The 115,343-nt window shown below is 38.5% G+C and carries 107 protein-coding genes and 1 riboswitch (1 of these 108 running past the window's edge); of the genes, 41 read left to right on the top strand and 66 right to left on the bottom strand.

Annotation, left to right across the window (positions count from 1 at the left end):
* Positions 1–77 precede the first annotated feature (77 nt).
* The 3 genes from AC04QZ_RS11845 to AC04QZ_RS11835 all read right to left on the bottom strand — a co-directional run bounded on the left by AC04QZ_RS11845 (position 78) and on the right by AC04QZ_RS11835 (position 3,767).
* On the bottom strand, positions 78–1,064 hold the full coding sequence (locus tag AC04QZ_RS11845) for an AAA family ATPase (protein WP_478357928.1): 987 nt from the start codon (positions 1,062–1,064) through the stop codon (positions 78–80).
* Between the two features lie 6 nt (positions 1,065–1,070).
* Positions 1,071–2,366, bottom strand: coding sequence for a toll/interleukin-1 receptor domain-containing protein (locus AC04QZ_RS11840; protein ID WP_478357927.1), 1,296 nt, complete (start codon positions 2,364–2,366; stop codon positions 1,071–1,073).
* Positions 2,367–2,645: 279 nt separating this feature from the next.
* Positions 2,646–3,767 (bottom strand): patatin-like phospholipase family protein, encoded by a 1,122-nt coding sequence (locus AC04QZ_RS11835; protein ID WP_478357926.1) that lies wholly within the window; start codon positions 3,765–3,767, stop codon positions 2,646–2,648.
* A 746-nt stretch (positions 3,768–4,513) separates the two neighbouring features.
* Here AC04QZ_RS11835 and AC04QZ_RS11830 point away from each other — a divergent pair.
* Together AC04QZ_RS11830 and AC04QZ_RS11825 are read left to right on the top strand one after the other, a co-directional pair.
* Positions 4,514–5,374, top strand: a complete 861-nt coding sequence (locus tag AC04QZ_RS11830) for a helix-turn-helix domain-containing protein (RefSeq protein ID WP_478357925.1) — start codon at positions 4,514–4,516, stop codon at positions 5,372–5,374.
* 107 nt (positions 5,375–5,481) lie between these two features.
* Entirely contained in the window at positions 5,482–7,860 is a 2,379-nt protein-coding gene (locus AC04QZ_RS11825; protein ID WP_478357924.1) for a TonB-dependent receptor, read from the top strand.
* A 5-nt stretch (positions 7,861–7,865) separates the two neighbouring features.
* Here AC04QZ_RS11825 and AC04QZ_RS11820 read toward each other — a convergent pair whose 3' ends face one another.
* From AC04QZ_RS11820 to panC, 3 genes are all read right to left on the bottom strand, one after another.
* Positions 7,866–8,849 carry a lysylphosphatidylglycerol synthase transmembrane domain-containing protein gene (locus AC04QZ_RS11820; protein WP_478357923.1) on the bottom strand — a complete coding sequence of 328 codons (984 nt, stop codon included), beginning with the start codon at positions 8,847–8,849 and terminating at the stop codon, positions 7,866–7,868.
* 4 nt (positions 8,850–8,853) lie between these two features.
* Positions 8,854–9,204 (bottom strand): aspartate 1-decarboxylase, encoded by a 351-nt coding sequence (gene panD / locus AC04QZ_RS11815; protein WP_029274491.1) that lies wholly within the window; start codon positions 9,202–9,204, stop codon positions 8,854–8,856.
* 125 nt (positions 9,205–9,329) lie between these two features.
* Positions 9,330–10,175 (bottom strand): pantoate--beta-alanine ligase, encoded by an 846-nt coding sequence (gene panC, locus AC04QZ_RS11810; protein WP_478357922.1) that lies wholly within the window; start codon positions 10,173–10,175, stop codon positions 9,330–9,332.
* 149 nt (positions 10,176–10,324) lie between these two features.
* Between panC and AC04QZ_RS11805 the strand changes: the two genes are divergently transcribed.
* Positions 10,325–11,149: a glycogen/starch synthase gene (locus tag AC04QZ_RS11805; RefSeq protein ID WP_478357921.1), complete on the top strand. Its 825-nt coding sequence runs from the start codon at positions 10,325–10,327 to the stop codon at positions 11,147–11,149.
* 21 nt (positions 11,150–11,170) lie between these two features.
* Positions 11,171–12,610, top strand: a complete 1,440-nt coding sequence (locus AC04QZ_RS11800; RefSeq protein WP_478357920.1) for a DUF4270 family protein — start codon at positions 11,171–11,173, stop codon at positions 12,608–12,610.
* 146 nt (positions 12,611–12,756) lie between these two features.
* On the opposite strand, the gene AC04QZ_RS11795 is transcribed toward AC04QZ_RS11800, so the two are convergent.
* Both AC04QZ_RS11795 and mutY read right to left on the bottom strand, forming a co-directional pair.
* Positions 12,757–13,194: a single-stranded DNA-binding protein gene (locus AC04QZ_RS11795; protein ID WP_029274486.1), complete on the bottom strand. Its 438-nt coding sequence runs from the start codon at positions 13,192–13,194 to the stop codon at positions 12,757–12,759.
* A gap of 52 nt (positions 13,195–13,246) precedes the next feature.
* Positions 13,247–14,311: an A/G-specific adenine glycosylase gene (mutY, locus tag AC04QZ_RS11790; protein WP_478357919.1), complete on the bottom strand. Its 1,065-nt coding sequence runs from the start codon at positions 14,309–14,311 to the stop codon at positions 13,247–13,249.
* A gap of 170 nt (positions 14,312–14,481) precedes the next feature.
* On the opposite strand from mutY, the gene AC04QZ_RS11785 reads away from it, so the two are divergent.
* The 5 genes from AC04QZ_RS11785 (at position 14,482) to AC04QZ_RS11765 (ending at position 20,086) form a co-directional block, all read left to right on the top strand.
* Positions 14,482–14,784: an HU family DNA-binding protein gene (locus tag AC04QZ_RS11785; RefSeq protein WP_025143406.1), complete on the top strand. Its 303-nt coding sequence runs from the start codon at positions 14,482–14,484 to the stop codon at positions 14,782–14,784.
* 11 nt (positions 14,785–14,795) lie between these two features.
* Complete coding sequence (locus AC04QZ_RS11780) at positions 14,796–15,674, top strand: tetratricopeptide repeat protein (protein WP_478357918.1); 879 nt, start codon at positions 14,796–14,798, stop codon at positions 15,672–15,674.
* A gap of 281 nt (positions 15,675–15,955) precedes the next feature.
* Positions 15,956–17,506, top strand: a complete 1,551-nt coding sequence (locus AC04QZ_RS11775) for an Rne/Rng family ribonuclease (RefSeq protein WP_086548723.1) — start codon at positions 15,956–15,958, stop codon at positions 17,504–17,506.
* A gap of 415 nt (positions 17,507–17,921) precedes the next feature.
* The gene (gene radA / locus AC04QZ_RS11770) at positions 17,922–19,298 is read left to right on the top strand and encodes a DNA repair protein RadA (protein WP_478357917.1); all 1,377 of its coding nucleotides are present in this window, start codon (positions 17,922–17,924) and stop codon (positions 19,296–19,298) included.
* Between the two features lie 323 nt (positions 19,299–19,621).
* Complete coding sequence (locus AC04QZ_RS11765; RefSeq protein WP_086548721.1) at positions 19,622–20,086, top strand: DUF4920 domain-containing protein; 465 nt, start codon at positions 19,622–19,624, stop codon at positions 20,084–20,086.
* Between the two features lie 273 nt (positions 20,087–20,359).
* Here AC04QZ_RS11765 and AC04QZ_RS11760 read toward each other — a convergent pair whose 3' ends face one another.
* Both AC04QZ_RS11760 and AC04QZ_RS11755 read right to left on the bottom strand, forming a co-directional pair.
* A complete protein-coding gene (locus tag AC04QZ_RS11760; protein ID WP_086548720.1) occupies positions 20,360–21,424 on the bottom strand; it encodes a branched-chain amino acid aminotransferase in 1,065 nt (354 codons plus the stop codon).
* A gap of 146 nt (positions 21,425–21,570) precedes the next feature.
* The gene (locus tag AC04QZ_RS11755; RefSeq protein ID WP_086548719.1) at positions 21,571–22,536 is read right to left on the bottom strand and encodes a tryptophan 2,3-dioxygenase family protein; all 966 of its coding nucleotides are present in this window, start codon (positions 22,534–22,536) and stop codon (positions 21,571–21,573) included.
* 64 nt (positions 22,537–22,600) lie between these two features.
* Positions 22,601–22,663: riboswitch (Fluoride riboswitch) on the top strand.
* Positions 22,664–22,682: 19 nt separating this feature from the next.
* Here AC04QZ_RS11755 and AC04QZ_RS11750 point away from each other — a divergent pair.
* The gene (locus tag AC04QZ_RS11750) at positions 22,683–23,972 is read left to right on the top strand and encodes a voltage-gated chloride channel family protein (RefSeq protein ID WP_478357916.1); all 1,290 of its coding nucleotides are present in this window, start codon (positions 22,683–22,685) and stop codon (positions 23,970–23,972) included.
* Positions 23,973–24,218: 246 nt separating this feature from the next.
* Here AC04QZ_RS11750 and AC04QZ_RS11745 read toward each other — a convergent pair whose 3' ends face one another.
* Positions 24,219–25,520: an HAD-IB family phosphatase gene (locus AC04QZ_RS11745; RefSeq protein ID WP_478357915.1), complete on the bottom strand. Its 1,302-nt coding sequence runs from the start codon at positions 25,518–25,520 to the stop codon at positions 24,219–24,221.
* Positions 25,520–26,482 (bottom strand): NAD-dependent epimerase/dehydratase family protein, encoded by a 963-nt coding sequence (locus AC04QZ_RS11740; protein ID WP_478357914.1) that lies wholly within the window; start codon positions 26,480–26,482, stop codon positions 25,520–25,522. The genes AC04QZ_RS11745 and AC04QZ_RS11740 overlap by 1 nt, the downstream gene beginning before the upstream one ends.
* A 71-nt stretch (positions 26,483–26,553) precedes the next feature.
* On the opposite strand from AC04QZ_RS11740, the gene AC04QZ_RS11735 reads away from it, so the two are divergent.
* The 3 genes from AC04QZ_RS11735 to AC04QZ_RS11725 all read left to right on the top strand — a co-directional run bounded on the left by AC04QZ_RS11735 (position 26,554) and on the right by AC04QZ_RS11725 (position 29,335).
* Positions 26,554–27,735, top strand: coding sequence for a formimidoylglutamase (locus AC04QZ_RS11735; RefSeq protein WP_478357913.1), 1,182 nt, complete (start codon positions 26,554–26,556; stop codon positions 27,733–27,735).
* A gap of 128 nt (positions 27,736–27,863) precedes the next feature.
* Positions 27,864–28,070 (top strand): hypothetical protein, encoded by a 207-nt coding sequence (locus AC04QZ_RS11730; protein WP_478357912.1) that lies wholly within the window; start codon positions 27,864–27,866, stop codon positions 28,068–28,070.
* Positions 28,071–28,189: 119 nt separating this feature from the next.
* Positions 28,190–29,335, top strand: coding sequence for a redoxin domain-containing protein (locus tag AC04QZ_RS11725; RefSeq protein ID WP_478357910.1), 1,146 nt, complete (start codon positions 28,190–28,192; stop codon positions 29,333–29,335).
* A gap of 68 nt (positions 29,336–29,403) precedes the next feature.
* Here the strand turns inward: AC04QZ_RS11725 and AC04QZ_RS11720 are convergent, their stop codons facing one another.
* The 6 genes from AC04QZ_RS11720 to dcd form a co-directional block, all read right to left on the bottom strand.
* Positions 29,404–29,910, bottom strand: coding sequence for an SMI1/KNR4 family protein (locus AC04QZ_RS11720; protein ID WP_478357908.1), 507 nt, complete (start codon positions 29,908–29,910; stop codon positions 29,404–29,406).
* An 11-nt stretch (positions 29,911–29,921) separates the two neighbouring features.
* Entirely contained in the window at positions 29,922–31,193 is a 1,272-nt protein-coding gene (purD, locus tag AC04QZ_RS11715; RefSeq protein WP_478357907.1) for a phosphoribosylamine--glycine ligase, read from the bottom strand.
* A 128-nt stretch (positions 31,194–31,321) separates the two neighbouring features.
* Positions 31,322–32,197: an SDR family oxidoreductase gene (locus AC04QZ_RS11710; protein ID WP_086548706.1), complete on the bottom strand. Its 876-nt coding sequence runs from the start codon at positions 32,195–32,197 to the stop codon at positions 31,322–31,324.
* 184 nt (positions 32,198–32,381) lie between these two features.
* The gene (locus AC04QZ_RS11705) at positions 32,382–33,143 is read right to left on the bottom strand and encodes an enoyl-CoA hydratase/isomerase family protein (RefSeq protein ID WP_478357906.1); all 762 of its coding nucleotides are present in this window, start codon (positions 33,141–33,143) and stop codon (positions 32,382–32,384) included.
* Positions 33,144–33,262: 119 nt separating this feature from the next.
* Complete coding sequence (locus tag AC04QZ_RS11700; protein WP_478357905.1) at positions 33,263–35,953, bottom strand: carboxypeptidase-like regulatory domain-containing protein; 2,691 nt, start codon at positions 35,951–35,953, stop codon at positions 33,263–33,265.
* A gap of 499 nt (positions 35,954–36,452) precedes the next feature.
* Positions 36,453–36,989 carry a dCTP deaminase gene (gene dcd / locus AC04QZ_RS11695; RefSeq protein ID WP_086548704.1) on the bottom strand — a complete coding sequence of 179 codons (537 nt, stop codon included), beginning with the start codon at positions 36,987–36,989 and terminating at the stop codon, positions 36,453–36,455.
* Between the two features lie 71 nt (positions 36,990–37,060).
* Between dcd and AC04QZ_RS11690 the strand changes: the two genes are divergently transcribed.
* The 6 genes from AC04QZ_RS11690 (at position 37,061) to AC04QZ_RS11665 (ending at position 41,174) form a co-directional block, all read left to right on the top strand.
* Positions 37,061–37,708, top strand: coding sequence for a 4'-phosphopantetheinyl transferase family protein (locus tag AC04QZ_RS11690; protein WP_478357904.1), 648 nt, complete (start codon positions 37,061–37,063; stop codon positions 37,706–37,708).
* A gap of 11 nt (positions 37,709–37,719) precedes the next feature.
* Positions 37,720–38,448: a lipoyl(octanoyl) transferase LipB gene (gene lipB / locus AC04QZ_RS11685; RefSeq protein WP_478357903.1), complete on the top strand. Its 729-nt coding sequence runs from the start codon at positions 37,720–37,722 to the stop codon at positions 38,446–38,448.
* The gene (locus tag AC04QZ_RS11680; RefSeq protein WP_478357902.1) at positions 38,448–39,506 is read left to right on the top strand and encodes a serine hydrolase; all 1,059 of its coding nucleotides are present in this window, start codon (positions 38,448–38,450) and stop codon (positions 39,504–39,506) included. The genes lipB and AC04QZ_RS11680 overlap by 1 nt, the downstream gene beginning before the upstream one ends.
* A gap of 33 nt (positions 39,507–39,539) precedes the next feature.
* Positions 39,540–40,265, top strand: a complete 726-nt coding sequence (locus AC04QZ_RS11675) for an SGNH/GDSL hydrolase family protein (RefSeq protein ID WP_478357901.1) — start codon at positions 39,540–39,542, stop codon at positions 40,263–40,265.
* 86 nt (positions 40,266–40,351) lie between these two features.
* Complete coding sequence (locus AC04QZ_RS11670) at positions 40,352–40,840, top strand: DUF5684 domain-containing protein (protein WP_086548700.1); 489 nt, start codon at positions 40,352–40,354, stop codon at positions 40,838–40,840.
* A 7-nt stretch (positions 40,841–40,847) separates the two neighbouring features.
* Positions 40,848–41,174 (top strand): DUF2752 domain-containing protein, encoded by a 327-nt coding sequence (locus AC04QZ_RS11665; RefSeq protein WP_478357900.1) that lies wholly within the window; start codon positions 40,848–40,850, stop codon positions 41,172–41,174.
* Here the strand turns inward: AC04QZ_RS11665 and AC04QZ_RS11660 are convergent.
* Entirely contained in the window at positions 41,171–41,914 is a 744-nt protein-coding gene (locus AC04QZ_RS11660; RefSeq protein WP_478357899.1) for an RDD family protein, read from the bottom strand. The two genes, AC04QZ_RS11665 and AC04QZ_RS11660, sit on opposite strands and share 4 nt — an antisense overlap.
* 199 nt (positions 41,915–42,113) lie before the next feature.
* Between AC04QZ_RS11660 and AC04QZ_RS11655 the strand changes: the two genes are divergently transcribed.
* The 6 genes from AC04QZ_RS11655 to AC04QZ_RS11630 all read left to right on the top strand — a co-directional run bounded on the left by AC04QZ_RS11655 (position 42,114) and on the right by AC04QZ_RS11630 (position 48,257).
* On the top strand, positions 42,114–43,067 hold the full coding sequence (locus AC04QZ_RS11655) for a stage II sporulation protein M (RefSeq protein WP_478357898.1): 954 nt from the start codon (positions 42,114–42,116) through the stop codon (positions 43,065–43,067).
* A 1-nt stretch (position 43,068) separates the two neighbouring features.
* Positions 43,069–43,953, top strand: coding sequence for a hypothetical protein (locus tag AC04QZ_RS11650; RefSeq protein WP_086548696.1), 885 nt, complete (start codon positions 43,069–43,071; stop codon positions 43,951–43,953).
* A gap of 1 nt (position 43,954) precedes the next feature.
* The gene (locus AC04QZ_RS11645; protein WP_478357897.1) at positions 43,955–44,683 is read left to right on the top strand and encodes a DUF4129 domain-containing protein; all 729 of its coding nucleotides are present in this window, start codon (positions 43,955–43,957) and stop codon (positions 44,681–44,683) included.
* Positions 44,680–45,870 (top strand): DUF4350 domain-containing protein, encoded by a 1,191-nt coding sequence (locus AC04QZ_RS11640; protein WP_478357896.1) that lies wholly within the window; start codon positions 44,680–44,682, stop codon positions 45,868–45,870. The genes AC04QZ_RS11645 and AC04QZ_RS11640 overlap by 4 nt, the downstream gene beginning before the upstream one ends.
* Positions 45,851–46,828, top strand: coding sequence for an AAA family ATPase (locus AC04QZ_RS11635; RefSeq protein WP_086548693.1), 978 nt, complete (start codon positions 45,851–45,853; stop codon positions 46,826–46,828). The genes AC04QZ_RS11640 and AC04QZ_RS11635 overlap by 20 nt, the downstream gene beginning before the upstream one ends.
* Before the next feature lie 82 nt (positions 46,829–46,910).
* Positions 46,911–48,257, top strand: a complete 1,347-nt coding sequence (locus AC04QZ_RS11630; RefSeq protein ID WP_478357895.1) for a DUF58 domain-containing protein — start codon at positions 46,911–46,913, stop codon at positions 48,255–48,257.
* Positions 48,258–48,341: 84 nt separating this feature from the next.
* Here AC04QZ_RS11630 and AC04QZ_RS11625 read toward each other — a convergent pair whose 3' ends face one another.
* The 5 genes from AC04QZ_RS11625 to AC04QZ_RS11605 all read right to left on the bottom strand — a co-directional run bounded on the left by AC04QZ_RS11625 (position 48,342) and on the right by AC04QZ_RS11605 (position 51,835).
* The gene (locus AC04QZ_RS11625) at positions 48,342–48,902 is read right to left on the bottom strand and encodes a transposase (RefSeq protein WP_478357894.1); all 561 of its coding nucleotides are present in this window, start codon (positions 48,900–48,902) and stop codon (positions 48,342–48,344) included.
* Positions 48,903–49,039: 137 nt separating this feature from the next.
* Positions 49,040–50,098: a nucleoid-associated protein gene (locus AC04QZ_RS11620; protein WP_478357893.1), complete on the bottom strand. Its 1,059-nt coding sequence runs from the start codon at positions 50,096–50,098 to the stop codon at positions 49,040–49,042.
* 62 nt (positions 50,099–50,160) lie between these two features.
* Positions 50,161–50,643, bottom strand: coding sequence for a MarR family transcriptional regulator (locus AC04QZ_RS11615; RefSeq protein WP_478357892.1), 483 nt, complete (start codon positions 50,641–50,643; stop codon positions 50,161–50,163).
* Positions 50,643–51,146: a GNAT family N-acetyltransferase gene (locus AC04QZ_RS11610; RefSeq protein ID WP_478357891.1), complete on the bottom strand. Its 504-nt coding sequence runs from the start codon at positions 51,144–51,146 to the stop codon at positions 50,643–50,645. Before AC04QZ_RS11610 ends, AC04QZ_RS11615 begins: the two co-directional genes overlap by 1 nt.
* 116 nt (positions 51,147–51,262) lie before the next feature.
* Complete coding sequence (locus AC04QZ_RS11605; protein ID WP_478357890.1) at positions 51,263–51,835, bottom strand: TlpA family protein disulfide reductase; 573 nt, start codon at positions 51,833–51,835, stop codon at positions 51,263–51,265.
* A 164-nt stretch (positions 51,836–51,999) separates the two neighbouring features.
* Between AC04QZ_RS11605 and AC04QZ_RS11600 the strand changes: the two genes are divergently transcribed.
* Together AC04QZ_RS11600 and AC04QZ_RS11595 are read left to right on the top strand one after the other, a co-directional pair.
* On the top strand, positions 52,000–52,335 hold the full coding sequence (locus AC04QZ_RS11600; RefSeq protein WP_478357889.1) for a hypothetical protein: 336 nt from the start codon (positions 52,000–52,002) through the stop codon (positions 52,333–52,335).
* A gap of 115 nt (positions 52,336–52,450) precedes the next feature.
* Positions 52,451–54,769 carry a TonB-dependent receptor gene (locus AC04QZ_RS11595; protein ID WP_478357888.1) on the top strand — a complete coding sequence of 773 codons (2,319 nt, stop codon included), beginning with the start codon at positions 52,451–52,453 and terminating at the stop codon, positions 54,767–54,769.
* A 293-nt stretch (positions 54,770–55,062) separates the two neighbouring features.
* On the opposite strand, the gene AC04QZ_RS11590 is transcribed toward AC04QZ_RS11595, so the two are convergent.
* On the bottom strand, positions 55,063–56,142 hold the full coding sequence (locus tag AC04QZ_RS11590; RefSeq protein ID WP_478357887.1) for an NADH:flavin oxidoreductase/NADH oxidase: 1,080 nt from the start codon (positions 56,140–56,142) through the stop codon (positions 55,063–55,065).
* A gap of 212 nt (positions 56,143–56,354) precedes the next feature.
* Between AC04QZ_RS11590 and AC04QZ_RS11585 the strand changes: the two genes are divergently transcribed.
* The 5 genes from AC04QZ_RS11585 (at position 56,355) to AC04QZ_RS11565 (ending at position 60,347) form a co-directional block, all read left to right on the top strand.
* A complete protein-coding gene (locus AC04QZ_RS11585) occupies positions 56,355–57,182 on the top strand; it encodes an ABC transporter ATP-binding protein (RefSeq protein ID WP_086548685.1) in 828 nt (275 codons plus the stop codon).
* A gap of 81 nt (positions 57,183–57,263) precedes the next feature.
* Positions 57,264–57,998: a hypothetical protein gene (locus tag AC04QZ_RS11580; RefSeq protein ID WP_478357886.1), complete on the top strand. Its 735-nt coding sequence runs from the start codon at positions 57,264–57,266 to the stop codon at positions 57,996–57,998.
* A gap of 18 nt (positions 57,999–58,016) precedes the next feature.
* Positions 58,017–58,391: a GntR family transcriptional regulator gene (locus AC04QZ_RS11575; RefSeq protein ID WP_478357885.1), complete on the top strand. Its 375-nt coding sequence runs from the start codon at positions 58,017–58,019 to the stop codon at positions 58,389–58,391.
* A gap of 4 nt (positions 58,392–58,395) precedes the next feature.
* Positions 58,396–59,235: a GIN domain-containing protein gene (locus AC04QZ_RS11570; protein ID WP_478357884.1), complete on the top strand. Its 840-nt coding sequence runs from the start codon at positions 58,396–58,398 to the stop codon at positions 59,233–59,235.
* A gap of 125 nt (positions 59,236–59,360) precedes the next feature.
* Positions 59,361–60,347: an alpha/beta fold hydrolase gene (locus AC04QZ_RS11565; RefSeq protein WP_478357883.1), complete on the top strand. Its 987-nt coding sequence runs from the start codon at positions 59,361–59,363 to the stop codon at positions 60,345–60,347.
* A 53-nt stretch (positions 60,348–60,400) separates the two neighbouring features.
* On the opposite strand, the gene AC04QZ_RS11560 is transcribed toward AC04QZ_RS11565, so the two are convergent.
* The 3 genes from AC04QZ_RS11560 to AC04QZ_RS11550 form a co-directional block, all read right to left on the bottom strand.
* Positions 60,401–61,291 (bottom strand): DUF6263 family protein, encoded by an 891-nt coding sequence (locus AC04QZ_RS11560; RefSeq protein ID WP_478357882.1) that lies wholly within the window; start codon positions 61,289–61,291, stop codon positions 60,401–60,403.
* Between the two features lie 14 nt (positions 61,292–61,305).
* Positions 61,306–62,079 (bottom strand): M90 family metallopeptidase, encoded by a 774-nt coding sequence (locus AC04QZ_RS11555; RefSeq protein WP_086548679.1) that lies wholly within the window; start codon positions 62,077–62,079, stop codon positions 61,306–61,308.
* Positions 62,080–62,147: 68 nt separating this feature from the next.
* Entirely contained in the window at positions 62,148–63,173 is a 1,026-nt protein-coding gene (locus AC04QZ_RS11550) for a Gfo/Idh/MocA family oxidoreductase (RefSeq protein WP_478357881.1), read from the bottom strand.
* 105 nt (positions 63,174–63,278) lie between these two features.
* Between AC04QZ_RS11550 and AC04QZ_RS11545 the strand changes: the two genes are divergently transcribed.
* On the top strand, positions 63,279–63,623 hold the full coding sequence (locus AC04QZ_RS11545; RefSeq protein ID WP_086548677.1) for a hypothetical protein: 345 nt from the start codon (positions 63,279–63,281) through the stop codon (positions 63,621–63,623).
* Positions 63,624–64,236: 613 nt separating this feature from the next.
* Here the strand turns inward: AC04QZ_RS11545 and AC04QZ_RS11540 are convergent.
* From AC04QZ_RS11540 to AC04QZ_RS11525, 4 genes are all read right to left on the bottom strand, one after another.
* Positions 64,237–64,914 (bottom strand): YiaD family glycine zipper/OmpA-like lipoprotein, encoded by a 678-nt coding sequence (locus tag AC04QZ_RS11540; protein ID WP_208745766.1) that lies wholly within the window; start codon positions 64,912–64,914, stop codon positions 64,237–64,239.
* A 176-nt stretch (positions 64,915–65,090) separates the two neighbouring features.
* Complete coding sequence (locus AC04QZ_RS11535) at positions 65,091–65,783, bottom strand: ABC transporter ATP-binding protein (protein ID WP_478357880.1); 693 nt, start codon at positions 65,781–65,783, stop codon at positions 65,091–65,093.
* Between the two features lie 2 nt (positions 65,784–65,785).
* Positions 65,786–67,258: a DUF5687 family protein gene (locus AC04QZ_RS11530; protein ID WP_478357879.1), complete on the bottom strand. Its 1,473-nt coding sequence runs from the start codon at positions 67,256–67,258 to the stop codon at positions 65,786–65,788.
* A 69-nt stretch (positions 67,259–67,327) separates the two neighbouring features.
* The gene (locus AC04QZ_RS11525; RefSeq protein ID WP_478357878.1) at positions 67,328–68,608 is read right to left on the bottom strand and encodes a replication-associated recombination protein A; all 1,281 of its coding nucleotides are present in this window, start codon (positions 68,606–68,608) and stop codon (positions 67,328–67,330) included.
* 120 nt (positions 68,609–68,728) lie between these two features.
* Here AC04QZ_RS11525 and AC04QZ_RS11520 point away from each other — a divergent pair, with 120 nt between their 5' ends.
* Positions 68,729–69,109 (top strand): VOC family protein, encoded by a 381-nt coding sequence (locus tag AC04QZ_RS11520; RefSeq protein WP_478357877.1) that lies wholly within the window; start codon positions 68,729–68,731, stop codon positions 69,107–69,109.
* Between the two features lie 829 nt (positions 69,110–69,938).
* Here the strand turns inward: AC04QZ_RS11520 and AC04QZ_RS11515 are convergent.
* Positions 69,939–71,237, bottom strand: a complete 1,299-nt coding sequence (locus tag AC04QZ_RS11515) for an MFS transporter (RefSeq protein WP_478357876.1) — start codon at positions 71,235–71,237, stop codon at positions 69,939–69,941.
* A gap of 157 nt (positions 71,238–71,394) precedes the next feature.
* Here AC04QZ_RS11515 and AC04QZ_RS11510 point away from each other — a divergent pair, with 157 nt between their 5' ends.
* Positions 71,395–72,126, top strand: coding sequence for a class I SAM-dependent methyltransferase (locus AC04QZ_RS11510; protein ID WP_478357875.1), 732 nt, complete (start codon positions 71,395–71,397; stop codon positions 72,124–72,126).
* 102 nt (positions 72,127–72,228) lie between these two features.
* Here AC04QZ_RS11510 and hisS read toward each other — a convergent pair whose 3' ends face one another.
* The 7 genes from hisS to AC04QZ_RS11475 form a co-directional block, all read right to left on the bottom strand.
* On the bottom strand, positions 72,229–73,620 hold the full coding sequence (gene hisS, locus AC04QZ_RS11505) for a histidine--tRNA ligase (RefSeq protein WP_478357874.1): 1,392 nt from the start codon (positions 73,618–73,620) through the stop codon (positions 72,229–72,231).
* Between the two features lie 187 nt (positions 73,621–73,807).
* A complete protein-coding gene (locus AC04QZ_RS11500) occupies positions 73,808–74,428 on the bottom strand; it encodes a LytR/AlgR family response regulator transcription factor (RefSeq protein WP_478357872.1) in 621 nt (206 codons plus the stop codon).
* Positions 74,418–74,618, bottom strand: a complete 201-nt coding sequence (locus AC04QZ_RS11495) for a hypothetical protein (protein ID WP_478357871.1) — start codon at positions 74,616–74,618, stop codon at positions 74,418–74,420. The genes AC04QZ_RS11500 and AC04QZ_RS11495 overlap by 11 nt, the downstream gene beginning before the upstream one ends.
* A 134-nt stretch (positions 74,619–74,752) precedes the next feature.
* Positions 74,753–75,496 (bottom strand): LytR/AlgR family response regulator transcription factor, encoded by a 744-nt coding sequence (locus AC04QZ_RS11490; protein WP_478357870.1) that lies wholly within the window; start codon positions 75,494–75,496, stop codon positions 74,753–74,755.
* Position 75,497: 1 nt separating this feature from the next.
* Positions 75,498–77,102, bottom strand: coding sequence for a sensor histidine kinase (locus AC04QZ_RS11485; RefSeq protein ID WP_478357869.1), 1,605 nt, complete (start codon positions 77,100–77,102; stop codon positions 75,498–75,500).
* A 247-nt stretch (positions 77,103–77,349) separates the two neighbouring features.
* Complete coding sequence (locus tag AC04QZ_RS11480; protein ID WP_478357868.1) at positions 77,350–77,700, bottom strand: translation initiation factor; 351 nt, start codon at positions 77,698–77,700, stop codon at positions 77,350–77,352.
* 104 nt (positions 77,701–77,804) lie between these two features.
* The gene (locus tag AC04QZ_RS11475) at positions 77,805–78,686 is read right to left on the bottom strand and encodes a diacylglycerol/lipid kinase family protein (RefSeq protein ID WP_478357867.1); all 882 of its coding nucleotides are present in this window, start codon (positions 78,684–78,686) and stop codon (positions 77,805–77,807) included.
* Positions 78,687–78,911: 225 nt separating this feature from the next.
* Here AC04QZ_RS11475 and metK point away from each other — a divergent pair, with 225 nt between their 5' ends.
* Positions 78,912–80,162, top strand: coding sequence for a methionine adenosyltransferase (metK, locus tag AC04QZ_RS11470; RefSeq protein WP_086548664.1), 1,251 nt, complete (start codon positions 78,912–78,914; stop codon positions 80,160–80,162).
* Between the two features lie 595 nt (positions 80,163–80,757).
* Here the strand turns inward: metK and AC04QZ_RS11465 are convergent.
* From AC04QZ_RS11465 to AC04QZ_RS11445, 5 genes are all read right to left on the bottom strand, one after another.
* Complete coding sequence (locus AC04QZ_RS11465; RefSeq protein WP_086548662.1) at positions 80,758–82,869, bottom strand: peptidase domain-containing ABC transporter; 2,112 nt, start codon at positions 82,867–82,869, stop codon at positions 80,758–80,760.
* A gap of 5 nt (positions 82,870–82,874) precedes the next feature.
* On the bottom strand, positions 82,875–84,035 hold the full coding sequence (locus AC04QZ_RS11460; RefSeq protein WP_478357866.1) for an HlyD family secretion protein: 1,161 nt from the start codon (positions 84,033–84,035) through the stop codon (positions 82,875–82,877).
* A 61-nt stretch (positions 84,036–84,096) separates the two neighbouring features.
* Complete coding sequence (locus tag AC04QZ_RS11455) at positions 84,097–84,303, bottom strand: bacteriocin (RefSeq protein ID WP_086548660.1); 207 nt, start codon at positions 84,301–84,303, stop codon at positions 84,097–84,099.
* A gap of 307 nt (positions 84,304–84,610) precedes the next feature.
* Positions 84,611–85,144, bottom strand: a complete 534-nt coding sequence (locus AC04QZ_RS11450; RefSeq protein ID WP_478357865.1) for an ExbD/TolR family protein — start codon at positions 85,142–85,144, stop codon at positions 84,611–84,613.
* Between the two features lie 198 nt (positions 85,145–85,342).
* The gene (locus tag AC04QZ_RS11445; RefSeq protein WP_086548658.1) at positions 85,343–85,873 is read right to left on the bottom strand and encodes a superoxide dismutase family protein; all 531 of its coding nucleotides are present in this window, start codon (positions 85,871–85,873) and stop codon (positions 85,343–85,345) included.
* A gap of 121 nt (positions 85,874–85,994) precedes the next feature.
* On the opposite strand from AC04QZ_RS11445, the gene AC04QZ_RS11440 reads away from it, so the two are divergent.
* Both AC04QZ_RS11440 and AC04QZ_RS11435 read left to right on the top strand, forming a co-directional pair.
* Complete coding sequence (locus AC04QZ_RS11440) at positions 85,995–86,342, top strand: hypothetical protein (RefSeq protein WP_086548657.1); 348 nt, start codon at positions 85,995–85,997, stop codon at positions 86,340–86,342.
* Between the two features lie 116 nt (positions 86,343–86,458).
* Positions 86,459–87,310 carry an EamA family transporter gene (locus tag AC04QZ_RS11435; RefSeq protein ID WP_478357863.1) on the top strand — a complete coding sequence of 284 codons (852 nt, stop codon included), beginning with the start codon at positions 86,459–86,461 and terminating at the stop codon, positions 87,308–87,310.
* Here the strand turns inward: AC04QZ_RS11435 and AC04QZ_RS11430 are convergent, their stop codons facing one another.
* Together AC04QZ_RS11430 and AC04QZ_RS11425 are read right to left on the bottom strand one after the other, a co-directional pair.
* Positions 87,311–87,595 (bottom strand): putative quinol monooxygenase, encoded by a 285-nt coding sequence (locus tag AC04QZ_RS11430; RefSeq protein ID WP_478357862.1) that lies wholly within the window; start codon positions 87,593–87,595, stop codon positions 87,311–87,313.
* The gene (locus AC04QZ_RS11425) at positions 87,567–88,196 is read right to left on the bottom strand and encodes an NAD(P)H-dependent oxidoreductase (RefSeq protein WP_478357861.1); all 630 of its coding nucleotides are present in this window, start codon (positions 88,194–88,196) and stop codon (positions 87,567–87,569) included. Before AC04QZ_RS11425 ends, AC04QZ_RS11430 begins: the two co-directional genes overlap by 29 nt.
* A gap of 99 nt (positions 88,197–88,295) precedes the next feature.
* Here AC04QZ_RS11425 and AC04QZ_RS11420 point away from each other — a divergent pair, with 99 nt between their 5' ends.
* Positions 88,296–89,198 carry a LysR family transcriptional regulator gene (locus AC04QZ_RS11420; RefSeq protein WP_478357860.1) on the top strand — a complete coding sequence of 301 codons (903 nt, stop codon included), beginning with the start codon at positions 88,296–88,298 and terminating at the stop codon, positions 89,196–89,198.
* A 96-nt stretch (positions 89,199–89,294) separates the two neighbouring features.
* Positions 89,295–91,790, top strand: a complete 2,496-nt coding sequence (locus AC04QZ_RS11415) for a PAS domain S-box protein (RefSeq protein WP_478357859.1) — start codon at positions 89,295–89,297, stop codon at positions 91,788–91,790.
* Positions 91,791–91,921: 131 nt separating this feature from the next.
* On the opposite strand, the gene AC04QZ_RS11410 is transcribed toward AC04QZ_RS11415, so the two are convergent.
* The gene (locus tag AC04QZ_RS11410) at positions 91,922–93,928 is read right to left on the bottom strand and encodes a urocanate hydratase (protein WP_478357858.1); all 2,007 of its coding nucleotides are present in this window, start codon (positions 93,926–93,928) and stop codon (positions 91,922–91,924) included.
* 18 nt (positions 93,929–93,946) lie between these two features.
* A complete protein-coding gene (gene hutH / locus AC04QZ_RS11405) occupies positions 93,947–95,482 on the bottom strand; it encodes a histidine ammonia-lyase (protein ID WP_478357857.1) in 1,536 nt (511 codons plus the stop codon).
* Between the two features lie 76 nt (positions 95,483–95,558).
* Between hutH and AC04QZ_RS11400 the strand changes: the two genes are divergently transcribed.
* Entirely contained in the window at positions 95,559–96,452 is an 894-nt protein-coding gene (locus tag AC04QZ_RS11400) for a LysR family transcriptional regulator (protein ID WP_086549477.1), read from the top strand.
* Between the two features lie 54 nt (positions 96,453–96,506).
* On the opposite strand, the gene AC04QZ_RS11395 is transcribed toward AC04QZ_RS11400, so the two are convergent.
* The 17 genes from AC04QZ_RS11395 to AC04QZ_RS11315 form a co-directional block, all read right to left on the bottom strand.
* Complete coding sequence (locus AC04QZ_RS11395) at positions 96,507–97,052, bottom strand: DUF7691 family protein (protein ID WP_478357856.1); 546 nt, start codon at positions 97,050–97,052, stop codon at positions 96,507–96,509.
* Between the two features lie 16 nt (positions 97,053–97,068).
* Positions 97,069–97,911: a hypothetical protein gene (locus AC04QZ_RS11390; RefSeq protein WP_478357855.1), complete on the bottom strand. Its 843-nt coding sequence runs from the start codon at positions 97,909–97,911 to the stop codon at positions 97,069–97,071.
* Positions 97,912–97,913: 2 nt separating this feature from the next.
* Positions 97,914–102,521 (bottom strand): RHS repeat-associated core domain-containing protein, encoded by a 4,608-nt coding sequence (locus tag AC04QZ_RS11385; protein WP_478357854.1) that lies wholly within the window; start codon positions 102,519–102,521, stop codon positions 97,914–97,916.
* Between the two features lie 11 nt (positions 102,522–102,532).
* Positions 102,533–103,816: a hypothetical protein gene (locus AC04QZ_RS11380; protein WP_478357853.1), complete on the bottom strand. Its 1,284-nt coding sequence runs from the start codon at positions 103,814–103,816 to the stop codon at positions 102,533–102,535.
* An 18-nt stretch (positions 103,817–103,834) separates the two neighbouring features.
* Complete coding sequence (locus AC04QZ_RS11375) at positions 103,835–105,652, bottom strand: type VI secretion system Vgr family protein (RefSeq protein WP_478357852.1); 1,818 nt, start codon at positions 105,650–105,652, stop codon at positions 103,835–103,837.
* Positions 105,653–105,664: 12 nt separating this feature from the next.
* Entirely contained in the window at positions 105,665–106,252 is a 588-nt protein-coding gene (locus AC04QZ_RS11370; protein WP_086548643.1) for a T6SS effector amidase Tae4 family protein, read from the bottom strand.
* 1 nt (position 106,253) lies between these two features.
* Entirely contained in the window at positions 106,254–106,805 is a 552-nt protein-coding gene (locus AC04QZ_RS11365; RefSeq protein ID WP_478357851.1) for a hypothetical protein, read from the bottom strand.
* A 104-nt stretch (positions 106,806–106,909) separates the two neighbouring features.
* Positions 106,910–107,305, bottom strand: a complete 396-nt coding sequence (gene tssD / locus AC04QZ_RS11360) for a type VI secretion system tube protein TssD (protein ID WP_025141860.1) — start codon at positions 107,303–107,305, stop codon at positions 106,910–106,912.
* A gap of 129 nt (positions 107,306–107,434) precedes the next feature.
* Entirely contained in the window at positions 107,435–107,830 is a 396-nt protein-coding gene (gene tssD / locus AC04QZ_RS11355; RefSeq protein WP_025141859.1) for a type VI secretion system tube protein TssD, read from the bottom strand.
* 396 nt (positions 107,831–108,226) lie between these two features.
* Positions 108,227–109,003, bottom strand: a complete 777-nt coding sequence (locus AC04QZ_RS11350; RefSeq protein WP_478357850.1) for a hypothetical protein — start codon at positions 109,001–109,003, stop codon at positions 108,227–108,229.
* 8 nt (positions 109,004–109,011) lie between these two features.
* Positions 109,012–109,677 carry a hypothetical protein gene (locus AC04QZ_RS11345; protein ID WP_478357849.1) on the bottom strand — a complete coding sequence of 222 codons (666 nt, stop codon included), beginning with the start codon at positions 109,675–109,677 and terminating at the stop codon, positions 109,012–109,014.
* Positions 109,678–109,714: 37 nt separating this feature from the next.
* Positions 109,715–111,976 carry a hypothetical protein gene (locus AC04QZ_RS11340; RefSeq protein ID WP_478357848.1) on the bottom strand — a complete coding sequence of 754 codons (2,262 nt, stop codon included), beginning with the start codon at positions 111,974–111,976 and terminating at the stop codon, positions 109,715–109,717.
* A gap of 1 nt (position 111,977) precedes the next feature.
* Positions 111,978–112,448 carry a DUF4280 domain-containing protein gene (locus tag AC04QZ_RS11335; protein WP_478357847.1) on the bottom strand — a complete coding sequence of 157 codons (471 nt, stop codon included), beginning with the start codon at positions 112,446–112,448 and terminating at the stop codon, positions 111,978–111,980.
* Positions 112,449–112,452: 4 nt separating this feature from the next.
* The gene (locus AC04QZ_RS11330) at positions 112,453–113,454 is read right to left on the bottom strand and encodes a hypothetical protein (RefSeq protein ID WP_478357846.1); all 1,002 of its coding nucleotides are present in this window, start codon (positions 113,452–113,454) and stop codon (positions 112,453–112,455) included.
* 24 nt (positions 113,455–113,478) lie between these two features.
* On the bottom strand, positions 113,479–114,324 hold the full coding sequence (locus AC04QZ_RS11325) for a WG repeat-containing protein (protein WP_478357845.1): 846 nt from the start codon (positions 114,322–114,324) through the stop codon (positions 113,479–113,481).
* 51 nt (positions 114,325–114,375) lie between these two features.
* A complete protein-coding gene (locus AC04QZ_RS11320) occupies positions 114,376–115,104 on the bottom strand; it encodes a DUF7738 domain-containing protein (RefSeq protein WP_478357844.1) in 729 nt (242 codons plus the stop codon).
* Between the two features lie 157 nt (positions 115,105–115,261).
* Positions 115,262–115,343, bottom strand: the 3' portion of a protein-coding gene (locus AC04QZ_RS11315; RefSeq protein ID WP_478357843.1) for an HET-C-related protein. Its footprint extends 2,603 nt past the window's final position; the window shows 82 of its 2,685 coding nt (coding positions 2,604–2,685); its start codon lies beyond the right edge, outside the window; its stop codon occupies positions 115,262–115,264.

The raw sequence follows: 115,343 nt of genomic DNA, 5'->3' as shown, positions 1-115,343 counted from the left end.
GTAATGTAAAGGAACTCTTCTACAAGGGCAGGCGTAATGGTATATTGATTATGGATTGGCATTTTGATAGGTTACCCTCAAATAGTTAAATTCTTTGTCACCGGAAGTATATTTTTTAATTCATCCAAATCCCCTTTTTTCTTCAATAAGATCGAAAAGGAATTTTCACACTCAGTACGCCCCTTATCGAGCAGTTTATTTTCCTTTAAAAAATTAACCCAATCTATGCACTCGGATATAGAAGGTTTTTTCTCTACATTTTTTGCTTCTGATATTTTAATAAACCATGCTATCTTTTCATTAAAGCCATCTTCTTCTTTTTGAGACAATTCTTCAAGGCCAATGCTAAGTTTTTTTAATACTATTGTTTTAAGTTCTTTCTCATCCGGAAAATCTATATAATAAAATATACATCTCCTTAAAAATGCGTCAGGTAGATTTTTCTCGTCATTACTCGTTAAAATGACAACAATATTTTGTTTTTCTTCGTCGGTTAATTTAATTGATAAATTAATCTCTTTAATTGTGAATGATAGGTTTTCTATTTCATAAAGTAAATCGTTGGGAAAATCTCTGGGGGCCTTATCTATTTCATCAATTAAAACCACCGACTTTCGCCTTAATTCTTCTATTTTAAACTTTAATTGTGATTGCCTGATAATCCTATCCAATTCCCCCTCGTTATTTTCGGTCAGTCCTTTTGCACAAACAATAGCAAAACCTAAAGCTGTTAAAGTAATATAATCGGCAGCTGTTTTATTATTATCATCTATTGTTGAGCGGCTTATATTGGCATCCCTGAAATGCGAAACGGCATCATACTCATAAAATAGATCAGAAAAAATGGAGGTTGATTTGGTATTAAATTGTAAAACAGATTTATTGAAATTATTACTATCCTGATTAGCGAACCAGTGGGCAAATTGTGTTTTACCAACTCCAGGCTTACCAGCCAATAACAAAGGCCTACCCAATGAAATAGATATTTTTAATACCGCCGTTAGCGATTTGGATGGTTGGTAAGTGTTAATATCCTGAGCTTGTGTTAATTTTATAATTTTCATAATTATTTAATTAAAATCGTTTAACGCATCTTCTAATGCTTTTTCTATTTTCCCCAATCTTGCAGGTAAACTGATTTCTATCAGCTTTAAATTTTTTATCGCTTTTGCTTTTATTTTATCCTGGATTAAAACATCCTGATCGGTCAATTCGGTCCACCTATCAAGATGTTCTTCCGCTATCTCACCTAATACATTGCAATTCTTTAAGCCAAATTGCTTCTCCAGATAATTATACAGAGTAGTTTGTTTAGCATTCTGTTCCTCGCACCTAATTAGAAAATATAGAAATATACCGGTACAACTGGGATCGTTGTGATTGAAAAAAAGGTTCAATATTGTAAAGAAATCTGCTAGGTAACTGTCCTCGTAAAGGTGTTCTGAAGTAATCCGGAATGGGATTATCTGCCTGGATATTTTATTGAGCCTCAATAATTCATATAACCCATTAATGATCTCACGGCTATCTTTATAATCGCGGCTTACTGGATCAACCAGGCAAAACAGCCTTTTGATTTCTGCAATAAAATTTGCCAAAAGATGCTGCTCGTTATGATAGCTACTTAAAGCATATAGATCGATATAATCATCTTTGGTTGCACTCATAAGTGAGCTATTATTCCCCAAAGCCTCTTTATCCAATCTGTAATTAAAATATTGTGGCCGGTCGTATTTGTTGCCTTCGTAAAAAAAAATATTGCAATTCCTGATAGGCAAGCCATTAACCATATTTTTAAAACTTCCGAACTCCTTATCCCTGTTGATCTTGATTTTCAATAGATCTGGTGCAATTTTTGTGGTTACAATTTGGTTTGCATTTTTATCCCTAAATTGTAGTTTTATAGCATTGTATAATGTATTTGCGATAAGCTTTATCTGTGCACGGTTTTGTTTATCCAGTTTAAATTCCGATTCCTTCATCGGAAACCAAGGCCTATTATATAGGCTTATTGCCTGAAAGGCCCTAAGTGCCTCATAGTTATCACATTCAAATATTTTATCATGTAAAATAAAAAGATCTTCACGTCTAATTGCAACAGCAAATTCCCTATGTTTGATGTATTCTGATTGATGAAATTTCTCACTGATCAAAAACAGCACTACCTGTGCACTTTCAATTTCCCTTTTTATTTTTTCATCCCATTTATCGCCACTTTTTAAAAAGTAAGTATCTAAGGTAAGCTGGATATCAAATTCATTAAATTCCCTAACTATTTCATCAAATTCTGTCTTTAGTAAGTCAGGAATATATAATGTAGCATCTGTGTGCCCATAAGAAATGAATATTTTAATCGGATCGGGCATATTTTCAAACTAGACTTTAATGTCTCAATATTTTTTACAGATTTTAGCGATTTCAATATTCTGATCTGCGTCAGACAGCACATCGAGAGGCTCCGGGTGCTCGTTTGTACATCTTTATAAACTTTTGGCAAAACAGTCTCTAATTGTCATCAGCCGTTATAATAAGGGAACTATATACATTGCAATATTTTTAATGTATTAGCTACTCAATGTAAGTAAATGATTAAATAGTTGCCAGATTGATTAACTGCTAGAGTCTTACAAACGCTCAGTTGAAAATCAAAAATGTTCCTTTAAAACTTTCGAAGCGGCAGCGCATCCAATTTCATAAAGTAATTCCCTGTTTTTGGCATTACTCATTTCAATTAAACTTATAACATCTGTTTCACTAAAATTTTTTGCCATTCCTAAGCCATTCAAATCATTTTCTGTAATGGGGAGATTGTATCTCAGGTATTTTAACAATGGTTTTCCACTAATATAATCATCTTTTAACATACCTATTTCGCGATCAATTGAATGCGCCGTAGCCGAATTAGACAACCATTGTAATATAAGCTGATTTTGCCAACTTGCATCCTGCATCAGCATATCGGGTACATTCTGCGCCCAGGTTTTCATCCAGGCTTCTTCTATTTCGCCAGTTTGTTTTTTGAAAATATTATAGCCTGTGCCCACCGATATGATGGTTAATTTATCCTCTGCCATTTCCCAACCAAAGGGAAAACCTTTAAGTGTTGCCACCATCAACAGCGTTAGTGCAGGATTATTGGCCATGCTTACACCTCCATCTACAAAAGCAGCCCTATCTCCATCACCAACATCAACCATTTGTGGGGCAAAATAAGTTGGCGCAGCACTACTGGCCCTAACAGCTTGCCAAAGTGGTATATTTTTATTTTTATAAAAATATTTTCCCCCTGGATGATTGATTAATGGCCACACACTGTTGGTATCTGCTCTTTTGGCAACAATGCACAATCCGGTCTTAATCCGATCACTTTCCATTGTAATATTTCCAAATGCACTTTTTAGACTTTCTTCGAGTGCCCTGTAATCATAGGAAGCTTTTAAGAATTTCCAGGTTTCCAAAGGATTCCAAAAGCTATGCTTTTGCCCAAAGATTTTACCCCCCAAATCCATATACAAATCCTTGATCTCATCTACAGATTTTCCAATTGCTAAAGCAGCGGCAATAATAGAACCCGTTGAAGTACCCCCAATTAGATCAAAATAATCGCAAAGTAATAAATTTTCATCTTGCTCTTTTTCTCTGAGAACAGTTTCTATTTTTTTTAAATAACCTAATGTTAGTGCCCCTCTTATACCTCCTCCGTCCAGTGATAAAATTCTTTTGGGACCATTTTTAGGGTCAATGTGTTGAGAGAGTGTTCTTTTCATAATATGGTCGGTTAATTATTTCGCAATATTTTCTTCCTAAATCACTTCTGCTTTTTTATATGATTGGCCAGAATATTGGCGGTTCATTGAAACAGAATCATAAATTGATGCAATCGTTTTTATTGATACCATACAGAAATAACATGTGGCAATGAAAAAACCTACTTACACCTTATTCACCTAAAATTTAAAAATAAAAGCTTGTCATTGTACCTTAACCAAATTATATTTCATACAATGTGGTACAGATTAGATTAAAACTGGGGAGTAAAAAATATTGACATGAGAGGCTAACATATAAAAATCTGTATTACAAGCGTTTAATTAAAGATATAAACTTTAAACTTAATTCACAAGTAACTTCAACATTAATCAGCACTAAGCATACATTAAAAAAATTACGCCCTAAATGTTAAAAACTGGCAGCGAGGCTACTACCAAAACTTTTACCCGCTCAAAACATCCGCGAGCTATAAAAGTATTGATTATCATATATTTGGCATTAGCATAATGATTGTTATTTTTGCTAAATGAACCTAGGGCAGCAAATATTATTTTTCTTTAGTGCCCTTGGCGCATTTAATGGTTTTATCATTAGTACGTATCTGTTATTTTTCAAAAAATCCCGGTCTGCTGCTTATTTTTTTCTTGGGCTTTTGCTTGTGTCCCTTTGCCTAAAGATCAGCAAGTCTCTTCTTTTTTATTTCTATCCGGCCTTACCTGGCATTTATATCCAAACAGGCATTTTGGGAAGTTCATTGGTTGGCCCCTCGCTTTTTTATTTTATTAAATCGGCATTGGGACAAGGCTCGAAATTTAATGTCATATGGAAAGGGACATATCTTTTTTGGATCTTAGCAATTTTAATCACAAGTATCATTGCACCGTATGACAGCAATCCTGATGTATGGGAAAATTATATCGGAAGAATAATTTCTATACAATTTACCGTTTATATTGTATTTTCTGCCTGGCTGCTCAGGACTGTTTTTACCAAAGTTTTCAGCAAAGGCGGCAAGATTGCTACAACAGAGACACTATTACTATCTGTATTTATTGGAAATATAATAGTTCCGGCGGCATTTAAGCTTTCTATCTTTTCATTTTTTAACGGCCCTTGCATTAGTGGAGCCTTATTTTTCTCCACCGTTCTTTACCTAAACACTTTTTTGTTTATTAGCAGGAGGAAAACCAGCAATCTTTTTTTGGGCGATCAGGATTTGGTTCGTTATGCAAACAAGAAGATTAGCGAAGAGCAGGCTATAACGCTAACAGAAAGACTGCAGAAGATTACTTTAGAAGAGGAACTTTATAAGAATCCAGACCTTAAATTAAATGATTTAGCCAAAAAAATTAACATTTCGGGTCACCAGCTTTCGCAATTGCTCAATGACAATTTAGGCAAAAGTTTTGCCGCTTACATCAATGAATTTAGAATAAACGAAGCCTGCGAACTGATTGTTAACGACAGAGGCATTAAGCTCGAAGCAATTGGATATGAGGTGGGCTTTAACTCTAAATCTACTTTTTATACCGCTTTTAAAAAACATAAACAAACCACCCCGATGCACTATAAGGAACAACTATTAGTTGTTTCATCAAACTAAATCTGGTCTCGTTTTATAATTCCGAACGCCCAAATCTGAGATTCAAAACCCCTTCGCTATCCTTCTCTTCTAGTTTTGGAGCATTCTGCAAATCCAAACACACGAAGATGAAACCGACATTGCTATCATGCCTATTCTTATTTATATCTCTATTTTTAAATGCACAAGCGCTTAAAGGAAGATTAATTGACCGTAAAACCAACCAGGCAATACCTTTAGCCAATTTGGCTCTGGCCGATAAAGACCATCCAACAATGATCAAACATACCAATAGTGATACCACCGGTTTCTTCGAATTTAAAGGTCTGCTAAACGGAAAATACATCTTGTCGGTTACTTTAATTGGTTATCAAAAGGCACAAAAAGAATTATTCATCAATCAGAATAACCCAAAAACAATAGATGTGGGCGACATTTTAATGGATGAAGACGCTAACCTACTCCAAGAAGTAACCATAACAGGGGGAGCACCAAATTTTAGCAAGCAAAATGGTCAGATTAAAATCGGTATTGCCAACAATGTGTTTTTCAAGTCCGCCTCCAATTTGTTAGACGTATTTAAGAAACTACCTGGTCTGCAGGTTAATGAGGATGGAACAATCTTAATGGCAAGCAGAGCAACTCCGACCCTATTTGTTGACGGCAAACCCGCGAACATGAACAGCGATGAAATCATTTCTTACCTAAGCAGTTTGTCGCCAGATATGGTCGAATCTATTGAAATGATTAACCAGCCTTCATCTAAGTATGATGGGGAATATCAGGGAATTATCGATGTTAAACTGAAGCGAAATCAGTCTTTAGGTTTAAGAGGCACTTATAATACTCGCTTTCAACGAAATAATTACAGTTTATTGGATAATAATTTATCCCTGGTGCTTAAAACAAACCGGTTTGTGTACGATTTAAAGCTGGGTCATACCAGCGGGAGCACTTTTTATAAGTATTATTCTTTGCAGTATTTAGCCAATACAAATGCCATGACTACCGATACCAGAACCGTTACCTCCAACCAAAACTTTAATGTGCAGGCAAGGGTAACTTATGAGGCAAAAAAAGGGCAAAACCTTGAAGCTTTTGTACGCACATACCAAATGGATAGAAATGCGGTGTCTGGCAATCAATTACTTACCCAAACCACTAACTTAGATCAAACCATTTCGCTGGTTAAAAGCGCTAATAATGCCTTTCCTAAGCATCATAATTATTCAGGCGGGATCAATTATGATGCGCAATTTAAGAATAGCGAACTTCACGTAATTACCTCTTTAGCCCAAATTGACAATCGTCAAACCGAAGACATCCAGAATCGTAACCTAGTTAACAATCAATTGTTAAATCACTGGGAAACAACCTCTAGAAATAGTATAATGATTCATATTGCACAAGCAGATTACACCCAAAAAATAGGTGAAGGTAAACTGGAATTCGGCGGAAAATTTGCATATACAACCACTCAGAACAACCTTCGCTATGATACACTTGCCAATGATGTTTTTAACCTAGATCCTAATCGGAGTAACCAGTTCCGCTACCAGGAGTATATTGGTGCAGGCTACCTTTCTTACATCGGCCAATGGAGTAAGTTTAATTACAGTTTAAGTTTAAGAGCAGAACATACGCATACGATAGCCAATTCGATTACTACTGGCAACATTGCAGAAAAAAAGTATATAAAGTGGCTCCCAAGCTTGAACATTACTTACGCCTTTAACGAAAGCGAACAGCTCAGCTTCAGTTATACCCGGCGATTAACAAGGCCAACCTTTGCCATGTTAAACCCTTTTCGTTTTTATTACAGTCCACGGCATTATTGGATAGGCAATCCTTACCTGCAACCCTCCACAACTAGTCTTTTCGCGCTGTCTTACAGTAGAAAAAGCCTTAACATTTCGCTAAATGCTGGAAAGGAAACAGATCCAATGGGTCGTTATCCCGAATATAATCCAGTGACTAATGAACTGATTTTTCTGGGCAGGAACCTACCCTACAGAAAATTTGCAAATCTACAGGTAAGCGCCCCCATAACAATAAACAAATGGTGGCGGATGAATAACAACATCACCTTCTATTACAACAAGGAGCTAACACCTTACTTTGGAAATACTTACGAAATACCTATATATAATTATGCGGTTAATGGTAGCCAGGTTTTTACCTTAAAAAATTGGGTATTGGATGTAAGTTATACCTATGAATCGAAAAGTGGCAATGGACTTTATATTATGGCTCCAGTTTATGGGGTTGATTTTGGCGTGCAAAAAGCCTGGTTTAAAAACAGGATCAATACTAAACTTACGCTTTATGATGCTTTCGATAACATTAAAAGAAGGCTTATTTTCAGAGAGAAAAGCATTATCGATAACGATTTCTACCACTATTTTGCTTCGCAAAGATTGGTTTTTAGTTTAACTTTTAATTTTGGCAGTTCGACTTACAAAGCCATGGAAAACAAAAAAAGTGAAGAAGAGAACAGGGCCAATTAAGGAAATTAATTACTTTTTTGTCTCTTAAATAAAATCAGCATGAGGCTTAAACAGCCCAATACCAATATGAGCAAAACCTGCGAAGAATGGATAATGGTTGAGTAGGCTAAACCATCTTTAAAAGATATGCCATACAATACCAACGATTGGGCAACCATCCAATGGAAAACACCAATACCGCCCTGAACTGGTGCTGCCATAGCAAAACCAGAAAAAACAATGGCTGTAAATGCGGCATTAAAATGTAAGCCCGCGGTAGCTTGGATAGCAGAAAAAGCAAAATACATGGAAAGTGAGTAGAATAGCCAAATACCCAGGGTATAGGTTAAGAACAAACCTTTTTGCTTTAGTTTACTGTATGAGCCGAAGCCCTGACGAAGGTTTACAAAAATCCGCAGGAATTTATTACTGAACTTTTGACGGAGAAAATAGATTGCGACTAAAATAAGAGAAAGCAAAACAATGCCAATTCCAAGCAGCCATAAATAATTAATGGCGCCTAATTTTTTAACGAGGTTAAGATAAATGACATTGTACAAAAAGTCGGAAACGATATCATATTGAAAGGTTACCATGGCTACACTGGTTAGAAAAAGCACCAGTACATCAAAAAGCCGCTCGGTAATTACAGTGCCAATGGAAGCAAACATAGGTACCTTTTCTGCTTTATGAATAACCGAACAGCGGCCAATTTCACCAAAACGGGGTAATGCAAGATTAGCCAAGTAACCGATCATGACGGCATGGTAGGCATTCCAGAAACTTACTTTGTAATGGATAGACTGATAGAGCATCTGCCAGCGCAAAGCCCTCAATACATGGGCAATTAAAACAGTAACAGCAGAAATAACTACCCAAAAGTAATTGGCAGTTTTAATTTCCTGCCAAATCTTTTCTAAATCCTGACCCCGAAAAGCTAAATATAAAACCCCTACTCCTATTAAAAACAGGATGATATACTTTAGCGCTGTTTTGAGGTCGAATATCACAAGGTTATTTTAGCAAATGATTGTTATCGTCAGGAAAAACCAATATTGGATTATATTTTTTAGCTTCTTCTATCGGCAATGAGCCGTAAGACATAATGATCAGAATATCGCCAAGCTGTGCCAAACGGGCTGTAGCACCATTTAAACAGATGGTTCCGGTACCGCGTTCGCCTTTAATTACATAGGTTTCGAAACGTGCACCATTATTATTATTTACAATCTGCACCTTTTCATTAGCGATAATGTTAGCTGCATCCATCAAATCTTCATCTATCGTAATACTGCCAACGTAGTTTAACTCGGCCTGTGTTACCCTAACACGGTGTATTTTCGATTTTAATATTGTGATAACCATTCGGCAAAGTTAGTAATCAGTTTGGAGTTTCACTAACGGAAGATGTAAGAGAGATGTAATATGGAAAATGGATGATGGAAAAAGGATCATAACTACCTCATCCATCTTACCCCTCCCATTTTACCTTATTTTATAATCATATTATCAATCAGCCTGGTCGATCCTACTTTCGCAGCAACCAGGGCAACTAAGTTATTTTCGTCTTTTGATTTGGCAGGCTCGAGTGTATTGCCGTTGGCAATTGTAAAATAATCGAGTTCTACACCATCAATATCCTGATAGAAGGCTTTTGCCTTATCTACCAGTTCTGCAAGTGAATATTCATTAAAATGATCGGTAACGAACTGCAGCGATTTACTCAGCACGAGCGAATGTGTGCGGTCATCGGCTGATAAATGGATATTCCGGCTACTCATGGCTAAACCATCATCTTCGCGGATAATCGGACAGGTAATAATGGTGATGGGCAGCTTAAAATAAGCCAGCATATTCTTAATCATTAATACCTGCTGGAAATCTTTCTGTCCGAACATGGCCACATCGGGCTCAACGGCATCAAACAGTTTTTTTACAATCTGTGTTACGCCCTGATAATGGCCTTTTCTAAATTCGCCTTCCAATAGGAATTCGGCATTACCCAAATCAATGTGCCAGGCTTCGTCGGCCCCTGCAGGATACATCTCCTCTACATTAGGCATAAACACCCCGTTACAACCGGCATCGGCCAACATGGCCAAATCGTGTTCGATCGGGCGTGGGTATTTCTCTAAATCTTTAGGATCTGTAAACTGTGTTGGATTTACGAAAATGCTACAGATAATGATATCGGCATTTTGCTGTGCCAGTTTTATCAACGATATATGGCCATTGTGCAAGGCACCCATAGTAGGCACAAGTGCTATTTTTTTACCTGATGCTTTTAAGGGTTTTAAAAAAGCCTTAAGTGCTGCTTTGGTTTTAAATATTTCCAATTTGGACAAACTAAATTAAAGCCGTAAAGGTGTAAATTAATCTAAACGAAACCAAACAAATGCTTGCTATATTGATAAATAGTATTATTATGCTTACCTTTGCAGCTCATTATCTTTTATTTAACTTAATATTTTCTTAGAATATGGAGATGGCAAAAACGAAGCTGCTGATTGTTACACACGAGATGTCGCCTTTCCTCGAGCTTACTAAAATTTCTGAAATCACGCGCCAATTACCACAAGCTATGCAAGAAAAAGGATTCGAAATCCGCATCTTGATGCCTAAATTTGGTAACATCAACGAAAGAAGAAATCGTTTACACGAAGTAATCCGCTTATCAGGAATGAACATCATTATCGATGACAACGATAATCCTTTAATCATTAAAGTAGCCTCCATCCCAGCTGCGCGCATGCAAGTTTATTTCTTAGACAATGAAGAATATTTCCAACGCAAACAAGTATTCAGAGATGCAAGCGGAAAATTCTTCGACGACAATGACGAACGTACAGTTTTCTTCTGTAAAGGTGCATTGGAAACGGTTAAAAAATTAGGCTGGGCACCAGATATCGTTCACTGTCATGGCTGGATGAGTGCACTAGTACCTGCTTACATTAAAACGACTTATAAAAACGATCCTACTTTTAAAAATTCGAAAGTAGTATATTCTGTTTATGAGGATGGCTTTACAGAGAAATTAAATCCTAATTTTTCTAAGAAAGCAGTGATGGCCAATATGACTGAAGATGATACGAAAGCATTCTTGCCTTCTGATTGCGACAGCATGCACATTGGTGCCATAACACACTCAGACGCAGTCGTTTTAGCAGATGAAAACCTAAATAAAGATGTGTTAAAATTTGTTAAAGATTCCAATAAGCCAACATTAGCTTTTAACTTAACCGAGAATTTTGAAAACTTCTATACTTTTTATGAAGAAATTTCGAATGACGAATTGGTTTCACTTGCTTAATTAGGTATTATTATTTTAAATATGAAATTTACAAAACAAGACTTATTAACCCTGTTGATAGGTCTTTTTCTTTTTGCATCATGCAAAAACCCTGATGGTGTGGGTTTAGATGTTGATCCGGCTACAGCCATTACCGGAACGCTGGTGGTATCTCAGGTGAAGTCTCAACTTGTAAAAGAAGACGCCGCCAATACCTACGGATTAAACCGTTATCCATTGGGATATATGGTAGACCCTAGTTTTGGAAAAACAGAAGCCGCTTTAGCCTTAACGGTTTACCCGGTGAGTACGAGTTACGATTTCGGTACTTCTCCGGTATTAGACTCTGCAGTTTTGGTATTAAAAATTGATACAACCTCTACATTAACCAAATTTTACGGCGATACCACCAATTCTAAATACAGCATTGATGTTTATCAGTTAGCCAATAAGGTTACAACTTATAAAAGTTCTGATGTACAGGCCATCAACAATACGCTCTTAGGTAACTTTACAGGTAAACTGGCACCAAACACCAAAAGAAAGGTATTTGATATTGTTACTGGCAAAGCCGATACTTTAAAAACGGTACCTGCGCAAATCAGAATCCCGTTAAACAAGGCATTTATACAAAACGCCATACTAAACTTAGGTACCACCGGAACAGCCACAGATGCGAAGTTTATAGAATCGTTTAAAGGTTTATATGCACAGATCAATAAAACATCTTCTACAGGTGTTGGCGGGATTGCATTCCTTAACTTTTCGGGAACTGACTCTTACCTGCAGCTGGTTTGGAAAAAAACAAACTCATCAAACGGGATAGATACTACAAGTGTAAATTTCCCTGTAGGCCGGTTAGTTTCAAACTCCAGCGGAAGTGCAACTTTAATTTCAGGAGTAGCGGCAAACATTAAACACGATTACACAGGTACGCCAGTACAAACACAAATTGACGTTCCAACGCCAACAGATCCAACGCAACAATATAATGTAACCTATTTACAAGGCTTGGCTGGTGTAAAAACAAAACTCACTTTCCCGCAATTGACAAGTTTTACGAGCACTTACGGAAAAGCAATTATCAACAAGGCAGAATTAGTGGTTGAGCTTGGCGAAAGTGCGCCAGCATACCCTTTTAATGCTGCTCAACGACTTTCTTTATACCGCTGGGATATTGCACAGCAAGCTGCTGATATACCTGATTATGCAACGTTTTCAAGCAGCGCTTCTGGTGGTGCATCTCTTTTTGGCGGTTATTTTGATTCGTTAAAGAAACGCTACATCTTTATTGTAACCAGTTATGTGCAAAGCTTAATTGATAAAGATGTGGAAGATTATGGCACATTCCTGGCCCCTACATCTTATACCGATTTTCAGAAAGCACCAAGTGCTACATCTGCTGAAAGATCGATTATTGGTGCCAGCAATGCAACTGCAAGTAAGATCAAGTTAAATATTTACTACACTAAAATTAATTAACGGTTTTAGTGCGATCACAAAAAACTCCTGCCAGCAAGACTGGCAGGAGTTTTTTTTTGCCTCATGATTTTAGCTTCATCAAATAAAAGGGCATAAAAAAAGCTACCCCTCATCAGGTAGCTTTTTTTATGTATTTAAACGCCTAATTAAAACGGAAGGTCTCCATTTTCATCTGATGGCCCAATAGTAAATTCATCTTCAATTTTTGCTTCAGAGCTTTGATGCGTTGGTGTAGTCGGGCTTTGCTCGAAATCACTTTTTCTGCCTAACATCGTAAAGTTTTCGGCCACAATTTCTGTTACATATTTTTTAACCTTTTCTTTATCTTCAAAGGATCTTGTTCTTAGCTTACCCTCTATATATACCAATTTGCCTTTCTGCAGGTATTTCGAAGCTACTTCGGCCAGGCCACGCCATAACACAATATTGTGCCACTCCGTTTGCTCTACTCTCTTACCGTCTTTGTTGTATGTTTCCGATGTAGCTAATGGAAAACTGGCTACTGTTACGCCACCGTCTAAATGTCGCACTTCAGGGTCTTTGCCTAAGTGGCCTACTAAAATAACTTTGTTAATCCCAGACATAAATATTTTTGGTTAGTTGTTTCGTTTTCTAAATGCGCACCGAATAAGATGGTTAGTTACTCCATATGTTCTTATAAAAATATTCCTGAACAAAATCATGGATTACTTTTGGTTGCGGTAACTCATCTAATTTACTTAAAGAAACCCAATTAAGTTCCTTTTGTTTACTAAAGTTAAATATATAATTTTTTAATGCAAAAAATTGCACATGGATTATTTGGTGAGTTAATATGTGTTTTTTGGCGCTTATAAAAGTAAAACTGGCCTCATCTCCGAATGCAGATTTTACCTGATCGACGAATAATGGATCGCTCCATTCGTAGGCTTCCATTGTTTCCATACCAGGAAAATCGTATAAATGCTGCCATATGTCTCCTGCCTGCCGCTCCCTGATTAATACTTTTTCACCTCCAAAACAAACAAAATAATTGATATAGCGATGTTTTTGTTCGGCTTTACGGATTTTAACCGGAAGCACATTTACCTGGCTCTGGTTAAATGCATAACAGTTCTGGTTAAGCGGACAAATACCACAATTGGGCGATTTTGGCTTGCACTGCATGGCCCCAAACTCCATAATCGCCTGATTATATAAAGCCGGGTCTTCTTTATAAAGCAAATCATTTGCAAGCGCATAAAACTCTTTTTTGCCGGCCGGGCTATTAATTGGGGTAGCTAAACCATAGAACCTGGAGAGTACCCGAAAAACGTTTCCATCAACTACAGCCCGCGCTTCTCCCGACGAAAATGAGGAGATGGCAGCAGCGGTATATTCACCAATTCCTTTCAATTTTATAAGCTCATCATGCAGATTTGGGAAGATTCCATGGTAATCTTTCACCACAATTTGAGCAGTTGCATGCATATTTCTCCCCCTTGAGTAATAACCCAGACCTTGCCAAAGCTTTAAAACTTTAGCTTCAGTAGCACTGGCAAAATCGGCAACTGTAGGAAAATTTTCTAAAAACCTGTTAAAGTATGGAAGCCCCTGTTCTACCCGTGTTTGTTGTAAAATAACCTCTGATAACCAGATGGTATAGGCATCCCGGGTATGCCTCCAGGGCAAATCTCTCTTGTTTATTAGGTACCAATTGATGAGTTCATTTTGAAAAGTCATTGGTGCAAATTACGGTCTATTTATCCGATTAAAAAAAAACTTGCAATTGCCTGATAAGTCTGGCAATAAAAAAATCATCTTTTATTTCCCTATCTCATTAAAAAGCAATACTTTTGCAACCCCAAAACAGTAGTAATATTAAAACATAATAATATAATAAATAATAAAATATGACTAAGGCAGATATTATTTCAGAAATATCAACAAAAACCGGAATTGAGAAGGTTGATGTACAGGAAACAGTTGAGGCATTTTTCAAGGTTATCAAAACCAGCATGATTGGCGGTGAAAATGTATACGTTAGAGGCTTCGGAAGCTTTGTTGTTAAAAAGAGAGCGCAAAAAACTGCGAGAAATATCTCAAAAAACACTGCAATAATTATCCCTGAACACTTCGTTCCTAGCTTTAAACCAGCAAAAGTATTTGTTGATAAAGTGAAAAGTAATTCAAAAAAAATTAACGTAGAAGCCTAAGTCTTTAATATATGAATAGCAACATCAGATCTAAACAAACCATTGTTATTGGAGCGATTGTATTGCTTGTTGCATTCTTATTTACGAGAGACATTAAGGGTTTGGTTAAACCAACAGAAGAAAATGGAAAAATGCCTTCAAGTGGCCAAATGGCCGGAGCAGCTTCTCCATCAACAACATCGGTACTAAACCTCGAAACTTCGTCTACAGCTGCAAAAAATGTGATCAATAAAAATTTGGCTACAGACATTACAGCTTTAGAAAATAGCTACAAAGGCGCAAATGGCGCAGAAAAGATTGAACTTGCTAAACAACTGGCTCAGAAATGGGACGATGTGGAACAAATCACCCCATCTGCACTGTATTTAGAAGTTGTAGCCCAAGGCGAACCATCATCAAAATCGTGGTTAGCTGCAGGTAATCAGTTTATAAAAGCTTTTGAAAGCACACAAGATAGCATAGCGCAGCCTGTTTTATTGCAGAAAGCCAATGCATCTTACAAAAATGCACTAGAGAAAGACTCTACAAACATTGAAGCTAAAACAGGCTTAGGTGTAACCATAGTAAACGGCCTAGGCGCACCAATGCAAGGTATTGCCATGTTGTTAGAAGTTGTGGCTAAAGAACCTAAAAATGTAAAGGCGAATATGAATTTAGGATTGTTCTCGATAAAATCAGGTCAGTTTGACAAAGCAATTCCTCGTTTTAATACCGTAATTGCCACTGCTCCAACCCCTGAAGCCTATTTTTATTTAGGAACAGCTTTAGAAAATTTAGGCAGAAATAAAGAAGCAGTAGATGCTTACCTATCAAGCAAAAAATTAGCGGCTAACCCAACCTTATCTTCATTCATTGATAAGAAGGTGGCTGAACTAAAGAATAAAAATTAATTAACAGATTAATAAAAACATTTAAAACTTAAAACTATGCCAAGCGGTAAAAAAAGAAAGAGACATAAAATGGCTACCCACAAACGTAAAAAACGTTTAAGAAAAAACAGACATAAGAAAAAATAGTTTCTTATTTTGATAAAGCCAGTTAAACCTCATAGTAAACACTATGAGGTTTAAACAATTTATATGATTTTTTTTATTGTATATCTTTTTGGCTACATCACTGTTTTTATTTACTATCCATTTGTTAATAGGCGAAAGCCTTAAATCTGTAGCTGTTGGTAAAAGAATTAATTATCAATTCGACTCCTGCCGGAGTTACCATAGCGTTGATTGAAGACAAACAACTTGTTGAGCTTCACAAAGAACAAATCAATAATAACTACGCTGTAGGCGATATTTATTTAGGCCGCATTAAAAAAATTATGCCCGGCCTGAATGCTGCTTTCGTGGATGTTGGTTATGAAAAAGATGCTTTTTTGCATTACTTTGATTTGGGCCCTCAGGTGCAATCTTTAATTAAGCTAACGAAGATCAAGCGTAATGGCTCGGTTACAGGCACATTATTAGATAATTTAAAGCTAGAAGCCGATATTAATAAGGCAGGCAAAATTTCTGATGTGCTCAGTAAAAACATGCTCCTCCCTGTACAAATTGCCAAAGAACCAATTTCTACAAAAGGTCCGCGTTTAAGTTCCGACATTTCGATTGCCGGCAGGTATGTGGTACTGGTGCCATTCTCCAATACCATATCTGTATCAAAAAAAATTAAAAGTAATACCGAACGTAATCGTTTAAAAAAGATTATTGAAAGTATTAAACCTCAAAATTTTGGGGTTATTATCAGAACCGTTTCTGAAGGCAGAGGCGTTGCCGAAATGCAAAAAGATCTTTTAGATTTAATTGCTAAATGGGAAAACTTCATTAAAAAAATGCCATCTACCGAACCTTCAAAAAGAGTTTGGGGAGAAATGGACAGATCATCAACGTTAATCCGTGATATTCTGAATCCTGATTTTACAAACGTTTACGTAAGTACACCAGAGCTGTACGATGATATCCGTTCTTATGTCCACGATATTTCTCCTGAAATGGAAAAGATCGTTAAACTGTACAAACAGAAAGAACCTATCTTCGATCATTTCGGTGTAGAAAAGCAGATTAAAAATGCTTTTGGTAAAACAGTAAACTTACCAGGTGGTGCTTACCTTGTAGTAGAGCACACTGAAGCACTCCACGTCATAGACGTGAATAGTGGAAACCGTACTGCCAGTAAAGAAAACCAGGAGGAAAATGCTTTACAGGTAAACAAAGAGGCGGCTAAAGAAATTGCCCGTCAATTGCGCCTGCGCGATATGGGCGGTATTGTGGTAATCGATTTTATCGATATGCACAAACCAACAAACCGTAAAATGCTGTTCGATTATTTGCGTGAGCTGATGTTATTGGATAGAGCCAAACACACTATTTTGCCTCCAAGCAAATTTGGTTTGGTACAAATTACCAGACAACGTGTTCGTCCGGAAATGAATATTGTTACGGTAGAAAAATGTCCGGCCTGCGATGGGACCGGAGAAATTAAAGCGAGTATCGTTTTAATGGATGATATTGAGAACAACCTTAATTATATTTTAAGAGAGCAGAATGAAAAAGGTGTAACACTTTGCGTACACCCATACATCGAAGCTTATATTACAAAAGGCATTTTCAACCTTCAACGCCGCTGGTTCTTTAAATATGGCCAATGGATTAAAGTTAAGGCACAATCATCATATTACTTAACTGAGTTTCACTTCATCTCCGCAAAAGATGAAGAGATTAAATTATAACTCAAAACACATTATAGAAAGCCTGGATTTTAAAAATCCGGGCTTTCTTGTTTTAGAAAAAAGGAGATTAACCTAAGTAATTTAAACCTGACAGCAGCGGGCATCCCGATTTTCCATCGGGATAAAGCGAATGGCAGGGCTTCCGGAACCGATAAACAGAGAAACCTGCTTTCCAAAAAAACAACAATTGTATTCTCTAAAAATCATATATTGATTAGAAAAGCAAATACAGAAGCCATTGGGTTATAGCAGCCCCGCCATTTGTTATAACCCCCGATAAAGAATCGGGGGCTGCCACGTCTGTCGGGTTTAGAACCGACTGGTTCATCTAAGTAACTCAAACCCCACAGCTTTCACAAATTTGCAGGGTTTATCAAGGAGAAAGGTTAAATTCGTAATCTAAAATTTTAATCAATTGGCAAAATCAAAAAGTGCATTTTTCTGTCAGAGCTGTGGCTACGAATCGGCAAAATGGTTGGGTAAATGTCCATCATGTAACCAATGGAATACCTTTGTAGAAGAAATAGTAGAAAAAAGCTCAGCTGCTGTTCCCACCTGGAAAAGCGATACATCTAGTCGTAAATTAAGCAAACCAAGTAAAGTTGATGAAATACAATCATCAACTGAACGTAGAATATTAACTGGTGATAAAGAATTAGACCGCGTATTGGGTGGTGGATTGGTAGAAGGATCGCTGGTATTAATTGGTGGCGAACCGGGTATCGGAAAATCAACCTTAATGCTTCAGCTTGCGCTAAACCTAAAAGGAAAGAAACTCCTCTATATTTCTGGCGAAGAAAGTGAGCAGCAAATTAAAATGCGGGCAGAAAGGATCCAGGAAAGCCCATCATCCAACTGTTACATTTTAACCGAAACCTCTACACAAAATATATTTAAACAGATCGAAATTCTGGAGCCCGAAATTTTAGTGGTAGATTCTATCCAGACTTTGCATTCAGCGCATATCGATTCAACCCCGGGCAGCGTATCGCAGGTAAGGGAATGTACCGCCGAACTTTTGCGTTTTGCAAAAGAAACCGGTGTACCGGTATTCCTTATCGGCCACATTACCAAAGATGGCGCCATTGCAGGGCCTAAAATCCTCGAACACATGGTGGACACCGTTTTGCAGTTTGAAGGCGACAGGCACCACGTTTACCGCATTTTACGATCGATTAAAAACCGTTTTGGTGCGGCAGCAGAATTGGGGATTTACGAAATGCAAGGCAGTGGCTTAAGGGAAGTATCTAATCCATCAGAAATTTTGTTATCACAGCGCGACGAAGAGCTGAGCGGAATTGCCATAGCTGCAACCTTAGAAGGCGCCAGACCCATGTTGATTGAAACACAGGCCCTGGTAAGTTCGGCAGCATATGGAACTCCTCAACGTTCTGCAACAGGCTTTGATACCAAAAGGATGAATATGCTCCTGGCTGTTTTAGAAAAACGCTGTGGTTTCAGGTTAAGTACACAAGATGTTTTCTTAAATATCGCCGGCGGAATCAGAGTAGAAGACCCTGCAATTGACCTGGCCGTATTGATTGCCATCATCTCATCGCACCAAGATATCGCGGTGTCTTCAAAAAATTGTTTTGCAGCAGAAGTAGGTCTGTCAGGAGAAATCAGGGCAGTAAACAGAATCGAACAACGCATTGCCGAAGCAGACAAATTGGGTTTCGAAACCATTTATATCTCTAAATACAACCTGAAAGGAATTGCTACAGAAAAATACAACCTTGAGATTAAAGCAGTAAGTAAAATAGAAGAAGTGTTCAGTCTTGTTTTTGGATAGATAAAGTTGGGGAAACCGCTCAACAACATTCCTCACAAAGCAGAGAATATTCCACATTTCTACAACATCATCGAGCATTAATAAACCTCGTAAAAAACAACAACTATCTGAATACAAGAATATTAAATCCAATGAAAACAAAAATTAAAATTTTGGATTCTGGTTTGCCTATAAAAATTGAGATGTAAATCATAGAAAGTGATCTACACGATTATAGGGATGATTTTCCTCGTTAATGGATGTTAACGAGGATTTTTTGTTTCCATTATTTAGAAAAAATTTAAATAACTTTGATTAGATTATAACCGGATAATAATAAAATCATGAAAAAAATCATTTTAAGCTTGAGCTTTTGCCTGTTTACGGCATTGTCATTTGCTCAAACCGCATATACTGGTCAAAAATTTGGCGAAGAAGTTAAACCAGGTGATGTAAAACCAGCTGCAAAAATGGAAGCTGCTATGGGGGATAAAAAAACCGCCGATATGAAAATCGAAGGCAAAGTAGTGGATGTGTGTAAGAAAAAAGGCTGCTGGATGACGTTAGAAATGCCTAACGGCGATCCAATGCGGGTAACTTTTAAAGATTATGCATTCTTTATGCCAATGGATATAGTTGGCAAAAAAGTAGTTTTGGATGGCATAGCGAAGAAACAAAGCATTTCTGTAGAAACTTTACGCCATTATGCAGAAGACGCTAAAAAATCTCCTGAAGAAGTCGCTAAAATTACCGATCCTAAAAAGGAACTGGCATTCGAAGCTAAAGGCGTGGTGATTTTAGATAAATAGTAAAAGTCAGAAGACGGAAGTCCGAGGTCAGAAGCCGGAAGTCTAAAGAGCTGAATTTTGCTAAAATAAATTACCAATATCCTATATGAAATCCTTCATCTCGACTAAAGCGTAGTCCAGACTGTTTGGGAGAGAGATCTATAATAGATTTAGCTTCGCTGAGCACTACATGGTTCTCGACCACATTATACCCCGCTCTAAATGACGATATTATAAAAAAATAAACCCCGATACAGCTATTGCATCGGGGTTTATTTTTAGGAGTGATGATCTTTATATCACCCAGTTCCAACCAAATTCGTCAGGTGCTAAACCATAACGGATATCGTTCAGTTTTTTAGCAATGCCGTTAGAAATATGTCTGGTTGATGGATCGGTCAATTTATAGATCTGACCATTATAGCCCATTTCGCCTACATGCGTTACGGTAGCTGCAGTTCCTGCGGCAAAAGCCTCGGTTAAGCTTCCGTTTTCGATTCCTTCAATCACTTCTTTAACAGAAACCCTACGTTCTTCAACTTCTACTCCTGCATCTTTAGCCAGTTTGATAATGGTATCACGTGTTACACCATCCAAAACGGTACTGCGTACTGATGGCGTAACCAATTTACCATTAATTACAAAAAGTAAGTTGGCTGTTCCAGCTTCTTCAATAAACTCATGTGTTACAGAGTCTGTCCAGATCAATTGATCGTAACCTTCTTTTTTAGCCTGCTCGAAAGGATATAACGAACGTGCGTAATTACCGGCAGTTTTGGCAAAGCCTACACCACCCTCATCTGCACGTGTAAATTCAGTTTCGATTTTAACCTTTAATGCACTGCTGTAATATGGACCAGTTGGGGTAGTTAATAAAGCAAACTTATAAGTATCAGATGCTTTAACACCTAAATAAGGATCCATTGCAAACATTACCGGACGGATATATAAAGCATAATCTTCCTGATTAGGCACCCATTTCTCATCAACGTTGATCAATGCCGCCAAACCTTGCATAAAAATTTCTTCAGGTATGCCTGGCATCGACATTCTTGCCGCCGATTTGTTAAAACGTTCGAAGTTTTTATCTGCACGGAACACACTAATCTTTCCATCTGGCTGACGATAAGCTTTTAATCCTTCGAAAATTGCCTGTCCATAATGAAGTGCAGAAATTGCAGGGCTCATCGGAATCGGGCCATAAGGAAGAATCTGTAAATTTTTCCATTCGCCATCTTCGTAGTCGGCAGTAAACATGTGATCGGTAAAAACCTTACCGAACGGTAATTGCGAAAAATCAGTAACAGTCAAACGTGTTTGGTCTGCTTTGGTGATTTTTATATCTAATGTCTCGGTCATACTTTTATTTTTTTGAATGAGTGATTGATTGAAATGATGAAGTGTTTTGCACCTCAATTATCTAATTCAGTAATTCACTCATTCTGTCATTAATTATTTCGCGCAAATTAAGAAAAAACAGGCTTTTTTAATAGCTTTTTACAATATTAATCTTTGTTTTTGAGTGTTTTAAGTACACTAAGCACCCAGCCTTTACCCCACTCTTCCATTTGCTCACCGGTCCATAAGAACGGATAAAAAATTCTTTTTTGAAAACGCGGAGGCAGGTACTTTTGCCAGTTGGTTCCACCTGTTGCAGCAATATCAACGGGATCTTTTTCCAAATAACGTACGGCCGATTTATAGTGCGATAAAGGCCACTCTACATTTACGTACAAATCAAGCTTACGTAATTCTTCTGCAAGTGCAGTAACATCGGCACCATTTGCTTGCAACTGATGGTATAAAGCGGAGAAATTGGTTAAAGTACGATCTTTGGCCAGCTGTAAAAACTGTGCCGCATACTTTTTAATAAATTGCTTTAAGGTTAAAGTTTGCTTACCTGAAGCCAGTTCGGTTGCACCAAATTTCCAGTAAATATTTTCGAATTGTTCTTCTATGCTTGCCGTACTTAGTTCTTCACGTTTGGTTTTATCTACTAATCGGATAAAATCCGTAGCGCAGATTTCGATCATTCGGTACTGGCCCGACTGGAATCCACTGGCAGGCAATAACGACATGCGGAATTTCAGGAATTGTTCTTTTTCCATACCATCAACCATCACCTCGAAAGAAGTGGTTAAAGCATTAAAATAAGCATTAATCCGTTTTACACGTGCAGTAAAAAATTCGACAGTTAAATTTTCATGCTCCGCAATCTGTCTGCATTCGTGCAGCGCAAGCTTAAAATAAAGCTCGGTGATTTGGTGGTACATGATAAAAATCTCTTCATCAGGGATGGGTGTTTTAGGATTCTGCAAGCTCAGCAAAGTATCCAAATGAATGTAGTCCCAATAGGTTAAGAAATCGGCATATAAAAGTCCATCAAGGTATGATGCCATATCTTGCCCCATTGCGGTGTACTTTTCCTGTAGTTGGTGTAGTTTGTCTTTTATTTCGGGTGTGAAATCCATTGTTTAAAGTTAGCTGCACAAAGGTGATAAAGATTTTGCAACAAATAACTAAATTTTATACATTTGAAACGATGGCGATGGAGTACCGCCAAAACCGCCCAAACAGGCTGATGACTCCTACGATTTTTATTTAAAATTGAATTCAAATGCCTGTTAAAAAACTAACAGAAGGATTTCTTCTGTCTATCAAACATTTTATTAAACGCGACTTCGGATTACTCTTCATTAGCACTTTAAAGTGGCTGTTTATCTCTGCAATCCTGGGTGGGATTATTGGTTCAGCTTCTGCTTTATTTTTAGAAACTTTAAACTGGGCAACCCATTACCGTGAGCAGCACCTCTGGATAATCGCCTTTTTACCAATCGCAGGGCTACTCATCGGCCTGGCTTACCATTACTGGGGTGCAAGCGTTGTAAAAGGCAACAACCTCTTGATTGAAGAATTGCAATCACCCAAAAATGTGATTCCGCTAATCATGGCACCACTCATTTTTGCAGGCACAATTATTACCCACTTATTTGGTGGATCGGCAGGAAGAGAAGGCACAGCGGTGCAAATTGGCGGAGCCTTTGCAGATCAGTTTACCAAACTGTTTAAACTTAAAGCCAGAGATAGAAAAGTGATCCTCATCTGTGGGATCAGCGCTGGTTTTGCTTCTGTTTTCGGCACACCATTGGCAGGAGCTGTATTCGGATTGGAGGTTTTTGTTATTGGAAGTTTAACCTACGGCGCTATTCTCCCTTCATTTATCACGGCAATTATTGCCGATTATATTTGTAAGGCATGGGGGGTTGGTCATACGCATTATTCCATATCCCTGGTACCGGAGATGAATTCGGTTAATTTATTATTATCCTTAGGGGCCGGAATATTATTCGGACTAGTGGCCAGGTCTTTCTCGGCCTTAAATCACGGTTTATCAAACCTTTTCACCAAAATTAAATACCCGCCATTAAGGCCGTTTATAGGTGGAATAGTTTTAATCGGCATTATTTACCTGATCGGAAATACCCGATACATTGGTTTAGGCATTCCGGTTATTTCAGCATCCTTTGTACAACAAGAAGCGTATTATACATTTGCGATCAAGTTATTTTTAACTGCATTTACCCTAAGTGCAGGGTTTAAGGGTGGCGAGGTTACGCCGCTTTTCTTTATTGGTGCGACACTGGGTAGCTTTTTGAGTTTCTTCATTCCCTTACCCTTGGGCTTATTGGCAGGAATGGGCTTTGTGGCGGTTTTTGCAGGGGCTGCGAACACCCCTTTGGCCTGTATTTTTATGGGTGTAGAGTTATTTGGCACAACATCGGGAATCTATATCGCCTTAGCCTGTGTTACCGCTTATCTGTTTTCAGGCCATACGGGAATTTACCGGTCACAAAGCATCGGCGCACCTAAACATTTGCTATTGAAGCGCCATCAGTTTTTGAGGTAGGGCGCGTGGGGCGCTGGGCGTACAGAGAAAAGTGTTATTGTCATTCTGAACGCAGTGAAGAATCTACAACAAACGAAGCACTAAAAGGCAGTACTCTAAAAAAGATTCTTCGTTGCACTCAGAATGACAGATTTTAACAGGAAGATGGTCATCTCGACTGAAGCACAGTCCCGAATTTTCGGGAGAGAGATCTTTTAAAATAGATTTCTCGACTGCGCTGCACTCCGCTCGAAATGACGATACTGATTAATACAGCACCCTAAACTTTATTGTATGCTCAATCTTTTTAAGCGATTTAAACAATTGTTTATCGTACTCGGCATTGATATCGGTAATGGCGTAGCCAATCTCAGGATTGGTCATTAAAAACTGGCTCACAATATTGATATCGTGTTTGGCAAAAACAGTGTTGATTTTCGCCATAATACCCGGAACGTTTTTGTGAATGTGAATTAAGCGGTGCGATTTCTCAATTTTCGGCAATTGTAAGTTAGGAAAATTGCTGCTTAGATATGTTGCTCCAGTGTTCATAAAATCGGCAACCCGTTTCGGGATAAAATCGATATTACGTGGATTATTTTTAGGGTCATCAAAAACAACAATTCCCTGTTTGGTACATAAATCGAGGTCTATTTTATTTTTTGCATTACCTAAATAACCAATGGTTTTTAGCTTAGCTGCATTTTTTAACTGTTCCTTATTTATCTTTTCACCATCAGCCAAAAGGATAATGCCCACATCTTTTACGTACTTATCTTCAAAAGAGGTTTTATGCCTAATCGATAAACCATCATTTTTAAGAATGGTAATCGTTAAGGGATCAACCTCACCAATAACCAGACAAAGGATTCTGTTTTTAGGATAAGAAATGGCACGCGGCAGATCGTTTACGTATAAAAATTCGTCGAAACTTGGGGTTACGTGATCGGCTTTTGAAACAATGCTTTCACGGGCAATATTCTCTGTAAATGCAAAAAACTTATTGATGATACCGCTTTCACGCAGCTGGAAATCAGAATAGCCATCTCCAATACCAAATAACTCGCCTTCGAGTTTTAAATGTTGAAGTAATTTTACTTTACCACCTTCTTCACTTAAAGGATTGGCATGATCGTAATCTATAATTTTACCATCACCAGTGGTTACAAAAGTATTGGCATAAATATTTTCCTTTTTAATGTGGTACTGGCTTACCACAGGAGTAATAAACTCTTTAAATCCGCCAGAAACAATCAATACCTCATCGGCATGTTTCTTAAAAAATTCGGCATTACGCGAAAAAGAAGTAGATACTTTCTTTTTTAAATGTTTGATGAGTTGTTTTAAATGATCTTCATTTGCCTCAAGAAGTTTAACACGTTGCGCTAAACTTTCGGAGAAGGAAAGTTTTCCCTCCATGGCAAAATTGGTATAATCTTCAATTTTTTGGAAAATCGCCTCTTTATCGGGGTGGTTCTTTAGCGAAATTCGGGCAAGTTCATCAAGTGCTTCTACCTGTGTAAAGGTACTATCAAAATCGATGATGTAATAGGCTTTCTGTTTGGGCATTATCTTAAATGTTGGGTAATTTCTTTTATGCTTTCGGCAACCGGCTTAAAGGTAATGCCTGTTTCCGTTTTTACTTTATGGTTATTGTAATAACTTAAGGTTACACTGCTCTTTGCCGCATCTTTAGTGATGGAAGGCTGATTGCCAGTAAATATGGATGCAAATTTTAACGCCCTCCAGGCTATTCCGAGCATCCATGGCTTTGCTTCTTTTGTTGGTGCTTTAACGCCAAAACCCTGTGCAATTTCGCTGAACAGCGCTTTATAATGATAATCGTCGGCAGAAATGATATACCGTTCTCCCGAAACTTCGGCATCCATTAACAGGATCATCGCTTTGGCCACATCCTCCACATCAACAAAACCCGAAGCACCATCGGTATAAAACGGAAAACCACCTTTTACCAGTTTAAAAATAGCGCCACTCCCTTCAAAGCCGGCATTTTTACCTATAATGACCGATGGATTAACAATAATGGCATCTAAACCCTCAGTAATGCCCCGCCAAACCTCCATCTCACCTTCGTATTTAGACAAACCATAGGCATGTGCCTTGGCATCGTATTCCCAGAAGTCTTTCTCGGTAATTTTATTGCCTTTTTTAGCATTACCCAGGGCCGCTACCGAGCTGACGTGCAACAAGCGGCAATTATTTTCGGCACAAAGATTTACAATGTTCGAAGTTCCTTCTATGTTGACGTGAAAAAGTTGCTTTTTATCTTTCGGGTTAAAAGAGACAAATGCAGCGCAGTGGTAAACTCTGGTGATTCCAGTAAAGGCATCTTCCAGTGCAGATGGCTCATTAATATCAGCCTCAAACCATTCAATAAGTGGGTTATTCTGGATTAGTGCAGGAATTTTAGATTTCTCCCGCCTCAAGGCCCGAACAGCTAAACCCTTATCGGTTAACTGCTTAATTAATTCAGATCCTAAAAATCCAGTTCCTCCGGTTACCAGTATCATTTTATTTTTTTCGAGCTATATGTGGAAATACGCATTCAAAAATAGATATTTGAGCCGAGAGTTTTAAATATATGTCATTAACGGATTTCTTTTCCCCAATAAACCCCGATAGTTTTACACCCACGCAAGGATTTTTCACAAGTCAGCTGGGGTTAAAAGCGCAGATTTACACCGAATCGTTTCCCGATTTTGAGGAACATATCTACGATTTGGCAATTTTTGGGGTACTTGATGGAAGAGGTGCTGTGAATAATGAAGGTGCTGCCCTGGCGCCGGATTATTTTAGAGAGAAATTTTACAAACTCAACGAAGGCGCTTTTAGCAGCAGGATTGTCGACTTAGGCAACATTAAACATGGCGCAACCATTGCCGATACCTACATCGCCATCAAGATGGTGGTTTCGGAGCTGATTAAAAAAGACATTATTCCGATTATTATTGGTGGCGGACAAGACTTAACTTATGGCCAATACCTGGGTTATGAAGATTTAGAGCAAAAAGTAGATCTGGTTATTATTGATAACCAATTTGATATTGGCGATGATGACCATGAGGGAATTGCTACGCGATCGGATTGTTACCTGAACAAGATTTTCTTACACCAACCCAATTACCTTTTCAATTTTAGCAATGTCGGGTATCAAACTTATTTTGTAAATCAGGAAAGTTTGAGCGTAATGGATAAATTATATTTCGACGTACACCGTTTGGGCGAATTTGCCCAGGACATTACCTTAACGGAGCCGATAATCCGCAATGCAAACATGATTAGCTTCGATATAGGTGCTATCCGCTCTGCCGATGCTGCTGCTAATGCGAACACCACGCCAAACGGTTTTGATGGCGAAGAAGCCTGTCGCATTGCCCGTTATGCCGGCATGAATGATAAATTAACCTCAATTGGCTTTTACGAATTTAATCCTGCCTACGACAATAACGGACAAACTGCCTTCTTACTTGCCCAAATGGTATGGTACTTTGTGGATGGGTATTATGCCCGTAAAAAGGATTTCCCGCTTACCCCTAAATCGCAGTTTATGATCTATCGAACCAGTTTAAAAGATGGTTCGGGGGAAATGATGTTTGTAAAAAGCAAAAAATCAGACCGCTGGTGGATGCAGGTTCCTTATCCATCTGGTCAATCTAAAAATGAACGCTACCATCTGGTACCTTGCAGGTACGACGATTATCAGACTGCCGTTAATGGCGAAATGCCTGATTTGTGGTGGAGAACCTACCAAAAATTAAATTAAAAAACTATGTAATTTCAAAGTTGAAGTTATGTAATTTCAAAGTTGATGTTGTATATCAATGTCTTTTGTTGTATTTATAATTAAAATAATCGGCTTATTACTTTTGGCAAGATAGCAACACCAATGAGGTGGATTTACTCCTGCCAACAGATAACGGCTTTTCCGCATTTGAAATCAAAGCGACACAAACCATCACTTCTGATTTATTTAAAAACCTAGATAAATTTGAGTTAAATGCAAGTCCGCAAAAAGTGGAAAAAACATTAATTTATGGAGGCTTGGATAACCAAAAGCGTAGCAGGCATAAAATATTAAGTTGGAAATCCATGACGTAAGATGGTATAGTAATGATGAATATTATGTTCAGATAAATAATCTATCATAATTTTACACAGCGATTTACGTTTTAGCGGTACAGATTTTTATATTTGGCAAAAGATTAACTAACCCCTACATGAAAAAAATATTATTATCTGCAATGGCACTATTGCCTCTTGCAGCTTTAGCCCAAAAGCCATTTACCGTTACCGGCGACATAAAAGGATTGAAAACCGGAGATAAGGTTTATTTAATCTATCAAGGTGATGGAAAAAACACTACCGATTCAGCAACAGTAACAAATGGTGCTTTTGCATTTAAAGGAACATTGTTGAGCCCTGCACAAGGAAGTCTTTTCCTAAACAAAAATCCTTATGTTAACCGTCCGGCACAAGGCGAAAAATTAGATGCTTTATCGCTTTATGTAGAGCCTGGTAACATTAAACTGGCCGCAGCAGATTCATTAAAAAATGCAACAATTACAGGTTCGCCCGTTAATGCTGATGCAGCGAAGTTAAACGCATTAACCAAGCCGATAAATGATCAGCTTATGGCTATAGATGCAGAATACAGAGGTTATACAGCAGAGCAAAAACAAAATAAAGAGTTAGTAGGTGCACTGAGAGCTAAATTTGAAAAAGCATCAGAAGGAATGACCCCACTGTTATTGCAATTTGCAAACAACAATCCAAAATCATTTATCAGCTTAACTTCAATTAGTCAGCTGGCTTCAGATCCTGATCAGGCTGCTGTAGCAGAAAAAGCTTTTGCAGGACTTTCGCCTGAGCTTAAGGCAAGTTCAACAGGTAAAAACATTGCACAGATATTCGAAGCTGGAAGAAAAACAGCTGTAGGTGCAATGGCCATGGATTTTACACAGACTGACACTGCTGGCAAAGCGGTAAAGCTATCTGATTTTAAAGGAAAATATGTACTGATCGATTTTTGGGCTTCATGGTGTGGTCCATGCCGTCAGGAGAACCCTAATGTGGTTCTTGCTTATGAAAAATTTAAAGATAAAGGCTTTACTGTTTTAGGCGTTTCTTTAGACCGTCCGGGTAAAAAAGACGCCTGGTTAAAAGCAATCGCTGACGACAAATTAACATGGACACATGTTTCTGACTTAAAATTTTGGGAGAATGAAGTAGCCCAAATGTATGGTATCCGTTCAATTCCAGCCAATTTCTTAATTGATCCGACAGGTAAAATTATTGCTAAAGGATTAAGAGAACAAGCTTTACAAGATAAACTTCAGGAATTATTAGGCAGTAAATCAAAATAAGAAATACGCATTAAAAGAGAAAGTCACAATCAAAAATTGGGACTTTCTTTATTTTATACGGAAACGTATCAGGCAGATTTTAAGAAATCCAATACGTTTATGAAATAGTTTTCAAGCCCTTCGTAAGGGTCTTCTCCTGGAATCCACGAGGCGAATTTCCAGTATTCCCAATCTGCATTTTCAATTACCGGCGGGATTAAAAGAAAATACTGTTCCTCATCTCTTCCTCCAACAATAATGCTTCTGGCTAATTTAACTGCCACATCAAGCAATTCAATATTTTCAGTCCAGATTTCGATCAGCTGTGAATCAACATCCTTTAGAAATGCGACATCGCTTGTTTTTGAAAACGACGGATCAACGTGTTCATTTGGTGTAGTAAACCCGTTGGTGATCAATAGAAAATCTTTATAATCACCTGGCAAGGTTATACCCAATCTTGCTTCAGCTTCTTCTATCTCGGCTAAGGTGGCAGGTTGATTACCTAGCCATTTTGCCTCGGTCTGCTCAGGTGTAAAGCTAAACTCTCCTTGTTTTATGGCCGTTTCGGAAATCTTCTTCAGTATCTTTTTCAACTTATATGCTTTTAAACCAGGTCAAACCCGATATCTTCTCTGAAATATTTTCCGTCGAAATAAATTCTGCCTGCATCAGCAGTTGCCGATTGTAAAGCAGTGAACAAATCTTTTTGCAAACTGGTAATGGCAATTACCCTTCCCCCATTTGTTTTCACTACATCATTTTCTAACAATGTTCCGGCATGGAAGGCATTCGAATGGCGTAAGTTTTCGATTCCGGTAATGGCTTTGCCTTTCAGGTAATCGCCCGGGTAGCCACCGGCCACAATCATCACGGTAGCTGCTGTTTGCTCAGAAATAACCAAACTTACCTGATTTAATTGTTTATTGGCTGTTGCCAAAAACAACTCCACCAAATCGTTCTCGATCCTTGGAATTACACTTTCTGTTTCCGGATCGCCCATACGTGCATTGTACTCAATTACAAATGGCTCTTCTCCTACTTTAATCAGTCCGAAAAAGATAAAACCGGTATAATCGATATTATCCTTCTTTAAACCATCAACCGTTGGTTTAATAATCCGCTCTTCTACTTTAGCTAAAAATTCGGGGGTTGCAAAAGGAACGGGAGAAACCGAGCCCATACCACCAGTATTTAAACCAGTATCGCCCTGGCCAATCCTTTTATAATCTTTAGCTGAAGGCAGTGTGATATAATTTTCACCATCGGTTAAAATAAATACCGAAAGTTCTATGCCGCTTAAAAATTCTTCAATTACTACTGTTGCGCCTGCCGCTCCAAATTTACCGCCAAGCATTAGTTTTAATTCTTCCTGTGCTTCGATGGTTTCGGTACAGATTAATACACCCTTACCTGCCGCCAAACCATCTGCCTTTAAAACAACTGGTAAGGCATGGTTTTGCAGATAAGCTAAGCCATCTTCCAAAGTTTCGGGTGTGAAAGATTTTGAAGCTGCAGTAGGAATACCATGACGCTCCATAAACTGTTTAGAGAAATCTTTACTTCCTTCTAAAATAGCACCTTCCTTTTTAGGTCCGATAACCGGGATGTGTGCGATGGCTTCGTCGGCAAGGAAAAAATCGTGAATACCGTTTACCAAAGGTTCTTCAGGGCCTACTACAACGAGTTCGATGTTTTCGGTAAGCACTACTTTTTTAATGGCATCAAAATCGTTTACATTGATGTTGATGTTTGTACCATAAGCTCCTGTACCACCGTTACCTGGAGCAATAATTAGTTTATCGCAGTGCGAAGACTGGCTCATTTTCCAAGCGAATGCGCTTTCTCTGCCGCCTGAACCTAAAAGTAAGATATTCATATCGGCAAAGATAATAAATGAAGGATGGAAAATGGAAGATGGCTGATGTTAAATGTAAAAAGGAAACTCGATAATGAGGTAGTGTCCCCGTAAAGGCCATCATCCGTCTTACATTATTACATCTTCCCTCATTTAGCGCTTCTCGTCATTTGCTCCAGCATATCCCACATTTCGTTCGGGATTGCCTCCAGGCCATTCATCTGGCCTGCGCCCTGCAACCATTCGCCGCCATCGATGGTAATTACCTCACCATTAATATAGCCTGAGAAATCGCTCACTAAAAATGCAGCCAGATTAGCGAGCTCCTGATGGTCGCCAACTCTTTTTAAAGGTACACGGTTTTTAAAGTCAAACTTTTTGGCTAAATCGCCGGGCAATAAACGCTCCCATGCGCCTTTAGTTGGGAACGGACCTGGAGCAATGGCATTGGTACGGATACCATATTTACCCCACTCTACAGCTAAAGACCGCGTTAACGCTAAAACACCACCTTTTGCACAAGCCGAAGGCACAACGTAGGCTGAGCCTGTAAAAGCATAAGTGGTGATGATATTTAAAACTGTTGCAGCCTGTTTCTCCTTAATCCAGTGTTTACCAAAGGTAAGTGTACAGTTAACCGTCCCTTTTAAAACAATATCGATAATGGATGAAAATGCATTGGCCGATAAGCGTTCGGTTGGAGATATGAAATTACCTGCAGCATTGTTCAATAACACATCAACCGAACCAAACCTTTCCAAGGTTTTGGCCAGTACGTTTTCTACCTGTGTTACTTCTCTAACATCACAGGCAACGGCCAATACTTTGCCTCCTGTTTTCTCTTCCATTTCATCGGCAGTTTTTTGCAGTACATCCTGCTTTCTGCTTGTGATGACCAGGTTTGCACCTAATTTCAGGAAATATACGCCCATCGCTTTCCCCAATCCTGTTCCGCCACCGGTAATTACAATGGTTTTTCCCTTTAAAGCGTCTTCTCTGAGCATTGGTGCGTTATAACTGAACATAGTGCGATTGATTAATTGGTTAATTGTTTAAACTGGTTAATTGTATTGTGCAATTGCTAAGTTGTTCGATAACCAACTGTAAATTCGGTTAATCGGTTAATTATTTTATTGGTAGGAATGGTTAATTGTATAAATTGATTAATTGTTTACTGTAAATCGCTAACTGATAACTGTAAATTGAAAACTACTTCCGTTGCAGGTTAGCTAAAATTGTTTTTAAAATATGGCGCGTTGCCGGCGACCACCATTGTGCTAACATTTTTTCTAAAGTAGCTGATTGATCTGCAGTTACCGCAGCGATTAATTCCTCGCGAATATTTAATTTGCTTTGCGACCAGGTATTGCTTTCGAGCTCCATGTATTTCTTAATCTTACGCTCGGCAGCCGTTAACAAACTTTCATTTCTCACCAGTTCATCAACCAAACCCACTTTCAAAGCTTCTTCCGGACTATAAAGTTTACCTGAAAGCAAACTACGACTGGCTTCGGCTTTACCTAACCAAAAAGCATATAATTGAAAAATACTATTTGGTACAATAATACCGACAGGTACCTCATTTAGCCCAATAATATATTGTCCTTCTGCCATCACACGATAATCGCATGCCAATGCCATTACGCAGCCACCGGCTGGGCTATGTCCGCTAATTGCGGCCACTATCGGTTTTTTAAACGAAACCATATTGGCGGTGAAACCCAAAAACAACTGCCAGAAAGATTTAGCCTCATCCTTATTATAGTTGTAGAGTTCTACCAAATCCAGTCCTGCAGAAAAGAAAGGTGCTGTTCCGGTTAAAATTACACCGCCTATGTTATCATCAGCAGTAATATTTTTAAGCATATCGTCAAGCTCGGTAATCAACTCACGGTTTAGGGCATTCGATTTCCCTCTATCTAATGTGATGGTGGCCAGGCGATCTTTAACACTTACTTTAATTGTATTCATATTTTAAATAGTATCAAGATTTGAATGTTTAGTATCAAGGTCTAAATATCCAATGTTAAGATAAATACACCGCAGCATAAACTATGCATGCATACTATTTCAAATTTATCTATTTTTCTCTATTTAACATCATAAGTATAAACTTTTCTTGCCAAATGCCCTACTGCATCTATTCCTTCTACGACTACGCGATAAGTTCCAGGCTCGTCTGCATTATAAAATTCAAATTGTGCCTTTCCATCTTTATCGGTAACAACCTGTGGATTCCAATAAATAGTGGTTCTTAAATCAGCCCTGCTGCTTGAACTCTCTGCATCATATTTTGGTGAGTAAAACTCTCTCGAAATCGTAAATCCTTTTGGATTAAAGGTGACAATACCTGGAGCATAACGAGCAGTGCTTCTACCGCCATCACCACGTTTGGTGGTGATGATAATTACACCCCCGCCACCTTGCGAACCATAAATTGCCGTATTACCGATACTTTTTAAAAGCTCAATAGACTCTACATCGTTAGGATTAACATTATCCAGAAAATCGGCTTCCATTTGCATGCCATCAACAATAATATTAACAGGTATATTCTGACTACGCATTAGGTAGGGTACATTTCCTCTAAATATTACGCCGGGCAACCTACCTTGTAAACATTGCGACAGGGTAATGCAGGTAGATAACTGATCGGCCGTCATCACAAAATCGGCCCTTCCGGCACCATTTAAGTTGGATGAATTTTTCGCCGGGTTTTTCTTTTCTGTAATGGTTACTTCCTCGAGTTTAATGGTCCGCTCAAGCAAGCCTAAACGAGTCATCTCATTAAAATAATTATCACTTTCTTTAATATATTTCATTAAAGTATTATTCACGTTGATGTCGATATCGGCTCCATTTTTATTCTTGGTTACAATCTGTCCGGGAACGATATCAAGGTTAATATCTACAAACTTCCGTTCTGTTTTAGTTCTAGCCTGAACAACAAACTTTGTACTGTCGCCAAAACTTAAATTATCAAAAACAAATTTTCCTTCTGCATTGGTGACTGTATCTAAGATCGTTACCGTTCCTTTTGTAGCCATCAGCATTACTTTGCCGCCAGGCACAGGTTTATTACCTTTTGTTATTGTTCCGCTAATGGTAATAGATTGCTCGGGCTTGTAGGTAATGTTCGGGCCGACATTATTAATGATATTTCTCCAGAGAAATCTTCTCCAGCCCTGAGTAAGCATCAGGTTATCGAGCTCCCTTTGTGTTTGAAGATCATCTTTTAAGAAATAATGATTGGGTTTCTCTACGTACCCGGTCAAATCAGAGGTAAGCAACAGCGAGGTGAGAATATTCGATTCATTATTTTCATCAGGTGCAACTTTTGTTGTATTGGTAACCGCAACCGAAAAACTACCTAAAACGGGTTTACTACTGTTGGTCGCATCGAAAGTAAAAGCCGATTTTCCTCTTTTTGTGGTAGCAACTCCTGATGCGTTAAGCGATACATCAATTAACTCGGCCTTGTTATGAATAAAAACCAAACGTTCTGCCAAAGGTTGATTGCTGGCCGAAAATAAAGTAAACTGTACAATACCGGTTGGCAGGCTTTTCTTTGGAATATTAGCCACCAATACCTGTTTATCCATTTTGGCTTTCGACCCATAATATACATTGCCACCATGCTGCGCAACAACTTTTAGTTCATCGCTATTCACAAGATCGGTACTGGCCATAATTTTAACCACCACCTTACCTGTATCTAAGGCATTTACAGAAAGTGCATAACCACTTTTAACCGCTACAGGTAATTTCACCGTTTTTTCCGATCCGTCTTTGAATTTAACTTTTGCGGAATATGATTTCCCGGCCTGATTGTTAAACACAAAGTTACCCATACCTAAATAATTGGTTGCAAAGCTGGTTACTTCATTTCCCGCGTCATCAATTATACTTCCTTCTACATCTTCACCACGGCCATCGGCATTAACGGCCTTAATGGCAACTTTTTGAGGCAATTCTTCAACAAGCGTTCCCCCTTCCGGCATAAACTGTACATCAACATTGTTAGAAGTGGAGGTGATTGGGATAGATTTGATTACTTTTTGTTTGTTATCCAGCGCGATGGTCGCAATAATCTTCCCCGATTTATTCTGGAAAGATTGATTATTGGTGAAGCTAATTACCGCATCGCCTGTTAAACTTGTTTTAACTTTACCCTTGGTAACGGTACGATAATCTAACTGAACTTCATAACTTACCTCATTCTCACTGTAAGCCACTCCATTTTTATCTTCAAAATGAACTGTTGCCGTTACTTTATCTGCATTGTTCTCTTTCGTAAAACTGTAAGAAGTTTTTGTAAAAACTTTGTTAGCCCAGCTATTTCCAATCTTAATGGTCTTATCGTAAAAGAATTCAGTGCCAAAATTCCGCATGTAATTGGTATAGGCCCTAATTCTATAATTACCCTCTCCCAGTGAATCTGTTAACTTAAAATCACCCCAGGTAATCCCTCCCATAATGGGTAATTTAACCAGCTTTTTTAGCGAATCTTTTTCATTGATCAGCTCTACATACAGGATCTTACTGATGCCTGAAGGCGCCGAAGTTTTGGTATTTACAACATAAGCTTTGAACCAAATATCGTCGCCGATGGCATAATAGGGCTTATCTAAGTGAAGGTGGACTTTTTCCTGTGGATATTTACTGGTGTAATCTTCGAGTTTTTGTAAAAGCTGACTAAACGGATCATCATCCATTTTAAATGCGGCGAAAACAACAAGCAGAGATAAAAAAGTGATTGCGAGAGTAATTTTGAGTTTCATGTGGTTAGGTAACAAATAAATACGCGTCAAGGTACAAAACCTAAGGCATATTTTTATGAAGATACCATGAAATTTAGTCTCACTTCTAAATCCTTAGTTGAAAGCAAAATACAGCTTAATCGAAATGGATTCGGAAATGAAAGGATTCTGCGCATTTGGTGTCCGTTGTTAATAAACCCCGACAGCCATAACATATTGCCTTTCCTTATCAAAAAAAACATTCTTTCAGGGCAGGGTGATTTGGAAATGAGGGGTTCTGACCACCTGGCATCATCAGCCCCGCTTTACGCTTTACTTCGTTTCACTATGTGTTCGCTTTAATCGGGTTTAGGTACAATGTTTAGTACCCGGAAGAACAAAGCCTCCGTTATCCCCCCGCCTGTTACAGGCGCCCTTTCCAAAAAATTAAAATGTGTTTAAATGGAGAAATTGGCAGTTTACAATTCAGCAATCTTAACAATTTAACAATTACAAAAACCGTTAACCAGTTAACCAATCATTAAAACTTATTCTTCCACATCATGCTTTCTACCGGCCTGGTGGTTTTATTGTTGTACTTAGCGTTACCTTTCGAATTGTACATCGTTTCGATCTTACCTTCAACAACAAAGTAAATCAATTGGCCAATAGGCATTCCGGCATAAATTTTTACTGGTTGCGCTACCGATATTTCCAATGTCCAGGTATTACAAAAACCAACATCACCTTTACCTGCTGTTGCATGAATATCAATACCCAAACGACCGGTACTGCTTTTACCTTCTAAAAAAGGTACATGCCCGTGCGTTTCGGTATATTCTACGGTAACCCCCAGGTATAGCGTACCTGGATGAAGGATGTACCCATCTTTAGGAATTTCAAAATGTTCGATTTCGTTATGTGCCTTTGCATCAAGCACACGGCTTTTATAGGTAGCCAGGTATTTCCCCAAATGAACATCATACGAGTTGGTTCCTAAACATTCGCGTTTAAAAGGCTCAATGATGATTGTTCCCTTCTCAATTTCTTCTAATATCCTGCTATCAGATAATATCATTTTTATACGTATTTTTGGCCTAAATTATCATTTATTTAAGATAATTTTGCATGTAATCTCCAATTTAATCAATGCCAATAATTTACAATAAAAATATTGATCAGCATGCTGTTTTAGCAATTTGGAAAATTGAAGAAACGGAAGAAGAGTTGTTGGCCGGGCTGCAGCTTAAGCAGCATGAACATGATATTATTTCGTCATTAAACAGCGGCAAGCGCTTGCTGCATTGGTTAAGCACCAGACTGCTCTTGAGAACCATGCTGAATACCACTGAGTATATCGACTGTCAGTTTGATGAACATGGCAAGCCCTATCTGGTTAATTTCGACTATCATATTTCGTTAAGCCATTCTTACGATTACGCTGCGGTAATGATTAGTAAAGAACATCCTGTTGGCGTTGATATTGAACTCATTAAGCACAAAATAAAAAGCATTAAGCACAAGTTTTTAAGCGATGTAGAGCTGGCCCAAAAACAGATCGGAGATAATACGGATGGCTTATACGTAGCTTGGTGTGCCAAAGAGGCCATTTATAAGTGGCACGGAAAAAAAGGTTTGGAATTTAAACAGCATATCCATATTAAACCTTTTAAGCTAAAAAACGAAGGCTCATTAAATGCGTTGGTAGAATTGCCAACAGGTACACGAGAGCTTACTGTTAATTATTTTAAAACAAAAGACAGTTACATGTTGGGCTATGTAGCCAGCAATTCTTAACATAAATGGAGATGAACGAGACAGCGGAAAAAGCAATTGCGACAGGTTTAGTGCCAACTACTTTTACAGATTGGGGCTTAACAGACTATCAGGAAGCCTGGGATAAACAGGAACATTTACTCAATAAAACGGTGGCCATTAAAACAGAAAACCGTGTAAACAATACCCATAAACCTACCCCAAACCACCTGGTATTTTGCGAGCACCCACACGTGTACACTTTAGGTAAAAGCGGGCATCCCGAAAATTTATTATTAGATGAGCAGGGATTAAAAGATAAACAGGCAACTTACTACAAGATAAACCGGGGTGGTGATATTACCTATCATGGTCCGGGGCAGCTAGTGGGCTACCCTATTCTCGATCTCGATAATTTCTTTACTGATATCCATTTATATTTACGTACCCTGGAGGAAGCCGTTATCCTTACTTTGAAGGATTACGGGATAGCAGCGGGCCGTTATCCTGGTTTTACCGGTGTTTGGTTAGATGCCGATAACGAAAAGGCACGCAAAATATGCGCGATGGGCGTACGTTGCAGCCGCTGGGTTACCATGCACGGTTTCGCCTTTAATGTAAATGTAGATTTAGATTACTTTAAAAATATTGTGCCCTGCGGCATTGATGATAAAGCCGTAACTTCTTTAGCAAAAGAACTCGGTTACGATCTCGATATGGAAGAAGTAAAAGAGAAATTAAAGAATCATATTGCCGAACTCTTTAAAATGAAGCTTATTTAATGATCAGGCTCATTGCTATCTTCATCTTAGTGCTCATTACAACTCATGTTTCAGCACAAAACCTGGATGAAATAATCAAATTCATTAAGGATAACCCAAAAAAAGCATCGATTGTACTCATTGAGAATGGCAAGGAAGTACTCAATTATAACAGCAATCAATTGATGCCCTTGGCGAGTGCTGCCAAAACCATGATTGCCATTGAATTTTCTAATCAGGTTGTGGCTAAAAAATTTAAAGCAAATCAAAATATAGCAATAAGCGAGCTCAACAAATACTATATTCCATTTACTGATGGAGGGGCACATATTCAGTGGCTGAAATCGTTAAAAAAGAAAAAAGGAGATAGTGTTTCTTTATTACAGGTTGCCCAGGGCATGATCAGGTTTAGCTCGAATGCCAATACAGAATATCTTCAAGATTTATTGGGATTAGCAAATATAAACCGTAATATCAAAACACTAAAACTACGGCAACATAGCCCCCATTACTATTTTACCGCTGGGGCGCTGATGACCTGTCTTAGGCCTGCAAACATCGACGAAGAAAAATGGATCGCTCAATTGGAGGCCATTCCAATGGATGAATATCGGAAACTGTGCGAAACCAATCACATCAAATTAAAAACAGATTCAACATTTATCAAAACTTTTAGCTCTATAAATTTACCACACAGAATACAAAAAATATGGTCAGATAGATTGGTAGCCTCAACTACTGCCGATTACGGAAATATAATGCAAAAGATTAACAGCAGGAATTACTTCAAACCCGAAATTCAAAATATCCTGGACCAGCTGATGGAATGGCCTATGGTGAACCCAGGCAACCAGGCTGTTTTTAAACACTTAGGGCAAAAAGGCGGATCAACAGCATTTATTTTAACAGATGCTTTTTATGCAACAGAAAAAAAGGGATCGAATTTAGCCTGTGCATTTTTCTTTAACAACCTTACTGAAAAAGAAAAATTAATGATAGAAGGTAATTTTGGAATTTTTGAGGGTAGTATTATTACCGATTCTACTTTCAGACAAAAACTGATTACTGCACTAAAATAAAACTAAGCCGAATGTTACTTCGTAGATTACACTATGAAGATTTTATTAAGCGCCATTTTATTTTCTTTCTTAACTTCGGGCTGTACAAAACAACAGCCCATGCCTATTGAACCCGTTAGCGATCGAACAACAACTTCACCAAATGGGGAAGATAGTTTTACTTATCTGGCACTTGGCGATTCTTATACCATTGGCGAATCGGTTAAACAGCCTGAATCTTTTCCTTATCAGCTTCAGGGTTTATTAAAAGCCCAGGGCAGTAGTGTGGCAAATCCAAAAATTATTGCCGTTACCGGCTGGACTACCGATGAACTACAAATTGGTATAAAAAAAGAGAATTTAACTGGCACCTATAGCTTTGTTACACTTTTAATTGGTGTAAACAATCAATACCGGGCTTACCCCATCAGCACTTACAAAAAGGAGTTCACAGAATTGTTACAGACCGCAATCGCTTTTGCCGGAGGCAACAAGAGTAAGGTTTTTGTAGTTTCTATTCCAGATTGGGGTGCTACACCTTTTGGCAAAAACTCCGGACGAAGTACACAAAACATTGCTAATGAAATTGATAGCTTTAACGCCGCAAACCAGGAAATCGCGCTTTCAGCTGGCGTAAGCTACACCAACATTACACCGGCTTCCCGAAATGCAGCAACCGATCTGTCTTTAGTGGCAAGTGATGGATTGCATCCAAGTGGAAAAATGTACACAGAATGGGCAACTGCTTTATTACCCAAAGTGGCCAATGTGTTGAAATAATTAAACGTTTGTTTATGCTGTTTTTAAATTAAAAAATTTATTTTAGTTTAACTATTTAAATTAATCACCTTAAAAACAGTTAAATTATGAATGAGTATGAATCAAGCGGAATAGCCGCAGGTATTGGTGCAGGAGCTATAATTTTTTATCTCATCCTGATTGTAATTACTCTAGCAGGAATGTGGAAAACCTTTGAAAAAGCGGGTAAACCAGGTTGGGCTTGTATTATACCTATTTATAGAGAAATTGTGATGATTGAAATTGTAGGTAAACCAATGATCTGGATTTTATGGTTACTAATCCCTTGTTCAGCTCCTGTTTTTGCGATTTGGCTTATAAATCTAATGAGCAAAAGTTTTGGCAAATCAGAGGGATATACTGTAGGACTAATTCTATTGGCTTTTGTATTTTGGCCAATGCTTGGCTTTGGCGATGCTAAATATTTAGGCCCATCGGCAGCAGAAGCACAAAATGGCGGTTTTGGTAACAACCCGTTCAATAACCCGAATAATCCGTTTAACAAACCATTCGGTAATCAAGATAATCCAAACGATACGCCTCCTCCGGTAGTTTAATTCAAGGATGTTTATCATATTTATATTTTGCAGCTCGATCAACCTGGTTGATTGGCTGCAAAATCATTTAATCACCTGCCCATTTAAAGCATTAACAGGAATCGATTGTCCGGGTTGTGGCTTTCAAAGATCTTTTATCGCTCTTCTTCAAGGCGATTTATCAAAAAGCTGGTCACTTTATCCACCTACCATCCCGCTGTTGTTTTTATTTATCTCAGCTGGCTTATTGTATAAACTTCAGATCAAAAAAGGTCCTCTTATCTTTAGAATATTGGTTATCGTAATCGGTAATTTTGTAATGATCAGCTATGTACATAAAATGTTTTTTAGCTAAACACTCATATTAGCCGTAAGGTGATTATAATCCTTTAATACCGTCTCTAAAAACTGTAACTCGTTCATCCCATTTGGAATAGTTACAAAAATACGTGCTTTGGTTTTGGCTGCCATGGTATAAATCAGGTCGACATTGCCGGTTTGGTAATAACCGGTCAACACTTCATGAATCAGTTCTATATCCCTGTCATTTAAGTGCAGCACTTCCTTAAACTGTGGTTCGTATTCTTCAGGTAAACTAAAACTGAAGGCCACATTAGAAAATTCAGTTCTGGGTTTCGTTTTAATCAGCGTGGTTTTAGCCAGCATATCGCCCAATCGCTGATGATTTTTGGTTATCGCTACCGAAACCAGCGCCACAACGCCCCAGCCAAAAGGGAAGCCGAAATCAATCATCCGAAATAACCACCTAAAAATATACTGTCCAAAAGTTGGTTGTGTGCCATCAAGGCTGATTACCTTTATCTTTAACACCTTCTTCCCCAGGGTTTGACCATCCATCGTAATTTCGCAAACCAGATCGTAGAAAGCAAAAATAGCCAGGAAAATGAAAAAAATAACCATGGCAGCATTTCCCGACATGGCCATTTGTGCAGCGCCCATTACCACCAGGGTAATTACAGCGAGAATTATAAATCCAGCCAAATCGATACACCTTGCGGCTATACGCTCACCAAGGCCGGCAATTTCGTAATCAATATCAATATTTTGAGCTGTGCTAATTCTGATGCTATCCATATTCAAACATAATTTTTTTTAAAGATAATAGCGGTAAACCAGTATTTATTTTTTTAAACTAAAGTTTTCTTATATTTTCATATTTAGATTGTTCATCTGTGTATATTTGTTCAGCTTGGTTAAGCGATTTGAAAATAATGTTGGTTTCATTTCCATAAAAAATTAGCTATTTTAACCCGAGATTTGGTAAGGCCTTTAAATGAGAGAAGCATTATTTGTTAAACAGAATTCGAAGAAGTGGCAACATTATGATTCCATGCAACAGGCAAATCCTGATGAGGTGGCCAATCAGTTTATCGAAATCACTAATGATTTAGCTTATTCCAAAACTTTTTATCCAAATTCGAAAACAACAGCCTATCTCAATGGCTTAGCTTCTAAACTACATCAATCCGTTTATAAAAACAAAAAGGAAAAGTCGAACCGGTTTATCCATTTTTGGAAAACAGAACTCCCCTTAATATTTCTGCAACACCGAAAACAGGTGTTTTATGCCCTGGCATTTTTCCTGGTTTCCTGCGCCATTGGTGCGCTATCGGCTAAGTACGATGATACCTTTGTGCGATTAATTATGGGCGATGGTTATGTAAACATGACCAATGAAAACATTGCCAAAGGTGATCCGTTTGGGGTTTATAAACAGAGTAATGAGTTTATCATGTTTATGCAGATAGGCGTTAATAATATTTATGTTGCACTATATACTTTTGTTTTAGGCATTATATTTTCCTTCGGTTCCATCGTTTCATTATTCAGAAATGGCGTGATGCTCGGCTCTTTCCAATATTTCTTTTTCAGTAAAGGCTTGGGCTTTCAATCGGTTCTGGTGATCTGGATCCATGGAACATTAGAAATATCGGCAATTGTTTTAGCAGGCGCCGCTGGTTTAATTTTAGGAAATAGCCTCTTATTCCCCAAAACCTACACCAGGATGGCTTCAGTTTTAAAAGGGGCCAAAGATGGATTGAAAATTGTAATTGGCCTGATCCCAATTTTTATCGTTGCAGCATTTTTTGAAAGTTTTGTTACGCGACATACTGAAATGCCTTTATGGTTAAGTATGTCCATTTTATTATCTTCTGCAGCTTTTATCATTTGGTATGTATTTATTTACCCCATAAAAATCTACAATAAACAAGCAACGCTAAATTAACATGCTAGGGAAAATTGAATTTAAGAAAAGAAGGGATTTCGGACAGGTTATCAACGATACCTTTACCTTCATGCGTCAAAATATAAAGCCGCTCATTAAAATATATTTCACATTTTGTGGCTTATTTGTGCTGGCCAGTATGTTAACCATGTTATTGCAACAATACAAAATGGTTAATATTATCAATACCATTGGTAATGGAAGAAACACTAAAGGCTTAGGCTTTTCAAATATATACGGATTAGAATATTTCTTGTCTATTTTATTCTCTTTGGCCACCTATGCCAGTATGAGTGTTGCCATCCTCTCTTACATCGCCATCTATGTGCAAAAAGGCAATCAAACACCAACTACTGATGAGGTTTGGGGATACTTTAAGTATTACTTTTTCAGGATTTTTGGGAGTTCTATTCTATTAATTATCCTGATATGTATTGCCTTTATGTTTTGCCTGGTACCTGGCTTCTGGCTATTCCCCTATATTACCATGATGTTCCCGATAATGGTAATCGAAAATGGTTCATTAGGTTATTCATTTAACAGGAGCTTCAGCATTATTAGAGATAATTTCTGGATTACCTTTGGTACACTGATCGTTGTATGGATTATTGTTTATGCCTGTATGAGCATGATCATTTTACCTACCAGCATATTTAATATGATTGGCATGTTTACCCATAAAACGCCGCACATGTCTTTAACATTAACCATGATTACAACTGTTTTGCAGTCGTTATGCCAGGTGTTTACCATCATCCCCATCATTACCATTTCATTGGCCTATTTCAGTTTGGTTGAACAAAAAGAAAGTACCGGCCTAATGGAGCGGATTTCTAATTTTGGCAATACCGAAAAACCCATCGATACCAGACCTGAAGAATATTAAAATGCAGCACACGCTATTCCGATATCTTCTTGTTTCTCTTTTGTTTTTTATTCCGGTAATCAGCAATGCACAACCTGTTAAAGCTAAGCCTGTAACTACTATAATTAAAACAGATAGCAGTAAGGTTGTAGTATCAAAATTCGATAAGGATGCCATAAGCAATTACAAAGAGCAAAAAGAGTTTCAATACGACGAAATAGGTCAGCAACAATTATCACTCTGGGATAAATTTTGGTTATGGTTTTGGGATGTAATTGGCGAGCTGTTTCAGGGCGCCGCAGCTAATATTTTTTCCAGGTATATTTTTATCGGACTTGGTGTTGCACTGATCTTGTTTATTGTAATTAAAATTATCGGTGCTGAAAAAATCTTCGCTAAAAAATCAAAAGAAACCATCCTTCCATACGATGTGATTACCGAAAACATTCATGAGATAGATTATGAACAGGAATTACAAAGATTAGTTGCTGAAAGAAAGTTCCGTTTAGCTGTCAGGCTTTTATACCTGAGGGCGCTTAAAAAACTGAGCGATGCCGAAATTATCCAATGGCAGCCCGATAAAACCAATTATAATTATTTAATGGAAATCAGTAAGCCGGAGCTGAGAAACGATTTTAGCCAGCTTACCCTGCAGTTCGATTATATCTGGTATGGCGATTTCCCTATCGATGAAGTAAAATTCGACCCTATCAACCAATCGTTTAACCAGTTTAACAACCAGATTAAATGAAAGGTTACAAATTATATCTGATTATTGGTTCCATTCTAATCCTGGGTTATTTAATTGCGCAGTATAACAAGCCTACACCAACAAACTGGGCTCCAACATATGCCACAAAAGATAAAATCCCTTATGGTACTTATATCTTATACAACAGAATTAAAGATATTTTACCCTCAGCCAGTATTCAACAGTCGAAAACTGCCGTTTACAACACTTTAAAATCCAAAAAATTCAGTAATACCGCTTATATAATTGTTGCGCAAAAGACAGACATTAGTAAAACTGACCTTGAACAGCTGATAAAATATATGCAGGCGGGCAATGATGTATTTATTGCTACTTACGATTTAGGGAAAATAAGGAAGGAACTTAAAGTACAAACTTCTACTGCAATGTCGCCTGAAGGAAGTACCTTAAATTTTACCAATCCAGAATTTAAAACGGATGCCAACTATGGTTTTGAAAGAGGCATTGGCAGCCAGTATTTTAGTAAGGTTGATACCAGTAAAACAACAATACTCGGCGTAAATGGGAAAGGCCAGCCCAATTTTATCCGTTATGCTTACGGAAAAGGCAGTCTTTACCTCATCGCAGAACCGGGATTTTACACCAATTTCAATCTGCTCAATAAATATGGTGCAGAATACGCCGCTAAAACCTTAAGTTATTTACACGGAAATAAGCAGCTCATTTTTGATGAGTATTTTTCTGCGCAAAAAAACAGCACTACCGATATGCTCAGGGTATTCTTTAAACATCCTGAACTGGAATTTGCCTACTATCTGGCCATATTTAGTTTGATCATTTTTGTTTTGTACGACATTAAACGCAGGCAAAGAATTATCCCGATAGCCGATCCGCTGACCAATTCTTCACTGGCTTTTGTTAATGTAGTTGGCAGCGTTTATTATCACGAACGCAACAACCTCGATATTGCCCTTAAAAAGATCAATTACTTTATGGAGTACTTAAGGGCCAGATATTATCTAAAAACCAACGATATCGACAGCAAATTTGCTCAGGTACTGATGGAGAAAACAGGCATTAATGAAGCCTTGGCCAAAGCCCTGACCAAACATTTTATGCAAACACCAACTATGGGCGATTTAAGCGATACCCAATTGATTAATTTAAACGAAAGTATAGAACAGTTTTATAAAAATACGCAAAGCAATGGAACAAGAACAGTTTAACCCACGTACCGATTTAAGCGCCTTAAATGAAGCGGTAAATCAGATCAGAAATGTACTTGGAAATATCATTATCGGCCAAAAACAGGTTATTGATTTCTTAATTGTTGGTTTGCTTGCCGATGGGCACATCTTAATTGAGGGTGTACCAGGCGTAGCCAAAACACTTAGCGCAAAGTTGCTTGCAAAATCGATAGATGCACAATTTTCGAGGGTACAGTTTACGCCCGATTTAATGCCATCGGATGTTTTAGGAACCCCGATATTTAATACCAAAACAGGAGATTTCGAATTTAGGAAAGGCCCTATTTTTGGCAATATTATTCTGGTTGATGAGATTAACCGTGCACCTGCAAAAACCCAATCGGCCTTGTTCGAGGTAATGGAAGAGCGCCAGGTAACCATTGACGGCCATACCTATATCATGGATGAACCTTTTATGGTATTGGCCACACAGAACCCGATTGAACAGGAAGGAACATATCGCCTGCCTGAGGCCCAACTGGATAGGTTTTTATTCAAAATAGAGGTTAAATACCCTTCATTGGAAGAGGAAACTGCAATTTTGATGGCGCAGCACACTTTAGTGAATAAAACATTATTAGACGAAGTGAAAGCAGTATTATCTGTTCAACAGATACAAGGAGCCAGGGCAATCATCCGCAATTTATTTGTAGAGCCAAAATTATTGGAGTTTATCGCCAAAATCGTAAATGAAACCCGGAACAATTCATCACTTTACCTGGGGGCTTCGCCAAGGGCATCGCTAGCCATTGTACACAGTGCAAAAGCCTTTGCTGCGATTCAAAACCGCGATTTTGTTACACCTGAAGATATTATTGCCGTTGCAGGGCCTGTATTGGCGCACCGGATATTATTATCACCTGAAAAGGAAATGGAGGGATTAACCACAAGCGACATTGTTAACCAGATTATTAAAAAAATTGAAGTACCGAGGTAGTTCAGTTATCAGTTGCCAATTTTCAGTTTACAGTTGGCAATTAACAGTTAACCAGTTTAAATAATTAACCGATTAAACAACATTGAAAAAATTCTTTCAGCAATATTACACCAATCTATTCCTAACCGATCGCTTATTTGCGGCTTTAGGGTGCTGCGTTGTGCTCTTTTTGCTGAAGTTCTTTTTTGCCTGGCTGGGCGATATCCCTGAAATAGCCACAGGAACCATTTTTGTGCTCTTTTTTATCGATATTTTTATTCTATATCGAAACAACCAAGGGATTGCGGCCAAAAGAATTACCTCGAAACGTTTGAGTAATGGCGATGAAAATCCGATACAAATCGAAATCAGGAACAGTTATGGTTTTGGCGTAAATGCCAGGGTAATTGATGAGGTACCTTTTCAGTTTCAACTGCGGGATAAAGATTTTAAACTGTACCTAAAATCTGCTGAAGTAAAGTCGATCCACTACAATCTGCGGCCAACTAAACGTGGTGAGTATGATTTTGGCTTCATCAGGGCATATATTAGTTCGCCGCTGGGTTTGATTAGTCGCCGATACAATTTTGATGGCGCTAAAATTCTACCGGTTTATCCTTCTTTTATTAATCTTGGTCAGTACGAATTGCTGGCTGCTTCACGCTATTTAACAGAATTCGGAATTAAAAAAATCAGAAAGGTTGGGCAAAGCAGCGAGTTTGACCAGATCAAAAATTATGTTGGCGGCGACGATATCCGTACCATTAACTGGAAAGCTACAGCCAGAAAAAGCAGTTTAATGGTCAATACCTATACGGATGAGAAATCGCAGAATATATATTGCGTTATTGATAAATCACGCGTAATGCGCATGCCTTTTGAAGGATTGAGCCTGCTCGATTATGCCATAAATGCCACGGTTGCCCTTTCAAAGGTGGCCATGCTAAAGGAAGATAAAGCCGGTTTAATTACCATCTCCGAAAATATAGGATCCATTGTGACTGCAGATCGTAAAGCCTCGCAGCTGGGTAGCATCATGAATGTGCTTTATAAAGAAAAAACAAGATACCTGGAGAGTAATCTCGAGGCATTATATTCGGCAGTACGTTCCGTAGTAAAGCAACGCGGTCTTTTGGTTTTCTTTACCAATTTCGAAAGTTTATCTGCCCTGCAAAGGCAATTACCTTATTTAAAAAGAATTGCCAAATACCACTTACTGGTGGTTGTATTTTTCGAAAATACCGAACTAAAAGAATTAAGCACAGAACCGGCTAAAGATGTAGAAGGAATTTATCACAAAACCATTGCTGAGAAATTTATCTACGAGAAAAAACTAATGGTTAAGGAACTTAACAAACATGGCATATTGGCCATCCTTACCCCGCCACAAAAGCTTACGGTTAATGTAATTAATCAGTACCTGGCCTTAAAAGCACAGCAGAGGATTTAGTCCTCAGTCCGTAGTCTTCAGTCCAAAGTCGACTTATGACTCTAATCCTCGGTCTGTGTCCTCACAGACCGAAATGAAATAAAATTAAAGGAGGTTCCTATAATCAGTTAAAAATCCAAAATTGTCTATACCAGTTTCGTAAAATCTGGCAGAAGACCATTCATAATCTTCTGGTTGTTCACTTAGTTGCCATTGCTCTTGTAATGGATTATAATGTATATAATCTATTTTTTGCTCAAGTTTATCCTGCGTATCCAAAAGAATAGCTAAGGGATCACGCTGCCATAAACGAAAATTTCTTTCGCCATCAGATACTTTAAAATGTGGCAATGCATCTGGATGATGAAGTTTTAAATCCTGAAAAATTTGATGAGAAGTGTACTTGTTAAAACTTGCATGAGGCATTTCTTTTCCATTAGTTTCAATCATTTGCCATATTAAATGTAAATGATTTGGCATAATCACAAAAGCATAAACGATAATTTTCTTTCTCCTTACAAGTTCTCTTAAGGTATCGAGTAATATCGTTTTGTACTTAGTCTGAGACAATATCTTTTTCCAATCTTTAACCGTATCTGTCCAAAAATATACTTCATTCAAAAGCATTTTTGAGTTGCGATCTTGTTTGAAAATATTATTGTCCATTACTAAAAATAGAAAATAAAATTTAGTTTCGGTCTGTGAGGACACAGACCAAGGAATTGGCACAACAAAGGATTTAGTCCGTAGTCCAAAGTCGACTTATGACTCGTGACTCAAGACTGAGGACTCATGACTAAACCCTACTCTTCTTCCCTAAAATATACCTTGTAAAAGTTCATCGATTTATCATCGTCATAACCTTTCTCGATCATATCTTTATTACCATGGATATAGATGTGGAAGTTCTTATCCAGTTTTAACACACTTTTATAAGCACGGGCTTGTTTTTTTACGGCAGATTCGGCGATTTCAAAATGATCGGCTATCGGACTTTCGAACTCCTGCTCGTAATTTTTTTTGTAGTTTTTGAACGATTCTATTCCTTCAGCATTACCAATTACTTCGTTACCGAACTCTTCAATATCAAAGGTTTCTTTCTCTTTGAAATATTTCATCGAACGGTTTAACAGATCAATTTTATCGGCTTTGCTGATTTCGTAATCATCATCCAGCTTTTGTGTGACGAAGTTTTTATAAACCCCCAACACATTATTGGTCTGGTTATAACTATCGTTCCTGATTTTCAGTTTTAAGAATTCATCTTTCCAGTAAACAGCTGAATCGTTGCTGCTCTTCGATTGATCCAGTACCACAACTTTGTACCCATCCTCCCGATCTACATTGAAAATCAGACATCCTTTATCCAACTTGTTAATGCTGATGGCTTCTTGCTCGTAACTTACATTAAAGCCATCCTGTTCAGGATAAACTTTTAAGTAGGTATCTTTTGTTTCAGATTTGAAAACCCCAACCACATCCAATTGTTCACCTTCTATCTGCACTTTTTCGAAATAAGCCACATACAACTCTCCCGATTTAATTTTTGGATGATTGGCTACATCGTATAAATGTTTGGCAAGTTGTTGCGAATCTTCGTGAAAAAGTTCGTTGTTTTCGAAAATTTCATGAACGAAATGAAATACTTCATTCAATTCAAGATTATCGTTGGGATGATAAAAACGATAGACTTCATTTACTTTTTCAAAAGGTTTTAAGAAATACTGCATTAACAGGTTTCCCAACACTTCATCATCAATTTTTAAAGGCGCATCAGATAATTTGTAATACTCTTCAAGCAGTTTATTGCCTGTATGGTGGATAGAAAGTTGCTTAAGTGAAGCCTCGAAAAATGAAATCATGGGGGCAAAAATAACAAAATCATTGATTAACCTTTCTTGCCAGCCAAAATTCAATCAGTCAATCATTTTTTCATATAAACCTCGGCTCTTTGCAAAAAGCTTTTTTCCTTTAATGTGGCTTCAACCTCATTTATGGCTTTCATTAAGTTATTCTGTGTATTGGTAATATCGGCTGTGGCTTTAATAATCACTTCCCATACGGGTTCCATCGTAGCAAGAAGTGAAGATCCCTTTTCGGTGAGCTCAACCAAACGTTTGCGGGTATCAACCTTGTCTTTTTTAGAACGGATCAGTTTCTCTTTCTCCAGCTCTTTCAATAAACTGATGGTAGATGGATGTGCATAACCAATTTCATCTGAAAGGGAAACCACACTCATGGTCGATTTTTTATACAAAGTATAGAGCACAGGAAACCATTTAGGTTGAAAATCGATTCCGAATGCTTTATAAATTAACAGGCCATCTTTACGGATCTGATCGCTCAGCCTCTGCAAACGCGTAGAAATAGCCAGTAAGCCAGAAGCATCAATTACATTTTGTTCCATTAAACAGGTTTTAAATCCAGACCATAAAACACATTATCGACAGCCATCCGCGGAAAATAAGCTGGTAAATCTTTCATTTCAACTTGCTTAAATCCGTTACGTTCGTAAAAGCGACAGGCGGCCTGCAATATGTCTTTGGTACCCAAATATACCTCATTCAGCTTATTATCTGCGCAATAGGCTAAAAGCGTTTTCAATAAAGCCTGCGCAACACCCAAATCTTTACCGCGAAATTCTTTTTTAACAAACATTTTCCTGATTGCCACCGATTGATGCTCAGGTACAGCAATTAAAGCAATAGTACCAATCAATTCTCCATTTAATTTGGCTCCCCAGAAGGCACCGCCGGAGCCATCGTAATTTTTTTCAATGTCTAACAGATCTGGCTGCGCAGCTAAATCGATATCTACATTAAATTCTATTTGCTGGATGGGCAGAATCAACCCAATAATCTCTTCGCAGAATTGATTATTTAACCGTTCAATTTTAAAGTCGTTTTGCATGGTTAATTATTATTCAACAAATATATGTAGTTAACTACATATATTGCAATTCAAATATCATTTCAGCATCAAATTTCATTAAGACCAGGATTAAGAATAGCTTTTAATGATGGAAACTAATTTGTGTTTTTCAGTTGATTGAGGAAATCAACAATCTTTTTATCGGCGTAATTGGCCACTCCTTCGTGTTTAAAAGATAATCGGCCCTGCTTATCAAAAATAATAGTGGTAGGCAAAGCGCCTTTAAATATTTGTTCAGGAATGTTGCTTTCTACTTTATAAACTGGCATTTCGTATTTACGACTAAGCATAAACTTGCCCGATTTTTCGAAATCGCCATCTGCATCTGCAAAAATGAAAACAACATCTTTATCGCCTTTAAACTGTGTATACAATTTGTTTATCGAAGGCATTTCGGCCATGCATGGCGGGCACCAGGTTGCCCAGAAATTAAGAAAAATAACCTTGCCTTTTAAATCGCCCAGATCTACCAGATTTCCTTTAACATCCTTAAACCGGATGCCACTAAGGCTGGAAGAAACGTTAGTAGGCGTTTCGATCTTTGGTATATAAAAACCAATTTCAATTAAGCCCCTAATTAAAAATGCTTTTGCATCAGGCACAAAAACAATTATCAAAAGAATAATGATAAATAACGCATTGAATATATTTTTCCGGATAAACTTCATGAGCTACAGATTCTTTTGATTACATCTAATAACGAAAATAGCTTTACAATTGGTATGGTCTTAATTTAATGGTTAAATTATGAGTTAAATAGCCTGTCATACCCTCATAAATACAATGTTACTTTGTAAATATATATAATTGCCTAGGAATTACTATTTTTGCCATGTTGAAAAAGCATAGACAAAACATTAAAAAATATTTATCAGCAATTATGCTGATTGTGTTTGCTATTGCCTTAACGCCGTGGAGCGTTCTTCACCATCATAATCCCGTACCGGTTGTACAAAAAGAATTGCACTGTAAACACGTAAGCCACGTGCAAGCGCACGGCGATACCTGTTTGATCTGTAATGCCAGTTTTGAAAAAAATTATGTGCAAACGCACCACATTTACAGAATCTTCTTATCAGCTAAAATCTTCAACCGTACAGAACCCACGTTAAAGAATGCCTTTACTGAAATAAAGCGCACCTGTTTACGTGGCCCTCCTTTAGCATAATTTTTTCTTCTTATAGCGCATCCGCGCTGAATCAAATTATTTATCCGGGAAACTAAAACCAGCTTCATTAAGCTCTTTTTTTGGCTTTTCGTTCATTTTTATTTACACACAACACATGAAAAAATTACAGCTTATTGGCTTGGTAATTCTATATACATTATTGAGCAATACTGCTTTCGCTGCCGTACTAAAAGATATAAAAGGTAAGGTTATTGATGCCAGTACAAAACAAACATTACCGGGTGCTACCATTTTTATCCCTGATTTAAAAGTTAGCGCGGTAACCAATAACGACGGCGCATTTACCATAAACAATCTTCCATCGAAAGGAAGTTATTTAGTTGAAGTGCACTATGTAGGTTATAAAACAGCAACTCAGGTCGTAAACCTCGCCACAGCAAGTGGATTGGAATTTTCATTACAACCTACCGCGATAGAGACAAAGGAAATTGTCATTACCGGAAGTTTAATCAGCAGCACCAGTAAAAGAAATAGCGCTTCATCGGCAGTACTTGGCAAAGATCAGTTGTTACAGCCTTCCAGCAATTTAATCGATGCGCTTACTAAAATCCCTGGTGTATCTCAAATCACCACGGGACCATCTATTTCTAAACCTGTAATTAGGGGTTTAGGCTACAATAGAATTGTAACGTTAGATGATGGGATTAAACAACAAGGCCAGCAATGGGGAGACGAACATGGTATCGAAATCGATCAGTTCAAATCAGACCGGGTTGAAGTACTACGTGGGGCAGCCTCGTTAATGTACGGCTCCGATGCACTTGGTGGCGTAATTAATTTATTAGAGCCAAGTACCGCACCAGAAGGACAGGTTAAGGGCGAATTTATTACCAACTATTCGACCAATAATGGGCTTACTGCTAATTCACTCATGTTAACCGGCAACCAAAACGGTTTTGTTTGGAGGGCCCGCGGAACCTATAAAAATGCCTACTCTTTTAAAACACCTACCGGATATTTCCCGAACTCTGGCTTTAATGAAACCGATTTAAGTGGAATGGTTGGTTTAAACAAAAGCTGGGGATATTCTCATTTAAACGTTTCTAATTTCCGCAATAATATTGGTTTTTATGAGCCAACATTAGATGAAAATGGCAACTTCGTTAAAGAAGATGGTGAATCTTTTATTACCTCAGACTTTAAAAACCGTGATTTAGATTATCCTCGTCAGGATATCCGCCACTTTAAAATCGCATTAAATAACAATTTCATTATCGGTAATGGTAATTTGAAGGCCGATTTTGGCTATCAGCAAAACCAGCGCCGTGAGCTGGAAGAAGGACCAGATCCTTCTTTGTTCTTCGATCTTAAAACCTATAATGCCGATTTAAAATACTATATCCACGAAACGAATGGATGGCAGCCGGTATTTGGAATAAGTGCCGATGCAGGTCATAGCGAAAACAAGGCAAATGACGAATTCTTAATTCCGAATTATGATACTTATGGCGTGGGTGTTTTTGCCTACGCGAAAAAGAACTGGGAAAGCAACACCTTTAGCATTGGTGCCCGTTACGATTATCGTAAAAATAATGGAAAACAGTTATTTGTAGATGGTGAAGAACAGTTTGCACCATTTCAAAACAAATTTTCGAATGTAAGTGGTGCATTGGGTTTTACCCATCAATTTAATGAGGAGCTTAACTTTAAAGCCAATGCAGGTTCTGCATTTCGTGCACCAAACCCGGCAGAATTAGCTTCAAATGGTGTACATGAAGGAACTTTCCGTTACGAAATTGGTAATTCTAACTTAAGTCCTGAGCGTAGTTACCAGGTAGATGCGGCATTGGAATATGAAGGAAAATTAATCAGCGCAAGTGCAAGTATTTACAATAATTACATCCACAACTTTATCTATGCCTCAACAAATGGCGAAAGAATAATGGCCGAAGGAGATGATTATCCGGTTTACCGTTATGGTCAGGTAAACGCGAACCTGTATGGCGCAGAAGCAAGTTTAACCATACATCCGGTTCCTTTTATCCATTTCGAAAATACATTTGGTTATGTACATGCACAAAACAACAGTTTAAACAAGCCATTGGCCTTTATACCAGCGGGTACATTACGCAACGAATTACGTTTCGAGCCTAAGCTTAAAGGCACAAATGATGCTTACTTATCAGTTGGCATTAACTCTGCATTTAAACAAGCCCGGGTAGATGATGTTTTCGAAACACCAACAAGCGGTTATACCTTGCTAAATGCAGGTATCGGCGCTACCTTTAATTTAGGTAAACAGCCGGTTAAACTATCGGTTTCTGCTAATAACCTGTTGGATCACAAATATTACGATGCACTGAGCCGGTTAAAACCAGGACGTTTAGATTCAGAAAACCTCAATTTAGGGGTTTACAACACCGGTAGAAACATCACTTTCGGATTGTATATTCCTTTTACGGTGGCTAAATAAAAATTAACCCAAACACTGCTAAACAAAAAAAGCGGAGTTGATCTAGAAGATTGCTCCGCTTTTTTGTTAAAGTACACCTAAGAAGAATTGTTCTTGTTAACTGCATCCTCCTCAATTATTTACTCCTAACAGTTTCTAATAGAAAGGTCGTCATCTCGACCGAAGCAATGCGGAGTGGAGAGATCTTTGAACCATGATTATTAATAAGCTTAAAGATTTCTCCGTTACGCAACCGATGAAAAATCGGTAAGCTTCAGTCGAAATGACGATTTATGGTGGTTTATTATCACCTGTTACTTCTTAAGCGTTTCCCTTTTTGCCCTCACATATTGGTTTGGCCATTCTGTATCATCGCCAAGTACCTGAGCCGCATGGGTAGGAAAATAAGCATCGCGCAGTGATTCGCGGGCAATAAAAATTAAATCTGCCTTGCCCTGTTCTAAAATATCTTCTGCTTGCTCCGCTTCAACAATCACACCTACAGCCCCCGTATAAATGCCAATTTCATTTCTGATTTTATCCGCAAAAGGAACCTGGTAGTTTGGTCCCGCAGGGATAAAAGCATCAGGTACATTTCCCCCCGATGAAGTATCTATTAAATCGACACCACGATCTTTTAACACCGCCACCAATTGTAACGAATCATTCTCATTCCAGCCGCCTTCGGTCCAGTCTGTTGCTGAGATACGTACAAATAAAGGCAAATTCTCCGGCCATACCGATTGTACGGCTTCCACCACATCGATTACCAAACGGATACGGTTTTCGAAACTTCCGCCATAAACATCAGTTCGTTTGTTACTCAGCGGACTAAAAAACTGATGTAATAAATAACCGTGCGCAGCATGTATTTCTACTACCTTATAACCCGCCGCCAATGCACGTTGAGCGGCTGCCCGGAAAGCAAAAACTATATCCTGAATTTCTGAGATGGTTAATTCATGAGGTTCAACCTGCCCTGGCTTAAAAGGAGCTGAAGATGGTGCAACGGGTGTCCAGCTATTCGCGCCTTCGGCTAGCTGCTCACCACCATTCCAGGGCACCTCACAACTGGCTTTTCTACCGGCATGCGCCAATTGGATGCCTGCAATCGCACCGTTATCATGAATGAAAGAAACAATTTGTTTCAGTTTATCTACATGTTCATCTTTCCAAATGCCCAAATCGGCATAGGTAATTCTTCCTTCTGCAGTTACCGCAGAAGCTTCCTGAATAATCAATCCCGCGCCACCAACTGCACGGCTACCCAAGTGCACCAAATGCCAATCGTTGGCAAAACCATCAACGGCAGAATACTGGCACATTGGCGAAATAACAATTCTATTTTTTAAGGTTACATCCTTTATGGTAAAAGGAGAAAATAATTTAGACATATCGTGTGATTTGCTTTCCACAAACATACAATCTCCAGTTAAAGATGTTTTAATGCAACAATTATTAAACTGATATTTTACCTTTCCATGGCGGAGCAATGGGCATGATAACGCTAACCGCAATTCGCTTATCGCTAAACTTTTTTCTTCAAAAATTTGGAGATCACAAAACAACATCATACATTAGTGTATTATTTAACTAATACAGTAATATGATCAACATTAACAATCTTAATTTTGGCTACAGCAAGCATAAGCCATTATTTAAAAATATGAGCATGCGGTTAAGCAACGGCCATATTTACGGTTTGCTTGGAAAAAACGGAGCCGGTAAATCGAGCTTATTAAAAAACCTGGCCGGTTTGGTGTATGCACAGAGTGGTACATTGGATGTAATGGGTTTTAATCCTGCAAAAAGACAGCCAGCACTCTTAGCGCAAATCTGTTTTATACCAGAAGAATTTTATTTGCCATCGGTAAAAATTGATGCCTACCTGAAAGCAAATGCACCATTTTACAAAAATTTTGATCATGATTATTTTGCAAGACTTTTAAAAGAATTTGATATTCCGGCAAGCAATAACCTGGTTGATATGAGTTATGGACAAAAGAAAAAATTCATCATTGCTTTCGGATTAGCTACTCAGGCTAAGCTGATCATTATGGATGAGCCTACGAATGGCTTAGATATTCCATCAAAAGCGCAGTTCAGAAAAATTATGGCCTCTGCCATGACAGATGATCGCTGTATCATCATCTCTACCCATCAGGTAAGGGATTTGGATAACCTGATTGATACCGTGATTATGCTTGATGAAAACGATATTGCCCTAAAAGCATCGGTAGAAGAAATTACCGCCAAATTAACTTTCAAAAAAGTTAAAGAAATAGACGATAGCATTTTTTATGCAGAACCATCGTTATCGGGCTATAATGCGGTAATGCCGAACTATCACCACGAAGAAAGTAAATTGGACATGGAACTTCTTTTCAACGCTATCCTTGCCGAAAAAATCAAATTTAAACCTTTATTCAGCTAAACCATGAACAACACCTTTAATATCAATCGATTTGGCTTATTGCTTAGAAGACGGTGGCTCGAATTTGGGAAAGTTTACCTCATGAGTTTAATAATACTCACTATAATTATTGTTGGTTTCTATCTTTTCAACATCCCTCGATATAAGAGCTCTTATTTTAGATGGGATGATAATGAACATGTGCAACTGGGCTTCCGGGTAGTTATTTTTCTTATGATTGGATTTCTATTTCTTACCATAGAAGCCAGTGCATACTTTAATTCGCTAGGCCAAAAATCTAAGGCCATTATGGAGTTAATGACCCCTGCCTCAGTTACTGAGAAATTTCTTTGTGCTTTTCTTTATACATCTATCCTTAGTATTCTGAGCTATCTGCTCATTTTTTATGTAATCGATGCGATTTTTGTAAGTTATCTTAATGAGTTATGGGAAAATAAAAAAGCCATTAATTATAATACAGGTAAGCTTACTGTAGTTTCTTTCAGTACTGTTTTTGATGACCTAACGGCCGACAGAGAGTTTAAATTTTTATTCGCGCTCCCTTTTTTCTTTACGAGTATTTTTCTCTTAGGTTCTGTGTATTTTAATCGTTTTCACTATATCAAAACCGCCTTATCTGTTACCGTATTTTTCGCTCTGGTATTTTTTATAACACTCAAATTCTCAACATGGCTAACAGAAAATAAAAGCGTTAAATATATTATTGGCGGCAACGAGAAAGGTTTTGTTTTGACCACATTTTTTTGGACAACAATTGCACTCAGTCTTATTATTTGGTTAATAGTCTATGTTCGTCTCAAAGAAAAAGAAGTTTAATTTTTAAAAGGTATAGATATGGAATTTAGAGATAACAAGGCAATATACCTTCAAATAGCAGAATATGTTTGCGAACACATTCTGCTAGGAAAATGGAAAGCCGACGAGAAAGTTCCTTCGGTGCGGGAACTGGCCGTAGAAATGGAAGTAAATCCGAATACGGTAATGCGCACCTACGAGCTGCTACAAAACAAGAACATCATTAACAATAAAAGAGGAATTGGTTTTTTTGTAGATGAAACGGCCATAGATAATGTAAGAAACTACAGAAAACAGCAATTCATTACGGATGATCTGCCTGTGGTTTTCAGGAATATTTATCTGCTTAATATTGGTTTTGAAGAATTGGAAAATCAATATAAAACATTTGTAAAAGAGAACTTTAACACCTAATAGAATGAAAACAAGTAATAAATTACTAACCGCGCTCGCCGCACTTTTAATTATTATTCCAATAATAGTTGTGGCAGTTAATGTCAAGATAAATTATAGGCCTACAAACGGCGATAGCTTTGTAGAGGAACAAGAAATAAATGCAGAGCCTTTTGATAAAGAATCTTCTGGCAGAACTTCAATACCAATCAAAACTCCTTTTCACAGCGTTAATATTCCTGATGCAAAAAGAATTTATCTAGAATTACACTTTATAAAAAGTGCAAAATCAGGGGTAAAAGTGCCGACGGACATGAAAAATGATATCAATTTTAGCGTAAGTAGTACCGGTGCACTGCAAATCAATTTTGGCGATAAGCTTAACCGATCGGGTAATCATCGCAATGGCATAGTGATACTGGTATATAGTCCAGATATTGATGAGCTTAACCTCAATAATTCCTCTAATCTGGTTTTAACTGCAAAAACTGACACTTTAAATGTGAATTTAAAAAAATCTGGTTCATTAAGCTTTGGCTCACCCATTACATTCAGCAATGAAAAAACAACAAGAATAATAAATCAAACAGACATCAAACAATTGAACGTAAATCTTGATAGCGCTGTTTTTTATTCAAGAATCAACTCTTACAAGAATTTGAATATTTCCTGTAAAAATTCATCAGTAAGTATTCATGCAGATGAACAAGAAAGTATTAGCATTGGTAATTTAACCATTAATACCTTCGGAAAATCTGATGTTAAGATTGAAAACGCAATAGTGAGCAAAATTTCGGGAAGTTTATCAGACGAAACAACGATAGCCATGCCTGTAAAATATTTAAAACAGATGCTGAAGAATTAATTCAGATTATTTTAAAGCATGATCTTCTCTGTGATTTTGCAAAAAGGGCATGATTTTTAAGCTAACTAATTGGCAAAAGTTTAACTTGGGCCAATTAGTTTTTTTAGTTTTACATCTACCCCATTATGAAGAGATATTTCTTTCTACTTGCGTTTATCCTGTTCGTTTTTAGCCAGGCACAAGCACAAAAAACCGACACCCTGTCCATCACCCTCGATAACGTTAAATACCCATATCCGGTTAAATATTTCCCCATTAATACCGAAGGACAAGATATTAAAATGGCTTATATGGATGTTGCACCCACTTCAGCTGCAAATGGGAAAACAGCGATCCTTTTCCATGGCAAAAACTTTGGCGGTTACTACTGGGGCAATGTAATTAAAGCCTTAACCAATATTGGTTATCGCGTTATTGTACCTGATCAGATTGGTTTTGGTAAATCATCTAAAGCATTTATTCATTACAGCTTCCATCAAATGGCCACCTGGAATAAAAGACTTCTAGATACACTGGGTGTTCAGAAAACAGTAGTTTTAGGTCATAGCATGGGCGGTATGCTGGCTACACGTTTTGCATTGATGTATCCTGAAACAACCGAAAAACTCTTACTCGAAAACCCAATCGGATTGGAAGATTATAAAACTTTCATCCCCTATATCACCACTGCACAACAGTACCAAACCGAACTTAAAACCACAGCTGAAAGTGTAAGGAAGTATTACCAGGGCTCTTACTTTACTTATTGGAAACCCGAATACGAATACCTGGTTAGTATTGCCGGAGGTGTAACCAACAGTTCTGATTACCCGCGATGGGCTAAAGTTGCCGCACTAACCTATACCATGATTTATGAACAACCTGTGGTGTACGAGTTTCAAAATTTAAAGGTACCTACTGTTTTATTTATCGGTAAGGAAGACAAAACCATTGTAGGTAAAGGATTACTTAGCCCTGATCAGCAGGCTTTACACGGGCAATATAAACTTTTAGGGAAACAGACTGCAGCCAAAATTATCGGTGCTAAAATTATCGAATTTGATGCCTGCGGGCATATTCCGCATATCGAGATTCCAACGGAGTTTTTGGTGGCGTTAACAGGTAGTTTGTAATTTGCTATCAGACCTTATAGGTTCTTGAAACCTATAAGGTCTACAACGTTAACCTAATTAACCTCTTTTCCTACAATTTTATTAATACCCTGCATTTCGAAATCGATGTCTTGCCCCATCGATTTCATTTTACCATACAGTTCTACACGAAGGTGGCTATTTAATACAATTCCGGTTTTCATATCAAGTGAAGTTTCTCCAGAATTGGTTCCTTGTAAATCTGTTTCCATTTTGTTGCCCATCACTTCAAAATTCCCTTTCGATAGCAGTGTTCCTTTTACGCCCAGTATAGCGATGCCATCTTTCACTTCCTTCAAGGTATATTGCGTAATCGTTTCAATGGGCATGCCCATCTGCATTTTGGTATCAACGGTCCAGCTGTCGCCTATTTTAACGGCTCTGTCTGGATAGATTTTAAACGACGATTCCATGGTTTGTTTCATTACCTCGTTGCTAAACTGCTTACTTAAAGCATTTTTAATCTGTTTAACCTGACTGGTATCCTTAGTCATCCTGGCCGCCATATTATCGAGCATTTTATCAATACCCGCAACTGTTTTAATCGCACCATTTGGAGTTACCGTCATATAAAAAGAAGCGCCTTTGAAACCGCTAAAAGGATTCTTTTTGGTACTATCCTGATCATCTGAGCTATAGGTCATGGTGTTGCCCATCGCCACAGATTTTATGAAAATCCTGTTATAGGTAACTTTAATATCCTTTTCGCCATAATGGCCTTCGGTAATATCAAAAGTATAATCTGTTCCGATATTTTGGGTTAAATGTATATCCCGGCCAGCAACTTTCTGATTAATAATCTGATCGGAAGTGATTGTAAAATCGTACTTATAACCTGTTGGATAATTTTGTCTTAATACATAGGTTTTCTGTGCAAAGGCACTGATGGTAATCAGACTACAGATAATTGTTGCAAATATTTTCATTTAGTAATTTATTATTAACCCGCAGGCTGTTGCGCAAAAATGCGGCTTAACTGAAAATACAATTCAGGGTGTTTATCCCTTAGCTGTTCAGGTTTTTCAAAGAAATATTCAGAAACTACTGCAAAAAATTCGGCCTGGTTGGTGATGGCATAAGGATTAATATCCGATTTGTTATCCTCAATTTTTTCCATTTCCTCATGCATCATTTTAATCCAGGGTAAGGTATACTCATGGGCTATTAAATTCTCCGGAATACCATCAGTTGCACCATCAGATTTATCCAAAAGGTGCACAAATTCATGTATAGCGGTATTTTCTTTCCCTGCACTTTTAGAGAAACCATGACGTAAAGCCGAACGTGATAAAATCATCTGTCCGTTCATATAACCTGTGCCTACCATGCCCATAATATTCCTTTCGCCCCCTTCAAACTGAAAATCTTTGTTAAAAGTGTCTGGATACAGCAAAACGCTGGTTAAGTTTTTGTATTGCCAATCGTCGAAACCAAAAATCGGGATCACGGCACTCGAAGCAATCAGCAGTTCATCTAAGGTAGTCATTTCTAAACCTACAGCTTCTATCTTAACCGTACTGAAAAATGCAGCTACTTTTTGCTCAAACTTAAGTTTATCAGTCGAATCGAGATTGTGGTAATAACCTACGTAATCATCCAGGATCTTTTTATCTACATCTGTTAAAGGATCAATAGCCACTTTCTTTTTTTTAAGGATAAGATAAAGGGCAATTAGAAAAATAGGAATTAAGTAAGCGAATGGCAATGAGTTCATATAAGGATTACACAGATAAGGGGATTACATCGATTTAACAGATGGCACAGGTTGGATATTTTTTTTGATTAGCTTTCGATAATTTCTAACTGGATTAAAACATCCTCGCGTGTAACGGGATAGGGTTTATGGTTATTTATCGCCTGATAAATGGCTTCGAAAAGCGGCAAATAACTTCCTACTTCTGATGGGATTGTCTCTTCGGTTTTATGACCTTCGGCATCAATGGTGGTTAATAAACCATCTTTACTTTCAGATTCAATACCGTAGCCCGGATCGGTTAATTTCATACCTGCCAGCAACTGTTCTTCCTGAATATCCGTTCTTTGTTTAATAAAACTTCCATTTACGCCATGTAAAATAAATCCGGCCTGCGGGTTTACCACCAGCATGCTCGAAGTAACAAAAACATTCAGACTATCAGGGTAGCTCAACTGGATCGAAAAATAATCATCCACCAATGTACCAGCCCTGTTTTTACCTAAAATTTTATGGAAACTTAATGGTTTGCCAAATAAACAGATTACCTGATCTAAAAGGTGTGGACCTAAATCGTATAAAAGTCCGCTCGCCTCTACCGGGTTTTCTTTAAATGCCTTTGGGCCGATTACGTTGCGATAACGATCGTAACGCAAATGAACTTCAACCAGCTTACCCAGTTTACCGCTTTCAATCACCTTTTTTACAGAGGTAAAATCACTGTCCCAACGGCGGTTCTGGTAGAAAAAGATTTGTTTCCCTACGCTATCGGCAAGCTCGAAAAGCTCTTTTGCCTGTGCAGCTGTTGCCGTAAATGGTTTTTCAACCAGAATATGTTTATGCCTGCTTAATGCTGCTTTCGAGTGTTCGTAATGCAGGTTGTTGGGGGTATTAATCACCACCAGTTCTATTTCCTCATCATTCAGCAGTTCATCAACACTGTTGTAACTTGTAATATTTGGGTAATCATTTACCGCATTTTTATGGTTGCGTTCTACTATAGCCTTTAAATTGAAGCCGCTGTGTGCCTGTAAAAAAGGAGCGTGAAAAACTTTCCCTGACATGCCGTAAGCTAATAAACCCGCATTAATTGTTTTATTGATATTCGTATCCATAGGTTATAAATGTAGCTAAAAATACAATTACGATTCAAGCTTTAATGTTAAAACCGCAAAGCTTTTACTTAGGCCTTACACCTTTTTACCTTATCTTTGCCAGATATGAAGCCGTCGGAGATTAATGCCAAGTGGAAAGTTTTACAGGAAAAGATTTCAAAGGAATTTGATTCGGATTTTCCTGATTTAAAAGTAATGCTTTTTTTAATCGGCGTTCAGGAGTTGGGCAAAGGGCCAAAGAAATACAGTAAACGCCAAAAAGAGGAGTTGATGCACATTGCTACCTGCCGTTTATTGAGTGAAATGGGCTTTTATGAGCTGGAGGGCTTAGACCAGGATGGCTGGCCGCACTGGACATTAATCAAAGCCATTCCACCTTACACCATGCTCGAGCAGGAAATGCTGATGAAATCGCTTGTAGTAAGTTATTTTGAAGATATCTATTCTTAGTGAGCAATTTTCTGTCGCTTTACCTAACGCGATCGTCATGCTGAACTTGATTCAGCATCTTTCCTGCCAGATAGGTCCTGAAATAAATCACCTTCAGTGAGCTCGCTCAAGGCTCGGTTACTTCGTAGCTTTCCGCTGCGCTACAGTTCAGGGTGACGAATGATGAAAAAGACCCGATACAAGATTTTTTATTTTTTGGAAAGCAAGGCCGTTCACATCTATTTAAGTTTAGTCGGGCTTTTCGCTTATCCCGATTAAACCATTCGTTTCCCGCAGCTATTTGGAGTTGCAGGGCATTAACCAGCACCACCTCATGTTAAATAAACCTGATAGAAACGGAAAGCCCGTAACGCAGTGGAGGCTTGAAGTGAATAGCAGGGCTACCTTAACCGACAAACACAGGAACCTGCTTTTCAGAAAACTAAAGTAAATACACTAACAGTGTCAGATGGCAACATCAGACAGCACAATTGTATCTCTATTACAGCGTTGTCAACTTAAAGAGCAGGTTGACGACAAAGTTGACAACACTCAAATGAAAACAAAAAACCCCGGTGGATGTACACCGGGGCTGCATTTATAATGACCTCATAGGTAGAGGGAATTTGCAATATTATCCTTGTTTTTGTGCAGTCGCTTTTAAGGCATCGTTAGCAACGATTACAATCTCTACGCGACGGTTAGCTGCACGGCCTGCATCAGTTTCGTTATCTGCAATTGGCTCAGCAAAACCTTTACCAATAGTAACCAATCTAGTAGATGGTACACCCTGAGAAACTGCATAAGCTTTAACTGCTGCTGCTCTTCTTTCTGATAGGCCCATGTTATATTGTTCGGTACCACGACTATCGGTATGACCGATAATTTTGATATCAGTATCAGGATATTGATTTAATGAAGAAGCTAAACTCTGGATGTTTGTTTTAGCTGCATCTTTTAAAGCCGTTTTATCGAAATCGAATAAAATACCGCTATCAAATTTTACAATAATTCCTTCTCCTTCACGAATAACTTCTGCATTAGGAATAGCTTTCTGGATTTCAGCTGCCTGTCTGTCCATCCTACGGCCGATAAAAGCTCCCGCTGTACCGCCAATAGCACCACCAATTAAGGCACCTACTGCTGTATTACCGGCTTTTTTACCGATTAATGCACCAATAACACCACCCGCTGCAGCACCAATACCAGCTCCTTTTTGTGTTTTAGTTAAACTATCACAACTTTGGAATGCCATTGAACCTACCGCTAACCCTATACTTAATGTCGCTATTCTTACTTTTGAAATACTCATAATAATCTAGATTTATAATTTCTACTCGTTATATTCAAACACAATGCCAAAAAGTAAGCAAACTGTATTTTCGACCCATTTTGACCAAATTTTACTACAAACACGAACGATACCTATAAAAAAAGAGTCCCGATCAATGGAGACTCTTCTATAATGTATCATTCTTAGTACAAAAACTAAGCAGAGAAATAACTCTCTAACTCCTTCAATGTATTTTCGTCTGTTTTAAAATCCTTAATTACCCTGCCTTTTTCAACCAGGATAATCCGGTTACATACATCGGTAACATGATTTAAATCGTGGCTGGAAATAAAGATGGTCATGTTGCCTGTTTGCTCCTTTAACAGTTTCTTTAAACGGATTTGTGTAGTTGGATCGAGGTTGGCAAAAGGTTCGTCTAAAATTAATATTTCTGGCTTCTGCATCAACGCAGCCGCAATACCTACTTTATTCTGGTTTCCTTTACTAAAATCGCGGATGTATTTTCCACTGTTCAATATTTCTCCATTAAAGAACTCACCATATTGGTTCAGGTAAGCAGAAACATCAGCCACACTTAAGTTATTTAAACTGCCGATAAAAATAAAATACTCCTCAGGGGTTAAATAATCAATCAGAAAACCTTCGTCCAAAAACGATGCGGTATAGTTTTTCCAGTTATCGTTGTTCATTACGTTTTCGCCCTTCGATAAAACCTCGCCATTGGTAGGACGGATTAAATCTAAAAGCATCCGAAAGAAAGTGGTTTTACCAGCGCCGTTATTCCCCACCAGGCCAACTGTTTCGCCTGGGGCAATCTGCAAATCTTCGATGTTTACAACGGTTTTATCGCCATAAACTTTTTGTAAATTCTTAACTTCTAAAATCATAATTATTCTCTAAAGCCTTCGGCTATTTTATAACGTTGTAGTTCTAATCTTTTTGCAATATAATTTACCCAAAAGCCCCTTAACAATAACATGGCCAGGCCAAAAACCGATACGGCAACCAATCCCCAATAAGGTTTGTTGAGTATACCAAAGGGCAAATAAATTAAAATAGGTGTAAGTGCATATGGAAACATTAACAGCCATTGTGTGGCTCCAGTACCCTGATAATTAAAGCTGGCGGCTTTGGTAATATCCAGTCTTTTATAGTTTAATGTAGCCAGATAAAGTACCACTACGGTACCAAAACCGATATTGTATAAATAGGCAGCCAGGTGTAAGAGTAATAACTTCGGACTTAAAAACCCGTAAAAACTTGCCAATAAGGTGATAATGGTACAGCCAATGGTAAACAGTAAAAATTTAGCCCTGATGTAATCTTTAAAATTGATTTTATTGGCTAATATCCCGTCAAAATGGGCACTTTGCCATGCAAACATAAACTGGCCATAAATAATGATGGAAACACCTGTCATAAAAATAGCACCAAACATCATTTGTCCGAAAGCATCGCGGTCTATTGCTTTTTCTTTATAAAAAATAAACCCGTAAAACAGGAAGAAAAATCCAAGGATAACCGAAGAACGCGGGCGCTTGTGACGTAAGATTAACTTCAACTCTAAAGCGGCCAGTTCGCCTACTTTACCAAAACGGTTAAGGAAAGCATAATCGGTACTGCCTTTTTTCTCCTGTTTTGTACTTAATTCTTCTACGTATAAATTTTTACGCAAGAAATTAGAATTGAGATAAAAGATAGCAACTGCAGCAATTGTAAAGGCAAAACCATATAAAGGCTGGGCTGCGATAGCCCTGAATACCACGTCAGAACCTGCCATGATTGAAATCACCTTATAATATTCTAAAGCAGCAAAGGCAGCAATAACCACCAAGCCTAAAAAAGTGTACAAAGTATTGGTGATCGATTTCCGTTTGATGTACAACACCATATAGTTGTTAAAAATCATGATCGAAAATATCGAGACAATGTACATGATGGTAACCAATGCGCCATGCTCACCCCAAATTCTAACAAAACAAAAAGGCAGAAAAATAAAAAACGGCCAAAGGTTAAATGCCGAGAACAGTGCCTTAACATTTAAAAACTTAATGATCTTACTCTTTTGGATTTTGAGGTGCAGGTAAGGAATGATACTCAATGTTGGCAATTCCTGAAACTGCATGCGCATGATAAAATCGAATGCAAAATAATAGAGAATAATGCCGTTAAAGCTTGTCAGAATATTTTGATCTGGGAAAATTTTTGGAAGAAAAATACTCATTCCGAAGCCTATTCCAACAGCAACAGCAAAGAAGTAGAGCATAAAAAAACCTAGAACAACCTGTCCGGCAATGCTACTGCCACGGTTACGCGAACGCCAAAAAGATTTTCTTTGATGACTTAAAAAAGTACTCAGCATATATAGTTTAGGTATTAGTTAATCATTAATGGTTTATCTATTAGTATGCGTTTAGGAGAAAATGTTACACTAATATTTGTATTTGTCTTTCCAGTTCTGCCTAAGTTTTTCACGCAATTTCTCTTCGGCAGGGTTTTTACCCGGATCGTAAAGTTTTGTGCCGCTTAATTCTTCGGGAAAATATTCCTGTGGCGAAAAATTACCTTCATATCCGTGCGAGTATTGGTAATCTTTGCCATAACCGATATTTTTCATCAGTTTGGTTGGGGCATTGCGGATATGCAAAGGGACGGGCAGGTTTCCGGTTTGTTTAACCAAAGCCTGCGCTTTGTTAATGGCTTCGTAAGAGGCGTTACTTTTAGGCGAACTCGCCAGATAGGTTACACATTGCGATAAAATAATCCGTGCTTCCGGATACCCAATTACATTTACAGCAGTAAAACAGTTATTGGCCAAAAGCAGTGCATTGGGATTAGCATTGCCAATATCTTCTGAAGACAGGATCAGCAACCTGCGGGCTATGAACAGCGGATCTTCACCTCCTTCTATCATCCGTGCCAGCCAATACACCGCTGCATTGGGGTCGCTGCCACGAATTGATTTAATAAAGGCCGAAATAATGTCGTAATGCTGCTCACCGGCTTTATCATACAGGGCAAGGTTTTGCTGGGCATGCGCCAGCACATTTTCGTTGGTGAGTACAATTTTATTCCCGCCAATGCCGTTAATGGCAATTTCGAGGACATTTAATAATTTCCGGGCATCACCACCTGATAAACGGATCAGTGCTTCGTGCTCTTTTATGGAAATATTTTTCGCTGAAAGAATACTATCTTTTTTAATAGCCGTTTCCAGTAAACCTGCCAGCTCCTTTTCAGTTAACGATTTTAAAATATAAACCTGACAACGGGAAAGTAAAGCGGAAATCACCTCGAAAGACGGATTTTCGGTTGTTGCACCAATTAAGGTCACCAGTCCCCTTTCTACAGCCCCCAACAAACTATCCTGCTGCGATTTGCTAAAACGGTGAATCTCATCGATAAACAAAATGGGCAGCCCTAAAAAACTATCTTTTAACTGTGCTGCCCGATCAATTACCTCGCGGATATCTTTCACGCCGCTGTTGATGGCACTTAAATTAAAAAAAGGCCGGTCCAATGCCTGTGAGATGATATAGGCCAAAGTAGTTTTACCCACACCCGGAGGTCCCCAAAAAATCATGGAGGGAAGCTGACTGCTTTCAATCGCCTTGCGTAACACGGCACCTTCTCCAACTAAATGCTGTTGACCAACATATTCATCGAGATTTTGAGGGCGCATACGTTCAGCTAAAGGAGGCAGGTTTTGCATAATGGTAAATATATAAAAATTGAGTATTTTGTTGGTCGATAATTTACTAACCAAATATGGAAAGCATAAATCCTTATAGCTAAAACAAAAGGACGAATGCTTTAGTTCTAATTTATTATTATGGACATTAAAAACTTAGATCATCTTGTATTAACGGTTGCCAATTTAGAAAGCACCTGCAGGTTTTACAGCCTTGCCCTGGGAATGGAAATTATTGAATTTGGCGAAAACCGAAAGGCTTTAAAATTTGGAAATCAGAAAATTAACCTGCACCAATATGGATGCGAGATTGATCCAAAAGCTTTCAAACCCATGCCCGGAACAGCCGATCTATGTTTCATTACCGATTTCCCACTGAATGAAGTCATACAGGAGCTAAAAGAGAAATGCATCGAAATTGAAGAAGGACCTGTAGAGCGTAGTGGTGCAAATGGTAAAATTAGCTCGATTTATCTCCGCGATCCGGATATGAATTTAATTGAGGTGAGTAATTATTTGTAAACGCCCGCAAAGATTTTTGCCACGGAAGCACGGATTGAGTTACTGATTTATGCCATAAATTAAAACTCAGGATGACAATGCTTTTTTATTATAAGTAAAGCAGGGCTTAGTGCGCTTCGGTTCCTTTAGCCCCGCCATTCGCTACAATCTTTTTGTGCCTGTTTTCCTGAGTTTATCGAAGGAGCAACAAAAAGGATTTTCGCTACTGTCGGGTTTATTTCACTTGGAGCAGCAGCATTTTGCCACGGAAACACGGAGTGACATGGAAGATGGTGTAATGCAAAATTATATCGTCCTCGTTTGCAACGAGGACGGAGGAGAAAAGCGATTTTATCGCCATTTTTTTTCTTATCCGCATTACAAATGCAGATCTCGATAATCCTCGTTACAAACGAGGACTATTTAAGGGGACTATTCATGGTTATTCCACTTGGAGCAGCAGCACTTTGCCACGGAAACACGGATTGACACGGAAAATGGCGTAATACAAAATTATATCGTCCTCGTTTGCAACGAGGACGGAGGGGAAAGGCGATTTTATCGGCATTTTTTTTTCTTATCTGCATTATAAATGCAGATCTCGATAGTCCTCCCTACAAACGAGGACTATTTCATGGTTACTTCACTTATAGCAGCAGCATTTTGCCACGGAAACACCGATTAACACGGAAGATGGTGTAATACAAAATCATATCATTCTCGTTTGCAACGAGGACGGAGGGGAAAGGCGATTTTATCGGCATTTTTTTTTCTTATCTGCATTACAAATGCAGATCTCGATAATCCTCGCTACAAACGAGGACAATTTAAGGCAGATGGTACGAAAAGTCTAATCCTCAATTTTAGAGTGGTGTTTGGTATCTTTCATGGTGGTATATAAAATCAGCGAGATTAAAATACATCCGGTTACATACCAGTAGAAATAATTTTCGTGACCGATATTCTTAAACCACAACGCAAAATATTCTGCCGTTCCACCGAAAATGGCAACAGTTAAAGCATAGGGTAAACCCACACCCAAAGCCCTGATTTCGGCGGGGAACAGTTCTGCCTTTACTACCGCATTAATGCTTGTGTAACCGCTCACAATAATCAAGGCGCCAATCATCAGCAAAAATATGATCGTCGTATTGCTTTCTCCAGCTAAGCCGGTTAAAATTGGATAGGTACACAAAGTACCCAGCACACCAAAGCCGATTAATAAAGGTTTACGCCCGATTTTATCAGATAACAGGCCAAACAAAGGCTGCAGAACGGCAAAAACCAATAACGAGATGAAGGATAAAGTTGTGGAGGTTTCTTTAGTCAAGTGTACCGTATTGACCAGAAATTTCTGCATATAGGTGCTGAACGTATAAAAGGCAATTGTTCCACCCAAGGTTAAGCCGACTACGGTAAAAACTTCCTTTGGATATTTCATCAGTACCGCAATGCCACCTTTTTTGTCTGCCGATTTTTTGCTTTTAAAAGCCGAGGTTTCGTCGATATGCCTGCGCAGGTACAAAGCGATGAAAGAAAGTATGGCGCCGATAAAAAATGGGATCCGCCAGCCCCACTCATGTAATTCAGCAGGTGTAAGCAACCAGTTTTGTAAGATTAATTGAATGCCCAGCGCCAATAGCTGTCCGCCGATTAAGGTTACATATTGAAAGCTTGAATAAAATCCACGGTGTTTTTTGGTGGCCATTTCGCTGAGGTAAGTGGCAGAAGTTCCATATTCGCCGCCAGTACTCAGGCCCTGGATTAGCCTTGCAAAGATTAGTAATGAGGGAGCTGCTATACCGATCTGTTTATAACCTGGCGTTAATCCGATAATTAAGGAACCTATCGCCATGATAAGTACAGAAAGTGTCATCGAACGTTTCCGCCCTAGTTTATCGGCAATGCTGCCAAACAGCCAGCCACCAATAGGGCGCATTAAAAAGCCTACAGCAAAAATACCTGCAGTATCTAATAGCTGTGCAGTGGGATTACTATTTGGGAAAAAAGCAGGAGAAAAATAAAGCGCAAAAGCAGAATAAGTGTACCAATCGTACCACTCCACAAGATTACCAACCGAACCGCCAAATATAGATTTTAACCGATATTCTACATCCTTAATTTCGTTTTGATGTATTGTTTTTTCCATAGTAGAGAATGAGTGATGGAGTGGATTTTGAATGATAGAATGAAACTTAACGTTAACACCTTTGTTAATCAAAAATATAATAATTTTATAAAGAAAGCGCAGCGTTATTCTGATGGCATTCGCTCCTGCTCTCATTCAGCACTCAATCAGTAATAAAATGAAAGATAACTTTTCTACCCAATCTGCCGACTACGCTATCTACAGACCGACTTATCCGCAGGAATTGTACGATTATCTGTTTTCACTGATAAAAAACAAAGAAACAGCATGGGATTGCGCTACAGGGAACGGGCAGGTTGCACGCGTGTTGGCCCAGCATTTTAATGCAGTTTACGCGACAGACATCAGCGAGAACCAACTAAAAAATGCCTTACAGTTACCAAATATCACCTACAAAGTTGAACCCGCAGAACAAAGCTCGGTTGGCAATGATAGTTTTGATTTAATTACGGTAGCACAGGCTATCCATTGGTTTAACTTCGAAGCATTTTATGCCGAGGTAAAAAGAACACTGAAACCAGATGGACTTTTCGCAGTGATTGGTTATGGCATCATGTTTATCGATAAAAAGGTAGATAAGGCTGTACATAAACTTTACGAAGATATTCTGGGCCAATATTGGGACAGTGAACGCCGTTACATTGAAGAAGGTTATAAAACCATTCCTTTCCCCTTCGAAGAAATTACTGCGCCTCATTTTCAGATTAAAAGCACCTGGAATTTTAACCAGTTGATTGGCTATTTAAATACCTGGTCTTCTTTGCAGCATTATAAAAAGGCAAATGAGCGCAATCCGCTTGAGTACATGTTTACCGAACTAAAAGAAGCCTGGGGTGATGACGCAGAGAAAAATGTTCATTTTCCGGTTTTATTGCGGATTGGACGGTAGGTTTAAGCCAAATAGATCCTGAAACAAGTTCAGGATGACGACCGCATCTCCCACCTCTATGCCCTCTGTGAAAACCCGGTGATCTCTGTGGTTAATTGAACTTTATTTCAACAATTCCAGAATACCTAAAACAGTCAGTTTTTTCTGCTCACCGCTTTGCATATCTTTTAATGTAAGTTCGCCGCTGGCAATTTCATCGCCACCGATTAAGATAACATAAGGGATATTCTTGGCATCAGCATAAGCCATTTGTTTCTTGAGCTTGGCTGAACTTGGATACAGTTCGGCTGAAATACCTGCATTTCTAAACTGTTGAACAATGGGCAAGGCATATTTTTCAGCTACTGCATCGAAATTGCTGATCAACACTTTTGTGCCAACTTCTGCAGAGGCTGGGAAAAGGTTTAATTCTTCCAGTACATCGTAAATGCGGTCGGCACCGAAAGAAACACCCACACCAGTTAAATCCTTCAAGCCAAACATACCGGTCAAATCATCGTAACGACCACCCCCACCAATGCTGCCCATGGCTACTTCGTTGGTTTTAACTTCGAAAATGCAGCCGGTATAATAATTTAGTCCACGCGCTAAAGTAATGTCTAACTCTAATTTAGCCGTTAACGGCAAACCATAAGCAATCAGGCTTTCTACATATTCAAAAACCTGTTCTATTTCGGCAATGCCTTTTAAACCTGTTGCTGACTGCGCTAAAACTGCTTTCAGGCTGCTCAGTTTTTCCTCATTGGTGCCTTCCAGTAAAATTACCGGGCGAAGTTTTTCTAAATCAGCTTCTGTAAAACCACGTTCTAACAATTCTTTACTTACACCATCTAAACCGATTTTATCCAGTTTATCGATGGCTACGGTCATATCGATAATTAAATCAGGTTTACCAATAATTTCGGCAATACCTGACAGGATTTTCCGGTTGTTGATTTTTATACTGAAATCTTTCAGGCCCAGTTTGCTTAAGGCCTCATTGTAGATTAAAATAAATTCGGCCTCGTTCAATAGACTTTCCGAACCTACCACATCCACATCACACTGGTAAAACTCACGGTATCTGCCTTTTTGTGGACGATCTGCACGCCAAACCGGCTGCACCTGAAAACGTTTAAAAGGCAAGGTGATTTCGTGCTGGTGCATGACCACATAACGTGCAAAAGGTACCGTTAAATCGTAACGCAGGGCTTTTTCAGAGATTAAAGGGATTAGTTTATTGCTATTGTCCTCATCGGCAAAATCGAAGGATTTCTTTTTAGGATCTTTAAGAAACTCGCCGCTATTTAATATTTTAAAAATCAGTTTATCACCTTCATCGCCATACTTTCCTGTCAAAGTAGAAAGGTTTTCGAAACTTGGGGTCTGGATTTCGGCATAACCATATTTTCTGAAAACCGTTTTAATGGTATCGTAAATAAAGTTGCGTTTTACCATTTCAACAGGAGAAAAATCGCGGGTACCTTTTGCTAATGAGGGTTTAATAACTGACATAACCGCAAAAGTACAAAAATGTAATGTTTAAAAATAAAATTTCGTCATTACGAGAAGGAACGACAGCCTGCCCCGACTTTTCGGGGAAGCAATCTTAAGCACTAATCCGTTGTTGTAAGATTTCCTCAAAATATGGAACAGGCTGTGGGCTGAAAAAGCCGCCTCGAAATGACGATCAAAGAAAAAACTACTTTCCCAACATCTCTTTTACCAGTTCTCTATTAGGTTTACTTACCGGGATTTTATCGCCACTATCCATTAACAAGGTTCCACCGTCTTCCTTCAACCAGCTTTTAACAAAACGCGGGTTAACCAGGTGGCTTTGGTGTGCCCGCACAAAACCATGAGGTTTGAGCAGGTCTGCATATTCTTTTAACGATTTTGAAATTAACAATTGGTCGCCATCACTAAAGAAAAAATTGGTATAGTTGTTATCTGCTTCACACCTGATAATTTCTTCAGTATTCACATATCTGATTTCGTTCTGTTGAGGCAAAGCAATTCTGGTATTTACTTTTGCGGTTTCTTTTTTATCGGCTTTTCCCTCAATTGTAGGGCTTTGATAGGTAAGCGGAGGGGCAAAATTTATAGCAACAGTATTCGGAGCCAGGTTTGATGACGTATTCCGGTTTCTTTTGATCAAAAAATAAATCAGCATAAAAATGCCGCCAAAAAATCCAAAAAAGATAAGGCCTGCTACCAAAAGCATGATTATTTCTGCACTCCCCATATTTAGAAAATCGGCATAAGCAAGCTGAATACCATAAGCAAGGATGAAAACCAATCCGAAGACTACCTTATTTCTCATTTTTGACAGGTTTAATACGTTTAATTAAGTATAAACATAAAAAAATAAAACCTATAAGAAAGGTCAAAGTAAAAAAGCCAACGACCAAAAGCATTATTATCTCTGCCGCACCAAGATTCAAAAATTCTGCGTGCGCCACCTGTAAGTCTAAGGAAATGATAAAGAAGAATAAAAATAATAACTGTTTCATGTTGATTGATTTAAATGTTTAGCGAAAGTACTTCCCTGTCATACATTTAAAAATCAACAATGAGAATCTGCTGGCTTATCCTGAGAATCGACCGCCAGGCTTTTAGAATTTTACAAGAACCGTCATCGTGCCGATTACTTTCCCAACATTTCTTTTACCATTTCCCTGTTCGGTTTACTTACCGGGATTTTATCACCATTATCCATTAACAAGGTTCCACCATCTTCCTTCAACCAGCTTTTAACAAAACGCGGGTTAACCAGGTGGCTTTGATGTGCCCGCACAAAACCGTGCGGCTTAAGCAGATCTGAATATTCTTTCAGCGGTTTCGAAATCAGGATTCTATCGCCATTAGCTAAAAAGAAAAAGGTATAGGTATTATCGGCTACACAGCGTACAATGTCATCAACTGAAACATAACGGATTTCGTGCTGCTGGGGCAAGGCAATTTTCGGAATACCTGGCTCATTCTTTTTAATCTGACTCAACAAAAAGTTGAGCTGCTCGCTATGTATTTTGCTTTTGGTCCTGATTTCGGCTTTTTCAACAGCGGCCTTTAGTTCATCAGGATCTACGGGTTTAAGCAGGTAATCCAGGGCCGCAAATTTTACGGCCTGAATTCCATAATTATCGTAGGCAGTTACAAAAACCACTTCAAAAGTTTTTGCTGTAAGCCGGTTTAATAAATCGAAACCAGTGGTTTTACCCATCTGGATATCCAGAAAAAGTAAATCGGGATGGTGTAAATTAACCTCACTAAAGGCATCATCAATCGTACTGGCAATGGCTACTACCTTAATATTCGGGCAATGTTTAGCCAATAAAATCTTTAGATTTTCTAAATTGGCCGTTTCATCATCTACTAAAATTGCCCGCATCTTATAACCAGTGGCTTAGTGTAATTTTAATTATCGTTCCGTCCTTATCTGCTTTCATATCCAGTAAAAAAGGCGTCTCCTTGTAAATAGAATTAAGTAAAGATATTCTGTTTTTGCTAAGCGCCAAACCCAAGCCTGTATATTCTTTGTTCACATCAAAGCCGATTCCGTTATCTTTGATGCTTAAAATCAGATCGGTTAACTGCGCCGTAAAACTGATTTCGACCTTACCCTCACTACCTTTCTCCGGTATTCCATGTTTCACCGCATTTTCTACAAAGGGTTGTAAAAGCATGGCTGGTATCTCTATATTTTCCACATCTAAATCAGCTGAAGCGGTGATCTGGTACTGGAAACCAAAGCGCAGCTGTTCCATCTGTAAATAATCATCCAATAGGGTTTTCTCTGACGTTAAGCTAATGAGATCTTTATGGTCTAAGACATTTCTGGTTAAGCGGGCAAATTTAACAAGGTAGCGGTTGGCATTGTCGGTTTCATTTTTATTCATTAGTGTTTGGATACCTGCTAAAGCATTGAATAAAAAATGAGGGTTTAGCTGCGAGCGTACAGATTCTAATTGGAGTTTGGCAATTTCTTTATCCCGGTATTGTAAAGCCAGTTTTTTAGCACCTTTCTTTTTGATGTAGGTTACAGCCGCACCAAAAATTGCCCCAAATACTGCGCATAATATGAGGCCGTAAATAATAAGCTCTTTTTCGGAAAAATATTTCTTTCTGGCATTATACACGTGAAAAGAATATCGGGTGGTACTTTTTTCAATAGATCTTGAACCAAAACTTTGAGAAAGTTTAGGGATAATGAGCACTTCATAATCTCCTGCCTTATTAAAATATTCTGCACCAATTAATAAGTAAGGTACCCTTGGGGTAATGTAGTCGTAAAGCCAATTATTTGAACGGAAGACGATTTTACCTGTAGATTTATCTTTCAGATACACATTATAAATAAAATCCAAATCCGTACTTTTGATCACGATCATTAGATTTTTTGTGGTCTCATCTACATTTAAGGCCGCAGCGTCTTCCTTACTTTTAAATTCTACGTATCCACCTTTTTTATCGCGGATATTTAGGTTAATCATTGAAATAGATGCGGGCTGAATTATTTTATTGTAAATAATTACCGTTGCTATTTCACTTCTATTCGTAATCTTATAAAGATTAATGGTTATTTTTTTATTCTCGACATTAACCTTTCCTAAATCTACATCAACTCTATTTCCGTATGATCTTTTTACATTTCTTATTTGTGGTACTGCATCGGAAACAATTTGATTACCATCATTCTCAACAATATTGTATCTGTAAAAGGATAAACTATCTTTATTTATATAACCAAAAAGATTAATCTCCTTTGTTCCTTCTAAATAAACCAGATTACTCAATGGTTGATTTTGAATCGCATTATGATAGTCGATAGTTTTGGTAAACTGATCTACGGTGAAAGACAAGCCAAATCCAAAACTACTACTGCTGCTAGCATAATAAAAATAGTTCTTTGCGTAGATAATGTTGTATTTATTTTTCTGAGCATTTGCTCCGAAAGCAAAAAGGAGCAAGTATATAGAAAGGAATATCTTTTTCATGTGTTTAATTTTTCATAAACATCTTGTAAAAAATCTGCTCAGGAAACATTAAAACAGAATACGGCATGAATAACCTTGTAAAAGAGGGATTTGAGACAGTATTTATATTCGGGAAGAATTAGGTTTCTCGAAGATATTGCACTTTACTACGATTGACTGATTCAAAAGAAAAATTGTCATTAATAGATTTCTCGGCTGCGCTGCACTCCGCTCGAAATGACGGTTAGCTGGAGACAATATCGCTTTATTACCCCCCGGCCTTTTTTACTTTATAGCCATCTTTCTGCAGGATGCCCATTACTTTATCGCGCACATCGCCCTGGATCATGATTTCTCCATCTTTAACCGAGCCCCCTACACCACATTTGGTTTTAAGCATTTTACCCAATACCTCTAAATCTTCCGAACGGCCTTTAAAACCTGTAATTAAGGTTACAGCTTTGCCTCCACGATTCTTTTTATCGAGCATTACCCTTAAATCCTGCTGGTTATTTGGTGAAGTAACCGTATCATCGGTTTCTTCTTCATATTCGAACTCCGGGTTGGTAGAATACATAATTCCGCCAAGATCGCTTAAACTATTTTTCTTTGGTTTCATGTTTTATAAAAGTTCATTGGTTCACTGGCCATTGGTTCATTGGGGTTAACCGGTTAATTGCCTCAATTGGTTAATCGATGCCAAACGCTCCACTCCAAACTTAACTAGGGCACAATCACTTTTAACGAGAGTGGGTTTACAACCGCCTCAATTTCTGTTCCCATTTGTAAGGGTTCACCGTCAACATGTACTGCGCCAGCTTTTTCCCTGGTAATTTTAATGTTTTTGCCTTTAATAATTTCAATCATATCTGAGGTTTCGGCCTTCCCCCTTAACATGACATAACCCAATAAGGGCAGTTTTATGATCGGAAAAGGTTTAATAATGCATACATCCAGCAAACCATCTTTCACTGAAGCATTAGGCGCAATATAAACGTCGTTTCCATATTGAGAAGAATTGGCAATGCTAATGGCGAAAGCTTTTCTGGTGTATGCAACACCATCAATATTTAACAAATAAGTTTGTGCTTTATAGTTAAAAACTTCTTTAAAGCCCAGCTTTACATAACCGGATAAGCCTCGTTTTTTATCTTTCGAAAAAACCGAACTTAAATGCGCATCGAATCCCATACCGGCCAGATTAAAAAAACATTTGTTATTAAACTCGGCAGTATCAATTTCATCCACCTTAAAAGCATTGATCAGGGAAAGTGCATACCTTAAATTTTTTGATATCCTTAAAAACCTGGCTAGTCCGTTTCCCGATCCGAGAGGTAAAATCCCCAAAATCTTTTTGTGTTTTAACACTTTGCTGGCCACTTCGTTAATGGTACCGTCGCCCCCCGCAGCAACAATTACATCAAAATTTTTAGTTGCGGCTTCGTCTGCCAATTCTCCGGCATGCCCCACATATTCGCTAAAAACAAAATTTGGATTAAACTTTTCCTTATCCAGGTATTGATCAATAAAATCAGGGATGCGTAACTTTCCTCTCCCACCAGAGATAGGGTTTATAATAAAGAGGATATTGATCTTTGTGTGCAAAGTGTAAGAATGAATGCACAAAATAATCTATAATTTTTGAAATAAAGAAAATATGCTAATTTTGCAGCAGTAAAAAAGTGGATTGATTTGCTATCCCGATACCACGGGACCGGATTGCAACCACTTAAAAAAATTGCTAATGCCTCCTTTCAATCATTTCAACACCTGTTTCCAAGGGGTTTGGCAATTATTAATTTGTTTATTTATCATTAATTTATTTAATAAATGTCGTATTTATTTACATCAGAATCTGTTTCTGAGGGTCACCCAGATAAAATCGCCGATCAAATTTCGGATGCATTAATTGATAACTTCTTAGCTTTCGATCCGGAATCAAAGGTTGCTTGTGAAACTTTGGTAACTACCGGTCAGGTTATTTTAGCGGGTGAGGTAAAATCTAAAACATATTTAGATGTACAACAAATTGCCCGCGATGTAATCAAGAAAATTGGTTACACCAAAAGCGAGTATATGTTTGAGGCTAACTCTTGCGGAATTTTATCGGCAATACACGAGCAATCTCAGGACATTAACCAGGGTGTAGATAGAAGCAACAAAGAAGAACAAGGTGCAGGCGATCAGGGGATGATGTTTGGTTACGCGACCAACGAAACGGAAGACTACATGCCTTTAGCATTAAACCTTTCTCATAAATTATTACAGGAACTGGCTGTTTTACGTCGCGAAAATAATGAAATTACTTATTTACGCCCGGATGCGAAAAGCCAGGTTACTTTAGAGTACGACGATAACAACAAACCAGTTCGTATCGATGCGATTGTAATTTCTACACAGCATGATGATTTTGATGAAGAAGCAGCCATGTTGGCAAAAATCAAAACTGATTTAGTGAATATCCTGATTCCAAGAATTATCAAAGCCAATCCTGCTTATGCACATTTGTTTAATGATAAAATTGAATACCACATTAACCCAACCGGTAAATTTGTAATCGGTGGTCCGCATGGCGATACGGGTTTAACCGGAAGAAAAATCATTGTTGATACTTACGGTGGTAAAGGTGCACATGGTGGTGGTGCTTTCTCTGGTAAAGATCCAAGTAAAGTAGATAGAAGTGCGGCTTATGCTACACGCCATATCGCTAAAAACTTAGTGGCTGCTGGTGTGGCCGATGAAATTTTGGTTCAGGTATCGTATGCTATCGGTGTTGCAAAACCAATGGGTATTTACATCAATACTTACGGCACGGGTAAAGTGGGTAAAACAGATGGCGAGATTGCTAAAATTGTAGAATCGATTTTCGATATGCGTCCTTACTTTATTGAGCAACGTTTAAAATTAAGAAACCCAATTTATAGCGAAACTGCTGCTTACGGACACATGGGCCGTACACCAGAAACCGTTACCAAAACTTTCAGAACACCAAACGGTGAAGAAAAAACAGTGACGGTTGATTTGTTTACCTGGGAGAAATTAGATTACGTAGATCAGGTTAAAGCTGCGTTCGGCATTTAATTCTTCGAATAAATTTATATAAAAAGGCGTTTTGCAGATCTGCAGAACGCCTTTTTTGTTGCGCTAAATTTATGCGGAGAGATTCCACATTTGGTGGCTTAGCAAACCGCAGAAAAATAATTGATCACTTTTTTGAAAAGCAGGTTTCTGAGTACATCGGTTTCGAAAGTCCCGCTATACGCTATACTTCGTGCCGCTGCTATCGGGTTTAGTTAACCTGGGCCAGTGGTTCTTAGGCGAGGTATATTCTTAAAATAAATATTTTGGAGCCTTGCAGAATGCCGTTAATAGTAACAAATGCCTAACCTACCTAAACCTGATTGAAATGAAAAGCCCGTAAGCCCGATCTTTCATCGGGAGCGGACTTGTAATGAAAAGCAGGGCGAACATTAAAAAAAGCTACTGCAATTGCTTTACAAAAAACAAAGCGAATATTTACTCAACTATTTTTCCTGGTTAGACTAACAACAGAAACCTTTACAGCAAAAAACTTTCTTTTGTGTGAAAGACCCTGAAATAAATTCAGGGTGACGCAAAGGGAGGTAAGCCTAACTTACGAAGTTTTCCCTACACTTGCCCCCTAAACTTCGTGAGTTTAGGCCAAATGGTATTTCAGTTCCTGATGGCTACCCTGCTCTACCACTACTCCTTTATCCAATACAATAATTTTATCCGCATTATTCAGTGTGCTCGATCGGTGTGTAATTACAATTACCGTTTTCTGTTCAGCCTTTAAAAATTCGATCATCCGTTGCACATGTTGCTCAGAAACCGAATCGAGCGATGAAGTGGCTTCGTCTAAAATCAGAATTTCCGGATCGCGGTATAAAGCCCTTGCAATGGCAATGCGTTGCCTTTGTCCGCCGGATAACGACGTTCCGTTTTCACCCAAATAGGTTTGAAAGCCTTTGGGCAAAGCCTCAATAAAACCAATTAAACCAAGTTTAGTGGCAATATCAATAATCCTTTGCATATCGGGTTCTTCTTCGCCAATGGCAATATTATCAATTACATTACCGGCAAATAAATCGATCTGTTGCGGCACTACCGATACCATTCTGCGGAGCGATGAATTGGTAATGTATTTCAGATCATATTTACCAATACGCACATTGCCCGCCTGTATAGGATAAATATTCTGCAGGATAGACATTAAAGTCGATTTTCCCGAACCACTTTCGCCCACAATGGCTGTAAATTTGCCCTGTGGAATGGTTAAATTCAGGTTTTCGAAAACAGGCAGCCTTGCCCCATAACGGAAGGAAACATTTTCGAAATGGATATCGCCAATTTTAGCGGCACTCAGTTCAATCTGGTTTTCATCACTTTCGCGTTCCAGATCCATAATTTCGAACAAACGGTCGGCCGCAATTACCGCATCCTGTACGGTTTTGTTCATCCCGATCAATGAAGAAACCGGTCCTGTAAAATAACCGATCAACGTATAAAACGATAGTAATTCTCCTGGCGTAATCGAATTGCTTAATACGTAACCTGCGCCTACCCAAAGCAATACGATGGTAATCATGCGCGAAATAAACTCGGTAGAAGTACCCGATACAACGGCATTGATATTCGATTTAAAACCTGCCTGGAGCAACTTGATAAAACGGGTTTCAGTTTTGTCGTTAGCATGATCTTCCAGCCCGAAACGTTTAATCGTACCTACTGCATTTAAACTTTCTACCAATTGCGATTCGAGCTCGGCAGCATCTTCCATTAACCTGCGCTGCGTACGTTTGTTAAATTTATCGGTAATAAAATAAATAACCAGGTACAACGGGATAACGGTAAGCGTGATGAGTGCCAGTTTCCAGTAGTAGGTAAACATCATGATGAACGAGAAGAAAACAATAAAAATGTTGACCACAAAATTTACGCATACATCATTTAAAAACGCTCTGATTTTGACGGCGTCGTTAATTCTCGAAATAATTTCGCCCACCCGCATGGTATCAAAAAACTGCTGAGGTAAACGGAGCAGGTGTTTGTAGTAGCCTAAAATAAGCTGCGAATCGATTAACTGGCCGGTTTTTAAGGTAAAAATTGTTTTTGCCGAGCCAATAAACAACTGCACCATCAGAATAACCATCATGGCAATACTCATGAGGTTGAGCAGATTATGGTTACCATCTACCAGCACAAAATCGACTAATTTCTGAACAAAAATAGAGGTGGATAAACCCAGCACAGTATAAACAATAGCACCAAATAAAACTTGCGTCAGAATGCCTTTGTGCGGTTTAATCAAACTCCAAAATCTTCCTTGGATTGATTTTTTTTCATTGCCAATCTGAAAATCTTCTGATGGCAACAATAAAACTAAAGCACCAGTCCACTCCTTTTTGAATTCATCGTGCGTTTTACGGTGCACTTTCCCATCTATAGGGTCCATCACCTCTATAAACTTACTGTTTACTTTGTAAATCACTACATAATGCTGCAGGATATCATTTACAATGATATGTGCGATAGCGGGCGTAGGTATTTTAAATAAACTATCAAAAGGTGCTTTTACACCTTTCGCCTCAAATCCTAGTTTTTGGGCCGCTTCTACAAGTCCTAAAACGGTTGTACCTTTTTTATCGGTCCCGGCAAGCTGCCTGATCCGGGCAACAGCCAAATCCAGTTTATAATGAGCCGCGATTGAAGCCAGACAAGCCGCACCACAATCTGTTATATCTCGTTGCTTAACCTTTGTACTCATGGCCTTTATGTTTTTTGGATTAAGTTTGGATTAACCCAATCATCTACCTTATCGTAAAGTAATTGATATAAACTGCGGTCGGTTACTTTAAAACGGGCCGTAAAATTCATTCCTTTTTTAAGGTATCCTTTGTAACCGTTTTTTAGCATCAGAAAATTTTTATCCATTAAACACTTTACTTTAAATGCCGGCTGGTTACCATTTAAAATAACAATATCATCCGAAATATCGATCACTTTACCAACGGCCAAACCCCACTGGTTATAATTATAGGCATTGATCTGAAAATGCACTTCCTGCCCTTTTCTAATCAGGCCAATATCTGAGGGATTAATGTAGCAATAAGCGGCTAATCCCGCATCAGGAGAAACTTCACCTATTTTTTGATTGGCAAATACGTATGCGCCATTCTGCAAACCAATTAAGCTCTGCACAGAACCATCAATCGGGGCACGCAATACATATTGTTTCTTCTGTTCGTTAAGTTCTGCCTGCTGGCCGGAAAGCTGACGCAATTCGTTGCGGTAACCATTGGCTTCGGTTTGCCACTGGGTTTTATATTTGGTACGCACCATTAAGTAAACCGATTCGGCCTGCTCGAGTTCGTATTTGTATTTTTCGTATTCTGATTGCGTTAACACTTTATTTTGATAAAGTTTACTGTAACGCGCAAAGGTGCTGGTGGCCTGTCTTTTAGCAATACCGGCATTTTTTAATTCTTGCACATACTGCTGCCAGGATGCGACATATTGCCCGGTTTGCAGGCTTGATGAACCGCCATTAAATGACAGCAGCGTACGAATATCCTGTAAAAATTGAGTGATCTGGTTTTTACTCGTTTCTACCAGTGCATCTTGCTGTTTGGGTAAACCGGCATCAATGGCCAGTAGCGTATCACCTTGTTTAAGTCTTTTATTATCCGAAAGTCTGTACTGTATTAACCGGCCATTAACCGGCACAATAAGTTCGGTTTTTTCGATGGTTGATTGTAAAATGCCTGTACCATTTATACTAATGGGTATTTTAATAAAGGGAAGGGCAATCAAAACAATTAAAATGGCTGCCACGGCAACAATATAAATTAACTGGCTTGATTTACTAATTCTGGAACGGTAAACGAGAGCGGTATTTGAAATTCTTTCAGTAGAGTAGCTGGTTATCGCCATAGTGTTGAAATCGTAAAGCATCCGCTATCCCGGAACCGGGACAGCGGATACAATAAATTGCTTATAGACTCCAAACAAGTTTCAAAACATTGGTTACTGTTTTGTTTAAAAATGCTGAAGTGTCTGCGCCAACTGCATTTAAAGTTCCTGAAAGAGAAGCTAAAAGTTCGTTTAATGTATTGTTAACAATACCACCACCTTCAACTTGTGACATTTCAGTTGTGTTCATTTCTTTAACACCAAGATTTTTTAATTCTAAACTTTTCATACTAGATTTTTTTGAGTTTTAAGATCCCTACTCTTTTGAAGGCTTTTCGGGATGCGCCTGATGCTTGGCCAAACACTTCAACGAATGTAATAATATTAGCTATACAGATGTAGTATTAAACACCTAACACAAACCTAACATTTCTATAATACAGTTTTAAAAAATGGCCTCAGCACATTAAAAACGCAATATTTATAGATAAATCACCGTGGCATTTATCATATTCAATTTATTCATTAACCTTAAACCGTTTTATATTCTTTTTATTCGCTGCATGAAGGGCTGGGATCTTAAAAAAACCAATGGTCTAGATGCCGTTCATTTCCATAAACGTAGCCTCTTTTTCTGCAATATGATCATCATCAATGGCATACGATTTAATATTAGCAATTTTCATTTCATCAATTACATCTACAAAATTCTGAAACCTGGCCGTTTTACTAGGTTTTATAATGACGATCATATATTTAGCCGGGTTATGCTGATGGGTTTCAGCAACCAGCTTCTCATTTGCGATGATCTCTTTTTGAATGTTGGCTACCGCAGTAACCTTCATATTTGCCTTTTCTATTGTGCCCATGTAGCAAACAGCCTTGTTGTTTTTGCCGAGCAGGATGGTCATGGTGCGCGATTCGGGATACGGTTCAATATGTGCGCCGTCGTCTTTAATGGGTTTGGCGATATCTGCCGCGTTTAAAGAGCCCAATGAAGTGGTGAGCATAAAAAAGGTAGTTAATAAAAACATCAGATCGACCATTGCGGTAAGGTCTACCCTTGGTGTTGGTTTTTTGGTTCTTCCTTTTACGGCCTTGCCGTTTTGAGATTCGTTTAGAGTTGCCATAATAATTTAGGTTTTTTAATGATGATGACAAGCCCGATCAGATTGCATAAAAAAAGCGGTTAAAAATTTAACCGCTTTTTTATAGTTCTGATGTCACACTGAGCTTGTCGAAGTGCATTTTTTTCATTATTTAAAACAAAGAGTCTTCGACAGGCTCAGACTGACAGGTTTAGTATTTAAATATCGCTAATAAGTACTTTATTTCACCGCTTCAATTACACCGCAACCTACCCGTGGCCCTGAGTTACCGGTTGGTTGTGTGGTATAATCGTCAGTACCGCCATGTACAATAATGCCACGGCCAATAATATTTTTGATATCTCCATCCTTCACACTCCATCTATCGGTAGTTACCGAAAGCGTAGCGTGGCCTTTATTATCTAACATGATGTTCCCAATATCTCCGCTATGATAGGCGGCAGATCCCCATTTGCCATGGGCTTCTTTGGTAGGATTCCAATGCCCGTGTGTATTTTCGCCCATATTGCCGCAATCGCCATGTTCGTGAAAGTGAACGGCAACATTACTATCTGCACGTGCGGCAAAATTCATCTCGATATCCATCTTAATTTTTCCATCACTCAATTCGTAAAACTTTGCTGTTCCAATGGTTTTTGTGTTATCAGCAGTTTCAGTTAAGGTGGCCCGGGCAATTTCTTTGTCGGTTTTAGCACAAGCACTAATCAGTGCTACGCCTGCTATAGCTAAGCTTAAAAGGTAGTTTTTCATTTTATAAAAATTTAGTTTGTATAAGAAACAGATTGACAATCATTTAGTTTGCTTAAAAAGAAGGATGGCCAAAACCATTTCGAATGCCACTTGTTTAATAAATAAGTAAAATCGTATAACTATGGAACAGCCAATTGCAATGAACACTTTGAGTCAAATTTTGGAGAAATTGAGGCTGAAAGGAAAAGATAACGAACTAAAAATATCCGACCACGGTAAAATGCAGAGTAAATCACTCGGCAAAATTTATAAACCCGAAGATTTAACCATTGTTAAAACTTATCGCTTCGAAGGAGATTCAGATCCGGCCGATAATTCTGTGTTATATCTTGTAGAAGACCAGGATAAAAATATCGGGTACATATTAGACGCTTATGGCATATATTCTGATAATGAAGGCCCGGCATTTGATGATTTCTTAAAGAAAATTCCTACCGAAAACAGAGACGAACAGGAACTGTTTTGTTAATAACCTAAAATCTGATTGAAAAGGGAGAATTAGCGTAATCTGATTCTCCCTTTTTTTATTTTAAAAGATTAGCAGGCTATAATTCCGTAATTTTGCGCCTCATTTACGAGCACCAAATGAAAAGCAAAATCAATATTCCACCCATACCAGCTGTTTTACTCTCTATTATTAGTGTACAGTGTGGGGCGGCAATTGCCAAAGGGCTTTTCCCTCAAATTGGTGCTGCTGCTACAGCTTCGTTACGAATTGGTTTATCTGCAGTGATCTTATTAATTGCCTTTAGGCCAAACCTGTTTAAACTAAATGCCAAGCAATGGAAATATGTTGTATTGTATGGGGTTTGTTTAGGGGTAATGAATATGGTGTTTTACATGGCTATTGCAAGAATTCCGATCGGCTTAGGCGTAACATTAGAATTTGTTGGCCCTTTAGGGCTGGCCATTTTTGGCTCTAAAAAACCGGTAGATTTTCTTTGGGTAATATTGGCCGCAGCCGGCATTGCGCTAATTGCCCCATGGAAGAGTACAGGATTAAACGTTGCGGGTGTGTTACTGGCACTTTTAGCTGGCATTTTTTGGGCAGCCTATATCATATTGGGCGGCAGGATCTCAAAAATAATGAAGGGAGGCGATGCTGTGGCCATTGGAATGTTATTCGCTACCCTGGTCATCTTGCCATTTGGCATTTTTGGTGGTGGTTTAAGCGTTTTAAATCCGCAGTTATTAGGTTTAGGAGCAGCGCTTGCGCTACTATCAAGCGCTATCCCGTTTACCCTCGAAATGAGAGCCCTTAAGCAGCTTCCTGCCCGGACTTTCAGTATTTTAATGAGCCTCGAACCTGCCATGGCTTCATTAGCTGCACTCGTTTTTTTACAAGAATACCTCACTTTAAAAGAGTGTTTTGCAGTAGCTTTTGTTGTCATTGCTTCTGCAGGTTCTTCGTTAACAGCCAGGCGTGCAAAACTATAATTAAGCCAGTTTGGCTGTTTTATAAATTACAATATCAGCTGTCAACTGATCAGCTTGTGCCACAAAGGCTAAAATATAAGGCTGCTCATTGTGCAGATCTAAACTGGCCTGATCTTTCCATTCCTCCTGAAAAATAAAAGTACCATCACCTGCAGCTTCGTGCAGATCATACTGAATGCAGGCTTCTTCTTTACGCGAATTGGCTACCATATCCAATAACACAGCCCTTAGTGCGGCTATGGTTTCTTTTTTACTCTTAACTATTGCTGTTAGATAAATGCTCATATACTGCTGTATTTAAAAAATTTTGGGTCAAATGTTCCTGGTGCAATGTAAGTGCACTCCTCATATCGGCGTTCTTTTCTACATCATGAAAATGGATACCATCTATCCTTTCCATTCCGGTAAAAGCGTTCATTCTGTGGAAACCAAACAATACGCCATCATCTACACTGGTTTCCATAAAAAACTCTTCAGGTAAGGTAAATGCTTCTTTTGGCGCGTTCCACGATGAGGTGACCATATACTTACGGCCATGTAACATTCCGCCAGTACCATAGTTCCTTGTCGGGTTATCTGCTTTACGGCCATCACTGATATAGATTCCTTTTTTATGTCCTTCGGTAAACACCACATCAATGTATTTTTTAAATTCATGCGGCAACTGAAACCACCAGATGGGCGTGTGATAAATTACAACATCTGCCCATACATATTTTTCTACTTCTGCTTGCGGATCATAATCGTGATTGATATTGGTTGTTTTGACTTCAAAACCAGGTGATGAGGAAAAGAAATCGGCTGTTGCATCCGCTATTGTTTCGTTAAATCTTCCTCCGGAGTGACCAAACTTTTGTCCTCCGTTAATGATGAATATTTTTGTCATTTCGTTTTTCTATTTTGATAAGACAAAATTACCGCTGCTAAACCTATTATTAAAACAAGTTAATTCATAGCTTTGTATCAGAATTATAATACTAAAACAATGGTTAATTTAGAATGGTATCGAAGTTTTAAGGCGATTTATAAAACCGGGACCTTAACCGGTGCAGCAGAAAATCTGTTTATTTCGCAGCCTGGGGTAAGTTTACATTTAAGTTCTTTAGAAAGTTACGTCGGCTACAAACTCTTCGAGCGTACGGGCAGGAAAATGATTCCTACCGAAAAAGGGAAAGTGTTATACAATTTTATTGTAGAGCCGCTTGGAAAACTGGAAGATGCCGAAAAACATTTTCAAAAAAGCACGGAGAAACACACCCCAACCATAAGCGTGGGTATGTGTTTTGAGACTTTTCAGATTACGCTCGAACAATATATTTCTATACTTCCTTTTAATGTAATTATCCGTTTTGGCGAATACCCTGAAATGCTCGATCAATTGGATAAAGGTATTTTAGACCTCATTATTACCCCACAAAAAGGCAATTCGCCTAATGTAGAGCATGAGGCTTTTTCTTCCGAAACCATCGTGTTGGTGGGCGGAATAGAAACGGATGGGCAAACTTTTGATTCGTTGGTTAAAAAGAAAGATTTAGCCGGCATGGAAGACTGGTTAAAACAGCAAAAATGGTATGGAACTGCCGGCGATATGGAGCATCTTTTACGTTTCTGGCAGCTTAACTTTGGCAAACATGCCGATTTCCGCCCCAATTATATCGTGCCTAACCTCAATTCGATTGTACGCTGCTTATCTGGCGGAAAAGGCCTGGCTATTATCCCCGATTTTCTTTGCAAAAAAGAAGTTGAAGAAGGAAAGGTAAAGGTAATTTGGGAAGGCACGTCAAAACTCACCAACACTTTATACTTTGGTTGTAGAAAAAATACCCAATATGCATCAGAAATTCATATAATTAAAAACCTTTTTAAGGAGGTTATGGTTAGTATATAGTTTATATCAAAAATGATCATGTTTAAATACATGATTTAAATTTACCTTGAAAATTAGTTAAAATATTTATTTTAGAATCATTCCTTAAAACGCAACATGAGTCAATCAAGCCCCTTCTTAAGCCATGAGCAATTATTGGAAGTTTTTAATTTAACACATACGGCCACCGCTGTACATATTGGCGAAACAGCTATAATTCAGACGGCAAACGATGCCATGCTGAGAATCTGGGGAAAAGACAGAAGCGTGATCGGAAAATCACTCGAAGATGCCTTGCCTGAATTAAAAGGTCAGCCTTTTATCGATATGTTCCGCAAAGTATGGCTGGAAGGGCTTGTCATTTCAGGCAAGGATACGGCTGCTGATATCATCATTGATGGTAAATTACAAACTTTCTATTTTGATTTTGAGTATAGGGCCATCAAGGATGATCAGGGAAAAACAATCTGTATTTTACATACCGCAATCGATGTAAGTGAAAGGGTACTGCGGCGCGAAGCTGTAGAACGGGCGCTTGAAAAAGAAGAAGCGCTACAACGTGAACAAACTTTAAACGAAGAATTGGCAGCAACAGTAGAAGAACTGGCCTCAACCAATGAGGAGCTTGTTGCCACAAATGAAGAACTACACGAAACACAAGAAACACTGCACGTTTTAAACAACGAGCTGGAATTAAGGGTTGTGGAACGTTTTAATCAACTTTCGGAAAGCGAAAAACGATTCAAAACCATGGCCGAGGGAACTGACATTTTTATTGCTGTTGGGGATGAAAGTGGAAAAGCCATTTATTTTAATAAACCGTGGGTAAAACTTACTGGCCGGTCAATGAAAGACCTGCTCGACTTTGGCTGGGCAGATTTGATTCATCCTGAAGACCGGGATAGGTATGTCAATATTTACCTTTCGGCCCTTGCCGAAAAAAAACCTTTTGCCGGTGAGTTTAGGATACTGACCAAAAAAGGTGATTACCGGTGGTTGCTTGCCAGTGGCCCTCCACGTTTTCATGCCGATGGCTCGTTTGCCGGTTACATTAGTTCTTGTATTGACATTACGGAGCGGAAATTAATTGAAATAGAGCGATTGAACCTGAACAAACTGATCGAGGCAAGTTCAGAATTTATCGGCATTGCCGAGTTGGATATGTCAATCCAATACCTAAATCCCGCTGCACTAAAAAAACTAGGCTGGCCAAACATCTCGAACAGAACAATCCTGGACTGTGTTTTTCCTGAAGACCGATTGCTGGCGGAGCAAATTATACCCGGCATTTTGAAGAATAATACTTTCAGACAGGAAATTCGGTTCTGGAATGAAAAAACAGGAAAGCCCTTTTGGATTGAATGGAATGGCTTTGCCATTCGAAATGAAGAAACCGATGAAGTAATTGCCATTGCGACGGTAAGTCCTGATATTACAGAACGAAAACTTTATCAGGAAGAACTACAAGGTATCAACATGGAAATGGCAGCAGCAAACGAAGAGCTGGCCACTACAAATGAAGAGCTTGCTCAAACGCATGATGATCTTATTCAATATACCAACAGACTATCAGACAGTGAAGAAAAACTCAGACAAGCGATAGAAACCGGTAGAATGGGCACTTGGAGCATTAATCCGAAAACGCTCGAAGTTACCATGTCTGGCTTTGTTAAAGAGTTACTGGGACTGCCGCTGGATCAACCTGCAGAAATGGATATGATTATGAAGGCGGTGAATCCGGATTACCATGATATGCTTTTTTCGGCGCTTGATAATGCCATCAAAAACCATTTACCCAGCGATACGGAATATCCCATTAACAATTTAATCGATGGCGAGGAAAAATGGGTGAGGGCAACCGGACGTGTATTTTTAGATCAGCATGGAAATGCAACAGAATATTCTGGTCTTTTTATTGATATTACTGAACAAAAATTAGATGAGCTTCGAAAAAACGACTTCATCGGAATGGTCAGTCACGAGTTAAAAACACCACTCACCGCGATCAATGGTTTTGTACAGGTTTTACAGCGTAAAGCTAAAAAAGACGAAGATAATTATTCCGTTATCGCTTTAGATAAAGCGCATAATCAGATCAGAAAAATGACCACGATGATTAATGGGTTCTTAAATGTATCCCGTTTAGAGTCGGGAAAACTGCTGATCGAAAAAACAAACTTCAACCTGGATGAACTGCTGAAAGAAACCATCGAAGAAACTTATGTCTCACAATCGTCGCATCAAATTATATTAAACCCCACATGCGAGGTTAACATTAATGCCGACCGGAATAAAATCGGCAATGTCATTTCGAACCTGATTAGCAATGGCCTAAAATATTCAGACAATGGTACACGTATCGAGGTTACCTGCAAATTGTATGATACTGAAGTTGAAATTCAGATTAAAGATGAAGGAATAGGCATAAAACCTGACGATATTGATAAACTTTTCGAACGTTATTACCGCGTGCAGGGCAATCATACCATTTCGGGCTTTGGCATCGGGCTTTATTTAAGTGCCGAAATTATTGAAAGACATGGTGGACGGATTTGGGCGGAAAGTGAAGAAGGCAAAGGTTCTGTTTTTCATTTTACTTTGCCATTGAGTTAATTGTTTGCATTTTAACCGCAAAGTGCGCTAAGATTTGTAATGCATCGTCATTCCCGCGCAGGCGGGAATCTTCAAGCGCATTGCATGATGATTATCTTCGAGAATCGTGATTCCCAATCAAGGTAAAAAACTTAGTCAATCTCTAATCCATCCAATACCCCATCATCAACCAAATTTGGCAACGTAATTTTTAAAGTACCAGTCCGTTCCATTTCGCGTTCGATGGCAAAACGGGCTTCTTTGTTACGCGCCCAGCTTCTTCTGGCAATTCCATTGTTTACATCATAAAAGAGCATATTTTGTAGTTTTTCAGCAGCTTGCTCAGTTCCATCCAATACCATTCCGAAACCACCGTTTATCACTTCTCCCCAGCCAACACCACCGCCATTATGGATCGAAACCCATGTGGCACCCCTAAAACTATCGCCAATTACATTGTGGATAGCCATATCGGCAGTAAATCTGCTTCCATCGTAAATATTGCTCGTTTCCCTGAAAGGAGAATCTGTTCCGCTTACATCATGATGGTCTCTGCCCAGAATAACCGGCGCCGATAATTCGCCTGTTTTGATGGCCTGATTGAAACGTAAAGCAATTTTTGCCCTTCCTTCTGCATCAGCATATAAAATCCGGGCCTTTGAGCCGACTACCAGTTTATTCGCTTTTGCCGCACTGATCCAGTTGATATTATCCTGCAATTGTTGTTGTATTTCTGCCGGGGCACTCAATTTAATCTCTTCCATTACTTCTTTAGCCATTTGATCGGTTAAATCGAGATCATTTTCGTTGCCTGAGGCACAAACCCACCTAAACGGGCCAAAACCGTAATCAAAACACAATGGACCCAAAATATCCTCTACGTAAGATGGGTATTTAAAATCTATCCCGTTAGGCGACATTACATCTGCACCTGCCCTACTGCATTCCAGTAAAAAAGCATTTCCATAATCGAAAAAATAAGTTCCCTTGCCGGTATGTTTATTAATGCTTGCGGCTTGCCTTTTTAACGAATCCTGAACATAAACTTTAAACTGTCCAGGTGCACCGGCCATCATTTCGTTTGCTTCAGCAAAACTTAAACCAACCGGGTAATAACCACCTGAATATGGATTATGTAGCGAAGTTTGATCAGAACCAATGGCCACTTCAATATTTTCCTGATCAAACCGCTCCCAAACATCAACTACATTGCCGATGTAAGCCAGCGATACGGTTTCTTTTTCTTTTTGGGCAACAATCACACGGTTAACCAGTTCATCTAAATTATCAATCAGCTCATCTACCCAACCCTGTTGGTGCCTTTTAGTTGCAGCTTTTGGATTTACCTCAGCACACACCGTAATACAACCCACAATATTGCCCGCCTTGGTTTGTGCGCCGCTCATGCCACCTAATCCTGCAGTAAGAAAAATTTTGCCTGCAGTATCCTTTCCATAAAAACCCTTTTTGCGAAAAGCATTCATTAAAGTGATGGCCGTGCCATGAACAATGCCCTGAGGCCCGATGTACATGTACGAACCCGCCGTCATCTGCCCGTATTGGGTTACACCTAAAGCGTTAAACTTTTCCAGGTCTTCAGGCGAAGAATAATTTGGCACCATCATGCCATTGCTTACCACTACCCGAGGCGCAGCGGTATTTGATGGAAATAATCCCTGCGGATGCCCGCTATAAATATTCAGCGTTTGCTGATCGGTCATCGTAGCAAGGTATTGCATGGTTAAAAGATACTGTGCCCAATTCTGGAATACACTTCCGTTTCCGCCATAAGTAATCAACTCTTCAGGGTGCTGTGCTATTGCCGGATCTAAATTATTCTGAATCATAAGCATAATTGCCGCAGCATGAACGGTAAGACATGGATATGCAGCAATGTCTCTTGCATAAATGGCATAATCGGGCATAAAACGGTACATATAAATGTGTCCGTAGTTTTCCAGTTCAGTTAAAAATTCCTGTGCAAGTTCCTGGTGCCACGCTTTTGGGAAATAACGCAAAGCATTTTTAATTGCCAGTTTTTTTTCCTCAGCTGTTAAAATATCCTTCCTTACGGGTGCGTGGCTTAATTCTGTATTTCTTGTTTTTTTTGCGGGTAATGTTGAAGGAATACCTGCCAATAGCTGTGCTTTAAAATCCATGTTTTGCAATTTTAAATTCTAAGTTAATGTTGATTCTGCCTCACCTGCAACGGCTACAATTTTACCTTGCTGTACCATTTGAATGGCATTTTCCATTCTGTCGTACATAATCTGATCTTCTTCAAAATGATCAATTTCAGTCCGAACAAAATCGTGTACGGCAGCTAATATTTTTCCAGGTTTTAACGGATGGTGATAATCAACAGCCTGGGCAGCACAGAACAGTTCAATACCTAAAATTTTCTCTACGTTTTCGATCACCTGCAGGGCTTTACGTCCGCTAATCGAACCCATGCTCACATGATCTTCCTGACCTAAAGAAGTTGGGATACTATCGGCACTGGCCGGGAAACAAAGTCCTTTATTTTCGCTGGCCAAAGCTGCCGAAGTATATTGTACAATCATAAATCCCGAATTTAATCCGGTTTCTTTCATCAGCAATTTCGGCACGCCGGGGGTATTTCCTTCCAGGGAAAGATAAATCCGTCTATCGCTGATATTACCGATTTCCGAAGCAGCTAAACAGGCATAGTCGAGCGGTAAAGCCAATGGCTGACCATGAAAATTACCCCCGCTAATGGTTAAATCATCATTAAATATGACTGGGTTATCGGTTACTGAATTCAGTTCAATTTCTAAAGCTTCCTTTAAATGTAACCATGCGGTTCTGGAAGCACCATGTACCTGCGGAATACACCTTAACGAATAAGGGTCCTGTACTTTGGCGCAATCGGCATGCGATTTCATAATTTCAGAACCTTGTAACAGCTTACGCACCTGCTCTGCAACCGCACTATTTGCCGGATAAGGCCTCAACTGATGAAGCTGTGCATGAAAGGGCTTTTCAGATCCTTGTAGACCCTCAATCATCATTGCCGCAATGATATCGGCAGAATCCAATACATTTTCTAACCTTTGCACCACTTTAACGGCGTGTGCGGCGATAAACTGTGTGCCGTTAATTAAGGCCAGGCCTTCTTTTGGCCCCAATTGCAGCGGACTCATCTGGTATTCTTGTAAAAGTTGAGCTGTAGCAATAATTTCGCCTTTGTAATGAAGCTTTCCTAAACCAATTAAAGGCAAAAAGAGATGAGATAAAGGGGCAAGATCGCCTGAAGCACCAACAGAACCTTGTTTGGGTACTACCGGTGTGGCACCGATTTCTAGAAACCAGATCATTCGATCGAGTGTTTCGATTTTAATACCAGAATATCCCTGCGCTAAAGCCTGCAGTTTTAAAACCAGCATCAGTTTTGATATTTCACTATCTATCGGCTCACCTACACCAACAGCATGGCTTTTCAGAATATTCTCTTGTAATTTACGGGTATCAACCGCCGAAATCATGGAGGTACATAATGGTCCGAAACCAGTATTGATGCCATAAACGGCTTTACCGGAAACCGCTATACGTTCAACCACCTGGCTACTTTCCAGCACTTTATCGCGGGTACTTTGACTCAATACACCTTTTATTTGACCATTACTGATGGCTAAAGCCAGTTTAGCGGTTAAATGATCTGTTCCGTAGTTAAAAATCTGTTGCTCGCTCATGTTAGAAAGGTTTTACACAAAAATAAGCCCTATATTTGATACCTATAAATACCAATTACATCATCATGTAATAACCATGAGTTATCAAATAGAGCTTAGGCATTTAAAATATTTTCAGGTTTTGGCCGAGGAACTGAAGTTTAGAAAAGCTGCAGACCGCCTTTTTATTTCTCAGCCCGGCCTAAGCCGGCAGATTAAACAGATGGAGGAAATTTTTAATGCACCATTGTTCGATCGCAACAAGAAAAAGGTGGAACTTACCGCGGCAGGCCTATACCTTAAAGATGAGGTAGATTTTCTGTTTAGCCATATTGAGAACATCAAAAAACAATTAAGCAATATTACCGAAGGAAAACAGGGCGAACTCCGCATTGGTTTTTTAGGTTCAGCAGCGCAAAAAATCGTACCCGAAGTTATTTTTAAACTCAATAAAGATTTTCCGGAAATCAGAACCAATCTGGATGAAATGCCCAATAAGCTACAGATCGAACTACTGGAAAAAGATATGCTTGATGTGGGTTTTGTGCGGATGCAACAGTTTAAACCGGGCATCTCTAAACGCATGATCCACCAGGACACCTTTTCATTGGTATTGCCTAAAAACCACCCCATGAAAAAGGCCAATTTTGAAGCGGTAAAAAAACTAGGCGAAGAACCTTTTATCTTTTTCTCGAGTGATGACAGTCCCTTCTATTACGACCTGATGATGAGTATTTGCGAGGATCATGGTTTTAAACCCAAAACCTATCACAAATCGGTTAACGCACTCACCATTTACAAACTGGTAGAAGAAGGTTTGGGCATCGCTATTGTGCCCACCGCCTTGCAATACGGTTATCAGGAAAACGTAAAGTTTGTAGAGCTTACACATATTCCGCAAAGAACTGAGCTCTACATGATCTGGAAAGAGTCTAACCGAAACCCCGCCCTAAAAAATGTAATTAAACTATTGTTGCAGGATAAGGTTTAGCTAACACCCATATTTTGGCAATAATAATGAAGGTCTCGACATCATACTCGGGGCCTAGTATAAAAAAAACACTAAATCCTTATTTTGTTTAATGGCCGTGTCGAATGCGAATCTAAAATCTTCTTTTTCACGTTCCAGGTATTCCTGATCAATATTTTCACGTTTCGGCCCAGATAGGAATCTGTAACTTTCATTTAACAATTCTGATGTAGAAATACTGTAGATCTCTGGGAAATCTTCTGGTGTTGGGATCGGGACAAATATTTTATACGTTTCTTTATGTAATGACCAATAATAAGCAGTGGAAAAATCACCACTCGGCGGTGAAATTAGTTCGCCATAGTATTCACAAATTTTTTCGTAGACATAGCCATACATAAAAGATAAATCAGGGAACCTAACCTCTCCATTAATAAAATCTCTCAGAATTTCCTGAGCATTTTTCCGGGAGTCGATTTCATCTTCGAAATCGTTGTCTAAGCTATTCAGTTCTTCAGAAAGCGCTCGTGAAAGTTTCTCAAAAGATGCCTGATTTTTACTGGCGTAGAGCTCTTTTATTTTTATGGCCTCACAGAGATAACATTGAACCGAATAACTCATAGTTTGTATTTTTATCTTAATTTGCCTTTTCTTTCGAAATCAGATATTGAAACACCTGATCTTTAGATAAATCCCATTCTGGTTTTTCAGTAGGAATTTCAGCGAGAGGAGTTTCTAAAAGCGGGTGCGACACTTTTGGCATAGCTAATCCGTTTTGTTCTCTCAATACCTGAATTAGTCTGATTTCATAGGGAATGAGATCTAATGATAATATTTCACTAAACTTATCTTTTAGATCTAAAGCACTATAGATGTGCATATCACAGATATCAAAAATTATAGTGGCTAACACTTCCAGATTTTCTGTGTTCCAATGATCTAGAAACTTTTTGTAGACATCTTCTTTGGGAAGCGTATCATAAAAATTCTGGTTGATGCTTTTGGTTGAGTATAGATCAAAAAGTGTGGCCACAAACAAATGATGAGTTTCATCATGCGTATAACTTTTTTTATCTTGATTAAATAAAAGCTGAAAATAATCTCTTGATAACTGAGCCAGTTTTTCCATTTTCCATATTGTAGCCAGGGCAATAATACAGCCAACCGATCTAGAGCTTACTTCTTTGTAATTGAAAAGCTTATGCAGTATATGATCTTGCCACAATAAATATCTGGTAATGTATTTCCAGCCATCCTTATCTCCATTTAGGATTAGGTGTTTGGGATAATCGCCAGCATGTACACCTAATCCCATGGTGAGATTTGATGCTAATCTATCAAACGCTTTATCCTTAACGTCTTCATCAATATACCTGATTATATCATCAAAAACTTTTTTTAAAGAGGCCTCCGTAAACGCTTCAGTTTTTAAATCTTTAATTTGTTTTTTAAATTTTTGAATTAGCTTTTCGTGTTCCATTACTATTTATATTTCTGTTTCCAGTTCTTCATTTTCTTCATTGTTGCTTTTCCATTTTTATCAACAGTATATCTTATCTCTCTACCTTCTATGCCATGGGTTTTTATATCCCGATCAATTTTCCTAGCGGCATCTATAACTTCCGGAGTTACGCTTTTGCCCCTAAGCTTTTGATCATACCTGATTTCGTCTAATATTTTTTGTATATACTTATCGTCTTTTTGCAGTACAGACATACGAGATGAATTAGCTTTCACCTCAAAAGCATGGACCTTTTTTGTAACAGGATGCTGCGCGATCACATCGATGCCATTTTTAGATCCATTCTTTATTTCCGTATAAACTTTCCACCCTCTTTTTTCTAAACCACTAACAAAATCTCCCTCAGCCAAATCACCAATACCAGTATAATTAGGCATTAAACCGAAAATGTCTACCAATAAATTGGTATCATCAACATACCGATACAATGCCATCCCCCCCTCTAATCCAATTGGGTCTTTTGAAATATATCCACCAATCTCTGGATTATAATATCTAAAGCGATTATAGTATAACCCTGTCTCTACATCCTCATACTGCCCCTGATACCTAAATGGCACAAACTGCGGATCACCGCTAAGTTTACGTATTTTTCCATAAATATCGAGTTCGCAGTCCCATACTTTTTTACCTGCATTGTCAAATGCCTGTACAGGTGTACCCAAATAATCGCTAACAATAGAAAAATATTGCTCATTAACAATTTTGGCACTTGGTGTAAATTTATTCTGATCGTACACCCATGTAATTAAATCGTTGCCAAGTGGTTCCGATTTATCATAACTGAGCAAACCATCTTCATTAACCACTAAATTAGGGCGTTCGCTTAAAGGGTAATTCCATTCGTGGAGTAGTAGATTACCATCCCATACGTATCTATAAACTGTATTTTTAACAAGCTTGGCTTTCCTTCTACCCAAGGCATCATATTCGAAACTGATGATTTCGCCCTGTGGGCTTTTAACCGCTTTCATCATGCCGTTAGCGGCCCATGCATAGGCCCAGTCGCCCTCCTTCCATTCAGGTAAGTCGGGTTGGGCATCGGCTAAGATATCCAGCGTTTCAGCATTAGCAATGTCAGGGTCGGCCATTCCCCAATTTAATTTCTTGCCAAATAAGCCCCTATCTTCTGTTTCAACAACAGCTTCTTTTGCCAGACCGATAATATTACGCTTACTTTTTTGCACCAGGTTACCTTTGGCATCGTAACGGTAGTACCACTGATCATCTTTAAGTAGTTTCCCTCCTTTATCGTAACGTCTATCACTGCGATCGGCGGTTTTATATAAGTTTCCGGTTTCATCCGGGTTTTTATAGATCACTTTACCGTCATCACTATAGTTAGCAGAAGAAAGACTACCAAAAGTATCATATCTATAATTGATACTACCATTCGTAATGCTATTTAAACAGCTATTTAATTTATCATTTGGACCCCAGGCGTATTGTTTAAAAGCAGCGATGGAACGGCTGGCTTCGACCTTCTGACTAATGGGGCGACCTTCATGGTCATAATCGAATGTAGCTTTAATCCCTCCGCTTAAACTGCGACTGGTTTCCTGTCCATTATTATTACGACTAATGGCTGCGATCCATTCTGCTGATCCGTTACTGCTAGCAACAATGCCATTCAAATAGTCAAAGTTGTCATAATCGTACTTAATATCCGCCCCTAAGGAACTTTTTAAATTGATCAGATTGCCAAAAACATCATACTGGTAATTAATCTGATAACCATCTTGTATTTCTTGCGTGATCATACCAGATGAATTCCGGTTAAAACTAACTGAAGATAGTTCGTTTTCTGCAGTGATGAGCAACCCAATTTTATTATATTGAAAGGCTTCATAGGTTCCATCTTCAAAGCTATTATATACCAAACGGCCGCTTAAGTCGTAATTGTGGTAAATAAATTTGCCATCAGATTGTATCGTTTTAATTATTTGCCCATCTTGATCGCGTACGTACTCTTGCTCTTGCCCATCAAAACCAATTTCTTTCACCACATCATCATTGGCATCTCTCAGAAAGATATATTCTTCGCCCTTTTCGTTGGTAATGGCTTTTAAATTTTCCCACTTATCATAAATAAAACTAAAAGTTTCAGCAGTTTTTCCAGACAAATTATGGCTTCGGGTTTGTGTTTTTAAATTTCCCATGGGTGTATATGTCATACGCCATTCCTCATGCCCATCTGTGGCATAAACCGGTAGATCGTAGGCGTCATATTCGAAACGCAGGGTTTCTTCTCCAAAGTCTTTCACGGAGATTATACGTCCCATTCTATCACGTTCCCAAATGGTGGTTTGGTAATGATCAGGGCTAAAACGAATCAAGCGACCATAGTCATCATAAGTCCAACGGCGGATGTTGCCTTCGCTCGAAACTGATTCAATCAATTGGTTTAAACTGTTATAAGTCCAGTGGATTTCATGGCCGTCATTATCACGGCAAAACACCGGTAACTTCTGCTCATCGGTGTAATAGAAATCGACAACCCGGTTATCCTTTTGAACATGCTTAAGCAATTGATTCTGTTTATTGTATAGCCAGGTTTCATTTGATCCTGCCGGATCGCTTCGCAAGATCAGGTTATTATTTTCATCGTATGCGTAATGATATTGCTCCCCATCTGTGGTATGAAATGTGATCACATTGCCTTGCTCATCATAATCGTAGCCTTCCACTTTACCCTCCGGACTTGAAGCCATCTTTTTTTCATTATAGCGGTCATATTCATACCAGGTTTCACCGCCCATGCCATCAACCTTTTTATAAACCAGGTCATTTTCATCATAGTAATAACGCTCTACCTTACCATCGTGATAATATACCTCGTTATAACCTTCTTCGGGAAAATACCGTAACGATCCGCTCATAAAACCATCTCTCCCTTCGGAATGTATTACACGGCCATCTTCGTCATATTGCCAGAAATAAGCCATGCCGTTACGGTTTGTCCTTTTCACCACACGGTTAAACGCATCATATTCAAAGCTAATGGCATTACCTGCCTGATCGTATACTTTGATCATATTGCCATGCTGGTCATAATCGTAACTCACCAAAAGGTCGCTGGTATTTTTATATTGGTAGTAAACCGCTTTAATTGCCGTACCTGATTCGTTATGCTGCATTTCGAGCACACGGCCGGAGTTTTCTACAATTCGTGATAAAAGCTGCTTCTGATAGTAAAATGTAAGGTGACTGCCATTGGTATACTCAATATGGCTTACACGGTAGATATCTCCATCGGCCCCTCCACTAAAAAGGGTATAAGTATAAATATCCTGATCGATGGTTAGTATCCAGGTATTTTCATCAGGTCTTTCCATCCAGATTTTCTGCGCACGGTTATACTGTTTACCAGAATATGCCTCTATATAAGGCAAGGGCATCACCATGTTTTCAGTTGGGTGGCTAAAGCCTACAATTCCAGCTTCAGGGTCGGGGTAAAGGTATAAATCGTAATTATTGTAAACCTGATTACCCATCATGCCTGTGTATGGCTTATCACTACGCCAGACATTATTCCAGGCCAGTTCCCGGCCTGCAGGCAATTCGAAATCGGTCCACTCAAAAAACATAGCCCCGGTAACAAAATTAACAGGTTCAAGCCCCCAATGGCAAAGTTTTTTTGACAAAGGGTTTGATTCTCCCAGCATACGCTGCAGAAGTTTATTTACACCTTTTAAAGCTCCTTTTGCTAAAGCTCCGCCCAATTTGGTAAGTCCCCTCATAATACCAATGGCCGCAAAACGCATTAGATACTCTTTAAGGGTATAATTGTGTGGGGCAAACTTGCCACCAACCAATACAGGCTTGCCAGTATTGATCTGTACGTACATACTTAATAAATCGCTATAAAAAGCGAAATAAGCCAATGGATTTTTCTTTAATTTACCTGGTACGGTAGGCAGGGGTTTTAAACCCATGGGTGGGCACCAGCAGGTAAGCACTTGCCCAGGATTAGAGCCACTCATTTCTGAGCCCTGCCCTTTTACTGTTGTAGAGCCCCAATACACTTCTCCTTCGTGCGGTGAGCCAGGAATATTGACAATAAAATAAACGGGTATAGAACTGATGTGCCTAAATGGAAGCAAAACACCCATTACCGTAGTCGTAGTAGTGGCTTTATGCCTGCCATGCACATAAATCGAACCTCCCATTGGGATACTGGCCGCACCAATTAAACCTTGTGCAAATTTTGGAATAGGAATGCTGAAATGCAGGTAATCCATCGGATCGAAAACCATCCCAATAAAAGGATGGGGCAATGGCAAAGGAATAAAACCAAAGGACGGCGGAATGGGAATGGTTGTCCAATGAAAATCGATTGCCAGTACCACATCAAAATGCTTACTTACATGCTGTACCGCTGTATTGGCCATTGCAGGCTTTTGAGCTTTCACAAGTTTTAAGGTGCTTTTTGCTGCAGGGGGATTAATTCCAGGGGCAATACCTCCTCCTCCACCCACTGCTTTTGGTTTGGCTTTGGTTAAGCTTGCAGATAGGCTGATTGACCTATCGGTTGACATATTCGGTTTACTTGCTTTTACTTTTTTCATCCGTATATTTTTTATGATAATGGATTAGCATGATTTTTTGGTACTTCAGCCATTGATTTCCAGTCTTCCCCATAATCCTGCCGCATATCCCGATCTAATTTTTTACCCTCAGGGCTTTCTTCCCCATATTTTTTTAACATGATCGATGCCGTGTAAGCCATCGAACTTTGTCGCCTTTTTTCAACAGGCATTTTCCGGGCAATTTCTAAACACTTCAAATAATAACCCATCGCTTTGGCTGAACCTGTTATTTTACTTTCAGAAAGCTGCCCCAGCAATCGGGTACATTCCATTGCTATAAAATCGTTCGCTATAATTTCTGCGATTTGAATTGCTTTTTCGAAGTGCTTTTTAGCTTCATCTTTACCCGAATGTGCCAGTAAGAAACTACCATAACTCATGTGGATATGGGCACTTAAACTTGTGTTTTCTCCCGCACGAGCCAAGGCCATTTCGTATTGCTGGCGTGCTTCTTTTTTTTTATTTTTTACGGCTAAACTCTGTGCCAGCATAATCCTTGCAGCCACTACCGCCTCGTGCAATCCTTGTTTTTGGGCAATTACAATTGCCCGTTCCAAAACCACATTGGCCTGTTCATGTTTGCCCTTGCTTAAATAATTACTGGCAATGAGGATCTGTTGCTGATAATCCTTTTCAGGATCATTTTTTTCACGGTTAGTATGCGCCGCGGCATTCTCCATCAACTGGCTCACATTTATATTGAGCTTAAATTCCGTCCCTTGTTTTAACTTTTTTAAAGTACGGTGTATGTGATGTTCGGTATAAACCAGTTTAATATTGTAGCTACCGAATGCTATAACACAACTGCACCATTCATTAATCCATTCGCTAAGACCGGCCACATCGTGAATGGTAGTTGGTGCCAGCTGAACATATATTTTCTTTAATTTTAAATCGGGGTAAAGGTTACACAACCGTACCAAAGCCCTAACAGGCAAATAAGCGTCGGTTTTATAATTTCCTCCGTTCTCCCCTGTTTCCACATCCCAGACAATGCCTGCCCTTGTATCTTTCTGCCATAAGTCAAAGATCTCTTTCCATTCTTTCACCAAACTTTCACCGTAATCATTTTTTTTCCGGAACTCCTGATAATGAAGCAAGAACATATCGTTGGTCCTGCTTTCTTCTGTTAATTGGTATTTAAAATAGGATTCGAACAGATTTACCTCATGCCGTTCACCAAGGCAGAGAAACAGGGTTTCTGATGGATGTTGCCTTATTACTTGTTGCCATTGTTTATCAATTTTAAACAGTTCCAGTTGTATCGGATTCATTGAACTATAATGTCGAAATTAGTTTAGATTAATCGTGCCACTACTGATATTTGTTTCGCTTTCGCCCCCCACATTAATCTTTTTAGAAGCCAGATTGGCCTCTGTTTCGCCACTCATCGAAAGCGTTTTTGTTCCAATATCCAGCGTTTGTGATTCTATACCGATGCCAGAGGTTGGTGTTCCATCTTCCGGTCCCACACCTATGCCGATACTGGTTGTTGCAGAATTTCCGATGTTTTCTCCAAGTGTTAAGATATCTTTTCCTTTAATGATGATCTTACCTGTTTTATCCATGAAAATGCTACTTTCTCCACATTTAATCAGGATCGATTCTTTAGTTTCGAAAACGGCCTTACCTGCACCATCTAATTCAATAAAATTGCTGTCTTTATCTTTCATGATCATGCCAGCCCCATCATCCATGGTTAAGGTATGTCCACTTTTAGAGGTTAAACTTTTGCTGTTATTGCTGGAGCTACCGCCACTACCGCTTTTGCCATGAAATACCGACCCCAAAACAATTGGCCTTGCAATATTGCCTTCTTCGAAAGTTAAAGCGACCTGATCGCCAATTTCGGGGATAAAAACAAAACCCCTGTTTTTACTCACCTTTTCGCTGCTTCCGGCATCTGGCGTAATTACCCTCAGCCATTCGGTTACATCATTGGTTTTACATTCCCATTTAAATTTTACTTTAATGCGCCCCTGTCCTTGCGGGTCGGCATTGTCAATTACATCTGCCAGTTGCATATCTGGATTGGGCTTCCTGTAATTTTTTACGGAAAGGCGTTCTGTTGTGGCTACCACACCCTCGAAGGTGTTGTAATATTTTCCTGTACCATCGATATTGTGATCAATGGTGGTGATCAGGAATTTACCAAGGCTTTCTGTATTAAAAGAAAGCTCTTTTCTGATACTCATTGTAATTTCGGCAATACTGCCTATACTCAAAGCAGCATTATCGCCACTGGCATTTACCTTTAAAAGATTGCTGATATGTGCTTTTTCTTCGTTCTGCACGTGATTTTTAATGTCGCTGCTATTATCTACACGGATAAGTGATGGCTGATTAAAAGTTTTGCTGTACATGGCATTTGATACCTGTATGGCGTGGGCTAAATCTGGCGTTCCATTACTTTGCCCACTACTTTCACTCTGCAGCATCTCATCCTGTTTAGGGTTATAGGCAAAACGTTTATTCTTGATGGGCGCAATTTCCATGGCATACTGCAGGTTTTGTACATCTCGCCCGTAAATCAATGCAATTTCTTTCTGATCATCCGGCTTGCCAAAATTTAACTGTTTACCATCATAATAAAACCATTCGTGGTACTCACCCGATAACCTGTTCAGGAAATCGAAATCACTCTCGCGGTACTGAATCAGATAATCAATAGGTTCCTTTCGTGCAGCATTGGCTACTATTTTAATATCATTTGAAGGCACATCAGATGTGGCAAGGTTGACAATCGCATTTAAATCTTTATCGAGATAAGAACCCAGATCTGGCCCGCGATCGATCAGAATGGTTGGACTGTAACCACTCACAATCAGCACACCATGGTACCCATGGCTTTGTGCAAGTTCTACTTTAGTTACCAAACCAGCAAAACCTTGCAAATTGCCAGAATCGTAGCCAAATGATGCGGTTAAAGTTTTACCCACAAAATCGCGACTGTCGTTTAGACTGATCATCCCTGGCGAACCCATCTGATCATGATTAAACCGCAGCTCGAAATAATGGTGTTCATTAAAAGCTTGTTTTAAACTAAATGAGGCAAAATGGGTAATTGCCTTATCTTCTATGTTAATTTCTGCAATGAGTTTCTTTTCCATAAATTCGATCTTTTAGCAAATCCACAAATAAATTCCGCTGGTTCTTGGGTCTAAGAAATAATCCTGATATAAACATTTATAGCCATCCCACAAGGTAAAATGGCCAGTTGCATCACTAAACTGGGTTTTAAAGCAGATGATCCCCGATACGCCGTCTATTTTATTTTGAAACGCCCTTAAATCATGATGTGCTATCCATTTCTCTCTAACTCCTTTTTCCACTTTAATATCAGGTTTTTTATATTTATGGTTGAGGTAGTCGAAAAATTCACTCACACGAAAACAATAGCGCTTTTGATCAGCTCCAGCAATAGTTTCGAACTTTTTAGTATACGGATATCGACTGGGTATGGCATGGATTTTCACCTTTTCCTGGGCTAGGAAATCCTGTTTTGTGGTATATTTCCAGCTAGGTAGGCTTAGGCTAAAAACCTTGTTATTAATACCCAGATAATTAAACGCCCTGCTCATCCTCACCACGCAGGTATTGGTAATGTAGGCTGCATTAACAGCACCACCAATTGTTGCCTTTACCAGTTCGCTACTTGTTGCGGGGTAATTTATCCTTAAATCGGTAAAACTTGGCAATGAAAGTGGCATGCTATTTTTTGGTTAGAAGTGAATCAAGATATTTAGTACTTGTAAATGATGCATTTTCGAGTGCATAGAAAAACACATTCTTGCTTCCAGAAAATGAAAGCGTTGATTTAGCCTTCTGGAGAAAAACAATCAGCGTATCATTTGGGTATTTAATATATTTTAAGTCACTCATTACCATATACTTTAGGCTATCCATAGGTTTTAGCTTCCCCTTAAACGATTTCAATATTTTCGCACTAAAAACTTTTTCAGCATTGTAAACAGAGTCAACCCTGGTAATATTTACCAGCACGATGTACCCTGCTTCCTTTTTAAGCTCATGCACCATTTCTTTTGGCGGATCTTGATTTTTTTCGCCTTCCAGGTGCTTATTTGTGTTGACTAAAGCCAAAGTATCTTTATTAACGGTAGTAGATAAAACACTCTGCTTCTTATTATTTTGCTGGCATGCGGCGAAACCTATGCCTAAAAGAGCCCATATTAAGATATACACATATCTTTTTGTTAGCCTCCATATAATTTTATTGATTTTAAAAGCAAATACATCTGCCATGAGGAGGGTATTTAATGTTTATTGCGATTCTATTCCATTTGATTAAAGGAAAGAACATAAGCCCAGGCCACAAATAGAAATCTGTGGCCTGGGCTACTGAAATTTTAAGCCTTAGGCCAATCGTTTTCATGTTCTGCGTTGCCCAGTTTTAGCTTACGGGCCGATACCACAAAACTTAATGTCATAGGTGTATTGTCGTTTACCGCAATACCCTCGTTATACTGGATGATGTAGCCATCTTCGAAAGACAGTTCCTTCATTTTTGCGTCTTCTTCGCCTTTTTTGAACACCAAGGTTCCGGAAAGCGGCTTGTATTGGTTGTTTACCATCGATTCGATCACAGAAGTATCTTCAGTTGATTCGATTTCGATGTGGATGGTGCCACCATAAACACCTGATGATGGACGCCCTTTTGCGTCGACATCTCTATTTAATGAAAAGCTGCACTGTAGTACATCAAATTCTTTTGATCCTAAGTTTAAACGGGTTTTGAATGCCATTGTAGTAAGTTTAAATGTTTTGAAATGAATGAATTCTTGCGAGCCTGGAGCTTAGCGCATGGCGGTTGGCGAATAGCATAGGTGAGATATACACCTTACACCCTCTACCTTTCTACCTTCAACCTTTCTCTAAGCTTTTGGCCAGTCGTTAAGGTGCTCGGCGTTTCCTAATTTAAGCTTTCTTGCAGAAATCTGAAACTTAAGCGTCATCGGGTGATCGCCCACAATGTTGATTCCTTCGGAATACTTAACAATGTAGCCATCCTCGAAGTTAACTTCTTTCATTTTGGCATCTTCCTCTGTTTTCTTGATCAGAAGTGTTCCTGTAATGGGTTTGTACTGGTTGTTTACCATCGCCTCGATGATTGAGGTGTCTTCGGTTGATTCGATCTCAATGTCGATGGTACCGCCGTAAACTCCGGAAGAAGGTCTTCCCTTTGCATCTACATCGCGGTTTAACGCATAGGCACAATGAAGCACATCGTACTCCTTGCCCGAAAAATTTAATCTAGCTTTGAAAGCCATAGTTTTAAAATTTAAAGGTTAAAAATTTGATTTATCGTAGCCTCCGCTACATTAATTATAAACCAAATATTAAGCCAATTATTGCGTATGTAACTCATATATAACGACTAACACACACCATCAATTCTAAAATATCGTCCCATGACTATCAGAACGCAGATTTTGACAAGAAAAAAATTGTATTTTTTTTGAAATAATAGCACGTCTCATTCCCACTACACCACATAACTTAAAATACTGTAGCTTTTTTGGGCAAGATGTTACTTTTTGAAACGAAATTTAAGACAAATGGCGAAATGTAATTTTCACCATTTATTATATGTCTGAGTGTTTTGATTTAGTTGCTTTTGTTTTGCGATATTTAACAACACTAGCATATTTCAATAACCGCTCTATTTATCTAATTATTTCAAAATCGATTTTACCAGCTTGATGACAGATATAAATTGGCAATTCAAACTCATCGTTTGCTTCATTTTTATAGCTAATAATTGCCGAACCATCTGCACGTACTACTTCGAAAACGTTCTTGTTTCCATATAACCTTACATATGTATTGGATGGAAATGGTTGCAAGGTAAAATTTTCCTTATTTAGCTGCGTAAGTAAATTTTGCCAACCCTTTTTATTGTCATCATTTAAATAAAGGGATTTATCCACTTCTAAAAACTTTTTTTCAAACATATTAAATACAGCATCAGGATCGGTAATCATCTGCTGATGAACTTTTTTAAGGAAAGCCGTAGCCCTGACTTCAATTTCTTCTATTTCCTTTACGGTTTGCGAATTGCTCCATCCATCTAAACGGTAAGGCACCTCGGCTTTAAAGTTACCATACTCCTCAATGGCAATGCTTTGTATTTCTTTAAAGGATGGGGTTTCATATTTAAATACCTCAACAAGATTATCATAGTTGCCGCTGTTGGCATCAAATAAATTTATTTTAATTTTAAGGAAACTGTCTTTCCTTAAAACTGTTTCTCCTTTTAATGGCAGAATGCGAAAGGCTATTTTTTGAATACCAGAAGCCAATATTAACTGGTTAATCGGCACATGTGAATTTAATGATCCCCCATCAGTATTTCTGAAAGCGGGCATATCATTAATCAATATCTCAAAATTGCAGATTGACATATCAAAATCTACCAAATAGTAAGGCTCAACAAATCTCATTATCTTGTTTATTTTGCGTATTTACTTAAAATTGGATCATGTTCAGGGTTATGATATCCAAATATTATTTTATCATTTAACGCTTCTTTAGAAATAATAACCAAGGTGTTCGAAAAAGAATCTTTTGCCCTTACCAGCGTATATTGATAAATCAGGTTGCCCTTAACCCATACATTTTGATAGGGATAGGCAATCATTTCATCATCATACTCATCTTTAACTATTTTAACATCTCCTTTTAAACCTGTTTCAAGTAGCTTAACCTCAGCATTGTTTTTATCATAGGCCAGATTATCAAATGTTTGATCTGGTTTCCCCAGCATTTGTTTAAGGTGGTTAAATAAGTCGAATGTTTTGCTTTTATCTACAGAAAGTCTGGCAAAAGCCAATTTACCTTTATACGCTACCAATTTAGCACCAATGTTATCTAATGGTAAATTGTTAAAAGTTACCCTGGCAAGCTCCTCTGGGGTCCTCAGCGTATATTGCACACTACTTTCTACACCCGAAAGGGATAAACCAACATCACTGCCTGATTGGTTTAAAACCCAATGTCCCTTTTGGTTTTCTACCTTCGATATTTTTAATTTTTCCAGGTGAGGGTTATCATTAAAGTCTATCTTATCCAAATCGAGTGTTTGTGAATTACATCCTTCGAGAATGATCAAAGACATACATAGAGAAATTATTGTTCGCTTCATGTTATTTAATTTATTTATCGGCATAAGGCCCTAAAAGGTACCTTTTTTTAAAATCAGACTTATTTGGTTCAACAATTACATATTTACCTTCTTTAGAATAGGTTCTTTTAAAAATGCCAAATTTCACTGTACCTACCGCTACGTATTTTGCAATAATCCCACCAAATTCTAAAACGGGGTAGCCTAAAACCCCATCTTTGCTAATTTCTCCTTTTAACCCGCCAGAAATAAATGTGCTTACATCTGCGGTAAGGTAACCTTCAAAGCCTGCCATACCAAGATCGCCCTTAGCCCAGGCCTTAAATTCGATAGTTACCTGTATTTTTCCTATAATTTCTAATTCACCTTTGGTATCCTTTGGAGCTGCGGTATTACCTTGTATTTGTCCCTTAACATTTATGCTACCTGTAAATATTACGATAAAACTGATGCCAACATTGCCTTCAAGATGTTCTATCACAAAATTAATAATAGTACCCGCTCCCGGACATATTGCATTAGGACCATATTCTCTAAAAATCTTCCAAAGGTTTATTTTCCCTTCGGCCTCAACCAATGGTTTTGATTCGACACCTAATGTTATATTGGTGCCTAAATCTGGTTTGCCTTCTAGCTTTTCAGCATACCAACTCAATGAAGCTGCAATTACAGGCGCTTTAATTTCAAAGCTCAGTTTACCACCATTAACTGGAGATCTTGCAATCACATCAGTAGCGGCCTTCATTTTGTTGAAGATTTTTAACGTTTTTGCTATTTTCTCCCCCCACTCCTTACCAACTTCGAGCTTTTGCTTGTCAGTATTCCATTTGGCCTCCAGCGACATCTCAAAAGACTGGGCCATTTCTCCATCTTCTCTTGAAAATGTACGATCCATTTCGGAAAGTAGTACAGTTCGTGCACCGGTATTGATATCATATGGATGGAGTTGATTGCCAGCTGTATATGCAAAGGCAATTTTGTGGTTCCATTTAAATTCTAGTGTCCATTTAATATCTGGATAAACATTCACTATAACTGTAGGTCTGGTTGGTTCGTCATAATAGCGGCAACTATTAATGTAATACCAAAACTGATTGGGTGTGGTTTTACTTGGCCAGATGTATTGTAGCGGAAGAAGATTAAATTTAGATAAATCTGAATATACTTTTTCTTTAACCGTGCTTTGTCCTTTAATTACTATTGATTTATCATCTTTTCCAAGTTCCTGACCAACGTTCCTAAAGATTACATTTTTTCCAAGGTGCTTTTTCGATCCGCATTTCTGCGTATTAAATCCCCCTATATCTACAATGACATCTTTACCTACTGTACGATCTGGTGCTACCGTATTGTAGCTTATTGCCCCACTACCCTTTGAATTGGCTGCACCTTCCTTAAATACGTTGGTAATGTCTGATTTAGCTTTACCATCCTTAATCTCTACTTCGCTAACATCAATTTTATTAAATTTACATTGCTCGTATTTGATGGGATTAGGTTGTGCCTGGCCAACCTTGGCCACCTTATTGTTTCTGGCCCCATCAATTACTGTGGTAACTGGCTCATTTCTGACTTTCAGATATACGGCATGCAATTCTTGTCCCAAACTATCTTTTATGTATTGATTGGTTGCCGCGTCCTTCACCATTACATAAAAATCTTCGTCTGTTTTAATGTTTTTAACGAGGGCCATCCAACTGAAAGTATTCCTAATTTCTAAATTAACTTCGCCATCTATACAATCTACATTAGTATAGGTGCCTACAACATAATCCTTTCTTTTTAAGCCGATCCTATTGTAAACATCGATGATTAATTTTTTATGACTTAAGCCTTCTGTTTGTAAATTTAAATGAACAACATGCCCGTACTTGATAATGCCTGCCTGGTTTTTGATGTTTCCGCCACCAGCCTGCGTACTCCATTTAGAAGACACAATCAGCGGTGTGCATAAACCCCGCACTTGTAATCCCGTTTCTGCTTTATCTCTGTTACCCGTTAAACTTGCTTCGATATAATAGGTAAGATTTCCACATAACTTTTTGGGAATAACAAAGTTTAAATTTTGATTGGGCGCGGCAAGAATCTGATTCAATATTGTTTTCCTATCGGCAGTCTGGATAATCCAAGTAATATCTTTCCTTTTATCTGCAGCTGTCGTATCAGGATACCATTCTGAAACAGCAAAAACTACCCCCTGATCTGGTTTTACTACATACAAACTATTGGGCCTGCTCGATTTAGGATAATAAAGGCCACGTATACAACTAATTCTTTTAATTCCTCTAGCCATATTAGTTGGTTATAGTTACTACAATTCCTTCACCAGCAGATGATTGATTACTAACACCTGCGGGGTTTAATACCTGCTGAACATTTGGATCTGCCTTTTTCATATTTTGAGCACTAACATCCGCCTGTTGACCATGTTTTAGCACTTTTATGCAATCTTTTCCGCCAACCGGGCAGGTTGCTTTACTATCTTCTAATAACAGATTGCCACCGTGCGTTAATGTGACTTTATCATAAAAAGCACTCCATTCGGTAATTACTGCGGTACAGGGACTATTATTCTTCTTTGAGCAAGAACCAAAACAATTCTTTTGTAATGTAGAACCAATATCTTTGGTGCTTGCAATTAACTTTTTGGCGCCATCTTTATCATTGGCATATTCTTTTTTGTGCGTTAACACAACCAGGTTATCTGGAGCGGTGCCAAAATTGCACAGACATGTTGCTCCGTGAACGACCAAATGTTTTTCCATATGCTTAGCTCGTTGTATTCGTTTTTTTAAAAATAGATTTGAAAAAGTATCCAAAACCACTTCCATTACGGCTTTCGGTTTTATCCAAAAACATGAGATTGTTACCTAGGTTATCATTAATCCCATCAGCATCAATTGGCTCGTCGAACATATTGAAAACACGTAATGTTATCGATTTTTGTTGACCATCGCTCCAGCTCCAATTGGCAACAATTGCATCGATTGACTTTGTTTCTTTCTGAAGTACAATATCGGCTTCATAAATAGCTTCAACAGGAATACCTTCTCCATCTTCACCATCGCTAAAAAGATTTAGCTCTGTTCGGTCTATCTTTCCCTTATGGTGTATTTCTATCGCATTGTAATGATTCAGAAAAGGATCTATATTTTCGATAACATCAAAGTGCTCTGGGGTGGTATTTGGTGAAAGTGAAAAACGTCTGACATTTTTTACCTCACGCCCCTCGCCATAGGATTTATAAATCGGCGCAAAAAAAGTGTTAATAAACCAGTCGTTCCTGAAACAGATATCAAGTGCAAAGTCATCATTGATCATCAGCTCTGTTTGAGCTAAATATTTTTCAGTTTCTTCGCCGGTGAAATACTCCATCACTTTTTCTTTGGTTTCAACCCACCTTTTTTTTATTTCATCATGATTAAAAATCCCGATAAATGTCCCATCAAATCCGACCTGAACCAGTAAGGGATAAAAAACTTTTCCCGTTTCGTAAGCCAGTTGATCAGATGTGCTTTCAGGTGCTAAATCGTTAATATAAACAGGGCTTAATCGTTCTAAACTGAAAATCCTTACCTGCTCATCTACCAATGTTTTCACATAAGTTACCATCATTTCATATTTCATGGTGGTCACCAGGCCAGCAGTTGTAAACGAAATCAAAACCCCATACGATCGGCTGAAATGCGGTGGCCTAAGTTTTAATAAAACCAGGTTTGGGCACCCGATTAATTGGGTCTTTTGTTCATGGATTCCTGCTTGATCAATCATAAAAACTTGTTTGACGAACTTGAGTTAGTACATTTTTCTCTTTTTTATAAATCTTCCATCAGTATGATACAAAAACTCATATTGCGGTTGTGCATCAATGCGCGCCTTAATAATGGTTTCGCCAGATACTTCCTCTTCGTCTAAATAATCATAACTAAGAGGGATAATAATTTTTCCAGCTATATCGATTTTTCCAACTTTGCCTTTATTTCTTACTTCTACGGTACCATTATTAAAATTTCTTGCATAATCGTAAGTTGGTGGAATAATGAATTGGCCTTTTTTATTAATAAACCCCCATTTTTTATTCACCTCTACCGCTGCATATTCCTGACCATCCTTTTGGACGCCTGAAAAAGAATTTACATGATCGAATTTAAAATCGATTACCACATTTTCTTTTAAATCTATGAATCCGTATTTTCCGTTCTTTTTAGCGGCAGCAATTCCATCTATAAACATCTCCAAATCTTCATATACCAAAGGGATTTTAACTTTATTTTGTAAATCAACATACCCGTATTTATTGTTTTTAGCGACCATAAGGAGTCCGTCCTCATAATTGCCTACACCAATAAATTCGTAACCAAGCTTAACATCCAATATGAATTCGCCCTTTAAGTTCACTAAACCAACTCTTTCTTCTTCGGTATTGGGTTCACCTATAGATACTATGCCCAATGGTAAAAAATTACATTTAATTGCAGCCGAATATATTGCGGGAACAATAATTTTATGTTCACTATTCATGTAGCCAACTTTGCCAGTAACAGGCGATCTAAATGGGTACAATCTGTCATCTTCTCCCTGTGCGTAGGCAAATAAGCATACCGTTAATAAAAAAATAGTAAAAGTGATTTTGTTTTTCATAAAACACGCATTACCTCATGTATTCTATTTTTACTCCAGCTATATACCCTGTTACTTCCTTAACTCATAATAGGTTTCCATTTCACTTTTTGATAAATTGGAAACCTCTATATATTCCAACTTGTAATCAGTAAAATAGAGAACAATGTGATATAATTTACCGTCGCATTCTTTATCAGTAATCTGAAAATACTCTCCGTTGTCTCCTTTGGTAGTCAAAGTTTCGTCCTTGGCATTCACATTCCGATCCCAAAAAGTAAAATTATCGAGCTTTTTGGTTTGTTCGCGGTATGCATTTATAGTCTGTAAATCCATATCGCCCTTTACCGGAGCGCCCTGTACGTTTACCACTCCCTGATAAGTTTTAAATGGATAAAAGAAATTCTTGGGATCCTGATCCTCTTTTATCTTTTTTATTTCATCTTCGGTTAAAACAGTCGTTATTGTCGGATCGTCACTTTTTTTTCGTAGATCCTTTTCCTCCTCACTCCATGGCCTCCAATCTCTGGCAAAATTGAGTTTGCCAGCTTTTCCATCTGGAGAATCGAGGTTGGTAAAAAAGATATAGAAATAAGAAACTTCATCTAGCACACTCAGCCCTAGCCCAAGCTCATCAAAAACTCCAATTTTTTCCCGACTACTTTTTTGCCCCAATACTTTCTCCCACTCTTTGAAAGTTTTACCAAAAGGTAATCTTTTCCCCTTATACAGTATTCCGCAATCATCAATGGTAATCAGGGCATCTTTTAAATCTACAGGCGTTACTTCTTTTTTTTGCATTTGCTGACAACTGGTAAATAGGATGGTACATAACAATAGGGTTATGATTGGTTGTTTTTTCATCATGTAAATTATTTAGTTAATGAAGCTCAGCCTAACCCGTGCTAGCTTCACAATTTTCATACACTCTTTGATCAATAGATATTATTTATTCATTTCAGTCAAGGGTCATATGTTTTATTTTTTCGATGGTGTTTTCCATTTTTTTTCGTTGTTCTAACAACCAATCGTTACTTCTC

The organism is Pedobacter folensis (assembly GCF_056490665.1).
Note: the sequence above shows the minus strand (reverse complement) of the source record. Positions and strands in the feature narration are given on the sequence as shown.

Bases quoted from the DNA above. Each gene is read 5' to 3' on its own strand.
- AC04QZ_RS11515 (WP_478357876.1), bottom strand. From the start codon at position 71,237: ATGGAAAAAACAATACATCAAAACGAAATTAAGGATGTAGAATATCGG.
- AC04QZ_RS11735 (WP_478357913.1), top strand. From the start codon at position 26,554: ATGTCATTAACGGATTTCTTTTCCCCAATAAACCCCGATAGTTTTACA.
- AC04QZ_RS11550 (WP_478357881.1), bottom strand. From the start codon at position 63,173: ATGGATACGAATATCAATAAAACAATTAATGCGGGTTTATTAGCTTAC.
- AC04QZ_RS11595 (WP_478357888.1), top strand. From the start codon at position 52,451: ATGAAAAAATTACAGCTTATTGGCTTGGTAATTCTATATACATTATTG.
- panD (WP_029274491.1), bottom strand. From the start codon at position 9,204: ATGGTTATCACAATATTAAAATCGAAAATACACCGTGTTAGGGTAACA.
- AC04QZ_RS11535 (WP_478357880.1), bottom strand. From the start codon at position 65,783: ATGATTTTAGAAGTTAAGAATTTACAAAAAGTTTATGGCGATAAAACC.
- AC04QZ_RS11665 (WP_478357900.1), top strand. From the start codon at position 40,848: ATGTTTATCATATTTATATTTTGCAGCTCGATCAACCTGGTTGATTGG.
- tssD (WP_025141860.1), bottom strand. From the start codon at position 107,305: ATGGCATTCAAAACCCGTTTAAACTTAGGATCAAAAGAATTTGATGTA.
- AC04QZ_RS11760 (WP_086548720.1), bottom strand. From the start codon at position 21,424: ATGACCGAGACATTAGATATAAAAATCACCAAAGCAGACCAAACACGT.
- AC04QZ_RS11605 (WP_478357890.1), bottom strand. From the start codon at position 51,835: ATGAAGTTTATCCGGAAAAATATATTCAATGCGTTATTTATCATTATT.
- AC04QZ_RS11450 (WP_478357865.1), bottom strand. From the start codon at position 85,144: ATGGCAACTCTAAACGAATCTCAAAACGGCAAGGCCGTAAAAGGAAGA.
- AC04QZ_RS11485 (WP_478357869.1), bottom strand. From the start codon at position 77,102: ATGAAAAAGATATTCCTTTCTATATACTTGCTCCTTTTTGCTTTCGGA.
- AC04QZ_RS11335 (WP_478357847.1), bottom strand. From the start codon at position 112,448: ATGGAAAAACATTTGGTCGTTCACGGAGCAACATGTCTGTGCAATTTT.
- AC04QZ_RS11575 (WP_478357885.1), top strand. From the start codon at position 58,017: ATGGAATTTAGAGATAACAAGGCAATATACCTTCAAATAGCAGAATAT.
- AC04QZ_RS11440 (WP_086548657.1), top strand. From the start codon at position 85,995: ATGGAACAGCCAATTGCAATGAACACTTTGAGTCAAATTTTGGAGAAA.
- AC04QZ_RS11750 (WP_478357916.1), top strand. From the start codon at position 22,683: ATGCCTGTTAAAAAACTAACAGAAGGATTTCTTCTGTCTATCAAACAT.
- AC04QZ_RS11845 (WP_478357928.1), bottom strand. From the start codon at position 1,064: ATGAAAATTATAAAATTAACACAAGCTCAGGATATTAACACTTACCAA.
- AC04QZ_RS11675 (WP_478357901.1), top strand. From the start codon at position 39,540: ATGAAGATTTTATTAAGCGCCATTTTATTTTCTTTCTTAACTTCGGGC.
- AC04QZ_RS11650 (WP_086548696.1), top strand. From the start codon at position 43,069: ATGCTAGGGAAAATTGAATTTAAGAAAAGAAGGGATTTCGGACAGGTT.
- AC04QZ_RS11585 (WP_086548685.1), top strand. From the start codon at position 56,355: ATGATCAACATTAACAATCTTAATTTTGGCTACAGCAAGCATAAGCCA.
- AC04QZ_RS11510 (WP_478357875.1), top strand. From the start codon at position 71,395: ATGAAAGATAACTTTTCTACCCAATCTGCCGACTACGCTATCTACAGA.
- metK (WP_086548664.1), top strand. From the start codon at position 78,912: ATGTCGTATTTATTTACATCAGAATCTGTTTCTGAGGGTCACCCAGAT.
- AC04QZ_RS11530 (WP_478357879.1), bottom strand. From the start codon at position 67,258: ATGCTGAGTACTTTTTTAAGTCATCAAAGAAAATCTTTTTGGCGTTCG.
- AC04QZ_RS11410 (WP_478357858.1), bottom strand. From the start codon at position 93,928: ATGGATTTTAAAGCACAGCTATTGGCAGGTATTCCTTCAACATTACCC.
- AC04QZ_RS11570 (WP_478357884.1), top strand. From the start codon at position 58,396: ATGAAAACAAGTAATAAATTACTAACCGCGCTCGCCGCACTTTTAATT.
- AC04QZ_RS11495 (WP_478357871.1), bottom strand. From the start codon at position 74,618: ATGAAACAGTTATTATTTTTATTCTTCTTTATCATTTCCTTAGACTTA.
- AC04QZ_RS11420 (WP_478357860.1), top strand. From the start codon at position 88,296: ATGGTTAATTTAGAATGGTATCGAAGTTTTAAGGCGATTTATAAAACC.
- AC04QZ_RS11375 (WP_478357852.1), bottom strand. From the start codon at position 105,652: ATGGAAAAGAAACTCATTGCAGAAATTAACATAGAAGATAAGGCAATT.
- AC04QZ_RS11725 (WP_478357910.1), top strand. From the start codon at position 28,190: ATGAAAAAAATATTATTATCTGCAATGGCACTATTGCCTCTTGCAGCT.
- AC04QZ_RS11465 (WP_086548662.1), bottom strand. From the start codon at position 82,869: ATGAGTACAAAGGTTAAGCAACGAGATATAACAGATTGTGGTGCGGCT.
- AC04QZ_RS11795 (WP_029274486.1), bottom strand. From the start codon at position 13,194: ATGTCTGGGATTAACAAAGTTATTTTAGTAGGCCACTTAGGCAAAGAC.
- AC04QZ_RS11600 (WP_478357889.1), top strand. From the start codon at position 52,000: ATGTTGAAAAAGCATAGACAAAACATTAAAAAATATTTATCAGCAATT.
- AC04QZ_RS11635 (WP_086548693.1), top strand. From the start codon at position 45,851: ATGGAACAAGAACAGTTTAACCCACGTACCGATTTAAGCGCCTTAAAT.
- AC04QZ_RS11765 (WP_086548721.1), top strand. From the start codon at position 19,622: ATGAAAAAAATCATTTTAAGCTTGAGCTTTTGCCTGTTTACGGCATTG.
- dcd (WP_086548704.1), bottom strand. From the start codon at position 36,989: ATGATATTATCTGATAGCAGGATATTAGAAGAAATTGAGAAGGGAACA.
- AC04QZ_RS11840 (WP_478357927.1), bottom strand. From the start codon at position 2,366: ATGCCCGATCCGATTAAAATATTCATTTCTTATGGGCACACAGATGCT.
- AC04QZ_RS11370 (WP_086548643.1), bottom strand. From the start codon at position 106,252: ATGCCACTTTCATTGCCAAGTTTTACCGATTTAAGGATAAATTACCCC.
- AC04QZ_RS11705 (WP_478357906.1), bottom strand. From the start codon at position 33,143: ATGAATACAATTAAAGTAAGTGTTAAAGATCGCCTGGCCACCATCACA.
- AC04QZ_RS11660 (WP_478357899.1), bottom strand. From the start codon at position 41,914: ATGGATAGCATCAGAATTAGCACAGCTCAAAATATTGATATTGATTAC.
- AC04QZ_RS11825 (WP_478357924.1), top strand. From the start codon at position 5,482: ATGAAACCGACATTGCTATCATGCCTATTCTTATTTATATCTCTATTT.
- AC04QZ_RS11490 (WP_478357870.1), bottom strand. From the start codon at position 75,496: ATGCGGGCAATTTTAGTAGATGATGAAACGGCCAATTTAGAAAATCTA.
- AC04QZ_RS11330 (WP_478357846.1), bottom strand. From the start codon at position 113,454: ATGATTGATCAAGCAGGAATCCATGAACAAAAGACCCAATTAATCGGG.
- AC04QZ_RS11540 (WP_208745766.1), bottom strand. From the start codon at position 64,914: ATGAGTATTTCAAAAGTAAGAATAGCGACATTAAGTATAGGGTTAGCG.
- AC04QZ_RS11700 (WP_478357905.1), bottom strand. From the start codon at position 35,953: ATGAAACTCAAAATTACTCTCGCAATCACTTTTTTATCTCTGCTTGTT.
- AC04QZ_RS11580 (WP_478357886.1), top strand. From the start codon at position 57,264: ATGAGTTTAATAATACTCACTATAATTATTGTTGGTTTCTATCTTTTC.
- AC04QZ_RS11325 (WP_478357845.1), bottom strand. From the start codon at position 114,324: ATGAAAAACAAAATCACTTTTACTATTTTTTTATTAACGGTATGCTTA.
- AC04QZ_RS11455 (WP_086548660.1), bottom strand. From the start codon at position 84,303: ATGAAAAGTTTAGAATTAAAAAATCTTGGTGTTAAAGAAATGAACACA.
- AC04QZ_RS11800 (WP_478357920.1), top strand. From the start codon at position 11,171: ATGAAATTTACAAAACAAGACTTATTAACCCTGTTGATAGGTCTTTTT.
- AC04QZ_RS11745 (WP_478357915.1), bottom strand. From the start codon at position 25,520: ATGCCCAAACAGAAAGCCTATTACATCATCGATTTTGATAGTACCTTT.
- AC04QZ_RS11710 (WP_086548706.1), bottom strand. From the start codon at position 32,197: ATGTTCAGTTATAACGCACCAATGCTCAGAGAAGACGCTTTAAAGGGA.
- AC04QZ_RS11835 (WP_478357926.1), bottom strand. From the start codon at position 3,767: ATGAAAAGAACACTCTCTCAACACATTGACCCTAAAAATGGTCCCAAA.
- AC04QZ_RS11625 (WP_478357894.1), bottom strand. From the start codon at position 48,902: ATGGACAATAATATTTTCAAACAAGATCGCAACTCAAAAATGCTTTTG.
- AC04QZ_RS11780 (WP_478357918.1), top strand. From the start codon at position 14,796: ATGAATAGCAACATCAGATCTAAACAAACCATTGTTATTGGAGCGATT.
- AC04QZ_RS11565 (WP_478357883.1), top strand. From the start codon at position 59,361: ATGAAGAGATATTTCTTTCTACTTGCGTTTATCCTGTTCGTTTTTAGC.
- AC04QZ_RS11655 (WP_478357898.1), top strand. From the start codon at position 42,114: ATGAGAGAAGCATTATTTGTTAAACAGAATTCGAAGAAGTGGCAACAT.
- AC04QZ_RS11805 (WP_478357921.1), top strand. From the start codon at position 10,325: ATGGCAAAAACGAAGCTGCTGATTGTTACACACGAGATGTCGCCTTTC.
- AC04QZ_RS11340 (WP_478357848.1), bottom strand. From the start codon at position 111,976: ATGGCTAGAGGAATTAAAAGAATTAGTTGTATACGTGGCCTTTATTAT.
- AC04QZ_RS11610 (WP_478357891.1), bottom strand. From the start codon at position 51,146: ATGCAAAACGACTTTAAAATTGAACGGTTAAATAATCAATTCTGCGAA.
- AC04QZ_RS11435 (WP_478357863.1), top strand. From the start codon at position 86,459: ATGAAAAGCAAAATCAATATTCCACCCATACCAGCTGTTTTACTCTCT.
- AC04QZ_RS11460 (WP_478357866.1), bottom strand. From the start codon at position 84,035: ATGGCGATAACCAGCTACTCTACTGAAAGAATTTCAAATACCGCTCTC.
- AC04QZ_RS11345 (WP_478357849.1), bottom strand. From the start codon at position 109,677: ATGTCTTTGATCATTCTCGAAGGATGTAATTCACAAACACTCGATTTG.
- AC04QZ_RS11500 (WP_478357872.1), bottom strand. From the start codon at position 74,428: ATGAGAAATAAGGTAGTCTTCGGATTGGTTTTCATCCTTGCTTATGGT.
- AC04QZ_RS11615 (WP_478357892.1), bottom strand. From the start codon at position 50,643: ATGGAACAAAATGTAATTGATGCTTCTGGCTTACTGGCTATTTCTACG.
- lipB (WP_478357903.1), top strand. From the start codon at position 37,720: ATGAACGAGACAGCGGAAAAAGCAATTGCGACAGGTTTAGTGCCAACT.
- AC04QZ_RS11545 (WP_086548677.1), top strand. From the start codon at position 63,279: ATGAAGCCGTCGGAGATTAATGCCAAGTGGAAAGTTTTACAGGAAAAG.
- AC04QZ_RS11480 (WP_478357868.1), bottom strand. From the start codon at position 77,700: ATGAAACCAAAGAAAAATAGTTTAAGCGATCTTGGCGGAATTATGTAT.
- AC04QZ_RS11380 (WP_478357853.1), bottom strand. From the start codon at position 103,816: ATGAATCCGATACAACTGGAACTGTTTAAAATTGATAAACAATGGCAA.
- hisS (WP_478357874.1), bottom strand. From the start codon at position 73,620: ATGTCAGTTATTAAACCCTCATTAGCAAAAGGTACCCGCGATTTTTCT.
- AC04QZ_RS11350 (WP_478357850.1), bottom strand. From the start codon at position 109,003: ATGAGATTTGTTGAGCCTTACTATTTGGTAGATTTTGATATGTCAATC.
- AC04QZ_RS11680 (WP_478357902.1), top strand. From the start codon at position 38,448: ATGATCAGGCTCATTGCTATCTTCATCTTAGTGCTCATTACAACTCAT.
- AC04QZ_RS11430 (WP_478357862.1), bottom strand. From the start codon at position 87,595: ATGAGCATTTATCTAACAGCAATAGTTAAGAGTAAAAAAGAAACCATA.
- AC04QZ_RS11620 (WP_478357893.1), bottom strand. From the start codon at position 50,098: ATGATTTCATTTTTCGAGGCTTCACTTAAGCAACTTTCTATCCACCAT.
- AC04QZ_RS11395 (WP_478357856.1), bottom strand. From the start codon at position 97,052: ATGAGTTATTCGGTTCAATGTTATCTCTGTGAGGCCATAAAAATAAAA.
- AC04QZ_RS11390 (WP_478357855.1), bottom strand. From the start codon at position 97,911: ATGGAACACGAAAAGCTAATTCAAAAATTTAAAAAACAAATTAAAGAT.
- AC04QZ_RS11785 (WP_025143406.1), top strand. From the start codon at position 14,482: ATGACTAAGGCAGATATTATTTCAGAAATATCAACAAAAACCGGAATT.
- AC04QZ_RS11400 (WP_086549477.1), top strand. From the start codon at position 95,559: ATGAGTTATCAAATAGAGCTTAGGCATTTAAAATATTTTCAGGTTTTG.
- AC04QZ_RS11590 (WP_478357887.1), bottom strand. From the start codon at position 56,142: ATGTCTAAATTATTTTCTCCTTTTACCATAAAGGATGTAACCTTAAAA.
- AC04QZ_RS11445 (WP_086548658.1), bottom strand. From the start codon at position 85,873: ATGAAAAACTACCTTTTAAGCTTAGCTATAGCAGGCGTAGCACTGATT.
- AC04QZ_RS11740 (WP_478357914.1), bottom strand. From the start codon at position 26,482: ATGATACTGGTAACCGGAGGAACTGGATTTTTAGGATCTGAATTAATT.
- AC04QZ_RS11555 (WP_086548679.1), bottom strand. From the start codon at position 62,079: ATGAACTCATTGCCATTCGCTTACTTAATTCCTATTTTTCTAATTGCC.
- hutH (WP_478357857.1), bottom strand. From the start codon at position 95,482: ATGAGCGAGCAACAGATTTTTAACTACGGAACAGATCATTTAACCGCT.
- AC04QZ_RS11425 (WP_478357861.1), bottom strand. From the start codon at position 88,196: ATGACAAAAATATTCATCATTAACGGAGGACAAAAGTTTGGTCACTCC.
- AC04QZ_RS11755 (WP_086548719.1), bottom strand. From the start codon at position 22,536: ATGGATTTCACACCCGAAATAAAAGACAAACTACACCAACTACAGGAA.
- AC04QZ_RS11365 (WP_478357851.1), bottom strand. From the start codon at position 106,805: ATGGCAGATGTATTTGCTTTTAAAATCAATAAAATTATATGGAGGCTA.
- AC04QZ_RS11645 (WP_478357897.1), top strand. From the start codon at position 43,955: ATGCAGCACACGCTATTCCGATATCTTCTTGTTTCTCTTTTGTTTTTT.
- purD (WP_478357907.1), bottom strand. From the start codon at position 31,193: ATGAATATCTTACTTTTAGGTTCAGGCGGCAGAGAAAGCGCATTCGCT.
- AC04QZ_RS11670 (WP_086548700.1), top strand. From the start codon at position 40,352: ATGAATGAGTATGAATCAAGCGGAATAGCCGCAGGTATTGGTGCAGGA.
- AC04QZ_RS11385 (WP_478357854.1), bottom strand. From the start codon at position 102,521: ATGAAAAAAGTAAAAGCAAGTAAACCGAATATGTCAACCGATAGGTCA.
- AC04QZ_RS11520 (WP_478357877.1), top strand. From the start codon at position 68,729: ATGGACATTAAAAACTTAGATCATCTTGTATTAACGGTTGCCAATTTA.
- tssD (WP_025141859.1), bottom strand. From the start codon at position 107,830: ATGGCTTTCAAAGCTAGATTAAATTTTTCGGGCAAGGAGTACGATGTG.
- AC04QZ_RS11560 (WP_478357882.1), bottom strand. From the start codon at position 61,291: ATGAAAATATTTGCAACAATTATCTGTAGTCTGATTACCATCAGTGCC.
- AC04QZ_RS11415 (WP_478357859.1), top strand. From the start codon at position 89,295: ATGAGTCAATCAAGCCCCTTCTTAAGCCATGAGCAATTATTGGAAGTT.
- AC04QZ_RS11640 (WP_478357896.1), top strand. From the start codon at position 44,680: ATGAAAGGTTACAAATTATATCTGATTATTGGTTCCATTCTAATCCTG.
- AC04QZ_RS11690 (WP_478357904.1), top strand. From the start codon at position 37,061: ATGCCAATAATTTACAATAAAAATATTGATCAGCATGCTGTTTTAGCA.
- AC04QZ_RS11525 (WP_478357878.1), bottom strand. From the start codon at position 68,608: ATGCAAAACCTGCCTCCTTTAGCTGAACGTATGCGCCCTCAAAATCTC.
- mutY (WP_478357919.1), bottom strand. From the start codon at position 14,311: ATGACTTTTCAAAATGAACTCATCAATTGGTACCTAATAAACAAGAGA.
- AC04QZ_RS11320 (WP_478357844.1), bottom strand. From the start codon at position 115,104: ATGCAAAAAAAAGAAGTAACGCCTGTAGATTTAAAAGATGCCCTGATT.